Below are 97,229 nucleotides of genomic sequence, written 5' to 3'. Positions count from 1 at the left end.
CGGCAACCGGGACGTCCTTCCAGGCAAAACCTTCCTTCGATAGATCCTGCTTCAGGACGTTCAAAGCCGCTGCCTCGCCCCCCGACGTCCACCAGTGCAGCATCTGCACTTCCTTCACGTCGGCAGCGCGTGCGGAGACGCCGGCGCCGGCCACGGCCAGTGCGATCACGGCAGTCATTGTCAGAAACTTACGCATCGAAGAACCTCCCAGTTCCCGTTTGGAGATGCGGGACCCATTCCCGCACCCGATCACCCGCCCTCCTCAGGCGTAGTTTCGTCGCTGGCGAAGCCAGCCTCAGGTTCGCGGCATCCACCAGTTGGTGCGCTTGCCGATATGCATGTTCAGCGTCTTGGTCTCCGTATAGTCCTCGACCGCGTGGCGGCCGAGCTCACGGCCAAGGCCGCTCTGCTTGTAGCCGCCGAAGGGCAGTTCCGAGGCGCCGTCCATGAAGGTGTTCATCCAGACCGTGCCCGCCCGCACTGACCGACCGATGGTCAGGCAGGTATCGAAATCGCGGCTCCAGACACCGGCCGAGAGGCCGTAATCGATGGAATTCGCGATCCTGATTGCTTCGGCAGTCGTTTCGAACGTGAGAACCGAGAGGACCGGGCCAAAGACCTCTTCGCGCGCCACCGCCATGTCAGGCGTGACCGCTTCGAGGATCGTCGGCGACATGAACTGCCCCATGCCGAGGTCGAGCCTCTCGCCGCCATGCGCGATCCGAGCGCCGCTGCTCCTGGCGCCGGCGACATAGCCCGAGATCTTCTCCAGATGCTGCGGCGTTATGATCGCGCCGACCTGCGTCGAGGGATCGAGGGGATCGCCGACCTTGACCGCCTTCGACAACTCGGCAATCCGCCTGACGGCATCGGCAGCGATCGACTTGTGAAGGATCAGCCGCGAGCCAGCATTGCAGCACTCGCCGGCATTGAAATAGGCACCGAAGACCGCGGCATCGATGAAGGCGTCGAGATCGGCATCCGGGAAGACGATCTGCGGGTTCTTGCCGCCCAGTTCCAGTGAGACCTTCTTCAGCGTCTGCGCAGCATTCGCCATGGTCAATTTTCCCACGCCCGTCGAGCCGGTGAAGGAGACCATATCGACGTCGGGATGAGACGTCATGACCGCGCCGACCTCAGGTCCCGTACCGGTGACAATATTGACGACACCCTCGGGAATGCCTGCTTGCTGCAGGATTTCTCCGAGCACGAGCGTCGATCCCGATGTCAGTTCAGAGGGCTTGACGACGGTGGTGCAGCCTGCGGCAAGGGCGAAGGGCAGCTTCTGTCCGACGATCAGGAACGGGAAATTCCAGGGCGTGATGATCGACACCACGCCGATCGCCTCGCGCAGGACGACGCCGAGCGTGCCGTCCCCAAGCGTGTTGTAGCTTTCGCCGTGAAGGTCGCGAGCAAGAGCCGCCGCATAGCGCCATATGTCGACGGAGCCCGCGATCTCGCCCTGAACCTGGGTGATGGGTTTCCCCGCCTCGATGGCATCGAGAAATGCCAGTTCTTCCGCACGCGCCGCGATCAGATCGGCAGCCCTGAGCAGAATGGCCGACCGCTCGGAAGCGGTCATTCGCGGCCATGGCCCGAGATCGAAGGCCTTGCGGGCGGCGGCGATGGCGCGTTCGGCATCGCTCCTGCTGCCGGCCGGGAAACGGCTGACCACCACACCATGGCTCGGCGCGACGCGCGCGATCGGATCGGCGGCGCCGGCTTCCCATTTGCCGTCAATCAGCATCTTGAAATCGCGAGCTTTGTCATTGCTAAGCGCGGTCGGATTGACGAGAACCGTCATTACCATTCTCCCTTGAATTTTGCCGGGCGCTTTTCGCTGAACGACGCAACGCCCTCCTTCAGATCGCCGGTCTTGGCGGCGAGGATCGAGCCTAGGGCTTCGACCGCGGTTCCATTGTCTTCACCGTTCGCCGATGCGATCATCAGCTTGACGATCTCGATAGCGGCCGGTCCCCGTGCGGCAATCCGCTCGGCATAGTCCCTGGCAGCCGCCAGCGCGTTTCCCGTCGGAACCACCGCGTCGACGATCCCGAGCAGACGCGCCTCCTCGGCGGTAAAAATCTCGCCGCCGAGCGCCATGCGCCGGACGGCCTGCGCGCCAAACCGGCGCACGAGACGCTGGGTGCCGGACCAGCCCGGCACCATTCCGAGGCCGGTCTCCGGCAGGCCGATCTTGATGTGTTCCTCTGCGATGCGAATATCGGCAACGCCGGCCAGTTCGAGCCCGCCTCCGAGGGCGTGGCCATTGAGGGCCGCGACCAGCGGCACCCTGAGCGTCGCCAGTCTATCGAATATGCGGTGGCCGTGCCGCACCCAGGCGTGGCCGAACTCCTGAGGCAGCATTCCGCCCCAGGCCTTGATGTCGCCTCCGGCGGAAAAGCCCTTTCCTTCGCCGGTGAGAACGGCAGCGCGCACATTCGGGTTCGCCTCCACCGCGTCGGCCGCCTCCGCCAAGGCTTTCAGCATATCGAGATCGAGCGCGTTCAGCTTCTCCGGCCGGGAGATCGTCAGCGTCGCGACATGGCCATCGATATCGATCCTGACCGATCCACTAGCCATTGAAGGAGCCCTCCAGCGCCCGCGCCCTCCTTGCCGGAAGCGAGAGTCCGATCTCAGCCTCCCGGAACAGTGCGGCGTCCATCACCTTCAGGTCGGGCGCGACGATCAGTCGGAATTCGGACTGCTCGAGGATCTGGGTTTGCAGATCGACGCCGGGCGCGATCTCGGTCAACACGATGCCCTCAGGCGTCAGCTTCATGACGCACCGCTCGGTGACATAGGTGATATCCTGACCCTGCTCGATTGCGCGCCTGCCGCTGAAGGTGACGTGTTCGACCACGTTCACCAGCTTCTTCAGCTTGCCTTCCTTTTCGATGAGGAGAGCTCCGTCGGCGATCGAAAGCTTCGCACCGGCGTTGAACATGCCGGAGAAGACTATCTTCTTCGCCCGCGCCGTGATGTCGACGAAGCCCCCAGCGCCGGCGGTGACATGCGGCCGGAACGACAGCTTCGAGACGTTGACCGATCCGTCCTTTCCGATTTCGAGGAAGGACAACAGCGACGCATCGAAACCAGCGCCCTGGAAATAGGTGAACTGATAGGGAGACGGCATATAGGCGTCGGCATTGGAGGCACAACCGAAGGCGAAGTCGAGCAGCGGCACACCGCCGACCGCGCCCTGCTCGATCACCCAGGTGACAGCGCCGTGCAGCCCCTCCTCCAGCAGAATCCGTGGCACGTTGGCCGATATTCCGAAGCCGAGATTAACGCAGCTTCCCGCCTCTAATTCCTGCGCGACGCGGCGCGCGATGACCTTCTGGACATTGAACTCCGGAACGCGGAAGCTATCGAGCGGGCGGAAGATCTCGCCTGATATTGCCGGGTCGTACCCAGTCTGCGTCGTCTGCTTCTGATCGGGATCAACGATCACATAGTCGACCAGCATTCCCGGCACGCGGACGTCATGGGGCTTCAGCGAGCCTTCCTTGGTGATCCGCTTGACCTGCGCGATGACGATGCCGCCATTATTGCGGGCGGCAAGCGCCTGATCGAGGCCGCCGAGATAGGCGCCTTCATGTTCATATGTGAGATTGCCGCGCTCATCGGCTGTCGTCGCGCGAATGATCGCGACCTGCGGGACGATCGCGGGGAAGAACAGCCAGTCGTCGCCCTCGAAGCTGACGCGCCTGACCACCGGATCGCCCGAAGCGAGGGCGTTCATTGCGCAGCCCTGCCGCGCGGGATCGACGAAGGTGTCGATGCCGACCTTGGTCAAGACACCAGGTCGCTTGGCGGCGGCCTCGCGATGGATGTCGAACAGGATGCCGGAGGGAATATTATAGGCCGGGATCTCATTATTGGTGATCATCTGCCAGATCAACGGCGGCTCGGCCGAGGACGGTCCCGAGGGATAGGAACCGCCGATGATGCGCTTGAGCAGACCTTTCCTCGCGATATGGTCGACGCCCTTGATGCCGCTCATATCGCCGGCGGCAATTGGGTGAAGGGTGGTAATGTGACTGGGATGACCGGTCGCATCGAAACGCTCGCCGATCGCCTTCAGCATCAGGTCGGGGCAACCGAGACCGCTCGACGACGACACCGTAACGACGGCGCCATCCGGGATCAGCGCGGCCGCTTCGGCTGGTGTGAGATGCTTCTTCATGTGCGTCACTTCGAACCCCGTTTCAATTTCCCGCTCTGCCGGCCCTTATCGGCGCGGCTGTGCCGGCTCCGCAACTTTCGCGGACGACGAGCCGAACGGCTGTCGTCACCGTCTCCGCTTCGGCCTTGCCCGCATTGATCTGCTTGAGGAGCATCTGTGCGCCGCGACGCCCGATGCCCTGCGGATCGACCGAGACCGTCGTTAGCGCGGGGACCGCCGCCTGAGCCTCGATGACGTCGTCGAAACCCACGACGGCGAAGTCGGCGCCAGGCTCCAGACGGCGCGAACGCAATCCGTCGCAGACTCCGAAGGCGACGGCATCGTTGAAGCAGACGGCCGCAGTGGGCCGGTCGCCAAGAGCGATCGCTCTTCCGATCGCCTCCACGCCGCCCGCTCGCGACGGCGCGGACGAGATCACGAGTGCCTCGTCGTATCCGAGCCCGGCCGCCTCTATTCCGCTGCGGTAACCGGAAAGGCGATCGTCGAAGACAGCGGTGTCGGGAAAGCCGCCGAGAAATGCGATGCGCTTATGACCGAGACCCACCAGATGCTGAACGGCGGCCATCATGCCGGCCCGGTTGTCGGAGACTATCGACGAGACCTTGGCGCCAGGCAGGTTTCGGACGACAACCACGACGGGAATGCCTGCCGAGACCAGCGGCTTGAAGTCGGCGGCATCGGTGGCGCGCGCCGGCGAGACAATCAGGCCCGAAATGCCATGTTCGCGCATCGATGCGACAACCTCGCGCTGCCTGTCGATGCTCTCGCCGGTGTTCGACAGGAACTGCACGAAACCGGCCGACTGAACGACCATATCGACGCCGACCGCCAACTCCGCAAAGAAGCTGTTCGTCAGATCGTTCACGACAACTCCGATGATCCTCGATTTGGAACCGGCCTGCCGAAGATTGGCTGCGCCGCGATTATAGACGTATCCGAGCTCGCGCATCACGGCATTGACCTTGGCACGCGTCGCCTCATTGACCAGGGAGGAGCCCTGAAGCACGAGCGACACCGTCGACTTGGAGACGCCGGCGGCCTTCGCAATGTCGATGACGGTCACCCGCGCCTTTGTCACTTCACCCTCCCGACGTCATCGTCGACTGGTGCTTATTTATTTGGAACGTTCCAAATATGTCAAGAGCCATTTTAATTAGGGTTGCTCTTTATTGGCCTTTCTCTCTCCCCATCACGTCACGAGCGGGGACTTGTTTTTGGAACGATTTAAATCATGGAAACAACCCGACAGGCTTTTCCCAACGTTGCGAGTTCGGGCCAGCCTGCGAAATCTCTGACTCTTCAAGTCTGAGGATGAATCGCGGCAGATGTCGTGGATCCATTAGGTTGATGCAGAATCGCGACGCATTTTTGCTGGAATTGCTCTCGAGGAATTCCCTCCCGGAGGTATTAGCGAAACTTTATCGTTTGTGGCCAATGCTAGGGATAGGGGACGCGCCAGATCTAAAGCGGGGCCGGAAATGCCGCATTCGTTTGAAGCCATTCTGGAGAACCTGCCGCAGGGGATCATTCTCCTTGATTCTGCCGATACGGTGACGGCTTTCAATTCCCGTGCGCTTGATATTCTCGGCCTTTCCGACGGCACTCTGCGCAGAGGAATGAATATCGACGGCCTGCCCGGCACCGCCGACTGCCGTGCAGCGGCTTGTTCACGGTTGACTACCGGCAGGCCGCACACCTCGCAGTTTGCACTGGCCAACGGACGGATGATCTCATTGACCTGCGCCCCGTCGAGAGCGGGAAGCTGGATCCTCAGCTATGAAGACATCTCGACCCATATCCGCGTAGAAGACAATCTGAGGGAACAGCATCGCCGGTTCGACGCAGCTCTCAGCAATATGCCGCATGGGCTGTGCATGTTCGACGCGACGAAGAAGCTGATATTGTGCAACGCATCCTATGCACGGATGTACGATCTGCCGGATTTTTTGACTCGGCCCGGAACGTCGCTGGTGGACATCCTCGACTATCGAAGCCAACAGGGAAATGGTCCGGCCGATACCGCCACCTATTTTGACGTCGTCTTCGAAGCGACGGCACTCGGCGCACCGGCGAGCCAGAACATCGCGCTCACCGACGGGCGCATCATCAAAATCACCCACAATCCGATGCAGAACGGCGGATACGTGGCGACCCACGAGGACGTCACGAAGACCGTGCGGCTTGCGGAAGCGCTGCGCCGCCATCACGATCAGCTCGAAGTTACTGTGCAAAACCGAACGGCGGAGGTCGAACGGCAGGCGCGCGAGCTTGAGCGGATGCTCGCCCAGGAGCGGAGCATCAACGAATTGCAGCGGCAGTTCGTGGCGATGGCATCACATGAGTTCCGCACCCCGCTTGCAATCATCGATGCTGCCGCTCAGCGGCTGCTCCGGAAAGGGGGCGCGGTCGAGCCCGAATTTCTCAACGACAAGGTCGAACAGATCCGTGCATCGGTGAGCCGGATCGTCGATCTCATGGAGAGCATCCTGACGGCCGGACGCCTCGATACCGGCAAGATCGATATCAGTTATGACGCCTGCGCCGTGGGAACGTTGATCAGAACCTGCTGCGAGCGGCAGTCGGCGATCTCGAAGACGCACGGCTTCGTGCTCGACATAGACGGGCTGCCGGAATTCATCGATGCCGATCCCCGCAGCTTAAGCCAGGTCTTTACCAATCTGCTCTCGAATGCGGTGAAATATGCGCCAGGAACCTCCGAAATTCGTGTTACGGCATGGGAGGAGACGGGCAATATCAAGGTTTCGATCAGCGACGATGGCGTGGGGATCGATGCTGAAGACGTGCCCCGGCTGTTTCAACGCTATTTCCGCGCGCGGACCTCGACCGGGATTGCCGGAACCGGTATCGGCCTCAATCTTGTCAAGCAGATCATCGAACTGCATCAAGGCTCGATAGAGGTGCGAAGTGCAAGAGGGTGCGGATCCACCTTCACCGTCACTCTTCCCATCAAGAGAGCCGCTGACATTCTGGCGAGCAACGACGTTGCCTGATCATTCAGGCCCTCAAACGGCGTCCTGTACGGCCGAGGGCTCGTTCCCGATCTGACGGCGCAGGATTGCTGTCCGGCATATCTACCCTATCCTTCTCGCAATAGAGGAGGACCATGTCATGGCTTTCATTCACACCCCGGATGCATCCGCCAGCGAGAGGACGACGTCGATGTACGCGTCGGCCGAGGCGAATTATGGCTATCTGCCGAACATGTATCGTGCCTTCGGCCACCGGCCGGAGGTGATGGAGAGCTGGGCGGGGCTGCTTTCGAGCATTCGCGGCCATATGAGCCTCAGGCGCTACGAATTGGTGACGCTGGCGGCGGCCAAGGAGCTTAAATCCTCCTATTGCATGCTGGCGCACGGCTCGGTGCTGCTGCGCGAGGGATTTACCAGCGAGGGACTGACGGCAGTTGTCAACGAGACCGAAAAGGCACCAATCGATGCCGGCGAGCGTGCGATCATGGCCTTTGCGGCCAAGGTGGCGCGCGATGCGACATCGATCACGCAGCACGATATAGACGGGTTGAAGAAACACGGGCTGAGTGACGCCGAAATCTTCGACGTCACGGCCGCCACAGCGGCCCGCTGTTTTTTCTCGAAAATGCTGGATGCGCTCGGCGCTGCGCCCGACCACGCCTATATCGAGCGGCTGGAGCCGAATGTGCGAAAGGCGCTCAGTGTCGGCCGGGAAGTCGAGCGGCCCCTGGCGCCTTCACCCTCGGGCGGCACATCGCAATGATGCAGTGTCGGCTGACGCCAGCGGCTGTGGCCCCTACTCTTCCGGTTTTTCGGCAAAATGCCGAATCGCAAACTCGGCAATAGTCTGACTCGAGCGATCGGCATCGTCGAGTATCGCGGGAAACAGCTGCCACTGATGCGGCATGCCCGGCCAGACCTCGGTGGTGACATCCACGCCCTGCCCGCGCGCTTTGTCAGCGAGGCGCAGCGTGTCATCAAGCAGGGCTTCGCCGGAACCGACCTGCAACAATAGCGGCGGGAATCCGGTCATGTCGGCATAAAGCGGTGATGCCTGAGGATCGGTGGCAGGCCGGCTGCCGAGATAGGTCTTGCGCAAAGTCTCGATCAACGCCTTATCGACCAGCGGGTCGCTGCCGGCATTCGCCGTCATCGATCCGCCCGTCGCGGCAAGATCGGTGATCGGGCTCAGCGCAATCACGGCCGCCGGCAAGGGTTTGGCCGCCTGCTTCTGCCGCAGCACCGCCTCGAGCGCAATGTTGCCGCCAGCGCCGTCTCCTGCCACGACGACGTTCTCGTTGCTATAACCGTTATCAAGAAGCCAGCGATAGGCCGTCAGCGCGTCGTTGATCTGGGCGGGATAGGTATATTCCGGCATCAGCCGATAATTGATCAGAAGCACGTCGCTGGATGCGGCCTTGGCGAGCGAACCGGCGAACAAGCCGTGCGTACGGATGGAACCACCGGAAAAGCCGCCGCCATGGATGTAGAGAATCACCCTTTTGCCGATCGGGTGATGGAGCCGGGCGGGCCACATCAGCTCGCCATCCACGCCGTCGGCATCGACCTGCCGGACCTGGATGCGCGTCGGCCCCGGCATCGTTTCCATCAGCCTGGCGAAAGCAGCCCTGCGCTCTTGCAGGCTGTCGGCGCCGGCAAAGTGCTCCTTCCACAGGCCGAGCAGTTTTTCGACCTGCGCACGCGAGGACTGGCTTTGCGGCCCGATGTCTTCTCCCAGCGCCAGCGGTGCCGATAGGATCAGCGCGGCGATGGCGGGAAACAGATATCCGAGCCGCTTCGGCGCACTTCGATCAGCATTTGACAAAATCCGCCCCTTCATCAATCTCTCCCGATGATGCTGCCATGACCGTATCATTGGCTGCTTCGCCCAGCGAAGTCAAAAGGGTGACAAGCGCAACCTTTCGCTTTTTCACGTCTCCAACGAGCAGGCTGATGCCGGCCCGCGCGGCAGCTGCCGGCCTGCTGCGGGCTGATCGGACTGTCAATGGAAGAAATCGAAATTGTTGCCGGCGCGGCTTGCCATCTGCCAGGCTTCCATCGGAAATGGATCCCGCCCTGCCCTCAACTCCCGTGCTTCGGCTCGCGTAGAAATGAAGGATACCGATGACCACCATTTACCTTGCCGGCCCGGAAGTCTTTCTTCCCGATGCAATGCCCATCATGGCAGAAAAACGCCGATTGGCGCGTCAGTGCGGCTTCGAACCGACCGGCCCCGGCAGCGACGAAAATCAAACGCCGATAAAGCGGCCAGCTGCGGAGATTTACGCCCGCAATGACGTCGCCATGCGTAAGGCGGAAATCTGCCTCGCCAACATCACACCCTTTCGCGGCGTCAGCGCCGATCCGGGCACGGTCTACGAGATCGGCTTCATGATTGCTCTCGGAAAATCGGTCTTCGCCTATACCAACCACCCCGACGACTACGGCTTGCGCGTCCGCTCGATCTGGTATGCGGGAATGGAGATCGACGAGACGAGCGGACGCCCGCGCGGGCCTGACGGCATCGCAATCGAAAATCACGGCATGGCCGACAACCTGATGATCGACGGAGGCGTCGAGGCGGCAGGAGGCAAGGTATTCCGTGCAACCACCCTGCCGGCGGATCCTGCCCGAGACCTGGCGATTTATTTTGAGGCGCTTCAAACGATCGCTGGCTTGCGCGGGTAGGATTGGGCTCTTTCACACCGCCCTGATCGCGTCGATCACCGCCCTGAAGCCCGCAGATATATGGCGGCGGCTCGGATAGTAGATATAGAGCGGTTCCTCCGGCTGACACCAGTCGTCGAGCACCTGGATGAGTTCGCCGTCGGCAATGGCCTTTTCGACGCGGGGCTCCCAGATATAGGCAAGGCCGACGCCGCCGAGCGCTGCCTGCATCATCAGTTCGTGATCGTCGAGCGACAGTGGTCCGGTCGGCTGAAAGCTCACCGTCTGGCCGTCCTTCTCGAATTCCCAGGCATAACGTGCACCGGAGGGAAACATGTTCTGGATGCAGAGGTGGCGCTTGAGCTCGTAAGGCGTTTCCGGCTTCGGGCGTCTCTCGAAATAGGCGGGTGAACCGACGACGACCAGGCGGATACGCGGCTTGATACGCAAGGCGATCATGCCTTCAGTGACACGTTCGCCGAAACGGATGCCGGCATCAAACCCTTCCTCGACGATGTCGACCAGCCTGTCGGTCGCGTTGATTTCCAGCTGCAAATTGGGATTGCGTTGAAGCAATGGGGCGATGACACGGCCAATGACGAAAGGACCGATGGAATTCGGCACGTTGATTCTCACCCTGCCGAACGGCGTATCGCGGTATCGGTTTAGCGCATCGAGCGCGGCCGCCATCTCCCCGAAAGCCGGAACGAGATGTGAGACCAGGAGTTCGCCGGCTTCCGTCAGCGAAACGCTGCGTGTCGTGCGGTTGAGCAGGCGGATGCCAATTCGGTCTTCCAGATTGAGCACCGCATGGCTGACGGCAGAGGCTGTGACGCCCCGCTCCTCGCCCGCCTTGCGGAAGCTCTTGTGCCGCGCCACGGCCACGAAGGCCGCCAGTTCGGAAAGTTCAGTGGCCCTCATTGCTGAGTTTTGCTCATCATAGTTTCAATAATAACGAATCTTATACAGCATCTGGTTTTCAGTCAAATTCAGTCCGTCAGCACAGAGATGCGACGCCAACAAAGGAATTCGTCATGAAAGTCTGGTTTATCACTGGTGCATCCCGCGGTTTCGGCGCGCTGATGACCAAGGAAGCACTTGCATCAGGCGATGCCGTCATCGCCACGGCCCGCAACCCGAAGACCATCATCGAACAATTCGGGGACCATCCGAACCTGCTGGCCGTCGCGCTCGACGTCACCAACGAGGCGCCGGCCAAGGAGGCTGCGGCCGCCGGCATCGCCCGCTTCGGCCGCATCGACGTTCTCGCCAACAATGCCGGTTACGGCCTGCTCGGCGCCGTCGAGGAAGCCACAGCCGAAGAGATCGAAAAGATCTATGCCACCAATGTCTTCGGTCTCCTGAAGGTGACACGCGCCGTACTGCCCTATATGCGTCGCCAGCGTTCCGGCCATATCCTGAACTTCTCCTCGATCGGCGGCTATTTCGGCTATCCCGGCTGGGGCGTCTACGGCTCGACCAAATTCGCAGTCGAAGGGCTGTCGGAATCCATGGCCGCCGAAGTCGAACCTTTCGGCATCAAGGTGACGATTGTCGAGCCTGGCTTCTTCCGCACGGACTTCCTCGCCGACACCTCGCTGGCAATAAGTCCTGCTTCCATCGCCGATTACGAGGGCACGCCGGCTGGAAACATGCGTAATTTCGCCGTCGACGCCAATCACGCCCAGCCCGGCAACCCCGCCAAGCTCGCGGCCGGCATCATGACAATGGTCAACTCGGCCAACCCGCCGCTGCGCATGCCGTTCGGCAGCGATACGGTCGCCATGATCGAGGCGCAGCATGCGAGTGTCGAAAAGGAACTGGCCGTCTGGCGCGAGCTTGCCGTCTCCACGGATTTTGCAAGCGACGCAACCGCTCGGGCCTGAGCAGCCAAGACCAATGCCGCCGTATTCGGATTTGGACGTGCGGCAGCGCCATGGAGGTGATACAAAGAACGCCTTGCGGCAAATTGGCATTCGCCTCTCGCCGGGGATGGCCTAGATGTAAGTCAGACCGTGACCCCTGAAGAGGCAACACATGCCCATCAAGACCATCTGTATTTATGGCGCCGGCGCCCTTGGCGGCGCCATCGCCGCCAAGCTCGCAGGCAGGGAAGATAACGACGTCGCCGTCGTCGCGCGTGGGGCGCATCTCGATGCGATCCGCAGCCACGGCCTCAGTCTGCGCGAGGCCGATGCGCAAACCCCGCTCAAGGTACGCGTAACGGCAACCGACGATCCGAAGACATTGCCGCGGCAGGATCTCGTCATCACCGGCCTCAAGGGACATCAGCTGTCGCCTGCCGCCGAAGGGATCGCCGGTCTGCTCAAGCAAGGCACCCGCGTCGTCATGATCCTCAACGGCATTCCATGGTGGTATTTCCATCGCGATCCCAGGAGCGGACATCAGGAACTGCAATTCGACGAGCTCGATCCCGGCGGCAGGCTCTGGCGGCTGATCAGCCCGGAACGCGTGATCGGCTGCGTCGCCTATCAAGGCGCGGAAGTGGTCAAGCCAGGCGAGATCCAACTTTCCCACAAAGGCCGCTTCGTACTTGGCGAGCCCTCCGGTGAAATGTCTGCCGAGCTTTCGGCCATAGCAGCGGTGCTGAGCGGCGCCGATCTCAATATTACGACCACGGCCGACATCCGCAGTGAAATCTGGAGCAAGTTGATGGGCAACGCCGCCTTCAACCCGATCAGCGCTCTGACACGGGCGCTGATGACCGACATCATGGCGGATCCGGCGCTCATGGACATGGTGAGCAAGGTCATGAAGGAAGTGCGCGCTGTCGGCGATGCGGTCGGTGCGGATTTCGCCATGTCTGTCGAGCAGCGGCTGGAGCAGTCGCGCCACATCGGCGGCGTTCGGACCTCGATGCTGCAGGACCTGATCGGCGGCAAGGCGCTCGAAATTACCCCGCTTGTCGGCATGCTGGTGGCGCTCGGACGCCTGACTGCCGTGCCGACGCCGGTATCGGAGACGATCCTGGCGCTGGTGACGCAGCTGGATCGGGAAAACCGGCGCGGCAACTGACAACCAGGAGAACGGCGGCCATCAGGGCGACCATTCCTTCCCGACATGGCGTGGGAGATTTCCGCCGCCCGCCTTTATGCCATAACTATATTTTTGCCCCTCGCCACGCATGGATTTCCTATCGCAGGCATGGGCTAAAGGGGCCGATTTCCAACTTTTCGTTAACTGGCATGCTGGTAAAATCTCGTCGCCAAGTTATCAGACACCGCGAGACCGATGCCGAAACCGAATTTCCGCTTCACCCATTACGATCTCAAGGAACAGCGAGCCGGAACGATCGTCGAGGTGTCGCTGAATGCGGTGAACAATGTTCGTCTGATGACGGCGCCGAACTTCCAGCGTTTCACCGAGGTTCTCGATTTCAAATATATCGGCGGCGTGGCGCGCAAGTCGCCGGTCAAGCTCGCCGTTCCGGAAAGCGGCCACTGGCATGTCGTCGTCGACATGGAAGGCCATCACGGGCTCGCGGAATCCGCCGTCAAGGTGATCGCCGCGCCTGTCAATCAGAAGACACCACGCCCTTCCTGAGCTTTGCAGCACCGGCATCTTTTCTGACGCGCCAGGACAGGCACGGACGTGCTTTGTCGACAAACCGTGATCACGAGACGCCCAATCGTACTGATCTTGATCACGATCAATGAATCATCCCGAGTCGTCGTTCACAATTCTCAGTCGCGGGGCTTCCACCACGCCGCCAGCTGCAGTCCGCTCCCATTCATACTCGGATCGCCGAGAGAGGAACAGCAGACGAAGATCTCATCACCTGGGGCAGCCCATGACTTCGAACCCGATCGATCGTGTCACCGATATCATCGATCCCGGCGATGCACTCGGTGAAGTCCTTTTCGGACTGATCATGGCGCTGACTTTGACGGTCGGCTCGAGACTTGTTTTTGAAGAAGAGGGGTTGGATGCTCAGGAGTTGATCGTCGCAACAGTCGGATGCAACGTTGCCTGGGGGATCATTGACGCCGTTTTGTTCGTTCTGGGGACGACGTTTTACAAGAGCAGGCGGCTGCGCCTTTTTCGGCAAATCAAAGCCGCCGGAAGCGAGACTGCGGCGCTCAACATGCTCGCGAAAGAATTCCCGATCGAAGAAGCACCGTTTTCTGCAAAGGCTGCCGATGCAGACGCGCTTTATAGATCACTGCTGACGCTCGCACGCAGGGCCGATCCTGTGAGGGCGTCTCTATCGAAAAATGATCTCCTTGCCGCCCTCGCGGTCGTTTTTCTCGTCTCGGTCACGTCCATTCCGGCCGTGACCCCTTTCTTTCTCATCGACAGCGCCCACCTCGCTCTGAGAGTCAGCAACCTGTTTCTCATCATGCTGCTGTTCGTGACGGGTTATGCGTGGGCGAAATTTTCGGGAGGCAGGCCTTTTTATGCGGGGATGACGATGACTTGCCTCGGATTGCTTCTGGTCGCCATAGCGGTCGCTCTTGGCGGTTAACCCCGCCCACGCGTCAGCGCGGATTGCGCTCTTTGCGCAGCTTCGCCCACCATTCCAGCCGCTTACGGATATCCCGCTCGAAGCCGCGCTCCGGCGGATCGTAGAAAGTCTGGCGGCCCATCTTCTCCGGAAAATAATCCTGGCCTGAAAAGGCGTCCGGCTCGTCGTGATCGTAGCGATAGCCCTCGCCGTAACCCTCGCCCTTCATCAATTTCGTCGGCGCGTTGAGGATATGCTTCGGCGGCAGCAGCGAGCCGTTCTGCTTTGCGGCCTGGCTTGCGGCCTTGAAGGCGGTGTAGACGGCATTCGATTTCGGCGCGGTGGCGAGATAGACGCAGGCTTGCGCCAGCGCCAGCTCCCCTTCCGGCGATCCGAGATAGTCATAGGCATCCTTGGCGGCGTTGCAGATCACCAGCGCCTGCGGATCGGCAAGCCCGATATCCTCCACCGCCATGCGCACCAAACGCCGGCCGAGATAGAGCGGATCCTCGCCGGCATCGAACATGCGGGCAAGATAATAGAGCGCAGCATCCGGATCCGAGCCGCGCACCGACTTATGCAGCGCCGAAATCAGATTGTAGTGGCCGTCCTGCGCCTTGTCGTAGACTGGGGCGCGGCGCTGGACGATACGCGTCAACGCTTCGGTATCGAAGCTCTCGCCCTCGCGGGCAGCACGCCAGACCTCTTCGGCGAGCGTCAGCACGGCGCGGCCGTCGCCATCGGCCATGCGGATCAGGCTGGCGCGCGCCTCCTCGGTCAGCGGCAGCGGCTTCTGCTCGATCGCCTCGGCGCGCGTCAGCAATTCCTCCAGGCTCTCCTCGTCATGTGACTTGAAAGTGAGGACGCGGGCGCGCGACAACAGAGCGGCGTTGAGCTCGAAGGAGGGATTTTCGGTGGTGGCGCCGACGAGAATGACGGTGCCGTCCTCCATAACAGGCAGGAAACTGTCCTGCTGGGCGCGGTTGAAACGATGAATCTCATCGACGAACAGCAGCGTCTGGCGACCGTCCATGCGGCGCATGCGAGCCGCCTCGAACACCTTCTTCAGATCGGCGACGCCGGAAAAGATCGCCGATATCTGCTCGAAGGCCAGCCCCGCCTCACCGGAAAGCAGCCGCGCCACCGTCGTTTTGCCGGTGCCTGGCGGACCCCAGAAGATCATCGATCCGAGCGAACCACTTTCGATCATCCTCTTCAGCACGCCGTCCTCACCGGTCAGATGTTCCTGACCAGTGACATCGGCAAGCGTCTTCGGCCGCAACCGGTCGGCAAGCGGCCGCCTGGCGGCAACCTCTTCCGGAACACGCGGCGCGAAGAGATCATTGCTCATCGGAAGAACTGCCTGATACGCTGGCCATCGCGCTCGATCTCGACCCGCCAGAGACCGGGATCGCTGCTGGCTATCTCGGCCAGTTCTTTGGTCGATTTTACTTCCGTTCCGTTGATCGAAACGATGATATCCTTGGGCTCAAAACCCAGACGAGCCGCCGGGGAATCCTGCTTGACATCGGCAACGACGACGCCCGCCGATTCCGAGGGCATGCGCAATTCATCTGCGACGCGCGGCGACAGGTTTTCGACGACGGCGCCGGTAAAGGGCGTCCGCCCGCCAATGACGCGCTGGTCACGAGGCGAGGTCTCCGGCGCGCGGTCGAGCGCCAGCGACAACTGCTGCTCGTGGCCGTTGTCGATGACGGTAAGATTGACCGTTTTGCCGAGGCCGGCTGTGGTCAGGCGATAGAGCAACGCGTCCGGATGCTCGACGGCGATGCCGTTGACTGACGTGACGATCTGGCCGGCCTTCAGCCCGGCCTTCGCCGCCGGGCTGCCTTCCGAAACCTTGACGACGAGTGCGCCGCGCACTTTGTTGAGCCCAAGGGCTTCGGCAACTTCCGACGTCACCGCATCGAAGCTCGCGCCGACATAGGGCCGCTCGAAGGATTTGACGCCGGCATCGGCGGAAGCGAGGAAGACTTTGACGAGATTGGCGGGAATGGCAAAGCCGATGCCGTTCGAGCCGCCGCCGCGCGAGAAGATCGCGGTGTTGATGCCGATCAGCTCGCCCTTCATGTTCATCAGCGCACCGCCGGAATTGCCCGGATTGATCGAGGCGTCGGTCTGGATGAAGAAGCCGAACTCGTTCTTGACCACCTGGTTGCGGGCAAGTGCGGAGACGATACCGCTCGTCACCGTCTGGCCGACACCGAAGGGATTGCCGATCGCCAGCACGAGATCGCCGACCTCGACGGTATCGGAATTGCCGATCGGTAGTGTCGGGAAGTTTTCCTTGGTGTCGATCTTCAGCACGGCGAGGTCGACGCGGTCGTCGCGCAGCACCACCTTGCAGGGGAATTCGCGGCCATCTGACAGCGCCACCTTGATATCGTCGGCGCCTTCGACGACGTGGTTGTTGGTGACGACAGTGCCGTTCGCCTCGACAATGACGCCGGAACCGAGCGAGGACTGCTTTTCGGATCGATTCGGCATCTGCTGGCCGAAAAACTGCTCGAAGAAGGGATCGCCCGCAAAGGGCGACTGGCGCTGGATGATCTTTTCCGCATAGACGTTGACGACTGCGCCCGACGTCTGCTTGACGAGCGGTGCGAAGGAGAGCTGCATCTGCATCTGGCTCTCAGGCACCGTCTTTGCCGTCTGCGCCTGGGCCGCAGCCGGCAGAACGAGCATCAGAGCGAAGAGCGAAACGGAGGCGCGCTTGAACAGGCCTTGCATGGGTATCCCTTTTGAATCCTCTTGAGCAACGTTGTAGCGTCCGACGCTAGAAAGGAAAGAGGGCGGAAGCATGGAAGAATAAGGCAAGGGAGTGCCTTGATGGCGCTGCGAATTTGATTCAGGAAGGTCAACCATGCAACTGATATCAAAAGCTAAAATCTGGGCAAAGTCACTGAAGCGTGACATCGTTGCGCTGTGGCTTGCCGCCCGCGATCCTCGCGTGCCCTGGTATGCGAAAGCGGTCGCCGGCGCCGTCGCAGCCTATGCGCTTTCGCCGATCGATCTGATCCCCGATTTCATTCCCGTGCTCGGCTATCTCGACGATCTCGTCATCGTTCCGCTCGGCATCTTGCTGGCGACGCGGCTCGTGCCGGCAGAGGTGATGGCTGCGCTTCGCGTGGAAGCGGCTAGGCGGATCGAACGCCCTTCCGGCCGGGCCGGATTGATCTTCATCCTTGTCGTCTGGCTCGCCTGCATCATCTTTCTGGCTCTGGCGGTGCGCAAGCTGATTTGATCGGCAGTAAAGGAAGAAGATGATGACATGGCGAATGTCGGCCGCGCTCGGTTTGGCGATCCTGATTTTCTCATCGGATCTGGCATGGTCGGCGAGTTTCGATTGTGATGCGAAGGAATTGAAGCCGGACGAAAAGGCGATCTGCGACAATCGCGTCCTCAACGACGCCGACGTCAAGATGGTGACGACCTTCGAGCTGCTCTCCGGTCTGCTGGCCATGGGCTCGCGCGGAACATTGCAGGACGAGCAGACCGCCTGGCTGAAGAAGCGGCAGGAATGCGGGGGCGACGCCGCCTGTATCAAGGCTGCCTATGACGAGCGGATGAAGCAGCTCGGCGAGACCTACAAAAACATCAACCGACCGCTTTGACAGCGGCCGCGCCGCTGGACTCTTAATCAGGGGTTGTAGTTTCGACTACTCAGCGGGCGTTGAGATCCCGCACGGCGCCGCGGTCGGCGCTGGTTGCGAAAGCCGCATAGGCCTTCAGCGCGGTGGTGACGTTGCGCTTGCGAATCTCGGTCGGCTGCCAGCCCTTGCCTTCCTGCTCGGCGTGGCGGGCGGCGAGTTCGGCCTCGCTGACACGCAGGCTGATCGTGCGGTTCGGGATATCGATATCGATCATGTCGCCTTCGCGCACCAGGCCGATCGTGCCGCCATTCGCCGCTTCCGGCGAGACATGGCCGATCGAGAGGCCGGAGGTACCGCCGGAGAAGCGGCCGTCGGTAATCAGCGCGCAGGCCTTGCCGAGGCCCTTCGACTTCAGATAGCTCGTCGGATAGAGCATTTCCTGCATGCCGGGGCCGCCCTTCGGGCCTTCGTAACGGATGACGACGACGTCGCCGGCCTTGATCTCGTTGGCGAGGATCGCCTTGACCGACGCATCCTGGCTTTCGAAGACGCGGGCCGGGCCGGAGAATTTCAGGATCGATTCATCGACGCCGGCCGTCTTGACGATGCAGCCGTCCACTGCGAGATTACCCTTCAGCACAGCAAGACCGCCATCCTTGGAGAAGGGGTGTTCGACCGAGCGGATTACGCCGTTCTGGCGATCGGTGTCGAGCTCGTCCCAACGAGCTTCCTGGCTGAAGGCGACCTGGGTCGGGATGCCGCCGGGAGCGGCGCGATAGAAGTTGCGGACGGTGTCGCTGTTGGTGCGGGTGATGTCCCAGCGATCAATCGCATCGCCGAGCGTCTCGGCATGGACGGTCGGACAATCGCGGTTCAGGAGCCCACCCTTATCGAGCTCTCCGAGGATCGACATGATGCCGCCAGCGCGGTGGACATCTTCCATATGCACATCGCTCTTGGCGGGCGCGACCTTCGATAGGCATGGCACGCGGCGCGACAGTGCGTCGATATCGGCCATGGTGAAATCGACCTCGCCTTCGTGGGCCGCTGCAAGGATGTGCAGGACCGTGTTGGTCGAACCGCCCATGGCGATATCGAGCGCCATGGCATTCTCGAAAGCCTGCTTGGAGGCGATGGTGCGTGGCAGCGCCTTGACGTCGTCCTGCTCGTAATAGCGGCGGGCGAGATCGACGATCAGGTGGCCGGCCTCGACGAAGAGGCGCTTACGATCGGCATGGGTGGCAAGCGTCGAGCCGTTGCCGGGCAGCGACAGGCCGAGCGCCTCCGTCAGGCAATTCATCGAGTTTGCGGTGAACATGCCGGAGCACGAACCGCAGGTCGGACAGGCTGAACGCTCGATGACCTTGACGTCGTCATCGGAGATCTTATCATCGGCAGCCGCGACCATGGCGTCGACGAGGTCAAGCGCATGTGTCTTCCCATGCAGCACGACCTTGCCCGCTTCCATAGGACCGCCGGAGACGAAGACGGTGGGGATGTTGAGGCGCAGCGACGCCATCAGCATGCCGGGGGTGATCTTGTCGCAGTTGGAGATGCAGACCATGGCGTCGGCGCAATGGGCATTGACCATGTATTCGACGCTGTCGGCGATCAACTCGCGCGAGGGCAGCGAGTAGAGCATGCCGTCATGGCCCATGGCGATGCCGTCATCGACGGCGATCGTATTGAACTCCTTGGCGACGCCGCCGGCCGCCTCGATTTCGCGAGCGACGAGCTGGCCGAGATCCTTCAGATGCACATGGCCGGGAACGAACTGGGTGAAGGAATTCACCACCGCGATGATCGGCTTGCCGAAATCCGAATCCTTCATGCCCGTGGCGCGCCAAAGGCCGCGCGCGCCCGCCATGTTGCGGCCATGGGTCGTGGTTCTGGAACGGTAAGCTGGCATCGGTGTCTTCCTCGACATGTCGGAAACATCAGGCGAAGCCGGGCCGGCAATGAAGCCTGCGGGCCGGGCGAACGCCGCTTTTTGGAATTGTCCTAATCCAATCGATGGGGGCTGTCACTACCGGCAAGGCCAAATCCGGTACGCTGCCGGGAGAAGCGCGTTGAGCGCAATTCGAATATATACGGTTCGGCGGGACCTTTGGTTACACCCTATTCCATCACAGCCGAACACAAAAAATTGGCTTCCTGTCAGCAATATTCAAGGCATAGAAATTGATCCGAACATGCGGGCGGTTCGTTTAAGGACTATATTCGGAATATCCGCCCTGGAGGTTTTCGACATGCCAAGCTATCGCCCCCCAAGGATCGCGTCGTCGGAGATCACGCCGCGCCAGCTCTATCTGCGTCGCCGTGAGTTCCTGGGCGCAGCGACGCTTGGCGCCATGGCGCTCTATGGCGCCGGCAAGGCGAGCGCGGCCACCCTTTCCGCCGTCGAGAGCAAGTACAAGGTCGATGGGAAGACGACGCCGATCAAGGACGTCACGACCTACAATAATTTCTATGAGTTCGGTCTCGACAAGGGCGACCCCGCCGCTCTCTCCGGCGATTTCAAGCCGCTGCCCTGGACGGTCAAGATCGACGGCATGGTCAACAAGCCAGGCACCTTCGACGTCGAGGCGCTGATGAAGGAATTCCCGATCGAGGAGCGCACCTATCGGATGCGCTGCGTCGAGGCCTGGTCGATGGTCGTTCCATGGAACGGGTTTCCGCTGGCGGCGCTGCTCGACAAGGTGGAGCCGCTCGGCAGCGCCAAATATGTCGCCTTCGAAACCGTCGTGCGACCGGAGGAGATGCCAGGGCAGAAGGGCTTCTTTCAGTCGCTCGACTGGCCCTATGTCGAGGGGCTGCGGCTGGACGAGGCGCGCCACCCGCTGACGCTGCTTGCCGTCGGGCTTTATGGTGAAACGCTACCGAACCAGAATGGTGCGCCGATCCGGCTTGTTGTGCCGTGGAAATACGGCTTCAAGGGCATCAAGTCGATCGTCAGGATCACGCTCACCGACCAGCAGCCGAAGAACACCTGGCAGGTGACCAATCCGCAGGAATACGGCTTCTACGCCAACGTCAACCCGGCCGTCGACCATCCGCGCTGGAGTCAGGCAAGCGAGAGGCGCATCGGCGAAAGCGGCTTCTTCGGCGCAAGCCGCCGCCCCACCCTGCCCTTCAACGGCTATGCCGACGAGGTGGCGAGCCTTTATGCCGGCATGGACCTGAAGGCGAATTTCTGATGGCCGAACTGTCGCTTGCCATCCCGAAGCGCTGGCAGCCTGCCTCCGTCTGGCTGCTTTATGTCGTCGGGCTCGTGCCCGCCGCCTGGGCCTTTTATCTCGGCGCGACCGATCAGCTCGGCGCCGATCCGGTCAAGACCTTCGAGCTCTTCCTTGGCATCTGGACAATCCGCTTTTTGATTCTGACGCTTGCCGTCTCCCCTGCCCGCGAGCTTTTCGGCTGGAACTATCTGCGCTATCGCCGCGCGCTCGGCTTGCTGACCTTTTACTACGCGCTGATGCATTTTACCGTCTACATGGTGCTCGACCAGGCGATGGAAATTCAGGCCGTCATCAATGACGTGTTGAAGCGCCCGTTCATCATGTTCGGCATGGCCGGCCTTGCGATGCTTATTCCCCTGGCGGTGACTTCCAATAACCTCTCGATCCGTCGCCTCGGCAACACCTGGATCTGGCTGCACCGCCTCGTCTACATCATTGCCGCCTGCGGGGCTCTGCATTTTGCGCTTTCGACCAAGATCCTCGATCTCCAGCAGTTTATTTATGTGGGTTTGATTATCGCGCTCATCCTCTACCGCTCTTGGCGGCCGATCGCACGCAGTCGGAAAAAAAGCCAGGGGCGGCAACGCAATCGTGCGGCGGCGTCGGTTTCCTGACGGTAGTCAGCCGAGTCTCAACGACGCGCGGGATCAAAGGCACAGGCTGCGGCGATGCCGACCGCGTAGGCGAGTATGTTCCAGAGGGAAAATATCCGGCCGAGCAACAAGGCGCCTGCAGTCGTCAGCCGAAACGCGTCCAACCCGGGCGTATGATAAAGCCGGAACAATTCGACCGAGATTGCTATGAAAAGCGCCATGACCGCAATGACCGCCCGCGGTGACCTTCCGAAGACGAGCGCCACCAGCAGATAGACCATCGCTCCCCAGAGCGCCGACCCGCCATATTTGACGACGACGAAAGGCAGATCGACCGCGTAGCCCAAGCGCCTGAGGGCCAGGCCGACCGCAATCACCACAAACACAGCCGCGAGACGGAGGAACTGCGATCGGGAATGTGCTTCGCGCAGAGAACCTTCCACCTTAATCTCCAGGGTTTGGTAAGCGGTGTCGCTGCCGCACCTTGACCAAGATGCTTTAGGCAGTTTCGATGATTGCCGCCATGGCTGCTTTGCGCCGGACACGGACATCTTGGCGTCCTAAACTTTCTCTATTTCTTCCGTCAATTGAATCATAGCCGCCAGGGATATCGCCAATGGGATGGGAAGTACTCGGGCAATGGGGTGAAGATGCGGTTCGCATCGAACGACTGACGGGTGGAGTTGCCAATGGCGTGTGGAGCGTTCGCGTCCACGGGCAGATCGCGGTCGGTGGTCTCGGCAGCCGGACCAACGCCGATCTCGCATGGGAAACCGAGCTGATCCAATACCTCGACAGTGAAGGCATGCACGTTCCAGTGCCGACCCCGACGACGGACGGCCGGCTGTTCGTGGACGGGCTGGTGGTGATGAAATACATGGAGGGCGGAGCGCCCGAGACAGGGTCCGACTGGCGTCGCGTGGCCGACACGCTTCGCGAGCTGCATCGGTTGACACAGGGCTGGCCGCAGCGTCCGGGCTGGCGATCGTCGACCGACCTCCTTCACGCGGAAACCGGAACGAGGATCAACCTTGCCGCGATGCCGCCCGAGGGCGTTATTCGATGTCGCGCAGCGTGGGCGCGGCTCGCCGGACGTCAGAGATGCGTTGTCCACGGCAATCCCAACAGCCCTGGCAACGTCCGCATAACCCCCGACCGGGTCGCGTTGATCGACTGGGACGAGTCACATGTCGACGCTCCCGACCTCGACCTGGTGCTGCCCGGCAACGCTGCCGGTCTCGACGACGGCGCGCACGACATCGCCGCGCAAGCGTCAGCCGCATGGGAAGCCGCCGTCTGCTGGCAGGACGACTACGCCGCCAAGCGGCTCGCTGAAGTTCGAGCGGTCTGAGCAGTTTCGGCGGATCGATGGGCCGCATCCATGTCGGGACCTTCCGGCGACAGCATTGCGCCAAAAGGAGCCTTTACGCACGCGCATGGACAAAGAAAAACAGCCGGGCTTTGCAGCCCGGCTGTTCCGTTTCCGGCGAAGCGGAAAATTTAAGCGGCGACGGCCTGCTCTTCGGCAGCAACGCGGGCCTTGTCGGCTGCGCCCTTGGCATAGGTGTCGCGATCAACGAATTCGATCACGGCCAAAGCGGCGTTGTCGCCCTGGCGGAAGCCGGCCTTCATGATGCGCAGGTAGCCGCCGTTGCGGGTGGCGTAGCGCGTTGCGATCGTGTCGAACAGCTTCGAAACGACGGCGGCATCGCGGATCTGCGAGATCGCCTGGCGGCGAGCATGCAGGTCACCGCGCTTGCCGAGCGTGACGAGCTTCTCGACGATCGGACGGATTTCCTTGGCCTTCGGCAGGGTCGTGACGATCTGCTCGTGGGTGATGAGCGAAGCCGCCATGTTGGCGAACATCGCCTTGCGGTGGCTTGCGGTTCTATTCAGCTTGCGGCCGGCTTTACCATGGCGCATTGCTACTCTCCTTTAATGCAGGTGCCCTTACGTTAACCGGGCCTGCCGTTTCCTGGCACATGCAGGCGATCGGCCTGCTGTTTGACGGGGAAAGGCAGCCGAAAGAGCCTGCCTTTTTGGTTTTTAATACTGGTCTTCGTAACGCTTGGCGAGATCTTCGATGTTCTCGGGCGGCCATGCCGGCACTTCCATGCCGAGGTGCAGGCCCATGGAAGCGAGAACTTCCTTGATTTCGTTCAGCGACTTGCGACCAAAATTCGGTGTGCGGAGCATTTCTGCTTCGGTCTTCTGAATGAGGTCGCCGATGTAGACGATGTTGTCGTTCTTCAGGCAGTTTGCCGAACGGACCGACAGTTCGAGTTCGTCCACCTTCTTGAGCAGAGCCGGGTTGAAAGCGAGTTCGGTGACTGCTTCCTCTTCGGTTTCCTTCTGCGGCTCGTCGAAGTTGACGAAGACGCCAAGCTGATCCTGGAGGATGCGCGCCGCGAAAGCGACGGCGTCTTCGCCGGTGATCGAGCCATCGGTTTCGATGGTCATGTTCAGCTTGTCGTAGTCGAGAACCTGTCCTTCGCGGGTATTTTCAACCTTGTAGGACACCTTCTTGACCGGCGAATAGAGGCTGTCGACCGGGATGAGACCGATCGGAGCATCTTCCGCACGATTGCGCTCGGCCGGAACGTAGCCCTTGCCGTTGTTGACGGTGAATTCCATGCGGATCTCGGCGCCCTCGTCGAGCGTGCAGATCACATGCTCGGGATTGAGGATTTCGATATCGCCAACCGTCTGGATATCGCCAGCCGTGACAACGCCCGGGCCCTGCTTGCGCACGACCATGCGCTTCGCGTCGTCGCCATCCATCTTGATGGCGATTTCCTTGATGTTGAGCACGATATCCGTGACGTCTTCGCGGACGCCCGGAATCGAGGAGAATTCATGCAGCACGCCGTCGATCTGCACCGCCGTGACGGCGGCACCGCGCAGCGAGGAGAGCAGAACGCGGCGCAGTGCGTTGCCGAGGGTGAGGCCGAAGCCGCGCTCCAACGGTTCGGCAACGAGCGTCGCCCTGGTGCGCGAGCTCGAGGAGAACTCCACCTTGTTCGGCTTGATCAGTTCCTGCCAGTTCTTCTGAATCATGAGTTTGCCTTCCGTTCGTTGCCACCATCCAATCGTGACAACCGAGCTTGAAAACCACCGGGAGCGCCAGGGCGCTCACCGGTGACGAGAGCGATGATCAGACGCGGCGCTTCTTGCGCGGACGGCAGCCATTGTGCGGGATCGGCGTCACGTCGCGGATGGACGTGATCATGAAACCTGCAGCCTGGAGCGCGCGCAGAGCCGATTCACGACCCGAACCCGGACCGCAGACTTCGACTTCCAGCGACTTCATGCCGTGTTCCTGGGCCTTCTTGGCGCAGTCTTCGGCAGCGATCTGGGCAGCGAAGGGGGTCGACTTGCGCGAGCCCTTGAAGCCCTTGGCGCCAGCCGACGACCAGGCGATCGCATTGCCCTGCGCATCAGTGATGGTGATCATCGTGTTGTTGAAGGTCGAGTTGACGTGAGCGACACCCGACGAGATATTCTTGCGCTCGCGACGGCGAACGCGGACGGCTTCCTTAGCCATGCTATTCCTTTCGTTGATCTCTTCACCGCCGTAATACCAGCGGCTACACCGGAACGGCGCCTATATGGTCCCGCTCCAAACTCAAAAGAGGCCAGCGCGGACCGCCAGCCTCCCCACCCCGGTTTCCCGGCAATTACTTCTTCTTGCCAGCGATTGCCTTTGCCGGACCCTTGCGGGTGCGGGCATTGGTGTGCGTGCGCTGGCCGCGGACCGGAAGGCCGCGACGATGACGCAGGCCGCGGTAGCAGCCGAGATCCATCAGACGCTTGATGTTCATCGCGGTTTCGCGACGAAGATCACCCTCGACCTGATAATCACGGTCGATGGTTTCGCGGATCTGAAGGACTTCAGCGTCCGTCAGCTGATGCACACGACGTTCAGCCGGAATACCGACCTTCTCGACGATTTCCTGTGCGAATTTCGGACCGATCCCGTGAATGTAGGTCAGCGCGATGACCACGCGCTTTGCAGTCGGGATGTTGACGCCAGCGATACGTGCCACGCCTGTTCTCCTTGCATTCCAGTTGCCATCCGGCAAGTGGGCTTCGTTATGCGGTCCTTGAGAACCGCCCGTTCAAATTAGGTCCGCAACATGTCAATACGACCGAACCCGGACTTCCCTGGGAAATCCGCGCCGATCGCATGGAATGTCGCGAGTTGGCGCGGTGTTTAGCGGAATCACTGCTGAAAAGCAACCGTTCCGCCAAGTTTTATTTTCAAAGCCTTAAAGCTTGGAAAGAATGGCTTCGACTTCGGCGGTCACCTGATCGATCTCCGCCATGCCGTCCACGGACTTGAGTTTGCCCTTGGCATGGTAGTAGCCGATCAGCGGTGAGGTCTCCTTGTAATAGACCTGCAGCCGGGCCGTCATGGTTTCCGGAGTGTCGTCCGGGCGGCGCTTGAAGTGGGTGGAACCGCACTTGTCGCACACGCCCTCATTGGCCGGAACCTTGTCAGTGTCATGATAGACGCTGCCGCACTGTGCGCAGGAATAGCGGCCGGCAACACGACGGACCAGTTCGGCATCGTCGACACGGAATTCGATGACGACAGAGAGACCTAGACCCTTCGCCCTCAGCATCGCCTCGGTGGCGTCCGCCTGGACGAGCGTCCTGGGGAAACCGTCGAGAATGAAACCGTTGGCGCAATCGGGCTGATCGATTCGCTCGGAGACAATGGCGATGACGATCTCGTCCGAGACCAGCTTGCCGGCATCCATCACCGCTTTGGCGCGCTTGCCGACCTCCGTGCCGGCGTTGACCGCCGCACGCAGCATGTCTCCCGTAGAAAGCTGCGGAATGCCGTGCTTTTCCACGATCCGCTGGGCCTGGGTTCCCTTGCCCGCGCCCGGCGGCCCCAAAAGGATAAGTCTCATCGCCCCCTCTTTCCTCCTCGCAACTTCGATTTCTTGATCAGGCCTTCGTATTGCTGCGCGATCAGGTGACCCTGGATCTGTGCAACCGTATCAAGAGTTACGCTAACCACGATCAAAAGCGAAGTCCCACCAAGGGATAATGGAATGCCGGTTTGCGACACCAGAATCTCCGGGAGGATGCAGACGAAGACGAGATAGATGGCGCCAATCACCGTGATGCGGGTCAGCACGTAGTCAATATATTCGGCAGTGCGCTCACCCGGACGGATGCCGGGAATGAAGCCGCCATGCTTCTTCAGATTGTCGGCCGTGTCCTTCGGATTGAAGACGATGGCCGTATAGAAGAAAGCGAAGAAGGCGATCAGCGCCGCATAGAGCACCATGTAGAGCGGCTGGCCATGACCGAGGGCGGCAACGATCGACGTCGCCCAGGCAGGCATCGCCGTGGTGTTGGCAAAACCCGCGACCGTCGCCGGCAGAAGTAGGAGCGAAGAGGCAAAGATCGCCGGGATCACGCCCGATGTGTTGAGCTTCAGCGGCAGGTGCGACGTATCGCCCTGGAACATACGGTTGCCGACCTGGCGCTTCGGATACTGGATCAGCAGCCGGCGCTGGGCGCGCTCCACGAAGACGATGACACCGATGACGGCGATCGCGACAATGATGACGAGCAGGATGAGGCCGGTCGACAGCGCGCCGGTGCGGCCGAGTTCGAGCGTGCCGGCAAGAGCGCTCGGAAGGCCGGCTGCGATACCGGCGAAGATAATCAGCGAAATGCCGTTGCCAATACCGCGCGAGGTGATCTGCTCGCCGAGCCACATCAGGAACATCGTGCCGCCGAGCAGCGTCAGAACGGTGGAAATACGGAAGAACCAGCCCGGATCGACGACAAGACCCTGGCCGCTCTCGAGGCCGGCGGCAATGCCGTATGCCTGGAGCGCACCCAGAATGACGGTGCCGTAGCGGGTGTACTGGTTGATGATCTTGCGACCCTGCTCGCCTTCCTTCTTCAGGTTTTCAAGCGTCGGCACGACCGAAGTCATCAGCTGCACGATGATCGAAGCGGAGATATAGGGCATGATGCCGAGCGCAAAGATCGCCATGCGCTGAACGGCGCCGCCCGAGAACATGTTGAAAAGGCCGAGAATACCGCCTGCCTGGCCGCGGAACGCCTGGGCATAGGCTTCGGGATTGAGACCCGGAAGCGGGATATGGGTGCCGAGCCTGTAGACGAGGAGAGCTGCCAGTGTGAACCACAGGCGCTTCTTCAAATCCTCGGCTTTGGCAAAGGTCGAAAAATTGAGGTTGGATGCCAATTGTTCCGCTGCAGAAGCCATGCGATTCTCCGCCCTACCAATTCCGGCGTCTATGGGGAAATACCGGCCCCGGAATCAGTATGAAAATAATTCAAAACTGGGTTTTGGACGGATTGCAGCGCAACCCCATGCCTCACCCTTGTTTTCCAGTCTTACCGGCATGACGCGGGGCGCCAGCCAAGTTTTTGTGAGGCCCACATATGGGAGCAAAATCGCCCGGTGTGAAGCACCCCGGGCGATATATCATCAGATATTATTCTGCTGCAGCCGGAGCCGAAAGCAGCGTCACTGTGCCGCCGGCCTTTTCGATCTTCTCGACGGCGGGCTTGGAAGCGCCTGCGACGACGATGGTGATCTTGGCCTTGAGCTCGCCGTCAGCGAGAACGCGAACGCCGTCCTTGGCGCGGCGGATAACGCCGGCGGCCTTTAGGGCAGCTGCGTCAACAGTCGCCTTGGCATCGAGCTTGCCGGCGTCGATTGCCGCCTGAATGCGAGCAAGCGACACGACAACAAAGTCGGAAGCGAAAATGTTGTTGAAGCCGCGCTTCGGCAGGCGACGATAGATCGGCATCTGGCCGCCTTCGAAGCCGTTGATGGCGACGCCGGAACGGGACTTCTGACCCTTGACACCGCGACCAGCCGTCTTGCCGGAGCCCGAACCGATACCGCGGCCGAGGCGCTTGCGGCTGTGGGTGGAGCCTTCGTTGTCCTTGATTTCATTGAGTTTCATGAGCGTTTCCTCCGTCTCACTTCTCGTCGACGATGCGAACGAGATGCTGGACAGCACGGATCATGCCGCGAACGGAAGGAGTATCCTCCAGCGTGCGGCGACGGTGCATCTTGTTCAGTCCGAGACCGATCAGCGTGCGCTGCTGGACGTCCGGACGGCGAATCGGGCTGCCGATCTGTTCGATCGTGACAGTCTTCGTTTCAGCCTTCTTGGTAGCCTTGGCCATTGGTCAGCTCCTCTTATTCTTCAGAGGCGTTGCCGGAGGCGCTACGACGAGCCTGCAGCGTTGCATACTTGATGCCGCGCTGAGCTGCGATGTCCTTCGGGTGAACCTGGTGCTTCAGAGCGTCGAAGGTGGCGCGAACCATGTTGTAGGGGTTCGACGAACCGGTCGACTTGGCGACGACGTCGTGCATGCCGAGCGTTTCGAATACGGCGCGCATCGGACCACCGGCGATGATACCGGTACCAACCTTGGCCGAGCGCAGCAGAACCTTGCCGGCGCCATGGCGGCCATGAACGTCGTGATGCAGCGTACGGCCGTCACGCAGCGGTACGAAGATCAGTTCGCGCTTGGCGGCTTCGGTTGCCTTGCGGATGGCTTCCGGCACTTCGCGTGCCTTGCCATGGCCGAAGCCGACGCGACCCTTCTGGTCGCCGACGACGACGAGTGCTGCGAAACCAAAACGACGGCCGCCCTTGACGACCTTGGCGACGCGGTTGATCGCGACAAGCTTGTCGACGAATTCGCTATCGCGCTCTTCACGGCTCTGGCGGTCTTCCCGCTGCGGCCTTCTTTCCTGTGCCATTGTCCTCTTCCTTTTTCTTTTCCGGGTGCAATCGGCAAACAAATGTGGACCGCATCAGCCTCCCCTTTTGGAGAGTGCCGCGGTCCGGCGAAAATCCGGCCGGCGCTTGACGCGTCCGGCCGGAAACTGATCAGAAGGTGAGACCGCCTTCGCGGGCCGCTTCGGCAAGAGCCTTGATGCGACCATGATAGATGAAGGCGCCACGGTCGAACACGACCTCCGACACGCCGGCCTTGGAGGCGCGCTCGGCGACGAGCTTGCCCACTGCAGCAGCGGCGGCGGTATCGGCACCGGTCTTCAGAGAACCGCGCAGATCCTTCTCGAGAGTGGAGGCAGACGCAAGCGTCTTGCCAGCCACATCGTCGATGATCTGGGCATAGATGTTCTTCGAGGAGCGATGAACCGACAGGCGCGGACGGCCATTGGCCACCGACTTGAGATGACGGCGCACGCGGTTGGCACGACGTGCAAGTGCTTCTTTCCTGCTAGCCATTTCGCGTGATCCTTACTTCTTCTTGCCTTCTTTGCGGACGATCCGCTCGTCAGCGTACTTGACGCCCTTGCCCTTATAGGGCTCAGGACCGCGATATTCGCGGATTTCAGCGGCGACCTGACCGACTTGCTGCTTATTGATGCCGGAGACAACGATTTCAGTCGGCTTCGGAACGGCGATCGTGATGCCGACCGGCGGCTCATAGATCACGTCGTGGCTGAAGCCGAGGGCCAGCTGCAGGTTCTTGCCCTGCAGGGCGGCGCGGTAACCGACGCCGTTGATTTCGAGCTTGCGCTCAAAGCCGTCCTTGACGCCCTTGAAGATGCCTTCGATCATCGTGCGGGACATGCCCCACTTCGAACGCGCATCCTTGGTCTGGTTCACGGGCGTCACAACGACCGCGTTGTTTTCGAGCTTGAGGCTGATTTCGTCGTTAGCAACGAAAAACAGCTCGCCCTTCGGGCCCTTTGCGGTAACCTTCTGGCCATCGACCGTAGCCGTGATCCCAGCAGGCACCTGAACGGGCTTCTTACCGATACGAGACATGTTTCAATCCTGTCTGTTCGCTATGGAGATCCCTGCCCAATCTTAGAAGACCGAGCAAAGAACCTCGCCACCAACGTTCTGTTCGCGAGCCTGGTGATCGGCCATCACACCCTTCGGAGTCGAAAGGATGGTGATGCCGAGGCCGTTCGCGACCTGCGGAATGGACTTGACCGAGACATAAACCCGGCGGCCCGGTTTGGACACACGGCCGATCTCACGGATCACCGATGCGCCTTCATAATATTTCAGCTCGATGCTGAGCTCCGACTTGCCATTGCCGAAATCGACAACGGAATAGCCACGGATGTAGCCTTCGGACTGCAGGACATCGAGAACACGTGCGCGGAGCTTGGACGCAGGCGTCGAAACCGACGACTTGCGGCGGGAAGCGCCGTTACGGATACGGGTGAGCATATCGCCCAACGGATCAGTCATTGTCATCTAACCTGCTCCTTACCAGCTCGACTTGACGATGCCCGGCACCTTGCCGAGATTGCCCAGTTCACGCAGCGCAATACGCGACATGCGCAGTTTGCGGTAATATGCGCGCGGACGCCCCGAAACTTCGCAACGGTTGCGAATACGGGTCTTCGATCCATCGCGCGGCAGGGATGCCAGCTTGATCGAGGCCTTGAACCGCTCTTCGATCGGAAGAGCCTGGTTCATGATGATCGCCTTCAACGCAGCCCGCTTAGCGGCCTGGTTGGCGACCGTAGTACGGCGGCGCTTGTTCTTTTCAACTGCGCTTGTCTTCGCCATGTCAGGTTCCTTTTCTACGCTCGTCGTTACGGTTATTGACGGAACGGGAAGCTGAACTCTTTCAGGAGAGCCCGTGCTTCGTCGTCGGTCGTCGCCGTCGTGCAAACGATGATGTCCATGCCCCACATCTGATCAACCTTGTCGTAGTTGATTTCTGGGAACACAATGTGCTCCTTGATGCCCATGGCGAAGTTGCCACGGCCGTCAAAGCTCTTCGGGTTCAGGCCGCGGAAGTCGCGAACGCGCGGGAGCGCGATGTTGACCAGGCGATCCAGGAACTCGTACATGCGGGCGCCGCGCAGGGTGACCTTCGCGCCGATCGGCATGTTTTCGCGGACCTTGAAGCCAGCGATAGAGTTGCGTGCACGGGTGATGACCGGCTTCTGACCAGCGATAGCAGCCAGGTCGGCAGCAGCAACGGTCGGCTTCTTGGAGTCAGCCGTGGCTTCGCCCACACCCATGTTGATAACGATCTTGTCAAGCTTCGGGATCATCATCTCGTTGGCGTAGGAGAACTTCTCCTGCATCGCCTTGCGGATGCGCTCGACATATTCTTTCTTGAGCCGCGGCTCGTACTTTGCCTCAGCCATCGATCACTTCTCCAGAACGCTTGGCAACACGGACCTTCTTGCCGTCAACGACCTTGAAACCGACGCGGGTCGGCTTGCCGTCCTTGTCGACGATTGCAATGTTGGACAGGTGAACCGGAGCTTCCTTGGCGATGATGCCGGCTTCCTGTGTCTGCGTCTGGCGCTGGTGGCGCTTGACGACGTTGACGCCACGGACGACCGCACGATCTTCCTTCGGCATAACCTGTACGACTTCGCCGGTGCGGCCCTTGTCCTTGCCAGCGAGCATGACGACCTTGTCGCCCTTACGAATCTTCTGCATCGTTCGCTCCTTACAGTACTTCGGGAGCCAGCGAGATGATCTTCATGTGGTTCTTGGCGCGAAGTTCGCGCGGAACCGGTCCGAAGATACGGGTGCCGATCGGCTCTTTCTTGTTGTCGATGAGGACTGCTGCGTTGGTGTCGAAGCGGATGACCGAGCCATCCGGACGACGGATGTCCTTGGCGGTACGAACGACAACCGCCTTCATCACGTCACCCTTCTTCACACGGCCGCGCGGGATCGCTTCCTTGATCGAAACGACGATGACGTCGCCGATCGAGGCATACTTGCGCTTCGAGCCGCCCAGCACCTTGATGCACATGACACGACGTGCGCCGGAATTATCCGCGACGTCGAGGTTTGTTTGCATCTGAATCATATCAGGTCGCCTTCTTGGTTTACCGGAATGGTTGGGCCTAAGCCCCCTACCCCGGCTTATGAAAATGTTCGCCGGCCGACCTGCCGTAACGGCAGGCAACAACACGGCATAGCTGAATAGCGCGGGGTCGATCGTGCCAGGGTGGTTTCCCGAACGGGACCTTCCGTGCGCTCAAAGCAAAAGAACGCCCGGCATTCGAGCGTTCTGACGCTGCTTCATACAGATATTTCGGCGAGACGCAAGGCCTCGGCCAAAATTCTGTTACTTGCCCTGGGCGGCAATCACCGTCCAGCGCTTGTCCTTGGAGATCGGCGCGCATTCCTCGATGGATACGGTATCGCCGATCTTGTACTGGTTGTTTTCGTCGTGGGCCTTGTACTTCTTGGATCGACGAACGGTCTTCTGGAGCAGCGGGTGAGCGAAACGACGCTCGACACGAACCACTACCGTCTTCTCGTTCTTGTCGCCAACGACGACGCCCTGCAGGATGCGCTTCGGCATATTTTTCTTCCTTTAGGCCTTAACTTCTGCCGCCTTCTGGCGGGCAATGGTTTTCACGCGGGCGATGTCCTTGCGGACTTCGTTGATGCGCGAGGACTTTTCGAGCTGGCCGGTCGCCTTCTGGAAGCGCAGGTTGAACTGCTCCTTCTTCAGCTTGGCAAGCTCGTCCTTGAGTTGGTCGGCGGTCAACGCGCGAACATCTGAGGCTTTCATGAGCTCAATCCTTACTCTGCAATGCGCTGTACGAAGCGCGTCTTGACCGAGAGCTTGGCAGAGCCGAGACGAAGCGCCTCACGGGCGATCTCTTCGCTGACGCCGTCGATCTCGAACATCATACGACCGGGCTTGACCTTGCATGCCCAGTACTCAACGGAGCCCTTACCCTTACCCATGCGGACTTCGGTCGGCTTTGCGGTTACCGGAACGTCCGGGAACACGCGGATCCATACACGGCCGGCGCGCTTCATGTAACGCGTGATCGCGCGGCGAGCCGCTTCGATCTCGCGTGCGTTGACGCGGTTGGGCTCCTGAGCCTTCAGGCCGAATTCGCCGAATGCCAGGTCAGAACCGCCCTTGGCGACGCCCTTGATGCGGCCCTTGAACTGCTTGCGGTACTTAGTACGCTTTGGCTGCAACATTTTCTTACTTCTCCGAGCTTATCTTTCGCCAGCGCTAATTACGCGTTGTCGCGTTCGCGGCGACGATCGCCACGGTCGCGTTCGCGGCTTGCCGGACCCTGTGCGTCGCCTTCCAGCGCGCGACGTTCGGAAGCCATCGGATCGTGCTCAAGGATTTCGCCCTTGAAGATCCAGACCTTGATGCCGCAGATACCGAATGCGGTTTCTGCTTCTGCCGTGCCGTAGTCGATGTCGGCGCGCAGCGTGTGCAGCGGCACGCGACCTTCACGGTACCATTCCGTACGGGCGATTTCCGCACCGCCGAGACGGCCGGCGCAGGTGATCTTGATGCCCTCGGCGCCAAGACGCATCGCGGACTGAACGGCGCGCTTCATGGCGCGGCGGAAAGCCACGCGGCGCTCGAGCTGCTGGGCGATCGACTGAGCGACCAGAGTTGCGTCGACTTCGGGCTTGCGCACTTCGACGATGTTGAGGTGCGTTTCCGAGTTGGTCATATCGGACAGCTTCTTGCGGAGCTTGTCGATGTCGGCGCCCTTGCGGCCGATGATCAGGCCCGGACGAGCCGAGTGGATCGTGACGCGGCACTTCTTGTGCGGACGCTCGATAACCACCTTGGAGATCCCGGCCTGCTTCAGTTCGCTCATCACGAACTTGCGCATTTTCAGGTCTTCGTGCAGCAGCTGGCCATACTCGGCATTGTCCGCGAACCAGCGGCTATCCCAAGTACGATTGATGCCGAGACGGAAACCGATCGGATTGATTTTCTGACCCATTATGCGGCCTCCTCTGCTGCCTGCACTTCACGAACGACGATCGTCAGGTGCGCGAAGGGCTTTTCGATGCGCGACGCGCGACCGCGGCCACGAGCGTGGAAACGCTTCATGACGATCGACTTGCCGACGTAGGCTTCGGCGACGACGAGTGCGTCGACGTCGAGATCGTGGTTGTTCTCGGCGTTGGCGATCGCGGATTCGAGCGTCTTCTTGACGGCGCCCGCGATGCGCTTGCGGGAAAACTCCAGCTCAGCGAGTGCACGCTCGACCTTCTTGCCGCGGATGGCCGCGGCAACCAGGTTGAGCTTCTGGGGGCTGACGCGGAGCGTGCGGGCGACTGCTTGCGCCTCGTTGTCCTTCAGCCGGCGTTCGGCTTTTGCCTTGCCCATTGTTACTTCCTCTTCGCCTTCTTGTCCGCGCCGTGACCGTAGTAGGTGCGGGTCGGAGAGAATTCACCGAATTTGTGACCGACCATGTCTTCATTGACACTGACCGGGACATGTTTGCTGCCGTTGTAGACGCCGAAGGTGAGACCGACGAACTGCGGCAGGATCGTGGAGCGACGGCTCCAGATCTTGATCACTTCTGCACGTCCGCCTTCACGAACCTTCTCAGCCTTCTTGAGAAGATAGCCGTCAACGAACGGACCTTTCCATACTGAACGAGCCATTGGAGACTTCCTCTCTTACTTCTTACGCTGATGACGCGAGCGCATGATCATCTTGTCGGTCGACTTGTTCGACCGGGTGCGCTTGCCCTTGGTCGGCTTGCCCCACGGTGTCACTGGATGGCGACCACCGGAGGTGCGGCCTTCACCACCGCCGTGCGGATGGTCGACCGGGTTCATGACGACACCGCGGTTATGGGGACGCTTCCCGCGCCAGACGGTACGACCGGCCTTGCCGTCGTTGATGTTGGCGTGGTCCGGATTGGAGACGGCGCCGATCGAAGCAAGGCAGATGCCGCTTACGAGGCGCTGCTCACCGGAGTTCAGGCGAAGGATCGCCATGCCCTGGTCTCGACCCACCAGCTGTGCGTAGGAACCGGCGGAACGGGCGATCTGACCGCCCTTGCCCGGCTTCATTTCCACATTGTGGATGATGGAGCCGACCGGGATATACTGCAGCGGCATGGTGTTGCCGGGCTTGACGTCGACAGCCTTCTCCGAAGCGATGACCTTGTCGCCGGCGGCGAGACGCTGCGGAGCGATGATGTAGGCCTGCTCGCCATCCGAATAGCTCACCAGGGCGATGAAAGCCGTGCGGTTCGGATCGTATTCGATACGCTCGACCGTGCCTTCGACATCGAACTTGCGACGCTTGAAGTCGACCAGACGGTAGCTGCGCTTATGACCGCCACCGATGAAGCGAGCCGTGATGCGGCCGAGGTTGTTACGACCACCGCTCTTGGTCAGACCTTCCGTCAGCGCCTTGACCGGCTTGCCCTTGTAGAGCGAGGAGCGGTCCACGATGACCAGCTGACGCTGGCTCGGGGTCGTCGGATTGAATGTTTTCAATGCCATTTTCTTATTCCTCAGAGACCGGTGGAGACGTCGATCGTCTGGCCTTCAGCCAGCGTCACGACAGCCTTCTTCACGTCCTTCTGCTTGCCGACGAAACCGCGGAACCGCTTGGTCTTGCCCTTGCGCAGCAGAGTGTTGACGGCCGTAACCTTGACGCCGAACAGCGCCTCGACAGCAGCCTTGATTTCCGGCTTTGTCGCCTGCTTGGCGACATTGAAAACAACCTGGTTGTTTTCGGATACCAGCGTGGACTTTTCGGTGATCGCCGGAGAGACGATCACATCGTAGTGGCGAAGATCGGTCACTTGAATCGCTCCTCTAGCGCTTCAACCGCAGCCTTGGAAAGCACGAGCTTGCCACGGCGCACGATGTCGTAAACATTGATGCCCTGGATCGGCAGAACATCGATGTTCGGGATGTTCTGTGCCGCAAGCTTGAAGTTGCCGTCAAGCTCTGCGCCGCCGATGAAGAGGGCGTTGGTCAGGCCGAGCGTCTCGAAAGCGGACGCGAGAGCCTTGGTCTTGGCTTCAGCTGCGACCAGGTTGTCGATGACGATAACGTCATCAGCCTTGATCTTGGCCGAAAGGGCATGGCGAAGGCCGAGTGCCCGAACCTTCTTCGGAAGGTCGTGCTCGTGGCTGCGAACGACCGGGCCATGGGCCTTGCCGCCGCCGCGGAACTGCGGAGCGCGAGCCGAATGGTGACGAGCGCGGCCCGTACCCTTCTGCTTGTACATCTTGGCACCGGTGCGCGAGACTTCAGCGCGGCCCTTTGCCTTGTGCGTGCCCTGCTGCTTCTTGGCAAGCTGCCAGCGGATAACGCGGGCGAGAATGTCTTCGCGGGGCTCGAGGCCGAAAATCTCGTCCGAAAGGGAGACCTTCCCGGCGTCTTTTCCCTCGAGGGTCTTGACGTTCAATTCCATTGATCTGGCTCCCTTACTTCGCGGCCGACTTGACGGCGTCGCGCACGATGATCCAGGCACCCTTGGAACCGGGAACAGCACCCTTGATCAGGATCAGACCGCGATCTTCGTCGGTCGAAACCACTTCCAGGTTCTGTGTCGTGACGCGCGTCTGGCCCATGTGACCAGCCATCTTCTTGTTCTTGAAAACCTTGCCCGGATCCTGGCGCGAGCCGGTCGAACCGTGCGAACGGTGCGAAACCGACACACCGTGCGTGGCGCGCAGACCGCCGAAACCATGGCGCTTCATGGCGCCGGCAAAACCCTTACCGATCGTCGTACCCGTCACATCGACGAGCTGACCGGCGGCAAAGTGACCCGCCTTGAGCTCCGTGCCGATCTCCAGCAGATTGTCTTCCGACACGCGGAATTCTGCGAGCTTGGCCTTCGGCTCGACGTTGGCAACGGCAAAGTTGCCGCGCATCGCCTTCGACGTATTCTTCACCTTCGCCTGGCCGGCACCGAGCTGAACTGCGGTATAGCCATTCTTCTCGACAGTGCGCGTGGCAACGACCTGGCAGCCGTCCATACGCAGTACCGTTACCGGGACATGCTCGCCGGCGTCATTGTAGACGCGGGTCATTCCCACCTTTTGTGCAATCACACCTGAACGCATCGGTTCAATCCTTCCAACTCAGCTCGAGCAAGCTCAGAGCTTGATCTCAACATCGACACCGGCGGCGAGATCGAGCTTCATCAGCGCGTCTACCGTCTGCGGGGTCGGGTCTACGATGTCGAGCAGGCGCTTATGCGTGCGCATCTCGAACTGTTCGCGGCTCTTCTTGTCGATGTGCGGGGACCGGTTGACCGTAAACTTCTCGATGCGGGTCGGAAGCGGAACGGGGCCCCGGACGCTTGCACCGGTGCGCTTCGCCGTCGACACGATCTCGCGCGTAGAAGCATCGAGAATCCGGTGATCGAACGCCTTCAGGCGAATGCGGATATTTTGGCCGTTCATTCGACGTTATCCTTGTGTTTGTTTTCCGCATGTCTCTGGACAAGACACGGGTTGTTCTTTCTTCCTAAGGCGGACCACCGGTTTCAAAGATCGAGAGGGCGCCGATACCCGACATCCCTATCCAGTCTTCAGGGCCTTCTAGCCCACCTTATTTGCTTGTTCAGTCACCGCTTCGTCGTCCAAAGCGGCGCGCAAATCGCGCTCGCGCGCCATTTGCTACATTTCTGTGTAATAAGCAAGCGGCTTGCGCCGCCTGCATCATAATATTGTCATCGAATCGGCCACCCCACCGGAGTGGCCGAAGGAATTACTCGACGATTGAAGCGACGATACCGGCGCCGACGGTGCGGCCGCCTTCGCGGATAGCGAAACGCAGCTTTTCTTCCATCGCAATCGGAACGATCAGCTCGACGTCAACCGTGACGTTGTCGCCCGGCATGACCATTTCCGTGCCTTCCGGAAGCGTCACGATGCCGGTAACGTCCGTCGTGCGGAAGTAGAACTGCGGACGGTAGTTGGTGAAGAACGGCGTATGACGGCCGCCCTCTTCCTTCGTCAGGATGTAGGCTTCTGCCTTGAACTTCTTGTGCGGCTTGACCGAGCCCGGCTTGCACAGGATCTGACCACGCTCGACGCCGTCACGGTTCACACCGCGGATCAGCGCGCCGATGTTGTCGCCGGCCTGGCCCTGGTCGAGCAGCTTGCGGAACATTTCAACGCCGGTCACCGTCGTCTTCGACGTCGGACGGATGCCGACGATCTCGACTTCTTCACCAACCTTGATGATGCCACGCTCGACGCGGCCGGTCACGACCGTACCACGGCCCGAGATCGAGAACACGTCTTCGATCGGCATCAGGAACGGCTGGTCAACCGGACGCTCAGGCGTCGGGATGTACGAGTCGACCGCTGCCATCAGTTCGCGGATCGCGTCTTCGCCGATCTTCTTGTCGGAATCTTCAAGAGCAGCAAGCGCCGAGCCCTTGACGACCGGAATGTCGTCGCCCGGGAAGTCGTAGGACGACAGAAGCTCGCGAACCTCGAGCTCGACCAGCTCGAGAAGCTCGGCGTCGTCAACCTGGTCGACCTTGTTCAGGAACACAACGATCGCCGGAACGCCGACCTGGCGGGCGAGCAGGATGTGTTCGCGCGTCTGCGGCATCGGGCCGTCAGCAGCCGAGCAAACCAGGATCGCGCCGTCCATCTGCGCCGCACCGGTGATCATGTTCTTCACGTAGTCGGCATGGCCGGGGCAGTCGACGTGCGCATAGTGGCGGGCCGGCGTCTCATACTCAACGTGCGCCGTCGAGATCGTGATGCCGCGCGCCTTCTCTTCCGGAGCCGCGTCGATCTGGTCGTACGCCTTGAACTCACCGAAGTACTTCGTGATCGCTGCCGTCAGAGACGTCTTGCCGTGGTCAACGTGGCCGATCGTGCCAATGTTGACGTGCGGCTTGTTGCGCTCAAACTTACTCTTTGCCATTTTCGGCTCTCCGTTTTGCTAGTCCCCGAGAGGAGCTAATTCTTGTTATCGGTCAATTGGTATTCCGGTCACTTCTGACCGGAATACTTTGCCTGGATTTCGGTTGCGACGTTCGACGGGACCGGCGCGTAATGATCGAAGGTCATCGTGTACTGCGCGCGGCCCTGCGACATGGAGCGCAGGTTGTCGACGTACTTGAACATGTTGGCCAGCGGAACGTTGGCGCTGATGACAACCGCGATGCCACGGCTTTCCTGACCCTGGATCTGGCCACGGCGGGAGTTGAGGTCGCCGATAACGTCACCGACGTAATCTTCCGGGGTGACGACTTCGACCTTCATCATCGGCTCGAGGAGCTGAGCGCCGGCCTTCTTCGCTGCTTCACGGAAGCAAGCGCGGGAAGCGATTTCGAACGCCAGGACCGACGAGTCTACATCGTGGAAGGCGCCGTCGATGAGCGTCGCCTTGACGCCGAGCATCGGGAAGCCAGCCAGCGGACCGGAAGACAGAACGCTCTCGATGCCCTTCTGAACGCCCGGGATGTATTCCTTCGGAACAGAGCCGCCGACGATCTTGGATTCGAACTTGAAGTCTTCGCCTTCCGGGTTCGGTTCGAAGATGATCTTGACACGTGCGAACTGGCCGGTACCACCGGTCTGCTTCTTGTGCGTATAGTCTTCTTCGGTCTGGCGCGTGATGGTTTCGCGGTAAGCAACCTGCGGCGCACCGACGTTTGCTTCGACCTTGAACTCGCGACGCATGCGGTCGACGATGATGTCGAGATGCAGTTCGCCCATGCCGGCGATGATCGTCTGGCCGGATTCCTGGTCCGTCTTCACGCGGAAGGACGGGTCTTCAGCTGCCAGGCGGTTGAGCGCGAGGCCCATCTTTTCCTGGTCGCCCTTGGACTTCGGCTCGATGGCGATCTGGATGACCGGCTCGGGGAATTCCATGCGCTCGAGGATAACCGGCTTCAGCGGATCGCAGAGCGTATCGCCAGTGGTGGTTTCCTTGAGGCCGGCGAGAGCAACGATGTCGCCCGCGAAGGCTTCTTCGATGTCTTCACGCGAGTTGGAGTGCATCTGCAGCATACGGCCGACGCGCTCGCGCTTGTCCTTGACCGTGTTCAGAACCGAGGAGCCCTTTTCGAGCTTGCCGGAGTAGATGCGTGCGAAGGTGAGCGAACCGACGAAGGGGTCGTTCATGATCTTGAACGCCAGCATCGAAAGCGGCTCGGCGTCGTCTGCATGACGCTCGATATCAGCTTCGGTCTTGAAGTCGATGCCCTTGATCGCCGGAATGTCGAGCGGCGACGGCAGGTAGTCGACGACGGCGTCGAGCAGCGGCTGCACACCCTTGTTCTTGAAGGCGGTGCCGCAGAACATCGGATGGAACTTGACGTCGATCGTGCCGCGGCGAACGAGTTCGCGGATCTTATCGTTGTCGGGCATGTTGCCTTCGAGGTAGGCTTCCATCGCAGCTTCGTCGATCTCGACGACCGTCTCGATCAGCTTTTCACGATATTCTTCAGCCTTGGCCTTCAGGTCATCCGGGATTTCGACGACGTCCCACTGGGCGCCGAGCGATTCGTCGCGCCAGATCAGGGCATTCATCTCGACGAGGTCGACAACGCCCTTGAAGTCGCTTTCAGCGCCGATCGGCAGCTGCATGACGACGGCGGTCGCACCGAGACGCGTCTTGATCATCTCGACCGAGCGGTAGAAGTCCGCGCCGGTCTTGTCCATCTTGTTGCAGAAGATCATCCGCGGAACATTGTACTTCTCAGCCTGGCGCCAGACGGTTTCCGTCTGCGGCTCCACGCCGGCGTTGGCGTCGAGCAGCGCGATGGCGCCGTCCAGAACGCGCAGCGAACGCTCGACTTCGATGGTGAAGTCGACGTGGCCGGGAGTGTCGATGATGTTGAAGCGGCGCATCTTGCCGTCACGGCCCTTCCAGAAGGTCGTGGTGGCAGCGGACGTGATCGTGATGCCACGCTCCTGCTCCTGCTCCATCCAGTCCATGGTGGCTGCGCCGTCGTGGACTTCGCCGATCTTGTGCGACTTGCCGGTGTAGTAAAGGATACGCTCGGTGGTCGTGGTCTTGCCGGCGTCGATATGCGCCATGATACCGAAATTGCGGTAGTCTTCGATCTTATATTCGCGAGCCATTGTGGACTGCCTTTCGATACCGTTCGGAATTACCAGCGATAGTGCGAGAACGCGCGGTTGGCGTCAGCCATCTTGTGCGTGTCTTCGCGCTTCTTGACGGCGGAGCCGCGGTTGTTGGACGCATCGAGCAGTTCGCCGGACAGACGGTCGATCATGGTGGTTTCGTTGCGCTTGCGGGCGGCGGCAATCAGCCAGCGAATGGCGAGAGCCTGGCGGCGCTCCGGACGGACGTCGACCGGAACCTGATAGGTCGCACCACCGACGCGGCGCGAGCGGACTTCAACGTGCGGGGCAATGTTGTCGAGCGCAGAATGGAAAACCGAAAGCGGCTCCTGCTTGGACTTGCCCTGGACGGCGTCGAACGCACCGTAGACGATGTTTTCAGCAACGGACTTCTTACCATCGAGCATGATGGCATTCATGAACTTGGTCACGACGAGGTCACCGAACTTCGGATCCGGGTTGATCTCGCGCTTTTCTGCTTTATGACGTCTGGACATACTTTTCGTCTCTTCAACCGTTAAGGCGCTTCATCACGCGGAGGACCTCGCGCAGCGCCGGATTATTCAAAACCGAATTACTTCGGACGCTTCGCGCCGTACTTGGAGCGACGCTGCTTGCGGTTCTTGACACCCTGGGTATCGAGAACGCCGCGGATGATATGATAACGGACACCCGGAAGGTCCTTGACGCGGCCGCCGCGGATCATGACGACGGAGTGTTCCTGAAGGTTGTGACCTTCGCCGGGGATGTAACCAATGACTTCGAAGCCGTTGGTCAGGCGGATCTTTGCGACCTTACGCAGAGCCGAGTTCGGCTTCTTCGGCGTGGTCGTGTAGACGCGCGTGCAAACGCCGCGCTTCTGCGGGTTCTCCTGGAGAGCGGGAACCTTATTACGCTTTACGTTCGCCTGGCGAGGCTTGCGGATCAGCTGGTTTACGGTAGGCATTCAACCATCCCTTACGTTTTTCTCAGTACCCTTGCGGGCTTGAACTCACGCCGTCTCCGGCAATGACGCATGCTTTCCGTCAATGCGCAAAATATGGCCCGATCCGCTTCCGCAGATGGACCACAAGGAGCAGAGGACGCATAAAATCCTGCGTCATGCGTGCAGCATCATGACTTCAACGTGCGTTTAGAACCTTGTTTGAGGTGAACTTCAGGGCGCGTCGCCCCGAACAGCCAAGCCTCACATGGGATCTGATGGGCGGGGTACTACTGGTTTCCACCCGTTCCGTCAAGGCCGGTTAAGAAATAAACTTGGCCGCATCACCTTGATATGCGGGCCGAACGCCCTGTTTTCATCCTTCTAGACGCATTCAGGGACGTGCGCCAAGATAAAAACTTGGGCCTTGCAGCAAAAGCGGTTAAGGAATCAGCAATTGCGGCGTTAGGTCCTCTCAGCGGATTCGACAAAGCGAATCTCCATGAACCGAGGACAGGCGATGATCACGACACCTGATAACGACAATAATTTCGACGGGCCGATGATCTTCATCATCATCGGAAAAGGCTATGAGTCCGAGGCAAGCGAAGGCATCGACCTGCACATCCTGCTGAAGGCGCCCGATGACGACACCGCCGTGCGCGAAGCCTTGAACGCTCTTGCCGAGGAGGGCTTCATCGAGGCCGATCTCGACCAGATCGGCATGCTGACCGAAATTCCGGCGGAAGAGCCGCACGCCTCGGCTTATCAGGGTGCGGTCGATGGCGAGGTCGCGATCATCCGGTTCAACTGACGGGAACGCCTTCCCTCCCCCGATCAATCAGAGGCTAGCACAAACGAAAACCGCCCGGATCGCTCCGGGCGGTTTTTCAATTCGTAGACCTCGGCTGCGGATTATTCCGCAGCCGGGGCGTTTTCGGCCATGTCCTGCAGCATCGGCGTGGCGACCGCCGCCCCAGTGCCCTTACGGCGCTCTTCGAGAATCAGCTCGTCGCGCGACGTGGCGATGCGGCGAATCTGGGTCATGGTGCCGCCGGTGCCGGCCGGAATGAGGCGGCCGACGATGACGTTTTCCTTCAGGCCCTGCAGGCCGTCGGTCTTGCCGGCGATTGCAGCTTCGGTCAGCACCTTGGTCGTTTCCTGGAAGGACGCGGCCGAGATGAAGGACGGGGTCTGCAGCGACGCCTTGGTGATGCCGAGAAGAACCGGCTCGCCGCTGGCGGGCTTCTTGCCCTGCTCGATCAGGTGGTCGTTGACGTCCTCCAGCTCGATCCGGTCGACGTTGTCGCCGACGATGTAGGTCGAGTCGCCGGCATCGGTGATCTCCACCTTCTGCAGCATCTGACGGACGATCACCTCGATGTGCTTGTCGTTGATGACGACGCCCTGCAGGCGGTAGACTTCCTGGATTTCGTTGACGAGGTAGGAAGCCAGAGCCTCCACGCCCTTGATCGCCAGGATGTCGTGCGGAGCCGGGTTACCGTCGAGGATGTAATCACCCTTTTCGATATAGTCGCCGTCCTGAAGGTGGAAGGGCTTGCCCTTCGGGATCAGGTATTCGACAGGCTCGACACCGTCTTCCGCCGGCTCGATGATGACGCGACGCTTGTTCTTGTAATCGCGGCCGAGGCGGATCGTACCATCGATCTCTGCGATGATGGCGTGGTCCTTCGGACGGCGCGCTTCGAACAGTTCGGCAACACGCGGCAGACCACCGGTGATGTCCTTGGTCTTGGCGCTTTCGAGCGGCGAACGGGCGAGAACGTCACCCTGGGAGACCTTCGTGCCCGGCTCGACCGACAGAATGGCGTCGACCGAGAGCAGGAAGCGGGCGTCACCACCACGCGACAGCTTCGCGACATTGCCGCTGGCGTCCTTGATGACGATCGCCGGCTTGAGGTCCGAGCCGCGCGGGGTCGAACGCCAGTCGATGACCTGACGCTTGGTGATGCCGGTGGATTCGTCGGTTGCTTCCAGAACCGAGAGACCATCGACGAGGTCTTCGAACTGAACGGTACCGGCGACTTCCGTCATCATCGGCCGGGTGTAAGGATCCCACTCCGCCAGACGCTGGCCACGCTTGACCTTGTCACCTTCGTCGACATGCAGCTTCGAACCGTAGGCGACACGCTGCGAAGAGCGCTCGACGCCACGCTCGTCCAGGATCTGGACAGTCATGTTGCGGCCCATGGCAACGAGGCTGCCTTCAGAGTTGCGCAGCACGTTGCGGTTCTTGATCTGCACCGTACCTTCGTACGAGGCTTCCAGGAACGACTGGTCAACCACGGTTGCCGTACCGCCTAGGTGGAAGGTACGCATGGTGAGCTGGGTTCCCGGCTCGCCAATCGACTGGGCGGCGATGACGCCGACGGCTTCGCCCATGTTGACCGGCGTACCGCGCGCAAGGTCGCGGCCGTAGCAGACCGAGCAGACGCCCGTCTGGATTTCGCAGGTCAGCGCCGAGCGGATGCGGATCGACTGGATACCGGCCTTCTCGATTTCGATGACATCAGGCTCGAGGATCATCTTGCCGGCATCGACGATGCGCTCACCCGTCACCGGATGATCGATGTCGTCGAGCGCCGTGCGGCCGAGAATACGGGCGCCGAGCGAGGCTACGACCTGGCCGGCATCGACGATAGCGGTCATGGTCAGGCCGGTTTCGGTGCCGCAATCGACGTGCGTAACGATGCAATCCTGCGCGACGTCGACGAGTCGGCGGGTCAGGTAACCGGAGTTTGCAGTCTTCAAGGCGGTGTCCGCCAGACCCTTACGGGCGCCGTGCGTCGAGTTGAAGTACTCGTTGACGGTCAGGCCTTCCTTGAAGTTCGAGATGATCGGCGTCTCGATGATTTCGCCCGACGGCTTGGCCATCAGGCCGCGCATGCCGCCCAGCTGACGCATCTGGTTCGGAGAACCGCGGGCGCCGGAGTGGCTCATCATGTAGATTGAGTTCATCGGCTTTTGACGGCCGGTGTTCTCATCGAATTCGACCGCCTTGATGCGAGCCATCATCTCTTCGGCGACCTTTTCGGTCGCCTTGCCCCAGGCGTCGACAACCTTGTTGTACTTTTCGCCCTGGGTGATGAGGCCGTCATTGTACTGCTGTTCGTATTCCTTCACCAGATTTTCGGTGTCGTTGACGATTTTGGCCTTCGTGTCCGGAATGACCATGTCGTCCTTGCCGAACGAAATGCCGGCGCGGCAGGCATGGGCGAAACCGAGCTGCATGATGCGGTCGCAGAAGATGACCGTGTCCTTCTGGCCGCAATGGCGGTAGACCGTGTCGATCATCTTGGAGATGTTCTTCTTGGTCATTTCCTGGTTGCAGATGTCGAAGGGCACCTTGCCGTTCTTCGGCAGCAGTTCGCCGATGAGCAGACGGCCGGGCGTCGTCTCATAGATCTTCGAGTAGGGCTTGCCATCCTCGCCGATCGACTTGAAGCGGCCGCGGATCTTGGTGTGCAGCGTCACGACCTTGTTTTCCAGCGCGTGATGCAGCTCGCCGAGATCGGAGAAGGCCATGCCTTCGCCCGGCTCGTTCTGGTTCAGGATCGACAGATAGTACAGGCCGAGAACCATGTCCTGCGAGGGAACGATGATCGGCGCGCCGTTGGCCGGGTGCAGGATGTTGTTGGTCGACATCATCAGCACGCGGGCTTCGAGCTGGGCTTCGAGCGACAGCGGCACGTGCACGGCCATCTGGTCACCGTCGAAGTCGGCATTGAAGGCCGTGCAGACGAGCGGGTGCAGCTGGATGGCCTTGCCTTCGACCAGGGTGGGTTCGAAGGCCTGGATGCCCAGGCGGTGCAGCGTCGGTGCGCGGTTCAGGAGAACCGGATGCTCGCGGATGACCTCGTCGAGAATATCCCAAACTTCCGGCTTTTCCTTTTCGACCAGCTTCTTGGCCTGCTTGACAGTCGAGGAATAACCCTTGGCGTCGAGGCGGGCGTAGATGAATGGCTTGAAGAGTTCGAGCGCCATCTTCTTCGGCAGGCCGCACTGATGCAGCTTCAGCTCCGGACCGGTGACGATGACCGAGCGGCCGGAATAGTCGACGCGCTTGCCGAGCAGGTTCTGGCGGAAGCGGCCCTGCTTGCCCTTAAGCATGTCGGACAGCGATTTCAGCGGACGCTTGTTGGCGCCGGTGATGACGCGGCCGCGGCGGCCGTTATCGAAGAGCGCGTCGACAGATTCCTGCAACATGCGCTTTTCGTTGCGGATGATGATGCCGGGAGCGCGCAGTTCAATCAGGCGCTTCAGGCGATTGTTACGGTTGATGACGCGGCGGTAGAGATCGTTCAGATCTGACGTCGCGAAACGGCCACCGTCGAGCGGAACGAGCGGGCGCAGATCCGGCGGGATGACCGGGACGACCTTCATGATCATCCATTCCGGACGGTTGCCTGACTCCATGAAGTTCTCGACGATCTTCAGGCGCTTCATCAGCTTCTTCTGCTTGAGATCCGACGTGGTGTCGGCAAGCTCGGAGCGCAGATCGCCGGCGATCTTTTCGAGGTTCATCGAGGCCAGCATCTCGTAGATCGCCTCAGCGCCGATCATCGCGGTGAACTGGTCTTCGCCGTATTCGTCGACGGCGAGCATGTACTCTTCTTCCGAGAGGAGCTGGTGCTCCTTGAGAGCAGTCAGGCCCGGCTCGGTGACGATGTAGTTTTCGAAATAGAGGACGCGCTCGACATCCTTCAGCGTCATGTCGAGCAGTGTCGAAATGCGCGACGGCAGCGACTTCAGGAACCAGATGTGGGCAACGGGAGCAGCGAGCTCGATGTGGCCCATGCGCTCACGGCGAACGCGCGACAGCGTAACTTCGACGCCGCACTTTTCGCAGATGATGCCCTTGTACTTCATGCGCTTGTACTTGCCGCACAAGCATTCGTAGTCCTTGATCGGGCCAAAGATGCGTGCGCAGAACAGGCCGTCGCGTTCCGGCTTGAACGTACGGTAGTTGATGGTTTCCGGCTTCTTGATCTCACCGTAGGACCAGGAGAGGATCTTCTCCGGAGACGCGATCGAAATCCGAATGGAATCGAAATTCTGTGCAGGCACCTGCGGATTGAAAAGATTCATGACCTCTTGGTTCATGCCTGTCTCCTTCATGGGCTAAAGCGCCCTCAAAATGCGATGGCCGGCGGCAATTCCCGGGAGCCGCCTCCCTCGCTTAAACGAGAATAACCGCAAGATGCGGCGAAACTTCCCTTCCGGGCCGACACGGATGCGGCTCCCGGCGGGACCGGCGTGCGCCGCATTGGCAGCGCACGCCCTATCAATGTTTACTCGGCCGCGTCCGGCAGCTGGGTTGCCTGCGCTTCGTCGAGCTTGGTGTTCTCGAGCTCGACGCTGAGGCCCAGCGAGCGCATTTCCTTGACGAGAACGTTGAAGCTTTCCGGAATACCGGCTTCGAACGTGTCGTCTCCGCGGACAATGGCTTCGTAGACCTTGGTGCGGCCGGCGACGTCGTCCGACTTCACCGTCAGCATTTCCTGCAGCGTATAGGCGGCGCCATAGGCTTCGAGCGCCCAGACCTCCATTTCGCCGAAGCGCTGACCGCCGAACTGCGCCTTGCCGCCCAGTGGCTGCTGGGTCACGAGCGAGTAAGGGCCGATCGAACGGGCATGGATCTTGTCGTCGACCAGGTGGTTGAGCTTCAGCATGTAGATGTAGCCCACGGTAACCTGGCGGTCGAACTGCTCGCCGGTACGGCCGTCATAGAGCGTCGACTGGCCGGTGTCCTTGAGACCCGCCAAACGCAGCATGTCGTTGACGTCACCTTCGTTGGCGCCGTCGAAGACCGGCGTTGCGATCGAAACGCCGCGCTTCCACTGGTCGGCGAGACGCAGAACGGACTCATCGTCGAAGTCCTGGACCTGTTCGGCCTTGGGACCGTCCCCGACGACATCGCCGATGGTCTTGCGCAGCGGCTCGATGTTGCCATTGGCCTTATACGCTTCGATCAGTTCGCCGATCTGACGACCCATGCCGGCGCAAGCCCAGCCCAGGTGCGTTTCCAGGATCTGGCCGACGTTCATGCGCGAAGGCACGCCGAGCGGGTTCAGAACGACGTCGACATGCGTGCCGTCTTCCAGGAACGGCATGTCCTCGACAGGCACAATGCGCGAGACCACGCCCTTGTTCCCGTGACGGCCGGCCATCTTATCGCCCGGCTGGATCTTGCGCTTCACGGCGACAAAGACCTTGACCATCTTCATGACGCCCGGAGGCATTTCATCGCCGCGCTGGACCTTCTCGACCTTGTCCATGAAGCGCTGTTCAAGGCGCGACTTGGATTCGTCATACTGGCCGCGGAGGGCTTCGAGTTCGCCCTGCACCTTCTCGTCCTCGACGGCGAACATCCACCACTGGGAGCGGGGATATTCGGAGACGACGGCGTTCGAAAGTTCGGTGCCCTTCTTGAAGCCCTTAGGGCCTGCGATGGACACCTGGCCGCGCAGCATGTCGATCAGACGGCCGTAGACGTTACGGTCGAGGATCGCCTGCTCGTCGTCACGGTCCTTGGCGAGACGCTCGATCTCTTCGCGTTCGATCGCCATCGCGCGCTCGTCCTTCTCGACGCCATGGCGGTTGAAGACGCGAACTTCGACGATCGTGCCGTAGGTGCCGGGCGGCATGCGCATGGAGGTGTCGCGCACGTCTGAGGCTTTTTCGCCGAAGATGGCGCGCAGAAGCTTTTCTTCCGGCGTCATCGGGCTTTCGCCCTTCGGCGTGATCTTGCCGACGAGGATATCGCCCGGCTGAACTTCGGCGCCGATATAAACGATGCCGGCTTCGTCGAGGTTCTTCAGCGCCTCTTCCGAAACGTTCGGAATATCCCGGGTGATTTCCTCAGGGCCAAGCTTGGTGTCGCGCGCCATCACCTCGAATTCCTCGATGTGGATGGAGGTGAACACGTCATCGGCAACGATCCGCTCGGAGAGCAGGATCGAGTCTTCGTAGTTGTAGCCATTCCACGGCATGAACGCGACGAGCGCGTTGCGGCCGAGCGCCAGGTCGCCGAGATCGGTCGACGGACCGTCGGCGAGAATATCGCCGCGGTTGACGACGTCACCGACGGTGACCAGCGGACGCTGGTTGACGCAGGTGTTCTGGTTCGAACGCTGGAACTTCTGCAGGCGGTAGATATCGACGCCGGACTTGCCGGCTTCGAGGTCTTCCGTGGCGCGGATAACGATACGCGTCGCGTCGACCTGGTCGACCACGCCGCCGCGGCGGGCACCGATGGCGGCACCGGAGTCACGGGCGACGACCGGCTCCATGCCGGTGCCGACGAACGGAGCTTCGGCACGCAGCAGCGGCACGGCCTGACGCTGCATGTTCGAGCCCATGAGGGCGCGGTTGGCGTCGTCGTTTTCCAGGAACGGGATGAGTGCCGCAGCAACCGAAACGACCTGCTTCGGCGAAACGTCCATCAAGTTCATGCTGTCGCGAGGCGCGAGCATAACTTCACCTGCGTGACGGCAGACGACGAATTCGTCGACGAAGGAGCCGTCAGCGTTCAGCTCGGCGTTGGCCTGGGCGACGTAGTACTTGGCCTCTTCCATGGCGGAGAGGTAGAGCACGTCGTTGGTTACCTTGCCTTCAACGATGCGCCGGTACGGGCTTTCGATGAAGCCGTATTTGTTGACACGCGCGAAGGTCGCCAGCGAGTTGATCAGACCGATGTTCGGGCCTTCCGGCGTTTCGATCGGGCAGATACGGCCGTAGTGGGTCGGATGCACGTCGCGGACTTCGAAGCCGGCGCGCTCGCGGGTCAGACCGCCCGGACCAAGGGCCGAAAGACGGCGCTTGTGGGTGATTTCCGAGAGCGGGTTGACCTGGTCCATGAACTGCGAGAGCTGCGAGGAACCGAAGAATTCGCGGACGGCTGCGGCAGCCGGCTTGGCGTTGATCAGGTCCTGCGGCATGACCGTATCGATTTCGATCGAGGACATGCGTTCCTTGATCGCGCGCTCCATGCGGAGCAGGCCGAGACGGTACTGGTTCTCCATCAGCTCGCCGACCGAGCGGACGCGGCGGTTGCCGAGGTTGTCGATGTCGTCGATCTCGCCCTTACCGTCGCGCAGTTCGACCAGCATCTTGACCACGGCCAGGATGTCGTCCTTGCGCAGGATGCGAACGGTGTCCTCGACGGAGAGGTCGAGGCGCATGTTCATCTTGACGCGGCCGACGGCGGAGAGGTCGTAACGCTCCGCATCGAAGAACAGCGAGTTGAACATGGCTTCGGCCGATTCCATCGTCGGCGGTTCACCCGGGCGCATGACGCGATAGATGTCGAACAGAGCGTCCTGACGGTTCTCGTTCTTGTCAGCCGAAAGCGTGTTGCGGATATAGGCGCCGACATTGATGTGGTCGATGCCGAGAACCGGGATCTCGTCGAAACCGTTCGCGAGAATGACGGCAAGCGTCTTCTCGTCGATCTCGTCGCCGGCCTCGAGATAGATCTCACCCGTCGAATAGTTGACGATATCCTCGGCGAGGTAGTTGCCGTAAAGATCGTCGTCGCCGGCCTTCAGCGCCTTCAGGCCCTTATCGGAAAGCTGGCGCAGCAGGCGCGGCGTCAGCTTCTTGCCGGCTTCCACCACGACTTCGCCGGTATCGGCGTCGACCATCTCGGTGATTGCCTTGGCGCCCTTCAGGGTTTCCGGCTTGAAGGGAATGCGCCAACCTTCGCCGTCGCGCTTGTAGAGCGACTTCGTGTAGAAGGTGTCGAGAATTTCCTCGCCGTCCATGCCGAGCGCCATCAGCAGCGAGGTGACGGGGATTTTGCGGCGGCGGTCGATGCGGGCGTAGACGATGTCCTTGGCGTCGAATTCGATATCGAGCCAGGAGCCGCGATAGGGAATGACGCGGGCGGCGAAGAGCAGCTTGCCGGAAGAATGGCTCTTGCCCTTGTCATGGTCGAAGAAGACGCCCGGCGAACGGTGCATCTGCGAGACGATGACGCGCTCGGTGCCGTTGACGATGAACGTGCCGTTGTTGGTCATGAGCGGCATGTCGCCCATGTAGACGGACTGTTCCTTGATGTCCTTGATCGACTTTGCGCCGGTATCCTCGTCGATATCGAACACGATGAGACGGAGAGTGACCTTCAGCGGCGCGGCATAGGTCAGGTCGCGCTGGCGGCACTCGTCAACGTCGAACTTCGGCGGTTCGAATTCGTAAGACACGAACTCCAGCATCGAGGCGCCGGAGAAGTCGGTGATCGGGAAAACGGACTTGAAGACGGCCTGAAGGCCTTCGTCAGGGCGACCGCCCTTCGGCTCTTCAACCATCAGAAACTGGTCGTAGGACGCCTTCTGAACCTCGATGAGGTTCGGCATTTCTGCGACTTCGGGGATCTTACCAAAAAACTTGCGTACGCGCCTGCGACCATTGAACGAAAGGGTCTGAGCCATCGTCGCTCCTTCAAAATTGCATCCGGGCCTGCAACGGACGGGAACCGATGGCCAGTCGACCCCGCCGATCAATGAGTAGTTCAACCTCGTCCCACCTCCCGAAACAGCCAGGCCGGATTGCCTTGGCGCTTCGGTTCGAGACCATGCTCTTGAAGAACCCATTACCCAAAAGCCGTTTTCACGCGGCTTTTGGGTAATTCGTTCAGGAAAACGGCAAATGGGAGGCAGTAAGTGCCACCTCCCACGTGCAGTTCAAGATTACTTGACGTCGGCCTTTGCGCCTGCGTCTTCAAGCTTCTTCTTGATGTCGGCGGCTTCAGCCTTGGAAACGCCTTCCTTGACAGCCTTCGGAGCGCCTTCGACGAGGTCCTTGGCTTCCTTAAGGCCGAGGCCGGTGATGGCGCGGACTTCCTTGATGACGTTGATCTTGTTGGCGCCGGCATCCGTGAGGATGACGTCGAACTCGGTCTTTTCTTCTTCAGCCGGAGCAGCAGCGCCTGCACCACCAGCAGCAGCAGCAACAGCTACCGGAGCAGCAGCGGAAACGCCCCACTTTTCTTCGAGAAGCTTCGACAGTTCTGCAGCTTCCAGAACGGTCAGCGAGGAGAGGTCGTCAACGATCTTTGCGAGATCAGCCATTTTACTAGTTCCTTTTGTTCGGTTCGAACCGGTTGATTATAAACAGCGAAAAACCGCCTTAAGCGGCTTCGTCCTTCTTGGCGTAGGCCGCAAACACGCGGGCAAGCTGGCTTGCCGGTGCGGCAACAACCCCAGCGATGCGGGTAGCCGGTGTCTGGATCATGCCCAGCAGCTTCGCACGCAGCTCATCGAGCGAAGGCAGGGTCGCAAGCGACTTGACTGCATCGGCGTTGAGCGTGGTTGTTCCCATGGCGCCGCCCAGAACAACGATCTTGTCGTTGGTCTTGGCGAAATCCATGACGACCTTCGGAGCGGTGATCGGATCGGTGCTGTATGCAATCAGCGTCTGACCCTTGAAGAGATTGGTAATCCCTTCCGCTTCCGTACCCTGAAGGGCAATTTTGGCCAGGCGGTTCTTCGCGACTTTGACGGTACCGCCAGCTGCACGCATCTTCGAACGAAAATCGTTCATCTGCGCGACTGTAGCACCAGCATAGTGGGCCACGACGACTGAGCCCGAAGCCTTGAAGACTTCGTTCAGTTCCGTGACGAATTCGCGTTTTTCCGCTCTTTCCACTGCCTATCTCCAGTTGGCGGGACCGAAAACGGGCCCGCCGGGTTGCCTTTTGCCTCCCGGGATCCAAAGAGATCCCAAGCGACGCTTGAGGATCCTGTCCCCCCGCGCTCCCGCGCCCATCAGGGCTAAAGAGGCACAAGGCATCCAAGGCTCGAACCGAGTTACGAGAAGTGAACTTCATGCAATTCGGGTCTTACCCGTCTCATGCAGGCGAAGTGATTAAGGGAAAACCACCTGCAATCTCGGACAGGATTCCGGATTTCTCCGGAATATTCCGGCCCCTTGCGAGGCCGGAAATTCAGTGACCGGGCCGAAGCCCGGTCATAAACTTATGCAGTCGGAGCTGCGGTGACCGAGCCGACTTCGATCTTGACGCCCGGGCCCATGGTCGAGGAAATCGCCACGCGCTTGACGTAGTTGCCTTTGGCGCCAGCCGGCTTCGCCTTGATGACGGCGTCGGCAAAGGCGCGGATGTTCTCTTCCAGAGCCTTGGCATCGAAAGAAGCCTTGCCGATACCGGCGTGAACGATGCCAGCCTTTTCGACGCGGAACTCGACGGCGCCGCCCTTGGAAGCCTTGACGGCTCCGGCGACGTCCATGGTGACGGTGCCGACCTTCGGGTTCGGCATCATGCCGCGCGGGCCGAGAACCTTACCGAGACGGCCGACGAGCGGCATCATATCGGGGGTGGCGATGCAGCGATCGAAATCGATCTTGCCGCCCTGGACGATTTCGACGAGGTCTTCGGCGCCAACGACATCGGCACCGGCTGCCTTGGCTTCGTCAGCCTTGGCGCCGCGCGCGAAGACGGCGACGCGAACCGTGCGGCCCGTGCCGTTCGGCAGGTTGACAACGCCGCGAACCATCTGGTCCGCATGGCGCGGGTCGACGCCGAGGTTCATCGAGACTTCGATGGTTTCGTCGAACTTGGCGACAGCCCGCTCCTTGACCATGCCGATGGCCTGAGTCAGAGCGTAGAGCTTGGTGGGATCAACACCTTCGTTGATCTTGCGTGTGCGCTTGCCAGCCATGATCTTAACCCACCACTTCCAGGCCCATGGCGCGGGCAGAGCCCTCGATCATCGCCATTGCACCTTCGATATCTGCTGCGTTCAGGTCCTTCATCTTGGCTTCGGCGATCGTCTTGATCTGAGCCTTGGTGAGGGTACCAGCCTTTGCGCCCTTGCCCGGGGTCTTGGAACCGGAGGTGATCTTCGCTTCCTTCTTCAGCCAGTAGCTGACCGGAGGCTGCTTCATCGCGAAGGTGAATGACTTGTCCTGGTAATAGGTGATGACGACCGGAATCGGCATGCCCTTTTCCATTTCCTGCGTGGCGGCATTGAACGCCTTGCAGAATTCCATGATGTTAATGCCACGCTGACCAAGCGCCGGACCAATCGGCGGGGACGGGTTTGCCGATCCTGCCTTGACCTGAAGCTTGAGCTGGCCTGCAACTTTCTTAGCCATATCTCTCTGCCTTTCATGAACGGCCGGTCGCCCGGCCCGTGATGCCGGATTTCTCCGGCGGCTGCGGTTGCGTGGTGCGGATCATTAGGGTCCGGCTAAGACCCCTCACCTTCCACGCGGATGCGGACTAGGTCCGCCGGAAACAGGCCCCAAAGGCCAGCCTCCAATTTTGCAATCAGACCTTCTCGACCTGCGCATATTCCAGCTCGACCGGCGTTGCGCGGCCGAAGATCGACACTTCCACCTTCAGGCGCGAACGCTCTTCGTCCACATCCTGAACCGTGCCGTTGAACGAAGCGAAAGGACCGTCGGAAACGCGGACCTGCTCGCCGATCTCAAAGGTAACGGATGCCTTCGGCCGCTCGACGCCTTCCTGAACCTGACCGAGAATGCGCTCGGCTTCATAATCCGGAATCGGAACGGGCTTATTGTCGGAGCCGAGGAAACCTGTGACCTTCGGCGTATTCTTGATCAGGTGGTAAGCCTCGTCCGTCAGATTGGCGCGGACCAGGACATAGCCCGGGAAGAACTTGCGTTCGCTATCGACCTTGCGGCCGCGACGCACTTCCACAACCTTTTCGGTCGGCACGAGAATCTTCTCGAACAGGTGCTCGAGCCCCTTCTGGCGAGCCTTGTTCTCGATGTCCTCAGCCACCTTCTTTTCAAAATTCGAGTACGCGTGGACGATGTACCAACGTGCCGCCATTTTCATCTCCACCCGTATCAGTTGCCGGTATTGAGCACGAAGCTCAGGACCCAGCCGATCAGCTGGTCAGCGGCAAAGAAAAACAGCGCGGCAAAAACCACCATCACCAGCACCATGACCGTCGAGATCATCGTCTCGCGGCGCGACGGCCATGTGACCTTGGACGTCTCGGAGCGAACCTGCTGCAGAAACGCAAACGGATTGGATTTGGATGCCATCGACTGCCCACGCAATTACGGCGCGTAAAGCTGAAACTATCAGCCCCACGCACCGCGTGTCTGTTGAACCCTAAATAAACACCGATTTCCGAATGCACAAGAGGGAAACCGAAGTTTAACGAAATTAGTTGCCACCGATCGATCCCGAGCCGGAATGCCGCGACAATCGCCGCGCTGTCCGTATCAGGGAAGATGGCAGGGGCAGAGGGGCTCGAACCCCCGACCTGCGGTTTTGGAGACCGCCGCTCTACCAACTGAGCTATACCCCTTCATGCCTGTCCTTCAGCCCCCCGGGCCAAGACCCGCAAATCGCTGCCGAAATGCATGGCGCTCCCTTTAAGACGGCGGCAGCGGATTGGCAAGCACGATTTTCGATTTTCAAAGCCTTCTGCTCATTTGCGAGCGTCCGCTTTTCTGCAGGCGTCCGCTTTTCGATCGCGCAACCGGAGAGCATTCAGACCTTCACATATTTCCGCCAGTCGTGTTCTTCCTTGAAACCCAACACCTCGCGAATCTTGCGGTTGGAAAGCAGCCCCTCAAATTCACCGATCTCGCGGGTGAAGGGCACGCTCGGGAAGAATCGCTTCGCCAGCTCTTTCGACGGCGTATTGGCGGAAACCGTATCGTTAGCGGCATTGAAGACCTGATAACCAAGCCCGTCCTTCTCGATGCAGAGATGGCAGATCTGCCCGAGGTCGCGAGCGTCGATATAGCTCCAGGTGATGCGCTTGCGCATCTCGGGATGGGCAAAATAGGTCGGAAACCTCTCATATTCATGCGGCTCGATAACGTTGCCGATGCGCAGCGCATAGATGTCGAAGCCCGATCGTTCGGCAAAGGCGCGGGCCGTCTTTTCGTTGACGACCTTGGAAAGGCCGTAAGAATCCATCGGATTGACGTCGTAATCTTCCTCCAGCGGAAACTGGTGGAAGTCGCGGTGGCCTTCGGCGAAGCAGACGCCGTAGGTCGTTTCGCTCGACGCGACGATGATTTTCCGGATGCCAAGCTTCACCGCCGCTTCGATGACATTGTAAGTGCCCATCACGTTGATGCGGAAGGTCTCGTTGTCGGGTTTGATCAGGATGCGCGGAATGGCGGCGAAATGCACGACGGCATCAAATGGCTGAACGCCCCTGCCCGCGTCGAGATCGGGAAAATCGCGATGCATCGACAGCGCGTTGAAGACCTGGCCGCTATCGGTGATGTCGGCGATGAGATTGGTGACGCCGGGGCTGTCCAGAGGCACGAGATCGAGGTTGTGAACCTCGTACCCTGCATTGACGAGCCATGGCACGGCATGGCGACCTGCCTTGCCGGAACCGCCTGTGAACAGAATCCGCTTTTTCATGGAAATGTCCTCCGCATGATGAAACCGGAGGCATAGTTAGACGCTTCCGCGCGAAGAGCAAGCGAGCGTCCTGCGAGGGGCTTCACCCCGCCGCGCCAGGAGCACCCTATCCGGGAGCACCTGGCCAATTATCGCCCTATCACCGCAGCCCCGTGCGATGAACTGGAAAGGTCGTCACTTGACGACGCTTACCTCATTGATCTGCACTCCGGCCGATTGAACAACCTCTTGCGGAATCGCAGCGATGAAAAACATCGTGAAAACATACATCGCGAATATCGTCGCAACGAATGTGGCCTTTGGAATCATCCCGACTCTCCTCTTTACAAGGAGGAGTCTGGACTAAAATGAGCCAATCACAACTGCTTTCTGAACGTGAGATGAACAAAATACTGTGACGGGCGTTTTTAACGATATTTTTACAACACCTGTTAAACGGCTCAGATGCATCAAAAACGAAAAACCCCGCTGTTTCCAGCGGGGTTTCCTGATTGTGGATAACCTGAAAGGTTACTCGACGATTGAAGCGACGATACCGGCGCCGACGGTGCGGCCGCCTTCGCGGATAGCGAAACGCAGCTTTTCTTCCATCGCAATCGGAACGATCAGCTCGACGTCAACCGTGACGTTGTCGCCCGGCATGACCATTTCCGTGCCTTCCGGAAGCGTCACGATGCCGGTAACGTCCGTCGTGCGGAAGTAGAACTGCGGACGGTAGTTGGTGAAGAACGGCGTATGACGGCCGCCCTCTTCCTTCGTCAGGATGTAGGCTTCTGCCTTGAACTTCTTGTGCGGCTTGACCGAGCCCGGCTTGCACAGGATCTGACCACGCTCGACGCCGTCACGGTTCACACCGCGGATCAGCGCGCCGATGTTGTCGCCGGCCTGGCCCTGGTCGAGCAGCTTGCGGAACATTTCAACGCCGGTCACCGTCGTCTTCGACGTCGGACGGATGCCGACGATCTCGACTTCTTCACCAACCTTGATGATGCCACGCTCGACGCGGCCGGTCACGACCGTACCACGGCCCGAGATCGAGAACACGTCTTCGATCGGCATCAGGAACGGCTGGTCAACCGGACGCTCAGGCGTCGGGATGTACGAGTCGACCGCTGCCATCAGTTCGCGGATCGCGTCTTCGCCGATCTTCTTGTCGGAATCTTCAAGAGCAGCAAGCGCCGAGCCCTTGACGACCGGAATGTCGTCGCCCGGGAAGTCGTAGGACGACAGAAGCTCGCGAACCTCGAGCTCGACCAGCTCGAGAAGCTCGGCGTCGTCAACCTGGTCGACCTTGTTCAGGAACACAACGATCGCCGGAACGCCGACCTGGCGGGCGAGCAGGATGTGTTCGCGCGTCTGCGGCATCGGGCCGTCAGCAGCCGAGCAAACCAGGATCGCGCCGTCCATCTGCGCCGCACCGGTGATCATGTTCTTCACGTAGTCGGCATGGCCGGGGCAGTCGACGTGCGCATAGTGGCGGGCCGGCGTCTCATACTCAACGTGCGCCGTCGAGATCGTGATGCCGCGCGCCTTCTCTTCCGGAGCCGCGTCGATCTGGTCGTACGCCTTGAACTCACCGAAGTACTTCGTGATCGCTGCCGTCAGAGACGTCTTGCCGTGGTCAACGTGGCCGATCGTGCCAATGTTGACGTGCGGCTTGTTGCGCTCAAACTTACTCTTTGCCATTTGAATGCTTCCTGTGAACGAAATGGTGGCCCCGGCGAACCGGTTTAGTGCCGCCGTTTAAGGCTTTCGGCGAAATTGCGCAAGACTTAATTGCAGAGACCAATCTTGGCGTGACAGCGCATATGGGAGACAATTCGCCGCCTGCAAGGCGATTCGCCGGGACCCTTCCAAAAATCGCTGGAATCTCAAAGAAAATCGCGCGGAAGCCGCCGCCATTGGCGTCCCTCGCCTACGGCAACAGCAGTCGGCGTACACCCACGGCTGGAAACAGCGCGCGCGACGACCGTGACTGCGATCGCATCAACTGGCTTTAGGGGAGACTGGAGCGGGTAGCGGGAATCGAACCCGCGTATTCAGCTTGGAAGGCTGCTGCTCTACCATTGAGCTATACCCGCGGGATGGTCCGATCCAATGACGAATGGTGGAGAGAGTTGGATTTGAACCAACGTAGGCTGAGCCAACGGATTTACAGTCCGTCCCCTTTAACCACTCGGGCATCTCTCCAGTTTTTCGTCCGGATCTTGAAGACCAAGTTCGTCAGACTTCGAAGCGTTGCCGCCCGTCGTCTGCGCCGCGTATATGACCGGAGCATTTCCGTCTGTCAACACGATGACAATGGAAAAAACACGAAAAATTTCATTCGACGCCGAAAGCCGGCACATGAAAGAAAGCCTATGCGGCAGCGAACGCCATGGCTATAAAGCCGCATGAGCAAAGACAACAAATCCGGCGGCAAGGCCGCGACAGACCCATCCGCCAAGGATACGCACTACGCCAATCTGAGGCGCGCCCACCGCGACGCCAAGCGCGAACGCGGCGAGATCCCGACACCCCAGCCACAGAAGCGCCGGCGGGGAGCTGAGGACTGGAAGCCGCCGGTACTCGCGCCCGACCAGGTCTATCTCTATGGCCTGCATACGGTGCGCGCTGCTCTCGACAATCCGGAGCGCAATAAGATCAAGCTGTTTACGACGCAGAATGCGCTCGCGCGTCTGGAAATCGACGTCGAGACGCTAGGCATTCCCTTCGAAATCGTCTCGCCGCACGAGATCGACAAGGTGCTCGGTCCCGAGGCGATCCATCAGGGCGTCATGCTGGAAACGCGGCCGCTACCGGTGCGCCGGCTCGAAGCGCTGAAGGACAGCCCTCTCCTGCTCGTGCTCGACCAGGTCACCGATCCGCACAATGTCGGCGCGATCATGCGCTCGGCCGTCGCCTTCAATGCCGGGGCGGTTATCACCACCCAGAGACATAGCCCGACCGAGTCAGGTGTGCTCGCCAAGTCCGCCTCCGGCGCCCTGGAACTGATACCTTATATACAGATCACCAACCTCGCCGAGGCGCTTGGCGAATTGCACAAGCTCGGCTTCTCCACCATCGGCCTCGATTCGGAAGGACCGGCGCCGCTCGAAGGCACCTTCTCCGGCGACAAGGTGGCGCTGGTGCTCGGCTCGGAGGGCAAGGGGCTCAGGCAGAAGACGCGCGAAACCGTCAACGCGCTTGCCCGCCTCGACATGCCGGGCGCAATCAAGTCGCTGAACGTCTCGAATGCAGCGGCGATTGCGCTTTATGCGGCGCGGCTCTATCTGAAGCCATAAGCGGGGCAACAGGCGACCAGATCAATTCCAACGACCGCAGTCGTCACGCCAAGGGGGAAGTGTCATGATCCGTTTCGTCGTCCGGCTTCCGGCTGCGGCAGCTGCCCTCCTTGCCTGTGGCCTGGCCCAGGGGCAGGAGATCGATGCCGATATTCTCAAAGCGCAGGCAGGGACCTATCTCTTTGCCCCGCAAGACGGCCGCGCGGGATGCCGGATGACGCTTGAAACCGGTACGGCGATCGGCGGCCATTCGCTGTCCGGCCAGGAGGCCTGCACTAAGCCGCTGCCGGCGCTTGCCGAGTCCTATGCCTGGAATTTCGACGGCAATGGCGGTCTCATTCTGATCGACGCGACGCGCAAGGTCATCGCCCGTTTCGTCGAGAACGAAGGTTCGCCGATGAAAACGGAAGACGAAACACCGCTCCTGCTGGTTTCAGCACCCGATGGTGTCGATCGCCTGCCGACCTTCAGGAGCCTTGCCGGGACATGGGCGATGCAAAGACCGGGCGGCGACAAGCTCTGCAGCGTGACACTCGACGCCACCGTCGATACGGACGGCCACGCCCCCTTGTCGCTTTCCAAAGACTGCGCCGCCAATGTCGCCAGGCTCAAGCTCGCCGTCTGGAATATCGACGGTTTCGGGCTGACGCTGATGAGCCATGATGGTTCATCGCTCAGCTTCGACATGCGCGCCGACGGTAATTTCGACAAGTCCGGCGAAGAAGGCGGCAAGCCGCTTTCGCTCGTGCGCCACTGATCCCGGCTGAGGGCTCGATCCGGAGAAATCCACTTTTTGCCTTGGAATGACCTTCTGGAGCATTATGATCTGGCGGCGATCGATCCGTAACGACCGGTCACAAGCAAGAAGGAGCGATTCCCATCATGGCCATTCGACCGCTGATTTTCGGTATCCTCTTCATCGCGGCCTTTGTGGGAATCATCCTCAGCATCATCTGGGTGGACACGTCGCATCCCGTCCACCAGCCCGATCCGCTGTCGCCGACGGCGCCCGGCCCCGCGACGCCGGGACCGGTGCAATAGGCGAGAGGAACGCGGACGGCGATTGCGCGTTAATCCCACCGAACGGGGATTGAACGCTTATGCGCATAATGATCGCCATCGTCGCTGTCATGGTCGCCTCCGTGCTCAGCATCGCGATGATGTCACCTTCCGGTGCCGGACAGACCGGTAACGGCGACAGAATCGAGGCAAGAGTCAACGAATCCATCACGCATTGAAACCGGGAATGGCGAGTGGCTGGGACCGACTATCCTCAGCTGCGATAGAATCGCGGCATGTCGCGATCAAATTGGCGCCACTCGCGACGCTCTTCCCAGCGCCACGGCCGCCAAGGGCGGCGTTCATAACGCCATTCAGACCGGCGCCAATCAGTCACGGTCGTCACGCCAATCAAGATCGTCACGCCAGCGGTCGTGTGGCCAGCTGTCATGAATCTGGACGATGTCGCTTTGCACGGATAGCGCCGATCGGTCGACAGGCATGGCGGCGGCGGGCGCAACGGCAGCAAAGGCCGCGCCGAGGGACATGGCTGCGGTCAGGAAAATAGGCGCGAACTTCATGGCTGCTTCCTCATTGACGATGAGGAGATACTGCGCCAACACGACTGAATTGCTGCTGAAGCAGTCCTTAGATAGAGTTCATCAAGGAAAAGCGCCGGAGCGTTATCGGAACCAGTCCGCCTTCGTTCCCAACGGAAATACGACGCGACAGCCTTCGCTTGGCCGCTCTCTTCGGCTCGCCGAGCCGAAGCTCACAGAGCAGGCTGGTGCCCCCGGCAGGGTTCGAACCCGCGACCCCCTGATTACAAATCAGGTGCTCTACCAACTGAGCTACAAGGGCAATAGCTGCCCAACTAACAGATTCTGCGATCCTGTAAAGGAAAATCCGTGCCGGCGCAGACAGTCGGCGTGGATCCAAAACGCCTTGTCGTGCAAAACGGCCTTGTCGCAACTGCCATTTATCCTTTAGCTAGAGCAGCTTCACAAAGGGCATTGTATGGGCCGTTCATTCCAGACGCTTTCCTTTATCGCCTCGCCGACGATGGAGGCGCTCGCAGCGCGCGAAGAGCTGATTCGCATCTATGGCGACGTTCCGCAGGACAAGGCTGATGTCATCGTCGCACTGGGTGGCGATGGCTTCATGCTGCAGACGCTGCACAGCACCATGAACTCGGGCAAGCTGGTCTACGGCATGAACCGCGGCTCGGTCGGCTTTCTGATGAATGACTACAGCACAGAACGACTTCAGGAGCGTATCTGCGTCGCCGTCGAAAACGCTTTCCGCCCCTTGAAGATGACCACGGCCAATGCCGACGGTACCAATTCGACAGCGCTCGCCATCAACGAGGTCTATCTTTTTCGCCAGTCCTATCAGGCAGCCAATCTGAGAGTCGTGGTCGACGGACGCGTGCGTCTGGAGGAGCTGATCTGCGACGGGCTGATGGTGGCCACCCCAGCCGGATCAACGGCCTATAATCTTTCCGCCCATGGCCCCATCCTGCCGCTCGAGGCGCCCCTGCTCGCCATGACGCCGGTCAGCGCTTTCAGGCCGCGGCGCTGGAGGGGCGCCCTGCTTCCGAACAGGGTGACTGTCGATATCGACGTGCTCGAGCCGGTGAAGCGGCCGGTGAATGCGGTGGCGGACAATACGGAAGTCAAATCGGTGCTGCATGTCCGCATCGCCCAGTCGGAGCATATGACGGCGCGTATCCTCTCCGATCCCGACCGCTCCTGGTCCGACCGCATTCTCGCCGAGCAGTTCAAGGATTGAGATGATGGCAATGCGCCTGACATTGATGACCACGATTTTCCTCGTCGGATGCTCGGCCGCGATCGCCGCTCCCACGCAGGACGTCATCCTGCCGGCTTCGGTGATTTTCGCGACCAGCACCGGCTACTGGGAGAACGACGGCAACGCGCCTGATGTCGAGCGGGCGCCCACCACTGCCGAAAGCGTTTCCGACTCCCAGGAAAAGAGCCATGGTTACTATAAGCTCTTTGCCGTGCGTCAGCCGGACAGGACCTCGAAAGTCTATCTTCAACAGATTGCCCAGACCGAGACCGGTCCTGCGATTGCCTCAACCATTGAGCTGCAGGAGATCAGCGACCTGAAGCCTTACGTGACCGATATCCGCCCCGAAAACTCGAGCGGCATCATCAAGCAACCCGGCCTCTTTGCCACGATCTATCTGAAGACCGATCCCGCGGCCGAGCCGGACGGCTGGACCGTGCTGATCGACGAACTCGGCGACATCACCATCGAGAAAGCAACCAATTGAGCAGCGAGACGCTGTTTTCCAGGCGACAAGGATGAAGCTCGGCTTTCGCGAGGGCGTCCTCTACGACGACCGGAGACCGGACTGGGACGCAGCCGGCCCAAGGCCCGTCCGCTGGTCGCTATGGTATCCGGCTGCCGATGACGCGCGGGAATGCGAGACTCAGGAGAGAAGCTGGTTTCGGAAGGCAGCGGTCGCTCGCGACGCACCAATTCGGCCTTCAGACCGGCCCTATCCCCTCGTCCTGCTGTCACACGGCACCGGCGGTTCTGCGGCCGGACTGGAATGGCTGGCGCGACGCCTGGTCGATCGCGGATTTGCAGCGCTCGGCGTCGATCATCACGGCAATACGGGCAGTGAGCCTTATCGCGCGGAAGGGTTTGCCTGTCTCTGGGAGCGGGCTCCGGATCTGAGCTTGATGCTCGACCGCTGTCGCGACTGGCTTGGCGATCTTGCCGGTCGGATCGATGCGGACCGTGTATTCGCGGCCGGATTCTCGGCCGGGGCCTATAGCGTCATGCTGCTTCTCGGCGCCGTCACCCAATTCTCGCAGTTCGAACCGTCACGGCTGAAGCCAGGTGGTCCGCACGGCCCGAGGGAATATCCCGACCTCGCCGATCATATCCCCTCACTGCTCCGCACCAGCGATGTTTTTCGCAAATCATGGTCCCGCATGTCGCGATCCTATCGCGACGACAGGATCGCAGCGGCGGTCCTCTGCGCACCGGGTCGCTCCGTTCTCAGCTTCGGCGCGGAAAGCCTGAAAACTGTGGTGGCGCCTACTCTTATCCTTGTCGGCGATGCCGACAAGGCGGCACCGGCCGAGGAATGTTCTTCATGGCTGCATGAGCGGCTGACCGGAAGCGCGCTGAAGATCTTCGGCGGCGGCCTCGGGCATTATGTCTTTGTGCCGGAGGGCACCGGGCTCGGCCTTGCCTTTGCCGCCGAGCTCTTCACCGATCCGCCGGGCATCGAACGGGGGGCCGTTCATGACGAGATTGCCGCTCTATCGGCAGCGCTGTTCCACGACGGCGACACCGGAGCGATAGGCTGAACAAAAAAGCCCTGTTTCCAGGGCTTTCCGATTTCTATAGTGCTGAATTATCAGTCGACATCCTCGACGACCGCGTCGGCGGCGCCGCTGATGCGATGGGCAAGGGCCGCTTCCATGAATTCGTTCAGATCGCCGTCGAGCACGTCGTCCGGAGCGGTGCTGGCGACGCCGGTGCGCAGGTCCTTGACCAACTGGTAGGGTTGCAGCACGTAGGAGCGGATCTGGTGACCCCAGCCGATATCCGTCTTGGAAGCGGCTTCGGCGTTGGCGGCCTCCTCGCGCTTCTTCAACTCTGCTTCGTACATCCGGGCACGCAGCATTTCCCAAGCCTTGGCGCGGTTCTTGTGCTGCGAACGCTCCTGCTGGCAGGCCACCACGATCCCGGTCGGGATATGGGTGATGCGCACGGCCGAATCCGTCGTGTTGACGTGCTGGCCGCCGGCGCCCGACGAACGATAGGTGTCGATGCGGCAATCGCTTTCGTTGATGTCGATGTTGATCGAGTCGTCGACGACCGGATAGACCCAGATCGACGAGAAGGACGTGTGGCGGCGCGCATTGCTGTCGTAGGGGGAAATGCGCACCAGACGATGCACGCCCGATTCCGTTTTCAGCCAGCCATAGGCGTTGTGGCCCTTGACGAGCAAGGTGGCGGACTTGATGCCGGCCTCTTCGCCATCATGGACTTCGAGAAGCTCGACCTTGAAGCGCTGGCGTTCCGCCCAACGGGTGTACATGCGCAAAAGCATGTTCGCCCAGTCTTGGCTTTCGGTGCCGCCGGCGCCGGAATGGACTTCCAGATAGGTGTCGTTGCTGTCGGCCTCGCCGGACAGCATCGCCTCCACCTGGCGGCGCGCAGCCTCGGCCTTCAGCGCCTTCAAGGCATCCTCGGCCTCTTTGACGACGCCTTCGTCGCCTTCTTCCTCGCCCAGTTCGACCAGCTCGACATTGTCTTTCAGCTGCTGTTCCAGCTGCCGGACGCCGTTAACGCCGTCATCGAGCTGCTGGCGCTCGCGCATCAGCTTCTGCGCTTCCTGCGCATCGTTCCAGAGGTTCGGATCCTCTGCCTTGTTGTTCAACCAGTCCAGTCGTCTTATCGCCTGGTCCCAGTCAAAGATGCCTCCTCAGCAGGGTGATAGCCTGCTTGGTTTCATCGACCACGTTTTCGATTTCCGCTCGCATTTTCCTGCTTCTCTGTAACGGTCTTCTTCAAGTGCTGGTGACATAGAGACGCCCGCCGCGGATGTAAAGAGCCGGGGCGGGCTTCTAAAATCGGGTGAGGGCTCAGAAGAGTCCTGGCGTGCCGGTCTGAACGGCCTGGTTGGCCTGCGGCGAGGTTTTCAGGATCTCCTCCGGCGCCATGGTGCTGTCCATGCCGATGACGGAGAAGCTGTCGGCAGGTCCGGTGCCGGGCTTGAAGGCCTCGACGATCGTGTTCGGATCGCCGTCGGCGGCGGCCATGCCGGTCTTGCGGTCGATCGGGATCAGGTTCATGCCCTGCGGAATGACGAACTTCGATTCCGGCATGTCCTTGACGGCGGCCTGCATGAATTCGTTGAAAATCGGGGCGGAGAGACCGCCACCGGTGCCGCCGCGGCCGAGCGGGGCCGGCGTATCGAAGCCCATATAGAGGCCGGCGACCAGATCCGGGGTGAAGCCGACGAACCAGGCATCCTTCTCGTCGTTGGTGGTGCCGGTCTTGCCGGCGACGTCGCGACCGCTGAGATCGATCTTGCCAGCGGCAGTGCCGCGCTGGATGACGCCCTGCATCATCGAGGTGATCTGGTAGGCGGTCATGGGGTCGAGAACGGTTTCGCGGTTGTCGACGACGTTGGGCTCTTCCTGGTTCTGCCAGTCGCCGGCATTGCAGCCCTCGCAGAGGCGCTCCTCATGCTTGAAGATCGTCTTGCCGTAGCGGTCCTGGATACGGTCGATCAGCGTCGGCTTGATCTGCTTGCCACCATTGGCAATGACCGAATAGGCCGAGACCATGCGCAGCACTGTCGTGTCGCCGGCGCCGAGCGACATCGAGAGAACCGGCAGCATGTGATCGTAGATACCGAAGCGTTCGGCATATTCGGCAACGATATTCATGCCGAGATCGTTGGCGAGGCGGACCGTCATCAGGTTGCGCGAATGCTCGATGCCCGAGCGCAGCGTCGACGGGCCGCCGACTTCGCCGCCGTAGTTTTCCGGCTTCCAGACCTGGCCACCCGAGACGATCTCGATCGGCGCGTCCATGATGACGGAGGCCGGGGTATAGCCATTGTCCATCGCAGCTGCGTAGACGAAGGGCTTGAAGGAGGAGCCCGGCTGGCGCATCGCCTGGGTGGCGCGGTTGAATTCGGACTGAGCATAGGAGAAACCGCCGACCATGGCGAGCACGCGGCCGGTCTTCGGATCCATGGCGACAAGGCCGCCCTGTACCTTGGGGGGCTGGCGCAGACGGTAGGAGGTCGACGCGTCGTCACCGAGCTTCTCGACATAAACGACATCGCCCGGGCTCAAGACACCGGCCGGCGATTTCGCCGTCTTGCGGGAGCCATCCGCCGAACGGTAGGCCCATTGCATGTTCTTGGCGTCGATGGTGCCGCGCAGACGGTCCGCCGCAACCTTGCCGCTCCCCTCCTTGGCCGGTTGCAGGCCGATGTCGACGTTGTCGTCGGAGACGGAGAGCACGACGGCCAGGCGCCATTCCGGAACGTCGGACAGCGCGGGAATATCGGCAAGCGCCTTGCCCCAGTCGCCGCTTGCGTCGATCTGCTTGACGGCCCCATGGAAACCGCGGCGCTCGTCATAGGTCACGAGGCCATCCTGCAGCGCCTTGCGCGCGGCGAGCTGCATCTGCGGATCGAGCGATGTGCGCACGGAAAGGCCGCCCTCGTAGAGAACTTTCTCGCCATATTGGTCGATCAACTGGCGGCGCACGGCCTCGGCGAAGTAATCGGACGCGAAGAGCGATGGTCCGTTGCTGCGGGCGGTGACGCCGAGCGGCTGCTTCTTGGCTTCCGCGCCGTCGCTCTGGCTGACATAGCCGTTCTCGACCATGCGATCGATAACCCAGTTGCGACGCTCGAGCGCCGCCTCAGGATGGCGGAAAGGATGATAATTGGCCGGACCTTTCGGCAGCGATGCCAGATAGGCGGCCTCGGCGACAGTCAGCTCCGTAACCGACTTGTTGAAATAGGTCAGCGCCGCGCCGGCGATGCCATAGGAATTCATCCCGAAGAAAATCTCGTTCAGGTAGAGTTCGAGAATCTTGTCCTTGCTGTAGGCCTGCTCGATACGGAAGGAGAGGATTGCTTCCTTGATCTTGCGGTCGATCGTCTGGTCCGAGCTCAATAGGAAGTTCTTGGCCACCTGCTGGGTGATCGTGGAAGCGCCGACAGGACGGCGACCCGAACCGAAATTCTGCAGGTTGACGAGGATTGCGCGGCCGAGACCAGTGAGGTCGACCCCCGGATGGTTGTAGAAATTCTTGTCCTCGGCCGACAGGAAAGCGGCCTTGACGCGGTCGGGAATGGCCTGGATCGGCAGGAAGAGACGTTTTTCCTTGGCGTATTCGGCCATGAGAGCGCCGTTGCCGGCATGGACGCGGGTCGTCACCGGCGGCGCGTAACTGTTCAGAACGGCATAGTCCGGAAGATCCCTCGCGACATTGGCGAGATAGATGGCAATGCCCGCCGCCGCGACCAGAAACAGGACGCAGGCCATTCCGAAGAAATATCCAAGAAGTCTAAGCATATTTTCAGCTACCGGTCTCTTCGATCTACAATCGGCGCGGACGCAACGATTGCACAGATCGAGACAATTTGCACGTTGCGCGCGGCTTACTCCATGAGCGCTACCGCCACAAGCCGATTCCGCGCCTCAAGCTAGGAAACATAAGCCGGAGTAACGGCGCGAATGTGAGCAAAATAGGGCTCTGCCCGCCGCAATCACTGCCTCGGCAGCGTTTCATCGGGACTGTCACATCGAAGCAACGCCCTTCCCGGGCGACAAACCGAACCGCGCCGCTCAGAACGTGATTGAACGGATGCGTCCAAGTCACTGTTTTCATGGATCTCGCCTGAGCGAACCCATTAAAATATCCGGGCGGCGTTCTTCAGCCGCCATTCGCCACGACGCCGGTGCGGTATCGCTTCACCGCCTCGGTCAGAAGATCGGCGATCCTGGTGCGCCAGGTTTCGTCGAGCAGCAGTTTTTCGTCTTCGGCATTCGACAGGAACCCGAGCTCGAGCAGGATCGACGGCACGTCGGGCGCCTGCAGCACGCGGAAGCCGGCGTGGCGATGCGGATTGTTGATGGTGCCGATCTGGTCCTTGAAGGAATTCAGCACGCTCTCGGCCAGCGAAATCGAGAAGGCCTGCGTCTCGCGCCGCGTCAGATCGAGCAGGATGTCGGCGACCTCGGGCGGCTCGGCGACCGTCTCCTTGCCGGCGATCTGGTCGGAAAGGTTTTCGCGCTCGGCAAGGTCGGCTGCGAGCTTGTCAGAGGCCTTGTCCGAGATCGTATAGACCGTCGCGCCGCGGATATCCTTCTGTTTCAGCGTATCGGCATGCAATGAAATGAACAGGCCGGCATGGTTCTGGCGGGCGATCAGCACGCGCTGGGAAAGCGACAGGAACTCGTCGTCACTGCGCGTCAGGAACGCCTTGATGCCCGGCTCCTTGTTCAGCCGGTCGGCCAGGGCCTTGGCGAAGGCAAGCGTCACTTGCTTCTCTTCGGTCTTCGTGTCGACGCCGATCGCGCCGGTATCAATGCCGCCGTGGCCGGCGTCGACGGCAATGACAAAATCGCCGGGGGCGGTTTTTTCTGGCGCCGGAATGGCGCTCGTCGTCTGGGCCGCGTCGGTCCGATCGTCCCAGGATTGTGTCTTGACCAATTCGGCAAAGGCCTGTTTGTCGATCATCTCGGCATCGAGCACCAGGCGATGGCCCCTGCCCGCCTCGTCGGCTTGCACCTTGGCGAGCGAGAGCTTCACCGGCCTTGCCGTTGTCAGCACGATGCGGGCGCTCTCATCATCCATCTTGCCGTAGCGGATATCCTTGAAGAGGCCGCGGGCGGCCAAATCCTTCGCCGGAAATCCAAAGGCGGTGGCTGACAGATCGACGACGATCCGCTCCGGATTGGCGAGATAATGGACGGAGAAACGCGGTTCGCGGTCGAAATCGATGACGATACGCGTCCTGGCATCATCGCCGATGATGCGCGCCCCATAAGCGAGCAGCGGATCCTTCGTCTCGGCCGAACCCGCGAGGCCAGGCAGGAGGCAACCTGCAATGAGCACCGCCGTCTGAACCCGCCTAGCCAATGTCGATCGCCGCGTTGCGAACTGCGCCACGATCCGAGCCCTCTTAAACAATAAACCGCCACACCCTATTTATACCGCGATGGACCTGATATGGCCGGAACGGACGCCCGAGAGCGAAACGCCTTGCCGCCTGCCGAATCGCGGTCACCTGCCCCCGGTTTCTATGCGATTCGAAATCCATCAATATTATGGCACATTTGGCTTTTCCCTTGCTATTGTGACAGAGAAAACATACAACGCATTTTAGGGTAGAAGTGTTGACGGGATAGAGTCGCCGCAAGGGCTGCCAGCCAGATCTGGACCTGGCGCCACATCGGTCATCGTCCGCCGTCTCATGCGCTTCAACCCGAGAACTGGATCCTGATTTTCCGGCATCTGTCGGAACTTCATTGGTGGATCAGCCACCACGCTCTCAGGGAGCAACCTCATCGGACCCGAACCGGGTCTTCGTATTTGTCGATCACGCTTGGTTGTTGATGGTTTCGCAGCAGGTTTTATCTGAAGTGCACAGGCCCCGGACCGAAACGGTTCCGGCTGCGGTCTGGCTGCTGCTCTCCCCTTCGCGTCAAGCGCGACTTTCATTATCCGGCGCGGCCACTGTGGACCGCATTCTTTCTGTTTCAACAGCAGTCGGGAATGCGCTCTCGCGGCCACGCCGAGGAGCACAGCTTACATGGCAGACAAAATGCTTATCGATGCGTCTCACGAGGAAGAGACGCGCGTCGTTGTCGTTCGCGGGAACCGCATAGAAGAATTTGACTTCGAGTCGCAGCACAAGAAGCAGATCCGCGGCAATATCTATCTTGCAAAGGTAACGAGGGTCGAGCCCTCGCTGCAGGCCGCTTTCGTCGATTACGGCGGTAACCGGCACGGCTTCCTGGCCTTCGCCGAAATCCATCCCGATTACTACCAGATCCCCCTCGCCGACCGTCAGGCGCTGCTTCGGGCCGAGGCCGAGGAGCACCGTCGCGACGAAGACGTCGAGCACGTCGAAACCGCGCCGATGGTCGATCTTTCGACCCAGGATCAGCCGGATGTCGGCATCGTGCCGACAGAGGCACCGGCTGCCGTAACGGAAGAGGCCGCGGCGGAAGAGATTGCCGTAACGGCAGAGGTGGCAGGATCACCTGAAGCCGCCGAGGAAGCGCCGGCCAAGAAGGCAAGGCCGCGCCGGAGCCGCAAGAAGGTTGCCGAAACGACGGCGACGGAAGACGCCGTTCCGACAGACGTCGAAGCGGAAGGCGCTTCGGGTGTCGACAACGACGATGACGCCCCTGCCGGCGGCACGATGGCCGCGATGGTGGAAACCGACACGATTTCCGAGGACATCGACACCAGCAAGCGTCGCCACGATGACGACGACGACGACGATGATCACGGCGAAGAGGAAGTCATCGAATCCGTTGGCGCCGAAGACGCAATGGAAGAGGTGCCGGACCGCGTGCAGCGCAAGCCGCGCAAGCAGTACCGCATCCAGGAAGTCATCAAGCGCCGCCAGATCCTGCTGGTTCAGGTCGCCAAGGAAGAGCGCGGCAACAAGGGTGCCGCTCTCACCACCTATCTCTCGCTTGCAGGCCGCTATTCGGTTCTGATGCCGAACACGGCGCGCGGCGGCGGCATTTCCCGCAAGATCACCAATCCGCAGGACCGCAAGCGCCTGAAGGAAATCGCCCGCATGCTCGAAGTGCCGCAAGGCATGGGCGTTATCCTGCGCACCGCCGGCGCCAACCGCACCAAGGTCGAGGTCAAGCGCGATTTCGAATATCTGATGCGCCTGTGGGAAAACGTCCGCACGCTGACGCTGGCGTCGACCGCTCCCTGCCTCGTCTATGAAGAAGGCTCGCTGATCAAGCGCTCGATCCGCGACCTCTACAACAAGGATATCGGCGAGATCATCGTTGCCGGTGAGGAAGGCTATCGTGAAGCGAAAGACTTCATGAAGATGCTGATGCCGAGCCATGCCAAGGTGGTTCAGCCCTACCGCGACATCCACCCGATCTTCTCGCGCTCCGGCATCGAGGCCCAGCTCGACCGCATGCTGCAGCCGCAGGTAACGCTGCGTTCCGGCGGCTACCTGATCATGAACCAGACGGAAGCGCTGGTTTCGATCGACGTCAACTCCGGCCGCTCGACGCGCGAACACTCGATCGAGGACACTGCGCTGCAGACGAACCTCGAAGCCGCGGAAGAAATCGCCCGCCAGCTTCGCCTGCGCGACCTCGCCGGCCTGATCGTCATCGACTTCATCGACATGGAAGAAAAGCGCAACAACCGCGCCGTCGAGAAGAAGCTGAAGGAATGCCTGAAGAATGACCGCGCCCGCATCCAGGTCGGCCGGATCTCGCATTTCGGCCTGCTCGAAATGTCGCGCCAGCGCATCCGCGCTTCAGTTCTCGAATCGACGACCCAGGTCTGCTCGCATTGCGGCGGCACCGGCCACGTCCGTTCACAGTCCTCCGTCGCCCTGCATGTGCTGCGTGGCATCGAGGAATATCTGCTCAAGAACACGACGCACAACATCACCGTGCGCACGACGCCTGACATCGCGCTCTACCTGCTCAACCACAAGCGCCAGACGATCGTCGATTACGAAGCGCGTTTTGGCGTAGCGATCATCATCGATGCCGATGGTTCGGTCGGCGCGCAGCACTTTGCGATCGACCGCGGCGAGCCCGTCGAAAACCCGGTCAAGATCGAAAGCCTCTTCAACTTCGCAGCCATCCCCGAGGATGAGGACGACGACATCGTTATCGAGGCTGATGAGGAAGAAGACGAAGATCTCGAGGAAAAGGCTGCCGCGACCGAACGTCCCGCTGCGGCGCGTTCGGAAGGCGAAGCTGAAGGCAACCGTAAGCGCAAGCGTCGCCGCCGCCGTCGTGGCCGCAACGGCAATGCCGAGCAGCCGGCAGCCGCTGCAGGCGAAGCCGGCGACGAAGAGGAAGATGCCGACGACGAGGGCGCTGAGGGCGACGAAACCGCCACCGCTGCACCCGAGAGCCGCGCCGAAAACGAGGAATCGCAGCGCCGCAAGCGCCGGCGCCGCGGCAAGCGCGGCGGTCGCCGCAACCGGGAGGACGGGTCCGAGCTGACGGCGAATGAAGCCGGCGAAGACAGTGGCAGCGAGGATGAAGACGACGGCACTTCGGATGACGTCGCTCCCGGTGAAGCCGCAATTGTCGAGACGGTTGCCGAACAGGCCAGGGAGAGCCAAGCTGTAACGGCTGCCGTCGAGGACGTGGGTGTCGTCGCCGAAGAGGTAAAGCCTGCCCGTGGCCGCGGCCGCCGGAAGCCCGCCGCAGCGCCGGTCGAAGAACCGGTAGCGGAATCGGCACCAGCCGTAGAAGCAGAGCCGGAGGTGGTCGAAGCCTCGGCCGATCTCGCAACGCCCGCGCAGGAGGAAGCAAAGCCGGTTCGCGCCAACCGCGAATCCAATATTTCTTCCTCAGAGCCGACGGTGAAATCCACCCGCAGCGAAACAACCGAAAGCGATGACAGCAAGCCGAAGAAAGCCGGCTGGTGGCAACGCCGTGGCTTCTTTTGAACGCTGATTTTCGGACGTAAATGACGATAATCCGGCCGTGGCGACGCGGCCGGATTTTTGTTTATGGCGGCGGCATCAGCATTGATCTTGAACCCGTGAGGCTGATGTGTATCTTTTAACAAAGTTATACACATGAGGAAAAAATGCGGACGAATATAGATATCGATGATGCCTTGCTCGACGCAGCGATGACCGCCACGGGGTTGGCGACGAAAAAAGCTACTATCGAACAGGCCCTCAGAAGCCTCGTCGACAGGCACCGCAGAAAAAATGCGATCGCAAATCTCTCGGGAATCGGCTGGGAGGGTGATCTGGAAGGGATGCGCCGCGATCGACCGGACGAAACCAGTGATCGTCGTCGATAGTTCGGTCTGGATTGCGCATCTACGCGGGATGGAAAACGCCGCCAGACGACGTCTGCAGAATATCGAAGATCCGCTGGAGATTCTTGTTGGCGATCTTATTCTTATGGAGGTCCTCCAAGGCGCGCGCAATGACCGCCATGCAACCACCATCGCGAATTTGCGCCAATTCACGATCCGTCCGATGCTTGACGACAGCCTCGCCGTCAGGGCAGCCCGTAATTATCGCCTGCTGCGGGAACGCGGTATCACAGTGCGCAAGATCATCGACGTAATCATTAGCACATTCTGCATTCAAGAAGGCCACTCGCTCTTGCACGATGATAGGGATTTCGATCCCATGGCCGAGCATCTCGGTCTCAGGATCGCCTGATCGCCCTTGCGATCAGGCCGCCGGCGGGTAGAGCAGATCGACGATGTAGCTGGCGTCGAAACGGGAATCGAGCATGCCGTAAGTGGAGCGCCAGCCGCCGGCAAGGCGTGTCTCGATGAAGGCATCGGCGATGCGCCCTGCTCCAAGCCGATAGAGTTCCGCCGCGCCGGCGGCAAGTGCCAGCTGCTCGACGAGCAGGCGCGCCGCGCCCTCGTCCTGTTCGCAAAGCGCGATTGCGGCGCGTAACACGTCGATCGTTTTCTTGCCGGCGGGGCCGAGATCGCGCGCGAGTCCCGCAAAAACTGTCTCGAACAGATCCTTGCCACGGTTGAGCACGCGCAGCACATCCAGCGCCATCACGTTGCCGGAGCCTTCCCAGATGGCGTTGACGGGGGCCTCGCGGTAATGGCGGGCGATCGGGCGCTCCTCGATGTAACCGTTGCCGCCGATGCATTCCATCGCCTCATAGATCAGCGAGGGCGCGATCTTGCAGCACCAGTATTTGGCGACAGGCGTCATGACGCGGGCATAGGCCGCTTCTTCGGCATTGCCGCGCGCCTTGTCGAAAGCATCGGCCAAGCGGAAGGACAGCGCGGTAGCGGCAGCGACGTCGAGCGCCATGTCGGCGAGCACGCGCGTCATGATCGGCTGGTTGACGAGCATCCTGCCGAAGACGCTGCGGCCGCGCGTATGATGCACGGCCTCGGCAAGCGAGGCGCGCATGATGCCTGATGAGGCCAGCGCGCAATCAAGCCGCGTCAGCGTCACCATGTCGAGGATGGTGCGGATGCCGGCATCCGGGCCGCCGAGCAGGAAACCGAAGGTATCGGTGAACTCAACCTCGGAAGAGGCGTTCGAGCGGTTGCCGACCTTGTCCTTCAGTCGCTGGAACTGCAGTCCGTTGGCGGACCCGTCCTCCAGCAGGCGCGGCACCAGGAAGCAGCCCATGCCCTCCTTCGTCTGCGCCAGCATGATGAAGGCATCGCTCATTGGAGCCGACATGAACCATTTGTGGCCGGAGAGCCGATAGATGCCTTCGCTGACCTTTTCAGCCGCACTCCGGTTGGCCCTGACATCGGTGCCGCCCTGCTTTTCGGTCATGCCCATGCCGATGGTCACCGCGGATTTCTGCATGGCGGGCCGGTTGGACGAATCATATTTGCGCGACAGGATCTTCGGCGCCCAGTCCTTCTGCACCGCAGGGGACGCCGACAGCGCAGCCACCGAAGCGCTCGTCATCGTCAGCGGGCAGAGATGGCCGGATTCCAGCTGTGCCGTCAGGTAAAATCGCGCGGCGCGGACCTTGTGGCCCGCGTCCTTCGCCTCGATATCGGCCTGCGGATCCCAGACAGAGGAATGCAGGCCGACCGACATGGAGCGGCGCATCAGCGCGTGCCAGGCGGGATGAAACTCGACGACGTCGAGACGCTCGCCGCGCGGACCATGGGTGCGCAGCTGTGGCGCGCCCTGGTTTGCCATGCGCGCGAGCTCCTGCGCCTCCGGCGAGGTGACGTAGCGACCGATATTTTCCAGGTCTTCACGGATGCCGCGCGGCAAGGCCGCCGTCAGATCGACGATCAGCGGATCGGATCGATAGGCATTGATGCCGGACCACAGGCTCGGCTGGTTGAGTTCTGCGAGTTTGTCGTCAGTCCGGTTTGCGGAGGTCATTGTTCGCTTCTAGTGCAAGAACCCGGCAAGGAAAACCGGAAGTTATGATTCGCTTTATTCTGCTCTATCGGAATTCAAGCGAAAATGCATGGGGACATAAGCCTTTGCCCACAGCGCGTGCTTGCCCCAGCGGGCGGCACTCATTATAGACCCGCAAGAGACAGCAAGAGGCAGGGTCATGGTCTTTTTCCCCCACCGCCACCTCATCGGCATCAAGGGCCTCACCGAGCAGGATATCACCTATCTTCTCGACAAGGCCGACGAAGCCGTCAAGATCAGCCGCCAGAGAGAAAAGAAGACGTCGACGCTGCGCGGACTGACGCAGATCAACCTCTTCTTCGAGGCATCGACCCGCACACAGGCCTCCTTCGAGCTTGCCGGCAAGCGGCTCGGCGCCGACGTGATGAACATGTCGGTCGGTAATTCCTCGGTGAAGAAAGGCGAGACGCTGATCGATACGGCGATGACGCTGAATGCGATGCGCCCCGACGTGCTGGTGATCCGCCATTCAAGCGCCGGGGCGGCTGCACTTCTTGCCCAGAAAGTCTCCTGCTCGGTCGTCAATGCCGGCGACGGGCAGCACGAACACCCGACCCAGGCGCTGCTCGACGCGCTGACGATCCGCCGCGCCAAAGGCAAGCTTTCGCGCATCATCGTGGCGATCTGCGGCGACGTGCTGCACTCGCGCGTGGCGCGCTCCAATATCCTGCTGCTTAACGCGATGGGCGCACGCGTGCGCGTCGTCGCGCCCGCCACCCTCCTGCCCGCCGGCATCGCCGAGATGGGCGTCGAGGTGTTCCACTCGATGAAGGAAGGATTGAAGGACGCCGACGTCGTGATGATGCTGCGGCTGCAGCGCGAACGCATGTCCGGCGCCTTTGTGCCGTCGGTGCGCGAGTATTATCACTTCTACGGACTCGACGCCGAAACGCTGAAAGCAGCGAAGGATGATGCGCTGGTCATGCACCCCGGGCCGATGAACCGCGGCGTCGAGATCGCCTCCGAGGTGGCCGATGGTCCGCAGAGCGTGATCGCCGAACAAGTGGAAATGGGGGTCGCCGTGCGCATGGCCGTCATGGAGACGCTGCTCGTCTCGCAGAACCAAGGTCCCCGAACCGACGGAATGATGGCATGAGCAGCTCGATCGTCCTCAAGAATGTCCGCATCGTCGATCCCTCGCGCAGTCTCGACGAGATCGGAACGATCATCGCTAAAAACGGCGTGATTATTGCCGCCGGCAGCGAGGCGCAGAACCAGGGTGCGCCGGAAGGCGCCGCCGTGCGCGACTGCACCGGCCTCGTGGCAACGCCAGGCCTCGTCGATGCGCGCGTCCATATCGGCGAGCCCGGCGGCGAGCACCGCGAGACGATCGCCTCGGCGAGCCGGGCGGCGGCAGCCGGCGGCATCACCTCGATCATCATGATGCCGGACACCGATCCCGTCATCGACGACATCGCACTCGTCGAATTCGTCAAGAAGACGGCGCGGGACACGGCGGCCGTCAACGTCTATCCGGCAGCCGCCCTCACCAAGGGTCTTGCCGGCGAGGAGATGACGGAAATCGGCCTGTTGATGCAGGCGGGCGCGGTCGCCTTCACCGATGCCCATTCCAGCGTCCATAACACACAGGTGCTGCGCCGGATCATGACCTATGCTCGCGAATTCGGCGCCGTCATCTCCTGCGAGACCCGCGACAAATATCTCGGCGCCAATGGCGTCATGCACGAGGGACTTTTCGCCAGCTGGCTGGGGCTCTCCGGCATTCCGAAGGAAGCCGAGCTGATCCCCCTCGAACGCGATCTCAGGGTGGCAGAGCTGACGCGCGGCCGTTATCACGCTGCGATGATCTCCGTCCCCGAATCGGTCGAGGCCATCGAACGCGCCCGCAGCCGTGGCGCCAAGGTGACCTCGGGCATCTCGATCAACAATCTGGCGCTCAACGAGAACGACATCGGCGAATACCGCACCTTCTTCAAGCTCTATCCGCCACTGCGCCCGGAGGACGACCGAGTCGCCATGGCCGAGGCGCTTGCCAACGGTGCGATCGACATCATCGTCTCCTCGCACGACCCGCAGGACGTCGACACGAAGCGCCTGCCGTTCGCAGAGGCAGCCGATGGCGCGGTCGGACTGGAAACGATGCTGGCGGCGGCTCTCAGGCTTCATCATGGCGGCCAGGTCAGCCTGATGCGGCTGATCGACGCCATGTCCACCCGCCCAGCTCAGATTTTCGGTCTCAATGCCGGCACGCTGAAGCCGGGTGCGCCAGCCGATATCACGCTCATCGATCTCGATGAGCCTTGGCTTGTCACCAAAGACATGCTTCTCTCCCGCTCGAAGAATACACCGTTCGAGGACGCGCGCTTCAGCGGGCGGGCAGTCGCGACATACGTCTCGGGAAAGCCTGTTCACGCACTTTGAGAGACGGCTGGAACGGTAAGCTACGGAGGGCTGAGGGGGCACATGTTATCCAATCTCATGTCATGGCAGATCACGCTGCCGATCGCACTTGCGGCGGCCGTTATCGGCTATCTCTTCGGCTCAATCCCTTTCGGCCTGATCCTCACCCGGGCCGCCGGCCTGGGCGATGTGCGCAGCATCGGCTCCGGCAATATCGGCGCGACCAATGTGCTGAGAACCGGAAACCGCAAGCTCGCCGCCGCGACGCTGCTGCTCGATGCACTGAAGGCGTCGACGGCAGCCTGGGTTGTCGGATATTTCCTCGGTGAGGAGGCCGCGATCATCGCCGGCTTCTTCGCCTTCATCGGCCATCTCTTCCCCGTCTGGATCGGCTTCAAGGGCGGCAAGGGTGTCGCCACCTATATCGGCACGCTTCTCGGCGTCGCGCCGATCATGGTGGTGCTCTTCGCCGCCGTCTGGCTCGCGGTCGCCGTCACCACCCGCTATTCCTCGCTGTCGGCCCTCGTCGCCATGCTCGTCATCCCAATCGCACTGTGGATCCTCGGCAATGAAAAGGTCGCGGCCGTCATGGCGATCATGACGCTCATCTCCTACTGGAAGCACAAGGCAAATATTTCACGCCTGATGGGCGGAACGGAAAGCAAGATCGGGGCGAAAGGATAATGGACGCGCCGAGCGCGGAATCAACAGGTACGGTGCTAAGCGAAAGGCAGAGGATTGCCTGGCTGCGCCTGATCCGTTCCGACAATGTCGGCCCTGCAACCTTCCGCGATCTTATCGATCATTTCGGATCGGCTGAGGCCGCACTCGCGGCGCTGCCGGAGCTTTCAGCGCGCGGCGGCGCGACACGGGCCATCCGCATTGCCAGCGAAGCCGAGGCGCACCGGGAACTGGAGGCGGCGCATCGTTTCGGCGCCCGCTTTATCGGCATTGGCGAGCCGGACTATCCGCAGGCGCTGAAACAGATCGACGGCGCGCCGCCGCTTCTTGCGGTCAAGGGCGCACTCGCTGCCGCCAAACGACCGGCCGTCGGCATCGTCGGCTCCCGTAACGCGTCGGCCGCAGGCACCAAATTCGCGGCGATGGTGGCGCGCGACTGCGGTCGGGCGGGTTATACGGTGATCTCCGGCCTGGCGCGCGGCATCGACACGGCAGCGCATCGGGCAAGCCTCGGCACGGGCACGATCGCCGCCCTTGCCGGCGGTCTCGACAAGCCCTACCCGCCGGAGAATCTCGGCCTCATCGAAGAGATAACCGGCGGCAACGGCCTGGCGGTGAGCGAGATGCCCTTCGGCTGGGAGCCGCGCGCCCGCGATTTCCCGCGCCGGAACCGGCTGATTGCCGGCATCGCACTTGGCGTGGTGATCATCGAGGCGGCGATGCGCTCGGGCTCGCTGATCACGGCGCGCCTCGCCGGCGAGTTCGGCCGCCTGGTGTTTGCCGTGCCCGGCTCGCCGCTCGATCCGCGCTGTCACGGCACCAACGGCCTGCTCAAGGACGGCGCTTCGATCGTTACCGAACCTGCCGATATCATCGAAGCCCTGGCGCCGCTTGCGCAACTTGACCTCTTCCCTTTGTCGATGGCGGAAGAGCCGGCACGCGAGAGCCGGGCAATGACGATGCCACCCGGCGATTCGGACCGGATGCGCATCATCGGCGCGCTCGGGCCGACGCCGGTCGAGATCGACGACGTCATCCGCCACACCGGCCTTCCGGCATCCGCGGTCTATCTCATCCTTCTGGAACTCGATATATCAGGCAGGCTGCATCGGCATCAGGGCGGTCTCGTCTCGCTTTCCGATTGATGCTTGCGGGGAACAGGGAAACTGCGTGTTGAAAACCGCACTGACGCAATTTAAAATTGTTTTCTGCTGCAAATCTTGTTTCGCTTGCACCGTACGCAAGAAGTAAAATTGTAGCAAACCCCTTGACCGCAGCGATTTCCCTGTCCATGTCGGAGGGCCGGTATCCAAGTTACGGTGCGTGTTGCGCTGGCCCACAAGCTGGCGTGGTTTCTTTTTTAGAGAATCATCATGAATGTTGTAGTGGTGGAATCGCCTGCCAAGGCCAAGACGATCAATAAGTATCTGGGTTCGGGATACAAAGTGCTCGCCTCCTTCGGCCATGTGCGCGATCTGCCTGCCAAGGATGGCTCCGTTCTTCCCGATCAGGATTTCGAAATGCTCTGGGAGGTCGACGGCGCTTCGGCCAAGCGGATGAAGGACATCGCCGACGCGGTGAAATCCTCCGATGGGCTGTTTCTCGCGACCGACCCTGATCGCGAAGGCGAAGCGATTTCCTGGCACGTCCTCGACATGCTGAACAAGAAGCGGGTGCTGAACGGCAAGTCCGTCAAGCGCGTCGTCTTCAACGCGATCACCAAGAAGGCCGTCCTCGATGCGATGGCCGATCCGCGCGATATCGACGTGCCGCTGGTCGACGCCTATCTCGCGCGCCGCGCGCTCGACTATCTCGTCGGTTTCAATCTTTCGCCGGTGCTGTGGCGCAAGTTGCCCGGCGCGCGTTCGGCCGGCCGGGTCCAATCGGTCGCGCTTCGTCTGGTCTGCGACCGCGAGTCCGAGATCGAGCGCTTCATTTCGGAAGAATACTGGAACATCTCGGCGCTGCTGAAGACGCCGCGCGGCGACGAGTTCGAGGCAAGACTGGTTTCGGCGCACGGCAAGCGGCTGCAGCCGCGGGCGATCGGCAACGGCGAGGATGCGGGCCGCCTGAAAGCATTGCTCGAAGGCGCCAGCTATATCGTCGACACGGTCGAGGCAAAACCGGTCAGGCGCAACCCGGGACCGCCGTTCACCACCTCGACGCTGCAGCAGGCCGCCTCCTCCAATCTCGGCTTCTCCGCCTCGCGCACGATGCAGATCGCCCAGAAGCTCTATGAGGGCGTCGATATCGGCGGCGAGACAGTCGGTCTTATCACCTATATGCGAACCGACGGCGTGCAGATGGCGCCCGAAGCGATCGACGCAGCGCGACGTGCCATCCTCGACCAGTTCGGTGAACGCTACCTGCCTGAGAAGGCGCGCTTCTACTCGACCAAGGCGAAGAACGCCCAGGAGGCGCACGAGGCGATCCGCCCGACCGATTTCTACCGCTCGCCCGACCGCGTGCGCAAATTCCTCGACGCCGATCAGATCCGGCTCTACGAGCTGATCTGGAAGCGTGGCATCGCCAGCCAGATGGCGTCGGCCGAGATCGAGCGCACGACGGCCGAAATCACCGCCGAGAACAAGGGCGAGAAGGCCGGCCTGCGCGCCGTCGGTTCGGTCATCCGCTTCGACGGCTTCATCGCCGCCTATACCGACCAGAAGGAGGACGGCGAGCAGAGCGATGACGGCGACGAGGATGGTCGCCTGCCGGAGATCAATGCACGCGAGGCGCTGGCCAAGCAGAAGATCAATTCGACCCAGCATTTCACCGAGCCGCCGCCGCGCTATTCGGAAGCATCGCTAATCAAGAAGATGGAAGAGCTCGGCATCGGCCGTCCCTCGACCTATGCCGCCACGCTGGCGACCCTGCGCGACCGCGACTATGTGACGATCGACAAGCGTAAACTGATCCCGCAGGCCAAGGGCCGGCTGGTGACGGCTTTCCTCGAAAGCTTCTTCACCAAATATGTGGAATATGATTTCACCGCCGACCTCGAGGAAAAGCTCGACCGGATTTCCGCCGGCGAATTGAACTGGAAGCAGGTGCTGCGCGATTTCTGGAAGGATTTCTTCGCGCAGATCGAAGACACGAAGGAATTGCGCGTCACCAACGTGCTTGATTCGCTGAACGAGGCGCTGGCGCCGCTCGTCTTTCCGAAACGCGAGGATGGCGGCGACCCCAGGATTTGCCAGGTCTGCGGCACCGGCAACCTGTCGCTCAAGCTCGGCAGATATGGTGCCTTCGTCGGCTGCTCGAACTATCCGGAATGCAACTACACCCGCCAGCTTTCCTCCGAAAACGGTGGAGAAGCGGAAGGGGTCGCGCTCAACGAACCGAAGAATCTCGGCACCGATCCGACCACCGGCGAGGAACTGACGCTGCGTTCCGGCCGCTTCGGCCCTTACATCCAGCGCGGCGACGGCAAGGAGGCCAAACGCGCTTCGCTGCCGAAAGGATGGAAGCCTGAGGATATCGACTATGAAAAGGCGATGGCGCTGATCTCGCTGCCGCGCGATATCGGCAAACATCCTGAAACGGGCAAGATGATCTCGTCGGGCATTGGCCGCTACGGGCCGTTTCTCCTGCATGACGGTTCCTATGCCAATCTGGAAACCGTCGAGGACGTCTTCTCCGTCGGCCTCAATCGCGCCGTGACGCTGATTGCCGAAAAAGCCAACAAGGCGCCGGGCCGGGGTGCGCGCGGTACGCCGGCGGCACTGAAGACCCTCGGCGATCATCCCGATGGCGGCGCCATCACCGTTCGCGACGGCAAATACGGCCCCTATGTCAACTGGGGCAAGGTAAACGCCACCCTGCCGAAGGGCAAGGATCCGCAGGCGATTACCATCGAGGAGGCGCTTGCGCTGATCACCGAAAAGGCCGGCAAGGCCCCGGCCGGCAAGACGGCCAGGGCGAAAGCCAAGCCGAAGGCGGCCGCCGCCGAAGCCAAGGCAACCAAGACGGCCGCCAAGCCGAAGGCAACGAAGGCGAAGGCGCCCGCGAAATCGAAAAAGAGCTGACGTGAGCAAGACACCGCGCGACAGAACGAACCCCGCGGGCAAGCGCCCGGGCAAGATCGGCCGCGCCGGCAGGGATACTTCCGCCGTCGAACCGCTGAACATCGTCCACGGCACGCTGCCCTCGCGGGAAGTGATCCTGCGTTTCATCGCCGATCATCCGCAGAAGGCTTCCAAGCGTGAACTTGCCAAGGCGTTCGGGCTGAAAGGTGACAGCCGCGTCGAGCTCAAGCACATGCTGCAGGAGCTCGAGCAGGAAGGCATGCTGCAAAAGAGCCGCAAGTCGCTCATTCGTCCCGGCGCTCTTCCGCCCGTCACCGTTCTCGATATCACGACGCGCGATAAGGACGGCGACCTGATCGGCCGGCCGGCGGAATGGCCGGAGGAGCAGGGTGTGGCGCCTGCCGTCGCCATCCGTCAGCAGTCGCCGGCAGGCCGCCAGGGTAAGGGCAAGGCGCCCGTCGCCGGGCTCGGCGACCGAATCCTGGCGAAGATCTTCCCGGCCGTCGATCGCGGCGGGCCGGCTTATACAGCGCGTATCATCAAGGTGATCGACAGGCGCCGCGGTGCGGCGATGGGCGTTTTCCGCAGCGCGCCGGGCGGCGGCGGCCGCCTGTTGCCAATCGAACGGCGCGGCGAAGAGATGGTGATCGACCCCGACTATACCGGCGGCGCCAAGGATGGCGACCTGGTCGAGATCGAAGTCGCGCGCCTCGGACGCTTCGGCCTGCCGCGCGCCAAGGTCCTTTCCGTCGTCGGCTCGGTCGGCTCGGAAAAGGCGATCTCGATGATCGCGATCCATGCGCACGGCATCCCGCACGTCTTTCCGCCGGCCGTGATCGCCGAGGCCGAAGCCGCCAAGCCGGTGACCATGTCGCATCGGGAGGACTGGCGCGACGTGCCGCTGATCACCATCGATCCGGCAGACGCCAAGGACCATGACGACGCTGTTTACGCCGAGATCGACCCCTCCCCCGACAATCCCGGCGGCGTCATCGTCACCGTCGCGATCGCCGATGTCTCCTGGTATGTCCGCCCTAATTCGCCGCTCGACCGCGAAGCGCTGAAGCGCGGCAACTCCGTTTATTTCCCCGATCGCGTCGTGCCGATGCTGCCGGAGCGCATCTCCAATGATCTCTGCTCGCTGAAGGAAGGCGTCGACCGCCCGGCGCTCGCCGTGCGCATGAGCTTCTCGGGCGAAGGCCGCAAGATCGGCCATACCTTTCATCGCATCATGATGAAGAGTGCCGCCAAGCTCTCCTATCAGCAGGCGCAGGCGGCGATCGACGGAAGACCGGATGATCAGACCGGACCGATGCTCGAGCCGATCCTGAAACCGCTCTGGCACGCTTATGGAGTAATGAAGCGCGGACGCGACCGGCGCCAGCCGCTGGAACTCGACATGCCGGAGCGCAAGATCCTGCTGAAACCGGACGGCACGGTCGACCGGGTCTTCGTGCCGCCGCGGCTCGATGCGCACAAGCTGATCGAAGAGATGATGATCCAGGCGAACGTCTGCGCCGCCGAGACGCTCGAGAAGAAGCGTCAGCCGCTGGTCTACCGCATTCATGACGGCCCGACGCTTGCCAAGCAGGAAGTTTTGCGCGAGTTCCTGGCGACACTCGGCATCTCGCTCGCCAAGGGCGGCAATATGCGGGCCAACAGCTTCAACGGCATCCTGGCCAAGGCGGACGGCACGGCACACCAGACCATGGTCAATGAGATGGTATTGCGCTCGCAGAGTCAGGCGATCTACAGCCCCGAGAATATCGGCCATTTCGGTCTCAACCTGATGAAGTACGCCCACTTCACCTCGCCGATCCGCCGCTACGCCGATCTCATCGTGCATCGGGCGCTGGTCGGTTCGCTCGGCTTCGGCGAAGGCGGCATCACCCCCGACGAAGAAGCCTCGCTCGACGATATCGCCGCCGAAATCTCGACCTTCGAGCGCCGGGCGATGGCAGCCGAGCGCGAGACTATCGACCGGCTGATCGCCCATCATTTGAGCACCCGCGTCGGCGAGGAGTTTGCCGGCCGCGTCTCCGGAGTTACGAAATCCGGGCTCTTTATCACCTTGCCGGACTATGGCGCCGATGGTTTCGTCCCTATATCTACGCTGGGCACCGATTATTTCATCTATGACGAGGCGCATCAGGCACTGTCGGGGGAAAAGACGGGCCTCGGCTATCGTCTTGGCGACAGCGTCACCGTGAAGCTTGCGGAAGCAATCCCGCTGGCCGGCGCGCTGCGGTTCGAGATGCTGAGCGAAGGACGCGAGATGCCGACGGCGGCGCGTTCCTTCCATAAGGCCGGCCGCCGCGACAGGGGCCAGGTCCGCAAGAAACCGGGAACGCGTCCCCCGCGCGGACGCCGCTAAGCCACGGTGCCGAAAGCAGCAATGGTCCTATTGCGGCGCTTCATGCTTTTTGCCTGAACGAGGAAGATGCAATGAACACACCGACCGATCCGGTCGTCCGCTACGGGGATGGACCCGAAGCCGAGCGTCCGCTCGGACGTTCCATCATGCGCGGGCTGTTGAACCGCTGCCCGGCCTGCGGCGACGGCAAGCTCTTCCGCGCGTTCCTGAAACCGGTCGATCATTGCGCCGCCTGCGGCGAGGCGATGCATCACCATCGCTCCGACGATCTGCCGCCCTATATCGTCATCCTGGTCCTCGGCCACGTCCTCGTCGGCGGCTACATGCTGACCGATCTGACCTTGGTATTGCCGGTATGGGTCCATCTTGCCATATGGGCGCCGATCACGGTCATCGCCGCGCTCGCCTCGATCCAACCGATCAAGGGCGGCGTCATCGGCCTGCAATGGGCGTTGCGCATGCATGGTTTCGGCGGCGAGAGCGACAGTCCCGATGATTACGAGCTTCCCCGCCGGCCGGATTGAGCGCCTTCACCTTCCAGACATATTTAGCGTGTAGTGCCAGCGCTCCACCGACCACCACCGACACGCGGGAGTCAACGATCTTCAACGACTTGACATGGTAAGCTTTTCTTGTCTGAACAGGCTTTACATTCCGCAGATCACATCGGAAATACTGCGAAACGCCGCCCGTCACCTGGATTTGGCACATCTGTGTCCCTTCTATGTGAGACGAGAGGTCGGTTCGCTCGCGCAGCTTTCTAAGGATGGATAAATGTCTCAGCCGAGAACCGGCACACCGGGCGATGTCGAAGAAATCCATTGGCCTTCTCTGGTGGCAGCCATCTCGTCCATTTCAGCCGTCGGCATAGCAATCGGTCTCGGACTCCCGCTTCTCAGCATCATCCTCGAAAAACGCGGCATCTCATCCACGTTGATCGGGCTGAATACGGCGATGGCCGGGATCTCGGCGATGGCCGCGGCGCCCGTTACCACCAAGCTCGCCCACAAATACGGCGTTGCGCCGACGATGCTCTGGGCGGTGCTGATTTCGGCGCTGAGCGCGCTCGGCTTCTATTATGCCCAGGATTTCTGGATGTGGTTTCCGCTACGTTTCGCCTTCCATGGCGCAACGACGACGCTGTTCATTCTCTCCGAATTCTGGATCAACGCCGCCTCGCCGCCATCCAAGCGCGGCTTTGTGCTCGGCATTTATGCGACCGTGCTCTCCATCGGGTTCGCTGCCGGGCCCCTGCTCTTTTCGATACTCGGCAGCGACGGCATCTTTCCCTTCCTGGTCGGCGCGGGCGCCATCCTGCTTGCCGCCATTCCGATTTTCATCGCCCGTGACGAAAGCCCGGTGCTCGAGGAAAAACCAGAATTGCATTTCATGCGCTACGTCCTGCTGGTGCCGACAGCGACGGCGGCCGTCTTCATCTTCGGCGCGGTCGAAGCTGGCGGGCTGTCACTTTTCCCGATTTTTGCCGTGCGCGCCCATTTCACCGAATCGCAGGCGGCGCTGCTGCTCACCATGATGGGCGTCGGCAACGTCATCTTCCAGATTCCCCTCGGCCTGCTCTCCGATCGCATCCGCGACAAGCGACCGCTTCTGGCAGGGATGGCGCTGATGGGCTTTATCGGCTCGCTGACGCTGCCGATCCTCGTCAACAACTGGCTGCTAATGGCCGGGATGCTGCTTTTCTGGGGTGGCTGCGTCTCCGGACTCTACACGGTCGGCCTCAGCCATCTCGGTTCGCGGCTGACGGGCTCCGATCTGGCTGCCGCCAATGCCGCCTTCGTCTTCTGTTATGCGATGGGAACCGTTGCTGGGCCACAGGTGATCGGCGCAGCAATCGACGTCGCCGGAAACAATGGTTTTGCCTGGGCGATTGCCGCTTTCTTCGGTCTTTATGCCTTACTTTCCGGCATCAGATTGATGTTCGTTCGAAAACGGACTTGACTTTTCGGACGGGATTCGTAGTTTCGCGCCAGAATTTGCCGTGGAGCCCATCCGGCTTCCACGGCTTTCATTTTCTTAAAGGCAGGACGACCATGGCCAAGGCTACAACAATCAAGATCAAGCTGCTGTCGACAGCCGACACCGGTTTCTTCTACGTCACGACGAAGAACAGCCGTGCGATGACGGACAAGATGACGAAGACGAAGTATGACCCGATTGCGAAGAAGCATGTCGAGTTCAAGGAAACCAAGATCAAGTAATCACTTGGCCTGACGGATTTTAAAAACGCGCGCCTTCGGGTTGCGCGTTTTTTATTGCCCCGGAGGATGGCCTTGGAAAATGATAGCGCAAACAGACAAACGCCGCCCTTCCATCTTCGGGAAGTGGCGGCGTTTTCCTGAAAGGGGGTCGGCCAGCATGCAAAACGGCACGAGGAACCGTTGTGACTTGCCTACTAGCCGACCGACCCCACGACCCAGGAGATGCGGCGGACCTGAGCATCATGGGGTATCGACAGCTCCTCTGCGGGAGCGCTTCTTTTATGAGCCGATAATTTGCGCAGAAATGAAAGAAAATCAACAAATTCTTAATGATGAATTTTCTGAGCTTGATTCTATGGTTAAAAGTCCAGTTTTGGAACATGCAAAGATTTGACGGCTCTGCTTGACGGCAAAGCCTTATGACGGTGGAACCGAAGAAGTTCGACAATATAACTTAATAACTTAAGCTGTCCCTCCCCTTACGTGAGGTGATGCCGCCACACTTTATTTGACCCTGTTGGCGGCAGGCGTTTTTTATAGTCTTCATTTCATTTCGGGCTAGGCTCCGGCATTCCGGAGACTGTCGCGCCGCGCCATATCCACAGCAACGCCGGGAGTCCATTTTTGGGCTACCGGGCTGCAAAACTTGGGCCTGCGTCGCACAGGCGAAGGTTAAAATTCGGTAACAAATCGCTTACCGCAGTGGAAAACTCGCAAATGGCGCATATGGCGCCCAAAGTGATTCGTCAGGCAGCCGCTGCGACCACGCGATTGCGGCCGGAATTCTTGGCCTCGTAAAGGGCAAGATCGGCCTGCTTCATCAGCTGATCCGGGGTCAACACCGCGCCACTGCGCGAGGCGATGCCGAAGGAAGCGGTGACCCTCAGGAGTTCACTTGAGCGCTTCAGCATGAAGGGAGCGCTCTCGACTGCCGCGCGCAGGCGCTCGGCGACGGCTGCGGCAACTTCCGGCGAGGTGTCCGGCATCACCACGACGAACTCCTCCCCGCCATAACGGCAAGCGAGATCGGCACCGCGGATGGTCGAACGGACGCGGTTTGCGAATTCGCGCAGCACTTCATCGCCGCCGTCATGGCCGTAAGTGTCGTTCACCTGCTTGAAACGGTCGATATCGGTGATCAGCACCGAAAGCGGCCGGCCCCGCGCCATCGACCGATTGAAGAGTGCGTTCAGGTGATTGTCGAGATAACGTCTGTTGTAAAGGCCAGTCAGCGGATCGGTCACGGCAAGCTCGATCGTCTGCTTGACGCTGGCTCGCAAACGGTCGTTATAACGCTTGCGACGGATCTGCGTCAGGCAGCGGGCGACGAGCTCGTTGGGATCGACGGGGCGGATGATGTAGTCGTTGACGCCGAGATCAAGGGCGCGGACGACCATGTCGTCGGAGCCCTGCTCGGTGATGATCAGGATCGGCAGGAAGCGTGTGCGCTCCAGCGAGCGCAGTTGCGAGCAGAGGCGAAGCGGATCGTAATCGTCGAAATTGGCATTGACGATGACGAGATCGAACGTGTTCTCGGCCGCCTCGAAGAGGGCCGCCTGCGGATCGGAGAGGGCAAGCACATCGGCGACGGGCTTCAACGCCCTGACGATGCGCTCTTGCGAATTGGCGCGGCCATCGACCAATAACACCTGGCCGGCCTCATCGCCACGGCCTTCGCCTGCCCGCATGAGATCGCCCATGCCCATCGTATGAGCGGTGTCGGCGCGGATGCGCAGCTCGTCGCTCAAGGTCTTCAGCCGCAGCAGACTCTTCACCCGCGAGATCAGCTGCAGATCGTTGACAGGCTTGGTGAGAAAATCGTCGGCGCCGGCCTTCAGACCGCGTAAGCGATCGGCAGGCTGGTCGAGTGCGGTGACCATGACGACGGGAATATGGGCGGTCTTCTGACTGGCCTTCAGCCGCTCGCAGACCTCGAAACCATCGATACCGGGCATCATGATGTCGAGCAGGATCAAGTCGACCTGGTTGCGCTCGCAGATTGCTAGCGCTTCGTGACCGTCGGCAGCGGTCATCACGTCGAAATACTCCGCGAGCAGCCGCGCTTCAAGCAGCTTCACGTTGGCCGGAATATCGTCAACCACCAGTATTCGCGCGGTCATAAGCGTCTTTCCGATGCGTCAGGCATCGCCCAGATAGGTCTTGATCGTCTCGATGAATTTCGGAACCGAAATCGGTTTGGAAACATAGGCTTCGCAGCCGCCCTGGCGGATCCGCTCCTCATCGCCCTTCATCGCGAAAGCCGTGACGGCGATGACCGGAATAACGTGCAGCTCGTCATCTTCCTTCAGCCATTTCGTGACTTCGAGGCCGGAGACCTCGGGAAGCTGGATATCCATGAGGATGAGGTCGGGACGATGCTTGCGCGCCAGATCGAGCGCCTCCATGCCATTTCTAGTCTGGATCGTGGTATAGCCGGACGCCTCGATGAGGTCGCGAAAGAGCTTCATGTTGAGCTCGTTATCTTCTACAATCATCACCTGTTTGGGCATGACAAGCTGTCCCTACGTCCGTTCGCGCAGCGGTTCGTCCCATGAGAAAGGCACATGCGGATGAATAGCTCCGTGAAACCGATAGCGCACGCTACCGGTATTTGGTTGAAGAAAAGGTAACTTACCCCTCGAAATGCAAAGCAACTTCAAGACTTCGAAACAGCAGGCGGCCGACCCGCACGAGACGGCGATCGCCGTGCTTGGCTGGCTTGCCGCCGATCCCGACATGTTCGGCCGCTTCCTCGCACTCACCGGCGTGGCGCCCGAGCAGGTGCGCAACGCGGTCAACGATCCGGGTTTCCTCTCAGGCATGATGGACTTCCTGATGAACCACGAACCGACGGCGATGGCCTTCTGCACGGCGAGCGGCCTCAGCCCCGATACGGTAACCGCCGCCTGGCGGCATTTCTCTTCGCCCGGGCTCGATTCGGGAGAATACTGAGCGTGACAGAGCTCGATATTTCGCACATCCGCCTCGGCGAGCGGCCGCTGATCGTCTGCGACGTCGACGATGTCGTGCTGCGGTTCATCGACCCCTTCCAGCTTTTTCTCCAAAGCCTGGGACACGAATTCCTGCCGCGATCGTTCCGGCTTCACGGCAACATCGTCTCGAAAGCGGACGGCACGGAGATCGAGGGCCGACAAGTCAGCCGGCTGATCGAAGATTTTTTCGAAGCGCAGGAATTGTGGCAGACGCCGGTCGACCGCGTCGTCGAAACGCTCGGCCGGCTTTCGCAAGACGCCGATATCCTTTTCCTGACGGCGATGCCGCCACGGTACCAGGATCCGCGTCGCCGCCTGCTGGACAGCGCCGGCCTGCTCTTTCCGCTGCTTGCCAGCGAGCAACCCAAGGGGCCAATCGTCCATGCACTGCATGCCAGCCGCTCCTTTCCTGTCGCCTTCATAGACGATATGGCGCACAATCTGAATTCGGTCAGGGAACACGTGGCCGATTGCCTGCTCATTCACCTGATGCCGGACTCGCCCGTCCATCGTTTCGCGCCGGCGGCAGCCGACGACATCACCCGCGCCACCGATTGGACGCATGCGGCCGGGCTGATCGAGGCCCATTTCCTTTCCGGCCCGGTCAACCGCGCAGCTCCAGCCGCATGAGCGGACGGCCGTCCTTGCGCATTGCCACCGTCTCGAATCCGGCTGCCTCGAAGATTGCCGTCGAGCCGATGCAGAGCGTCACCGATTTCGACTGCTTCACATGATCGATCGGGCAGGCTTCGAGCAGCCGCGCGCCCCGGCGCCGGGCATGGTCGATCGCGCCGGCGAGCAGGCGATGACTTAATCCCTTGCCGCGCAGTTTCGGCAGCAGGAAGAAGCAGCTGACAGCCCAGATAGAGGGATCACGCGCATCCTCCTCCTCCAGCGGCCGCGAGACGGTGCGCGGTGAATTGAACTGCGGCACGTCGTGGCGCGGCCCGACCTGCACCCAGGCGACCGGTCCGCCATCTGCATAACAGAGGATCCCCGGCGGCGGCCCCGCCCCGATCCGCTCGCGCATATGCGTCTTGCGCTCGTCGGCCGTCATCGTCGTCCTCACCGCATGCGGCAAGTGCAGCGCGACACACCAGCAATTAAAAAAGGCCCCCTGCGGGCCGAACAGAGTTTCGAAGTCTCCCCACCGGTCTGCCGTCACCGGCTCGAAACGAAGATCTTTATCCAAAGGCAAAGCTCCCGTCCTCTCTTGTGACTCATAAGCTTAAGGCGTAGTGTCGCGCCGTTCAACCTTTGTTCTCACCATGACGCCCGCGCCTGACAAGACACCCGGCTTCTGTCGCGACTGCCTTGCCGAGCAGAAGGGCGAGGCGCGTCGTTGCATTTCCTGCGGCAGCCCGCGCCTGGTGCGCCATCGCGAACTCTACGCATTGACGCTTGCGCATATCGATTGCGACGCCTTCTACGCGGCGGTTGAGAAGCGCGACAATCCCGAACTTGCCGACAAGCCCGTCATCATCGGCGGCGGCAAACGCGGTGTCGTCTCCACTGCCTGCTATATCGCCCGCATCCACGGGGTGCGTTCGGCGATGCCGATGTTCAAGGCGCTGGAGGCATGTCCTCAGGCCATCGTCATACGCCCGGACATGGAGAAATATGTCCGTGTTGGGCGCCAGGTGCGTGCGCTGATGCAGGATCTGACGCCGCTGGTGCAGCCGCTGTCGATCGACGAAGCCTTCCTGGAACTTGGCGGCACCGAGAGGCTGCATCACGATCCACCGGCGCGCACGCTCGCCAAATTCGCTCGCCGCATCGAAAAGGAGATCGGCATTACCGTTTCGGTCGGGCTTTCCTATTGCAAATTCCTCGCCAAGGTCGCTTCCGACCTGCAGAAGCCGCGCGGATTTTCCGTTATCGGCCGCGAAGAAGCGGTGGAATTCCTGGCCCCGCGTCCCGTGACCACCATCTGGGGCGTCGGCAAGGCCTTTGCCGCGACGCTGGAGGCGGATGGCATCCGCACCATCGGCCAGTTGCAGCAGATGGAGGAGAACGACCTGATGCGCCGCTACGGCAGCATCGGCCAGCGGCTCGCCCGGCTGTCGCGCGGCATCGACGACCGCGAGGTGCATCTCAACGACGCCGCCAAGAGCGTTTCGGCCGAAACGACCTTCTTCGACGACATCTCGCGGCACGACGATCTGGTGCCGATCCTGCGCAACCTTTCCGAAAAGGTTTCCTGGCGGCTGAAGAAAAACGATATCGCCGGCCAGACCGTGGTGCTGAAGATGAAGAGCGCCGACTTCAAGACGCGCACCCGCAACCGCAAGCTCGAGGACCCGACTCAGCTTGCCGACAGGATCTTCCGCATCGGGCTCGAGCTTCTCAAAAAGGAAACGGACGGTACGAAATTCCGCCTGATCGGCATCGGCGTCACCGATCTCGGCGACGCCACTCGCGCCGATCCGCCCGATCTCATCGACCGGCAGTCAGGCCGGCGGGCGGCGGCCGAAGCGGCGATGGACAAGCTGCGCGACAAGTTCGGCAAGAACACAGTCGAGACCGGCTACACCTTCGGCAACGGCAAGCGCGATCACTAGAACATCCCGCGCAAAAGTGCGCGCGGCTATTCGAAATTCGTACGAATGCGTTAAATCAGACAGCTGAAACTTTGATGATGCGACATGCTTTGCCTTTTATCCTATGCGCGTCGTTAGAGCGGAACCGCTGCACCGGTCCGGGCGAGCCGCCGAGTCCGGGGGTTAAAATCTTCCTTAAACTTCGTCCCGTAATGTGCGTACCAGTATTGCGTATGGTTGGGTATCATGTTCTCGCGTCTCGTCTTCGGCCTCGGCTTGCTGTCGGCCACCGCACTCGTGCACCCTGCTCTGGCCGCGGATGCACGCACGCTGCAGATCTTCGTCTCGAAGAACAAGCAGTCGCTTGTGGTTTATGACGGCACCGAGGTCGTCGCAACCTCGAAGGTCTCGACCGGCAAGGACGGCCATACGACGCCGAGCGGCATTTTTTCGGTGCTCGAAAAGCAGAAATACCACGAATCCAACCTCTATTCGGCTGCCCCGATGCCGTTCATGCAACGGCTGACATGGTCCGGCATCGCGCTGCACGAATCCAATTCCGTTCCGCGTTATCCGGCCTCGCACGGCTGCGTGCGCATGCCCGGCGCCTTCGCAAAAATGCTCTACCGAATGACCGAGCCCGGCATTCCCGTCATCATCAGCGACGACGAATTGGTGCCGCAACCGATCGACCATCCGAACCTTTTCCGCCCCGATGCGCCGGCAGCGATGCCGCTGCTTTCGGATGTCGAACTGCGGCCCTCGATGCCCGACAGCGCCGGGACACCGGTGCAGGTGGCGATGAACGATACCGCGGCGATGCCAATGCCGGCAAATCCGTCGATTACGGCGCCCGAAGCCGAGCCGCCGTCCGAACCGATCAGCATGCTCGTCACGCGGCGCACGCTGCGCGAGACGGTGATCGACATCCAGACGCTACTCAATCAGCTCGGCTTTTCCGCCGGTGGTCCGGACGGCCTACTCGGTCCGTCGACCGTGCAGGCGATCAACGCCTTCAAGATGCTGCGGCCGGTGGAATTTGCCGGCGACAGGAGCCTGGTCTCCGACAGACTTCTCACATCGGTCTATTCCGCCGCCGGCAAGGGTGAACCGCCGAACGGCGTCATCATGGTGCGTCAGGCCTTCAGGCCGATCTTCGAGGCCCCGGTGACGATCGCCGATCCGGACTTAGCACTCGGCACGCATTTCTTCACGCTGCATGCCGTCGATGAACATGCCGGCACGGCGGATTGGCTGGGCATCACGCTCGAGAACAATCTCTCCCGCGAGACGATGAAGCGGCTCGGGATCACCAATCAGGAAAGTTCGATCGTCACAGGCAGGCCGATCGCCCGTTCGCTGAGCCGCATCACGATCCCCGACGAAACACGCCGCAGGATCGACGCGCTGATCGCGCCCGGCTCGACGTTGACGATCTCCGATACCGGCCTTGGTCGCGAAACCGGTGAGGGCACGGATTTCATCACGATCACCCGTGGGTGATGAGATCAACCGGGCTGATCACGATCAACTGGGTTGATCAGACAAGCTCGACGTCGACGACGCCGGGCGCGGCGCGAAGAGCGGCAGCAATCTCCGGAGTGATGCGGTATTTCTCCGACAGCGCCACTTCCACCTCGCGTTTGCCGTCCTCCTTGATGACGATGAAGGAAACGAGACCGTCGCCCTTGGCGTTCAGATGGCCGGCGACCATCTTCAGCGGCCCGGAATCTCTGATATAGACGCGCAGCGCCTTCTGCATCTGGAGCGACTTTTCCTCCAGCGACTGGATCGTCTGGATACGCAGACCGATGCCCTCCGGCCGCTCCTCACCGGTCGCGGTCAGCAGGAAGGATTTCCCGGACTCGAGCACGTCGCGATACTGGTTCAGCATCTCCGAAAACAGCACCGCCTCGAACTGGCCCGAGGAATCGGAAAAGACGATGATGCCCATCTTGTTGCCGGTGCGGGTCTTGCGCTCCTGCTTGGAGATTACGGTTCCGGCAAGGCGCGCATTGGCAGCCCCCTGCTTAATCGCCTGAGAAAACTCGGCAAAGGTCTGCACACGCATCTTCTGCAGGATGTTGTTGTAGGAATCGAGCGGGTGGGCCGTCAGATAGAAGCCCAGCACCTGGAATTCCTTGAGCAGACGCTCCGATGCCAGCCAGGGTGAATAGGGCGGCAAGGAGATCTTCTCCGGACCTGAGTTTAGTGCGCTGCCAAAAATGTCCGATTGACCGCTCAGCTTGTTTTCCTGGGCGCGCTGGGCATAACCGAGGATGCGGTCGAGGCCGGCGGCCAGCTGGGCGCGGTCCGTGCCAAAACAATCGAAGGCGCCGGCATAGATCAGGCTTTCGAGCACGCGGCGGTTCACTTGGCGCGGATCGATGCGCAGGCAGAAATCCTCGATGCTGGCAAAAGGCTTGTCGCCACGCATCTCGACGATGTGGTCGACGGCGGATTCGCCGACCCCTTTGAGGGCAGCCAGCGCATAGTAGATACGATTGTCGCCGGTCTCGAAATGGCGGAAGGAGGTCTGCACCGAAGGCGCGATCACCTCGATGCCGAGCCGCTTGGCGTCCTGTCGGAAATCATTGACCTTTTCCGTGTTGGACATGTCGAGCGTCATCGAGGCGGCGAGGAATTCGACCGGATAGTGCGCCTTCATGTAGGCCGTCTGGTAGGAGACGATGGCGTAGGCGGCGGCGTGCGACTTGTTGAAGCCGTAGTTTGCGAACTTCGCCAGGAGTTCGAAGATGTTGTCGGCTTGCGGCTTGGATACGCCGTTCTTGACGGCGCCGACGACGAAGCGTTCCCGCTGCTGGTCCATCTCCGCCTTGATCTTTTTACCCATGGCGCGGCGCAGAAGGTCGGCTTCGCCAAGCGAATAGCCCGACAGGACCTGGGCGATCTGCATCACCTGTTCCTGGTAGACAATGACGCCCTGCGTTTCCTTGAGCAGGTGGTCGATCATCGGATGGATCGATTCCAGCTCTTCGTCGCCGTGCTTGCGGGCATTGTAGGTCGGGATGTTCTCCATCGGGCCCGGGCGGTAAAGCGCCACCAGCGCGATGATATCCTCGATGCAGTCCGGCTTCATGCCGATCAGCGCCTTGCGCATGCCGGCACTTTCCACCTGGAACACGCCAACCGTCTCGCCGCGCGACAGCATCTCGTAGGTCGGCTTGTCGTCGAGAGGAATGGCCGCAAGATCGACTTTGATGCCGCGCTTGGCGACGAAATCGACGGCGACCTTCAGCACAGTCAGTGTCTTCAGACCGAGGAAGTCGAATTTGACGAGGCCGGCCTGCTCCACCCACTTCATGTTGAACTGGGTAACCGGCATGTCGGAGCGCGGATCGCGATACATCGGCACCAGCTTGGACAGCGGCCGGTCGCCGATGACGATGCCGGCGGCATGCGTCGAGGCGTGGCGATAAAGCCCTTCGATCTTCTGGGCGATGTCGAGCAAACGCGCCACCACCGGTTCTTTCGCCGCCTCCTCCTGCAGCTTCGGCTCCTCTTCGATCGCCTTTGAGAGTGGCGTCGGATTGGCGGGATTGTTCGGCACGAGTTTGCAGATTTTGTCGACCTGGCCGTAAGGCATTTCCAGCACGCGTCCGACGTCGCGAAGGGCGGCGCGCGCCTGCAGTGAACCGAAGGTGATGATCTGCGCCACCTGCTCGCGGCCATATTTCGCCTGGACGTAGCGGATCACCTCTTCGCGGCGGTCCTGGCAGAAGTCGATGTCGAAGTCAGGCATCGAGACGCGTTCCGGATTGAGGAAGCGCTCGAACAGCAGCGAAAACCTGAGCGGATCGACGTCGGTGATCGTCAAGGCATAGGCGACCAGCGAACCCGCGCCCGAGCCACGACCGGGACCGACGGGAATATCATGTTGCTTGGCCCATTTGATGAAATCGGAAACGATCAGGAAGTAACCTGGGAAGCGCATGCGCTCGATGACGCCGAGCTCGAATTCCAGCCGCTCGCGATAATCCTTTTCCTCGTAACCGGGCGACATGCCGAGGGTCGAAAGCCGCATGTCCAGCCCTTCCACTGCCTGGCGGCGCAATTCGCCTGCCTCGGCGCGTTCCGCCTCCTCGGCATCGTCGGTGGCGCCCGTGAAACGCGGCAGAATCGGCTTTCGCGTTTTCAGCACGAA

General features: G+C 61.0%; 97 protein-coding genes, 4 tRNA genes and 2 pseudogenes (1 of these 103 cut by a window edge). 36 read left to right on the top strand and 67 right to left on the bottom strand.

Going from position 1 to position 97,229, the window contains the following annotated elements:
* The 5 genes and pseudogenes from HJC00_RS22645 to HJC00_RS22625 all read right to left on the bottom strand — a co-directional run.
* Positions 1-196, bottom strand: a pseudogene (locus HJC00_RS22645) (sugar ABC transporter substrate-binding protein); the annotation flags it as partial.
* 99 nt (positions 197-295) lie between these two features.
* Positions 296-1,804, bottom strand: coding sequence for an aldehyde dehydrogenase family protein (locus HJC00_RS22640; protein ID WP_210628223.1), 1,509 nt, complete (start codon positions 1,802-1,804; stop codon positions 296-298).
* Positions 1,804-2,583 (bottom strand): enoyl-CoA hydratase/isomerase family protein, encoded by a 780-nt coding sequence (locus HJC00_RS22635; RefSeq protein WP_210628224.1) that lies wholly within the window; start codon positions 2,581-2,583, stop codon positions 1,804-1,806. The genes HJC00_RS22640 and HJC00_RS22635 overlap by 1 nt, the downstream gene beginning before the upstream one ends.
* Positions 2,576-4,189 carry an acyl CoA:acetate/3-ketoacid CoA transferase gene (locus tag HJC00_RS22630; protein WP_221164628.1) on the bottom strand — a complete coding sequence of 538 codons (1,614 nt, stop codon included), beginning with the start codon at positions 4,187-4,189 and terminating at the stop codon, positions 2,576-2,578. The genes HJC00_RS22635 and HJC00_RS22630 overlap by 8 nt, the downstream gene beginning before the upstream one ends.
* Positions 4,190-4,211: 22 nt before the next feature.
* Positions 4,212-5,267 (bottom strand): LacI family DNA-binding transcriptional regulator, encoded by a 1,056-nt coding sequence (locus HJC00_RS22625; protein WP_210628226.1) that lies wholly within the window; start codon positions 5,265-5,267, stop codon positions 4,212-4,214.
* A 400-nt stretch (positions 5,268-5,667) separates the two neighbouring features.
* Between HJC00_RS22625 and HJC00_RS22620 the strand changes: the two genes are divergently transcribed.
* Positions 5,668-7,200: a PAS-domain containing protein gene (locus HJC00_RS22620; protein ID WP_221164627.1), complete on the top strand. Its 1,533-nt coding sequence runs from the start codon at positions 5,668-5,670 to the stop codon at positions 7,198-7,200.
* A 118-nt stretch (positions 7,201-7,318) separates the two neighbouring features.
* Entirely contained in the window at positions 7,319-7,942 is a 624-nt protein-coding gene (locus HJC00_RS22615) for a carboxymuconolactone decarboxylase family protein (protein WP_221164626.1), read from the top strand.
* Positions 7,943-7,975: 33 nt separating this feature from the next.
* Here the strand turns inward: HJC00_RS22615 and HJC00_RS22610 are convergent, their stop codons facing one another.
* Entirely contained in the window at positions 7,976-8,950 is a 975-nt protein-coding gene (locus tag HJC00_RS22610) for an alpha/beta hydrolase (RefSeq protein ID WP_221164629.1), read from the bottom strand.
* Positions 8,951-8,990: 40 nt separating this feature from the next.
* A complete protein-coding gene (locus HJC00_RS22605; RefSeq protein WP_210628229.1) occupies positions 8,991-9,314 on the bottom strand; it encodes a hypothetical protein in 324 nt (107 codons plus the stop codon).
* Here HJC00_RS22605 and HJC00_RS22600 point away from each other — a divergent pair.
* Positions 9,304-9,867, top strand: a complete 564-nt coding sequence (locus tag HJC00_RS22600) for a nucleoside 2-deoxyribosyltransferase (protein WP_221164625.1) — start codon at positions 9,304-9,306, stop codon at positions 9,865-9,867. The genes HJC00_RS22605 and HJC00_RS22600 overlap by 11 nt on opposite strands.
* Positions 9,868-9,879: 12 nt before the next feature.
* Here the strand turns inward: HJC00_RS22600 and HJC00_RS22595 are convergent, their stop codons facing one another.
* Positions 9,880-10,767, bottom strand: coding sequence for a LysR family transcriptional regulator (locus tag HJC00_RS22595; protein WP_210628231.1), 888 nt, complete (start codon positions 10,765-10,767; stop codon positions 9,880-9,882).
* 113 nt (positions 10,768-10,880) lie between these two features.
* Between HJC00_RS22595 and HJC00_RS22590 the strand changes: the two genes are divergently transcribed.
* The 4 genes from HJC00_RS22590 to HJC00_RS22575 all read left to right on the top strand — a co-directional run bounded on the left by HJC00_RS22590 (position 10,881) and on the right by HJC00_RS22575 (position 14,332).
* Positions 10,881-11,732 carry an oxidoreductase gene (locus tag HJC00_RS22590; protein ID WP_210628232.1) on the top strand — a complete coding sequence of 284 codons (852 nt, stop codon included), beginning with the start codon at positions 10,881-10,883 and terminating at the stop codon, positions 11,730-11,732.
* A 151-nt stretch (positions 11,733-11,883) separates the two neighbouring features.
* On the top strand, positions 11,884-12,882 hold the full coding sequence (locus HJC00_RS22585; protein ID WP_210628233.1) for a ketopantoate reductase family protein: 999 nt from the start codon (positions 11,884-11,886) through the stop codon (positions 12,880-12,882).
* Between the two features lie 216 nt (positions 12,883-13,098).
* Positions 13,099-13,410 carry a DUF1883 domain-containing protein gene (locus tag HJC00_RS22580; RefSeq protein WP_210628234.1) on the top strand — a complete coding sequence of 104 codons (312 nt, stop codon included), beginning with the start codon at positions 13,099-13,101 and terminating at the stop codon, positions 13,408-13,410.
* Positions 13,411-13,657: 247 nt separating this feature from the next.
* Positions 13,658-14,332, top strand: coding sequence for a VIT1/CCC1 transporter family protein (locus HJC00_RS22575; RefSeq protein ID WP_210628235.1), 675 nt, complete (start codon positions 13,658-13,660; stop codon positions 14,330-14,332).
* Positions 14,333-14,345: 13 nt separating this feature from the next.
* On the opposite strand, the gene HJC00_RS22570 is transcribed toward HJC00_RS22575, so the two are convergent.
* Both HJC00_RS22570 and HJC00_RS22565 read right to left on the bottom strand, forming a co-directional pair.
* A complete protein-coding gene (locus HJC00_RS22570) occupies positions 14,346-15,662 on the bottom strand; it encodes a replication-associated recombination protein A (protein WP_210628236.1) in 1,317 nt (438 codons plus the stop codon).
* Positions 15,659-17,062, bottom strand: a complete 1,404-nt coding sequence (locus tag HJC00_RS22565; protein ID WP_210628237.1) for a DegQ family serine endoprotease — start codon at positions 17,060-17,062, stop codon at positions 15,659-15,661. Before HJC00_RS22565 ends, HJC00_RS22570 begins: the two co-directional genes overlap by 4 nt.
* 133 nt (positions 17,063-17,195) lie before the next feature.
* Here HJC00_RS22565 and HJC00_RS22560 point away from each other — a divergent pair, with 133 nt between their 5' ends.
* Together HJC00_RS22560 and HJC00_RS22555 are read left to right on the top strand one after the other, a co-directional pair.
* Positions 17,196-17,576 carry a YkvA family protein gene (locus HJC00_RS22560; protein WP_210628238.1) on the top strand — a complete coding sequence of 127 codons (381 nt, stop codon included), beginning with the start codon at positions 17,196-17,198 and terminating at the stop codon, positions 17,574-17,576.
* Between the two features lie 19 nt (positions 17,577-17,595).
* Positions 17,596-17,946, top strand: a complete 351-nt coding sequence (locus HJC00_RS22555; RefSeq protein ID WP_210628239.1) for a lysozyme inhibitor LprI family protein — start codon at positions 17,596-17,598, stop codon at positions 17,944-17,946.
* A gap of 49 nt (positions 17,947-17,995) precedes the next feature.
* Here the strand turns inward: HJC00_RS22555 and ilvD are convergent, their stop codons facing one another.
* Positions 17,996-19,834, bottom strand: a complete 1,839-nt coding sequence (ilvD, locus tag HJC00_RS22550) for a dihydroxy-acid dehydratase (protein ID WP_210628240.1) — start codon at positions 19,832-19,834, stop codon at positions 17,996-17,998.
* A gap of 340 nt (positions 19,835-20,174) precedes the next feature.
* Here ilvD and msrP point away from each other — a divergent pair, with 340 nt between their 5' ends.
* Together msrP and msrQ are read left to right on the top strand one after the other, a co-directional pair.
* On the top strand, positions 20,175-21,122 hold the full coding sequence (msrP, locus tag HJC00_RS22545; protein WP_210628241.1) for a protein-methionine-sulfoxide reductase catalytic subunit MsrP: 948 nt from the start codon (positions 20,175-20,177) through the stop codon (positions 21,120-21,122).
* On the top strand, positions 21,122-21,778 hold the full coding sequence (msrQ, locus tag HJC00_RS22540; protein WP_210628242.1) for a protein-methionine-sulfoxide reductase heme-binding subunit MsrQ: 657 nt from the start codon (positions 21,122-21,124) through the stop codon (positions 21,776-21,778). The genes msrP and msrQ overlap by 1 nt, the downstream gene beginning before the upstream one ends.
* A gap of 17 nt (positions 21,779-21,795) precedes the next feature.
* Here msrQ and HJC00_RS22535 read toward each other — a convergent pair whose 3' ends face one another.
* Positions 21,796-22,200 carry a DUF2809 domain-containing protein gene (locus HJC00_RS22535; protein WP_405047679.1) on the bottom strand — a complete coding sequence of 135 codons (405 nt, stop codon included), beginning with the start codon at positions 22,198-22,200 and terminating at the stop codon, positions 21,796-21,798.
* 173 nt (positions 22,201-22,373) lie between these two features.
* On the opposite strand from HJC00_RS22535, the gene HJC00_RS22530 reads away from it, so the two are divergent.
* Positions 22,374-23,108: a phosphotransferase enzyme family protein gene (locus tag HJC00_RS22530; RefSeq protein ID WP_221164624.1), complete on the top strand. Its 735-nt coding sequence runs from the start codon at positions 22,374-22,376 to the stop codon at positions 23,106-23,108.
* 149 nt (positions 23,109-23,257) lie between these two features.
* Here the strand turns inward: HJC00_RS22530 and rplQ are convergent, their stop codons facing one another.
* The 31 genes from rplQ to rpsL form a co-directional block, all read right to left on the bottom strand.
* Positions 23,258-23,680, bottom strand: a complete 423-nt coding sequence (rplQ, locus tag HJC00_RS22525; protein WP_088685497.1) for a 50S ribosomal protein L17 — start codon at positions 23,678-23,680, stop codon at positions 23,258-23,260.
* 123 nt (positions 23,681-23,803) lie between these two features.
* A complete protein-coding gene (locus HJC00_RS22520; protein WP_003547579.1) occupies positions 23,804-24,814 on the bottom strand; it encodes a DNA-directed RNA polymerase subunit alpha in 1,011 nt (336 codons plus the stop codon).
* Positions 24,815-24,911: 97 nt separating this feature from the next.
* Entirely contained in the window at positions 24,912-25,301 is a 390-nt protein-coding gene (rpsK, locus tag HJC00_RS22515; RefSeq protein WP_003547577.1) for a 30S ribosomal protein S11, read from the bottom strand.
* A gap of 133 nt (positions 25,302-25,434) precedes the next feature.
* Positions 25,435-25,803, bottom strand: coding sequence for a 30S ribosomal protein S13 (rpsM, locus tag HJC00_RS22510; protein ID WP_011424992.1), 369 nt, complete (start codon positions 25,801-25,803; stop codon positions 25,435-25,437).
* 222 nt (positions 25,804-26,025) lie between these two features.
* On the bottom strand, positions 26,026-26,676 hold the full coding sequence (locus HJC00_RS22505) for an adenylate kinase (RefSeq protein WP_210628244.1): 651 nt from the start codon (positions 26,674-26,676) through the stop codon (positions 26,026-26,028).
* On the bottom strand, positions 26,673-28,013 hold the full coding sequence (secY, locus tag HJC00_RS22500; protein ID WP_085777822.1) for a preprotein translocase subunit SecY: 1,341 nt from the start codon (positions 28,011-28,013) through the stop codon (positions 26,673-26,675). Before secY ends, HJC00_RS22505 begins: the two co-directional genes overlap by 4 nt.
* Positions 28,014-28,245: 232 nt before the next feature.
* Complete coding sequence (rplO, locus tag HJC00_RS22495; protein ID WP_210628245.1) at positions 28,246-28,722, bottom strand: 50S ribosomal protein L15; 477 nt, start codon at positions 28,720-28,722, stop codon at positions 28,246-28,248.
* Between the two features lie 16 nt (positions 28,723-28,738).
* On the bottom strand, positions 28,739-28,948 hold the full coding sequence (rpmD, locus tag HJC00_RS22490) for a 50S ribosomal protein L30 (RefSeq protein WP_221155986.1): 210 nt from the start codon (positions 28,946-28,948) through the stop codon (positions 28,739-28,741).
* A gap of 13 nt (positions 28,949-28,961) precedes the next feature.
* Entirely contained in the window at positions 28,962-29,531 is a 570-nt protein-coding gene (gene rpsE, locus HJC00_RS22485) for a 30S ribosomal protein S5 (protein ID WP_003573784.1), read from the bottom strand.
* A 130-nt stretch (positions 29,532-29,661) separates the two neighbouring features.
* Complete coding sequence (gene rplR / locus HJC00_RS22480; protein WP_210628246.1) at positions 29,662-30,024, bottom strand: 50S ribosomal protein L18; 363 nt, start codon at positions 30,022-30,024, stop codon at positions 29,662-29,664.
* A gap of 12 nt (positions 30,025-30,036) precedes the next feature.
* A complete protein-coding gene (rplF, locus tag HJC00_RS22475; protein WP_008521309.1) occupies positions 30,037-30,570 on the bottom strand; it encodes a 50S ribosomal protein L6 in 534 nt (177 codons plus the stop codon).
* A 42-nt stretch (positions 30,571-30,612) separates the two neighbouring features.
* Positions 30,613-31,011 (bottom strand): 30S ribosomal protein S8, encoded by a 399-nt coding sequence (gene rpsH / locus HJC00_RS22470; RefSeq protein ID WP_003547562.1) that lies wholly within the window; start codon positions 31,009-31,011, stop codon positions 30,613-30,615.
* Between the two features lie 12 nt (positions 31,012-31,023).
* Positions 31,024-31,329 (bottom strand): 30S ribosomal protein S14, encoded by a 306-nt coding sequence (rpsN, locus tag HJC00_RS22465; RefSeq protein ID WP_003573787.1) that lies wholly within the window; start codon positions 31,327-31,329, stop codon positions 31,024-31,026.
* A 32-nt stretch (positions 31,330-31,361) separates the two neighbouring features.
* On the bottom strand, positions 31,362-31,919 hold the full coding sequence (gene rplE, locus HJC00_RS22460; RefSeq protein ID WP_004674930.1) for a 50S ribosomal protein L5: 558 nt from the start codon (positions 31,917-31,919) through the stop codon (positions 31,362-31,364).
* Complete coding sequence (gene rplX / locus HJC00_RS22455; RefSeq protein WP_008521328.1) at positions 31,912-32,220, bottom strand: 50S ribosomal protein L24; 309 nt, start codon at positions 32,218-32,220, stop codon at positions 31,912-31,914. Before rplX ends, rplE begins: the two co-directional genes overlap by 8 nt.
* A gap of 10 nt (positions 32,221-32,230) precedes the next feature.
* Positions 32,231-32,599: a 50S ribosomal protein L14 gene (gene rplN / locus HJC00_RS22450; RefSeq protein ID WP_003573790.1), complete on the bottom strand. Its 369-nt coding sequence runs from the start codon at positions 32,597-32,599 to the stop codon at positions 32,231-32,233.
* A gap of 261 nt (positions 32,600-32,860) precedes the next feature.
* Positions 32,861-33,100: a 30S ribosomal protein S17 gene (rpsQ, locus tag HJC00_RS22445; protein ID WP_004674926.1), complete on the bottom strand. Its 240-nt coding sequence runs from the start codon at positions 33,098-33,100 to the stop codon at positions 32,861-32,863.
* A 12-nt stretch (positions 33,101-33,112) separates the two neighbouring features.
* Entirely contained in the window at positions 33,113-33,313 is a 201-nt protein-coding gene (rpmC, locus tag HJC00_RS22440; protein ID WP_004674925.1) for a 50S ribosomal protein L29, read from the bottom strand.
* A gap of 11 nt (positions 33,314-33,324) precedes the next feature.
* The gene (rplP, locus tag HJC00_RS22435) at positions 33,325-33,738 is read right to left on the bottom strand and encodes a 50S ribosomal protein L16 (protein ID WP_003573792.1); all 414 of its coding nucleotides are present in this window, start codon (positions 33,736-33,738) and stop codon (positions 33,325-33,327) included.
* 38 nt (positions 33,739-33,776) lie between these two features.
* Positions 33,777-34,511, bottom strand: a complete 735-nt coding sequence (gene rpsC / locus HJC00_RS22430) for a 30S ribosomal protein S3 (protein WP_003573793.1) — start codon at positions 34,509-34,511, stop codon at positions 33,777-33,779.
* Positions 34,511-34,900 carry a 50S ribosomal protein L22 gene (rplV, locus tag HJC00_RS22425; RefSeq protein ID WP_004674922.1) on the bottom strand — a complete coding sequence of 130 codons (390 nt, stop codon included), beginning with the start codon at positions 34,898-34,900 and terminating at the stop codon, positions 34,511-34,513. Before rplV ends, rpsC begins: the two co-directional genes overlap by 1 nt.
* 2 nt (positions 34,901-34,902) lie before the next feature.
* Entirely contained in the window at positions 34,903-35,181 is a 279-nt protein-coding gene (rpsS, locus tag HJC00_RS22420) for a 30S ribosomal protein S19 (protein WP_007531666.1), read from the bottom strand.
* A gap of 15 nt (positions 35,182-35,196) precedes the next feature.
* Entirely contained in the window at positions 35,197-36,033 is an 837-nt protein-coding gene (gene rplB, locus HJC00_RS22415) for a 50S ribosomal protein L2 (protein WP_184452872.1), read from the bottom strand.
* Positions 36,034-36,044: 11 nt separating this feature from the next.
* Complete coding sequence (locus HJC00_RS22410) at positions 36,045-36,338, bottom strand: 50S ribosomal protein L23 (protein WP_003547550.1); 294 nt, start codon at positions 36,336-36,338, stop codon at positions 36,045-36,047.
* Entirely contained in the window at positions 36,335-36,955 is a 621-nt protein-coding gene (gene rplD, locus HJC00_RS22405) for a 50S ribosomal protein L4 (RefSeq protein WP_004674918.1), read from the bottom strand. The genes HJC00_RS22410 and rplD overlap by 4 nt, the downstream gene beginning before the upstream one ends.
* Before the next feature lie 13 nt (positions 36,956-36,968).
* Positions 36,969-37,610: a 50S ribosomal protein L3 gene (gene rplC, locus HJC00_RS22400; RefSeq protein ID WP_004674916.1), complete on the bottom strand. Its 642-nt coding sequence runs from the start codon at positions 37,608-37,610 to the stop codon at positions 36,969-36,971.
* A 33-nt stretch (positions 37,611-37,643) separates the two neighbouring features.
* Positions 37,644-37,952, bottom strand: a complete 309-nt coding sequence (rpsJ, locus tag HJC00_RS22395; RefSeq protein WP_003547547.1) for a 30S ribosomal protein S10 — start codon at positions 37,950-37,952, stop codon at positions 37,644-37,646.
* A gap of 307 nt (positions 37,953-38,259) precedes the next feature.
* Positions 38,260-39,435, bottom strand: coding sequence for an elongation factor Tu (tuf, locus tag HJC00_RS22390; RefSeq protein ID WP_011424970.1), 1,176 nt, complete (start codon positions 39,433-39,435; stop codon positions 38,260-38,262).
* A gap of 68 nt (positions 39,436-39,503) precedes the next feature.
* Positions 39,504-41,603 carry an elongation factor G gene (fusA, locus tag HJC00_RS22385; RefSeq protein WP_210628248.1) on the bottom strand — a complete coding sequence of 700 codons (2,100 nt, stop codon included), beginning with the start codon at positions 41,601-41,603 and terminating at the stop codon, positions 39,504-39,506.
* Positions 41,604-41,632: 29 nt separating this feature from the next.
* Positions 41,633-42,103: a 30S ribosomal protein S7 gene (gene rpsG / locus HJC00_RS22380; protein WP_004669085.1), complete on the bottom strand. Its 471-nt coding sequence runs from the start codon at positions 42,101-42,103 to the stop codon at positions 41,633-41,635.
* Positions 42,104-42,180: 77 nt separating this feature from the next.
* Positions 42,181-42,552, bottom strand: a complete 372-nt coding sequence (gene rpsL, locus HJC00_RS22375; protein WP_003547537.1) for a 30S ribosomal protein S12 — start codon at positions 42,550-42,552, stop codon at positions 42,181-42,183.
* Positions 42,553-43,048: 496 nt separating this feature from the next.
* Here rpsL and HJC00_RS22370 point away from each other — a divergent pair, with 496 nt between their 5' ends.
* Positions 43,049-43,342, top strand: coding sequence for a transcriptional regulator (locus tag HJC00_RS22370; protein ID WP_085777819.1), 294 nt, complete (start codon positions 43,049-43,051; stop codon positions 43,340-43,342).
* A gap of 101 nt (positions 43,343-43,443) precedes the next feature.
* Here the strand turns inward: HJC00_RS22370 and rpoC are convergent, their stop codons facing one another.
* The 14 genes from rpoC to HJC00_RS22305 all read right to left on the bottom strand — a co-directional run bounded on the left by rpoC (position 43,444) and on the right by HJC00_RS22305 (position 59,125).
* On the bottom strand, positions 43,444-47,652 hold the full coding sequence (gene rpoC, locus HJC00_RS22365) for a DNA-directed RNA polymerase subunit beta' (RefSeq protein WP_064801902.1): 4,209 nt from the start codon (positions 47,650-47,652) through the stop codon (positions 43,444-43,446).
* 188 nt (positions 47,653-47,840) lie between these two features.
* Complete coding sequence (gene rpoB, locus HJC00_RS22360; RefSeq protein WP_210628249.1) at positions 47,841-51,980, bottom strand: DNA-directed RNA polymerase subunit beta; 4,140 nt, start codon at positions 51,978-51,980, stop codon at positions 47,841-47,843.
* A gap of 258 nt (positions 51,981-52,238) precedes the next feature.
* Positions 52,239-52,619, bottom strand: a complete 381-nt coding sequence (gene rplL, locus HJC00_RS22355; RefSeq protein ID WP_210628250.1) for a 50S ribosomal protein L7/L12 — start codon at positions 52,617-52,619, stop codon at positions 52,239-52,241.
* A 58-nt stretch (positions 52,620-52,677) separates the two neighbouring features.
* Positions 52,678-53,196: a 50S ribosomal protein L10 gene (rplJ, locus tag HJC00_RS22350; RefSeq protein ID WP_064801896.1), complete on the bottom strand. Its 519-nt coding sequence runs from the start codon at positions 53,194-53,196 to the stop codon at positions 52,678-52,680.
* Positions 53,197-53,525: 329 nt separating this feature from the next.
* Entirely contained in the window at positions 53,526-54,227 is a 702-nt protein-coding gene (rplA, locus tag HJC00_RS22345) for a 50S ribosomal protein L1 (RefSeq protein ID WP_064801895.1), read from the bottom strand.
* A gap of 4 nt (positions 54,228-54,231) precedes the next feature.
* Complete coding sequence (rplK, locus tag HJC00_RS22340; protein ID WP_009985507.1) at positions 54,232-54,663, bottom strand: 50S ribosomal protein L11; 432 nt, start codon at positions 54,661-54,663, stop codon at positions 54,232-54,234.
* Between the two features lie 175 nt (positions 54,664-54,838).
* Complete coding sequence (gene nusG / locus HJC00_RS22335; RefSeq protein WP_007791989.1) at positions 54,839-55,369, bottom strand: transcription termination/antitermination protein NusG; 531 nt, start codon at positions 55,367-55,369, stop codon at positions 54,839-54,841.
* A 17-nt stretch (positions 55,370-55,386) separates the two neighbouring features.
* The gene (gene secE, locus HJC00_RS22330) at positions 55,387-55,587 is read right to left on the bottom strand and encodes a preprotein translocase subunit SecE (RefSeq protein WP_003573826.1); all 201 of its coding nucleotides are present in this window, start codon (positions 55,585-55,587) and stop codon (positions 55,387-55,389) included.
* Positions 55,588-55,780: 193 nt separating this feature from the next.
* A tRNA-Trp gene (locus tag HJC00_RS22325) sits at positions 55,781-55,856 on the bottom strand.
* A gap of 185 nt (positions 55,857-56,041) precedes the next feature.
* Positions 56,042-56,935 carry an NAD(P)-dependent oxidoreductase gene (locus tag HJC00_RS22320; RefSeq protein WP_210628251.1) on the bottom strand — a complete coding sequence of 298 codons (894 nt, stop codon included), beginning with the start codon at positions 56,933-56,935 and terminating at the stop codon, positions 56,042-56,044.
* 174 nt (positions 56,936-57,109) lie between these two features.
* The gene (locus HJC00_RS32715) at positions 57,110-57,244 is read right to left on the bottom strand and encodes a hypothetical protein (protein WP_257784632.1); all 135 of its coding nucleotides are present in this window, start codon (positions 57,242-57,244) and stop codon (positions 57,110-57,112) included.
* A gap of 201 nt (positions 57,245-57,445) precedes the next feature.
* Positions 57,446-58,621: an elongation factor Tu gene (tuf, locus tag HJC00_RS22315; protein WP_011424970.1), complete on the bottom strand. Its 1,176-nt coding sequence runs from the start codon at positions 58,619-58,621 to the stop codon at positions 57,446-57,448.
* A 321-nt stretch (positions 58,622-58,942) separates the two neighbouring features.
* Positions 58,943-59,016: transfer RNA gene (locus tag HJC00_RS22310), tRNA-Gly, on the bottom strand.
* Between the two features lie 24 nt (positions 59,017-59,040).
* A tRNA-Tyr gene (locus tag HJC00_RS22305) sits at positions 59,041-59,125 on the bottom strand.
* 203 nt (positions 59,126-59,328) lie between these two features.
* Between HJC00_RS22305 and rlmB the strand changes: the two genes are divergently transcribed.
* From rlmB to HJC00_RS22285, 4 genes are all read left to right on the top strand, one after another.
* Positions 59,329-60,219: a 23S rRNA (guanosine(2251)-2'-O)-methyltransferase RlmB gene (gene rlmB, locus HJC00_RS22300; protein ID WP_221164623.1), complete on the top strand. Its 891-nt coding sequence runs from the start codon at positions 59,329-59,331 to the stop codon at positions 60,217-60,219.
* Positions 60,220-60,283: 64 nt separating this feature from the next.
* Positions 60,284-60,976 carry an AprI/Inh family metalloprotease inhibitor gene (locus tag HJC00_RS22295; protein WP_210628253.1) on the top strand — a complete coding sequence of 231 codons (693 nt, stop codon included), beginning with the start codon at positions 60,284-60,286 and terminating at the stop codon, positions 60,974-60,976.
* Positions 60,977-61,101: 125 nt separating this feature from the next.
* Positions 61,102-61,260 (top strand): hypothetical protein, encoded by a 159-nt coding sequence (locus tag HJC00_RS22290; RefSeq protein WP_164517777.1) that lies wholly within the window; start codon positions 61,102-61,104, stop codon positions 61,258-61,260.
* Between the two features lie 59 nt (positions 61,261-61,319).
* Positions 61,320-61,457 (top strand): hypothetical protein, encoded by a 138-nt coding sequence (locus HJC00_RS22285; protein WP_210628254.1) that lies wholly within the window; start codon positions 61,320-61,322, stop codon positions 61,455-61,457.
* Between the two features lie 35 nt (positions 61,458-61,492).
* Here HJC00_RS22285 and HJC00_RS22280 read toward each other — a convergent pair.
* Positions 61,493-61,799 (bottom strand): annotated as a pseudogene (locus HJC00_RS22280) (hypothetical protein).
* Between the two features lie 204 nt (positions 61,800-62,003).
* Positions 62,004-62,079, bottom strand: a tRNA-Thr gene (locus tag HJC00_RS22275).
* A gap of 156 nt (positions 62,080-62,235) precedes the next feature.
* On the opposite strand from HJC00_RS22275, the gene HJC00_RS22270 reads away from it, so the two are divergent.
* From HJC00_RS22270 to HJC00_RS22260, 3 genes are read left to right on the top strand one after another with little or no spacing between them, the layout of a single operon-like run.
* The gene (locus HJC00_RS22270; RefSeq protein WP_221147453.1) at positions 62,236-63,009 is read left to right on the top strand and encodes an NAD kinase; all 774 of its coding nucleotides are present in this window, start codon (positions 62,236-62,238) and stop codon (positions 63,007-63,009) included.
* A 4-nt stretch (positions 63,010-63,013) separates the two neighbouring features.
* Positions 63,014-63,517, top strand: coding sequence for a hypothetical protein (locus HJC00_RS22265; RefSeq protein WP_221147454.1), 504 nt, complete (start codon positions 63,014-63,016; stop codon positions 63,515-63,517).
* Positions 63,518-63,548: 31 nt separating this feature from the next.
* On the top strand, positions 63,549-64,568 hold the full coding sequence (locus tag HJC00_RS22260) for a dienelactone hydrolase (RefSeq protein ID WP_221147455.1): 1,020 nt from the start codon (positions 63,549-63,551) through the stop codon (positions 64,566-64,568).
* A 50-nt stretch (positions 64,569-64,618) separates the two neighbouring features.
* Here HJC00_RS22260 and prfB read toward each other — a convergent pair.
* The 3 genes from prfB to HJC00_RS22245 all read right to left on the bottom strand — a co-directional run bounded on the left by prfB (position 64,619) and on the right by HJC00_RS22245 (position 69,933).
* A protein-coding gene (prfB, locus tag HJC00_RS22255; RefSeq protein ID WP_210628257.1) for a peptide chain release factor 2 occupies positions 64,619-65,750 on the bottom strand; the annotation gives its coding sequence in 2 pieces (ribosomal slippage) (positions 64,619-65,680 and positions 65,682-65,750; 1,131 coding nt in all).
* Between the two features lie 102 nt (positions 65,751-65,852).
* On the bottom strand, positions 65,853-68,312 hold the full coding sequence (locus tag HJC00_RS22250) for a penicillin-binding protein 1A (RefSeq protein WP_210628258.1): 2,460 nt from the start codon (positions 68,310-68,312) through the stop codon (positions 65,853-65,855).
* A gap of 361 nt (positions 68,313-68,673) precedes the next feature.
* Entirely contained in the window at positions 68,674-69,933 is a 1,260-nt protein-coding gene (locus HJC00_RS22245) for an N-acetylmuramoyl-L-alanine amidase (RefSeq protein ID WP_221155981.1), read from the bottom strand.
* Between the two features lie 622 nt (positions 69,934-70,555).
* Between HJC00_RS22245 and HJC00_RS22240 the strand changes: the two genes are divergently transcribed.
* The 3 genes from HJC00_RS22240 to HJC00_RS22230 all read left to right on the top strand — a co-directional run bounded on the left by HJC00_RS22240 (position 70,556) and on the right by HJC00_RS22230 (position 74,158).
* Complete coding sequence (locus HJC00_RS22240; protein ID WP_221164622.1) at positions 70,556-73,423, top strand: ribonuclease E/G; 2,868 nt, start codon at positions 70,556-70,558, stop codon at positions 73,421-73,423.
* Positions 73,424-73,566: 143 nt separating this feature from the next.
* Positions 73,567-73,788 carry a type II toxin-antitoxin system VapB family antitoxin gene (locus HJC00_RS22235; protein WP_221147458.1) on the top strand — a complete coding sequence of 74 codons (222 nt, stop codon included), beginning with the start codon at positions 73,567-73,569 and terminating at the stop codon, positions 73,786-73,788.
* A complete protein-coding gene (locus tag HJC00_RS22230) occupies positions 73,772-74,158 on the top strand; it encodes a PIN domain nuclease (protein WP_221164621.1) in 387 nt (128 codons plus the stop codon). Before HJC00_RS22235 ends, HJC00_RS22230 begins: the two co-directional genes overlap by 17 nt.
* A gap of 12 nt (positions 74,159-74,170) precedes the next feature.
* On the opposite strand, the gene HJC00_RS22225 is transcribed toward HJC00_RS22230, so the two are convergent.
* Positions 74,171-75,829 carry an acyl-CoA dehydrogenase family protein gene (locus HJC00_RS22225; protein ID WP_210628262.1) on the bottom strand — a complete coding sequence of 553 codons (1,659 nt, stop codon included), beginning with the start codon at positions 75,827-75,829 and terminating at the stop codon, positions 74,171-74,173.
* A 178-nt stretch (positions 75,830-76,007) separates the two neighbouring features.
* Between HJC00_RS22225 and HJC00_RS22220 the strand changes: the two genes are divergently transcribed.
* From HJC00_RS22220 to rpmG, 9 genes are all read left to right on the top strand, one after another.
* The gene (locus HJC00_RS22220; protein WP_064801874.1) at positions 76,008-76,964 is read left to right on the top strand and encodes an aspartate carbamoyltransferase catalytic subunit; all 957 of its coding nucleotides are present in this window, start codon (positions 76,008-76,010) and stop codon (positions 76,962-76,964) included.
* Complete coding sequence (locus HJC00_RS22215) at positions 76,961-78,250, top strand: dihydroorotase (protein WP_210628263.1); 1,290 nt, start codon at positions 76,961-76,963, stop codon at positions 78,248-78,250. The genes HJC00_RS22220 and HJC00_RS22215 overlap by 4 nt, the downstream gene beginning before the upstream one ends.
* Before the next feature lie 42 nt (positions 78,251-78,292).
* Positions 78,293-78,913, top strand: a complete 621-nt coding sequence (gene plsY, locus HJC00_RS22210) for a glycerol-3-phosphate 1-O-acyltransferase PlsY (protein ID WP_221147463.1) — start codon at positions 78,293-78,295, stop codon at positions 78,911-78,913.
* A complete protein-coding gene (dprA, locus tag HJC00_RS22205; protein WP_210628265.1) occupies positions 78,913-80,055 on the top strand; it encodes a DNA-processing protein DprA in 1,143 nt (380 codons plus the stop codon). Before plsY ends, dprA begins: the two co-directional genes overlap by 1 nt.
* A gap of 228 nt (positions 80,056-80,283) precedes the next feature.
* Complete coding sequence (gene topA / locus HJC00_RS22200) at positions 80,284-82,938, top strand: type I DNA topoisomerase (protein WP_221147465.1); 2,655 nt, start codon at positions 80,284-80,286, stop codon at positions 82,936-82,938.
* Between the two features lies 1 nt (position 82,939).
* Positions 82,940-85,312, top strand: coding sequence for a ribonuclease R (gene rnr, locus HJC00_RS22195; protein ID WP_221155978.1), 2,373 nt, complete (start codon positions 82,940-82,942; stop codon positions 85,310-85,312).
* Positions 85,313-85,383: 71 nt separating this feature from the next.
* Positions 85,384-85,836, top strand: coding sequence for a DUF983 domain-containing protein (locus HJC00_RS22190; protein WP_210628268.1), 453 nt, complete (start codon positions 85,384-85,386; stop codon positions 85,834-85,836).
* A gap of 250 nt (positions 85,837-86,086) precedes the next feature.
* Positions 86,087-87,271 (top strand): MFS transporter, encoded by a 1,185-nt coding sequence (locus HJC00_RS22185; protein ID WP_210628269.1) that lies wholly within the window; start codon positions 86,087-86,089, stop codon positions 87,269-87,271.
* A 92-nt stretch (positions 87,272-87,363) separates the two neighbouring features.
* Positions 87,364-87,531 carry a 50S ribosomal protein L33 gene (gene rpmG, locus HJC00_RS22180; protein ID WP_221164620.1) on the top strand — a complete coding sequence of 56 codons (168 nt, stop codon included), beginning with the start codon at positions 87,364-87,366 and terminating at the stop codon, positions 87,529-87,531.
* 746 nt (positions 87,532-88,277) lie between these two features.
* Here rpmG and HJC00_RS22175 read toward each other — a convergent pair.
* Both HJC00_RS22175 and HJC00_RS22170 read right to left on the bottom strand, forming a co-directional pair.
* Positions 88,278-89,651, bottom strand: a complete 1,374-nt coding sequence (locus HJC00_RS22175; protein ID WP_210628270.1) for a PleD family two-component system response regulator — start codon at positions 89,649-89,651, stop codon at positions 88,278-88,280.
* Positions 89,652-89,669: 18 nt separating this feature from the next.
* Positions 89,670-90,041 carry a response regulator gene (locus tag HJC00_RS22170; RefSeq protein WP_003547430.1) on the bottom strand — a complete coding sequence of 124 codons (372 nt, stop codon included), beginning with the start codon at positions 90,039-90,041 and terminating at the stop codon, positions 89,670-89,672.
* A gap of 133 nt (positions 90,042-90,174) precedes the next feature.
* Here HJC00_RS22170 and HJC00_RS22165 point away from each other — a divergent pair, with 133 nt between their 5' ends.
* Both HJC00_RS22165 and HJC00_RS22160 read left to right on the top strand, forming a co-directional pair.
* On the top strand, positions 90,175-90,483 hold the full coding sequence (locus HJC00_RS22165; RefSeq protein WP_210628271.1) for a DUF3572 domain-containing protein: 309 nt from the start codon (positions 90,175-90,177) through the stop codon (positions 90,481-90,483).
* The gene (locus HJC00_RS22160; protein WP_210631648.1) at positions 90,480-91,154 is read left to right on the top strand and encodes a hypothetical protein; all 675 of its coding nucleotides are present in this window, start codon (positions 90,480-90,482) and stop codon (positions 91,152-91,154) included. Before HJC00_RS22165 ends, HJC00_RS22160 begins: the two co-directional genes overlap by 4 nt.
* Here HJC00_RS22160 and HJC00_RS22155 read toward each other — a convergent pair.
* Positions 91,129-91,716 (bottom strand): GNAT family N-acetyltransferase, encoded by a 588-nt coding sequence (locus HJC00_RS22155; RefSeq protein WP_210628272.1) that lies wholly within the window; start codon positions 91,714-91,716, stop codon positions 91,129-91,131. The two genes, HJC00_RS22160 and HJC00_RS22155, sit on opposite strands and share 26 nt — an antisense overlap.
* A 76-nt stretch (positions 91,717-91,792) precedes the next feature.
* On the opposite strand from HJC00_RS22155, the gene HJC00_RS22150 reads away from it, so the two are divergent.
* Both HJC00_RS22150 and HJC00_RS22145 read left to right on the top strand, forming a co-directional pair.
* The gene (locus HJC00_RS22150; RefSeq protein ID WP_210631649.1) at positions 91,793-93,085 is read left to right on the top strand and encodes a DNA polymerase IV; all 1,293 of its coding nucleotides are present in this window, start codon (positions 91,793-91,795) and stop codon (positions 93,083-93,085) included.
* A gap of 225 nt (positions 93,086-93,310) precedes the next feature.
* Positions 93,311-94,567 carry a L,D-transpeptidase family protein gene (locus HJC00_RS22145; RefSeq protein ID WP_221147468.1) on the top strand — a complete coding sequence of 419 codons (1,257 nt, stop codon included), beginning with the start codon at positions 93,311-93,313 and terminating at the stop codon, positions 94,565-94,567.
* Positions 94,568-94,604: 37 nt separating this feature from the next.
* On the opposite strand, the gene dnaE is transcribed toward HJC00_RS22145, so the two are convergent.
* On the bottom strand, positions 94,605-97,229 hold the 3' portion of the coding sequence (dnaE, locus tag HJC00_RS22140) for a DNA polymerase III subunit alpha (RefSeq protein WP_221147469.1). Its footprint extends 873 nt past the window's final position; the window shows 2,625 of its 3,498 coding nt (coding positions 874-3,498); its start codon lies off the right edge, out of view; it ends in the stop codon at positions 94,605-94,607.

Origin of the sequence: Rhizobium sp. NLR22b (genome assembly GCF_019685295.1) — a bacterium.
Lineage (GTDB): Bacteria > Pseudomonadota > Alphaproteobacteria > Rhizobiales > Rhizobiaceae > Rhizobium.
This window is presented reverse-complemented; position numbering and strand designations above follow the sequence as displayed.

Coding starts and splice junctions, on each gene's coding strand:
- HJC00_RS22640 (WP_210628223.1), bottom strand. CDS start 1,804: ATGACGGTTCTCGTCAATCCGACCGCGCTTAGCAATGACAAAGCTCGC.
- HJC00_RS22635 (WP_210628224.1), bottom strand. CDS start 2,583: ATGGCTAGTGGATCGGTCAGGATCGATATCGATGGCCATGTCGCGACG.
- HJC00_RS22630 (WP_221164628.1), bottom strand. CDS start 4,189: ATGAAGAAGCATCTCACACCAGCCGAAGCGGCCGCGCTGATCCCGGAT.
- HJC00_RS22620 (WP_221164627.1), top strand. CDS start 5,668: ATGCCGCATTCGTTTGAAGCCATTCTGGAGAACCTGCCGCAGGGGATC.
- HJC00_RS22615 (WP_221164626.1), top strand. CDS start 7,319: ATGGCTTTCATTCACACCCCGGATGCATCCGCCAGCGAGAGGACGACG.
- HJC00_RS22600 (WP_221164625.1), top strand. CDS start 9,304: ATGACCACCATTTACCTTGCCGGCCCGGAAGTCTTTCTTCCCGATGCA.
- HJC00_RS22605 (WP_210628229.1), bottom strand. CDS start 9,314: ATGGTGGTCATCGGTATCCTTCATTTCTACGCGAGCCGAAGCACGGGA.
- HJC00_RS22595 (WP_210628231.1), bottom strand. CDS start 10,767: ATGAGGGCCACTGAACTTTCCGAACTGGCGGCCTTCGTGGCCGTGGCG.
- HJC00_RS22590 (WP_210628232.1), top strand. CDS start 10,881: ATGAAAGTCTGGTTTATCACTGGTGCATCCCGCGGTTTCGGCGCGCTG.
- HJC00_RS22585 (WP_210628233.1), top strand. CDS start 11,884: ATGCCCATCAAGACCATCTGTATTTATGGCGCCGGCGCCCTTGGCGGC.
- HJC00_RS22580 (WP_210628234.1), top strand. CDS start 13,099: ATGCCGAAACCGAATTTCCGCTTCACCCATTACGATCTCAAGGAACAG.
- HJC00_RS22575 (WP_210628235.1), top strand. CDS start 13,658: ATGACTTCGAACCCGATCGATCGTGTCACCGATATCATCGATCCCGGC.
- HJC00_RS22570 (WP_210628236.1), bottom strand. CDS start 15,662: ATGAGCAATGATCTCTTCGCGCCGCGTGTTCCGGAAGAGGTTGCCGCC.
- HJC00_RS22565 (WP_210628237.1), bottom strand. CDS start 17,062: ATGCAAGGCCTGTTCAAGCGCGCCTCCGTTTCGCTCTTCGCTCTGATG.
- HJC00_RS22560 (WP_210628238.1), top strand. CDS start 17,196: ATGCAACTGATATCAAAAGCTAAAATCTGGGCAAAGTCACTGAAGCGT.
- HJC00_RS22555 (WP_210628239.1), top strand. CDS start 17,596: ATGATGACATGGCGAATGTCGGCCGCGCTCGGTTTGGCGATCCTGATT.
- ilvD (WP_210628240.1), bottom strand. CDS start 19,834: ATGCCAGCTTACCGTTCCAGAACCACGACCCATGGCCGCAACATGGCG.
- msrP (WP_210628241.1), top strand. CDS start 20,175: ATGCCAAGCTATCGCCCCCCAAGGATCGCGTCGTCGGAGATCACGCCG.
- msrQ (WP_210628242.1), top strand. CDS start 21,122: ATGGCCGAACTGTCGCTTGCCATCCCGAAGCGCTGGCAGCCTGCCTCC.
- HJC00_RS22530 (WP_221164624.1), top strand. CDS start 22,374: ATGGGATGGGAAGTACTCGGGCAATGGGGTGAAGATGCGGTTCGCATC.
- rplQ (WP_088685497.1), bottom strand. CDS start 23,680: ATGCGCCATGGTAAAGCCGGCCGCAAGCTGAATAGAACCGCAAGCCAC.
- HJC00_RS22520 (WP_003547579.1), bottom strand. CDS start 24,814: ATGATTCAGAAGAACTGGCAGGAACTGATCAAGCCGAACAAGGTGGAG.
- rpsK (WP_003547577.1), bottom strand. CDS start 25,301: ATGGCTAAGGAAGCCGTCCGCGTTCGCCGTCGCGAGCGCAAGAATATC.
- HJC00_RS22505 (WP_210628244.1), bottom strand. CDS start 26,676: ATGAGACTTATCCTTTTGGGGCCGCCGGGCGCGGGCAAGGGAACCCAG.
- secY (WP_085777822.1), bottom strand. CDS start 28,013: ATGGCTTCTGCAGCGGAACAATTGGCATCCAACCTCAATTTTTCGACC.
- rplO (WP_210628245.1), bottom strand. CDS start 28,722: ATGAAACTCAATGAAATCAAGGACAACGAAGGCTCCACCCACAGCCGC.
- rpmD (WP_221155986.1), bottom strand. CDS start 28,948: ATGGCCAAGGCTACCAAGAAGGCTGAAACGAAGACTGTCACGATCGAA.
- rpsE (WP_003573784.1), bottom strand. CDS start 29,531: ATGGCACAGGAAAGAAGGCCGCAGCGGGAAGACCGCCAGAGCCGTGAA.
- rplR (WP_210628246.1), bottom strand. CDS start 30,024: ATGGCTAGCAGGAAAGAAGCACTTGCACGTCGTGCCAACCGCGTGCGC.
- rplF (WP_008521309.1), bottom strand. CDS start 30,570: ATGTCTCGTATCGGTAAGAAGCCCGTTCAGGTGCCTGCTGGGATCACG.
- rpsH (WP_003547562.1), bottom strand. CDS start 31,011: ATGACAATGACTGATCCGTTGGGCGATATGCTCACCCGTATCCGTAAC.
- rpsN (WP_003573787.1), bottom strand. CDS start 31,329: ATGGCGAAGACAAGCGCAGTTGAAAAGAACAAGCGCCGCCGTACTACG.
- rplE (WP_004674930.1), bottom strand. CDS start 31,919: ATGGCTGAGGCAAAGTACGAGCCGCGGCTCAAGAAAGAATATGTCGAG.
- rplX (WP_008521328.1), bottom strand. CDS start 32,220: ATGCAGAAGATTCGTAAGGGCGACAAGGTCGTCATGCTCGCTGGCAAG.
- rplN (WP_003573790.1), bottom strand. CDS start 32,599: ATGATTCAGATGCAAACAAACCTCGACGTCGCGGATAATTCCGGCGCA.
- rpsQ (WP_004674926.1), bottom strand. CDS start 33,100: ATGCCGAAGCGCATCCTGCAGGGCGTCGTCGTTGGCGACAAGAACGAG.
- rpmC (WP_004674925.1), bottom strand. CDS start 33,313: ATGAAAGCCTCAGATGTTCGCGCGTTGACCGCCGACCAACTCAAGGAC.
- rplP (WP_003573792.1), bottom strand. CDS start 33,738: ATGTTGCAGCCAAAGCGTACTAAGTACCGCAAGCAGTTCAAGGGCCGC.
- rpsC (WP_003573793.1), bottom strand. CDS start 34,511: ATGGGTCAGAAAATCAATCCGATCGGTTTCCGTCTCGGCATCAATCGT.
- rplV (WP_004674922.1), bottom strand. CDS start 34,900: ATGGGCAAGGCAAAAGCCGAACGCCGGCTGAAGGACAACGAGGCGCAA.
- rpsS (WP_007531666.1), bottom strand. CDS start 35,181: ATGGCTCGTTCAGTATGGAAAGGTCCGTTCGTTGACGGCTATCTTCTC.
- rplB (WP_184452872.1), bottom strand. CDS start 36,033: ATGGCATTGAAAACATTCAATCCGACGACCCCGAGCCAGCGTCAGCTG.
- rplD (WP_004674918.1), bottom strand. CDS start 36,955: ATGGAATTGAACGTCAAGACCCTCGAGGGAAAAGACGCCGGGAAGGTC.
- rplC (WP_004674916.1), bottom strand. CDS start 37,610: ATGCGTTCAGGTGTGATTGCACAAAAGGTGGGAATGACCCGCGTCTAC.
- rpsJ (WP_003547547.1), bottom strand. CDS start 37,952: ATGAACGGCCAAAATATCCGCATTCGCCTGAAGGCGTTCGATCACCGG.
- tuf (WP_011424970.1), bottom strand. CDS start 39,435: ATGGCAAAGAGTAAGTTTGAGCGCAACAAGCCGCACGTCAACATTGGC.
- fusA (WP_210628248.1), bottom strand. CDS start 41,603: ATGGCTCGCGAATATAAGATCGAAGACTACCGCAATTTCGGTATCATG.
- rpsG (WP_004669085.1), bottom strand. CDS start 42,103: ATGTCCAGACGTCATAAAGCAGAAAAGCGCGAGATCAACCCGGATCCG.
- rpsL (WP_003547537.1), bottom strand. CDS start 42,552: ATGCCTACCGTAAACCAGCTGATCCGCAAGCCTCGCCAGGCGAACGTA.
- HJC00_RS22370 (WP_085777819.1), top strand. CDS start 43,049: ATGATCACGACACCTGATAACGACAATAATTTCGACGGGCCGATGATC.
- rpoC (WP_064801902.1), bottom strand. CDS start 47,652: ATGAACCAAGAGGTCATGAATCTTTTCAATCCGCAGGTGCCTGCACAG.
- rpoB (WP_210628249.1), bottom strand. CDS start 51,980: ATGGCTCAGACCCTTTCGTTCAATGGTCGCAGGCGCGTACGCAAGTTT.
- rplL (WP_210628250.1), bottom strand. CDS start 52,619: ATGGCTGATCTCGCAAAGATCGTTGACGACCTCTCCTCGCTGACCGTT.
- rplA (WP_064801895.1), bottom strand. CDS start 54,227: ATGGCTGGCAAGCGCACACGCAAGATCAACGAAGGTGTTGATCCCACC.
- rplK (WP_009985507.1), bottom strand. CDS start 54,663: ATGGCTAAGAAAGTTGCAGGCCAGCTCAAGCTTCAGGTCAAGGCAGGA.
- nusG (WP_007791989.1), bottom strand. CDS start 55,369: ATGGCGGCACGTTGGTACATCGTCCACGCGTACTCGAATTTTGAAAAG.
- secE (WP_003573826.1), bottom strand. CDS start 55,587: ATGGCATCCAAATCCAATCCGTTTGCGTTTCTGCAGCAGGTTCGCTCC.
- HJC00_RS22320 (WP_210628251.1), bottom strand. CDS start 56,935: ATGAAAAAGCGGATTCTGTTCACAGGCGGTTCCGGCAAGGCAGGTCGC.
- HJC00_RS32715 (WP_257784632.1), bottom strand. CDS start 57,244: ATGATTCCAAAGGCCACATTCGTTGCGACGATATTCGCGATGTATGTT.
- tuf (WP_011424970.1), bottom strand. CDS start 58,621: ATGGCAAAGAGTAAGTTTGAGCGCAACAAGCCGCACGTCAACATTGGC.
- rlmB (WP_221164623.1), top strand. CDS start 59,329: ATGAGCAAAGACAACAAATCCGGCGGCAAGGCCGCGACAGACCCATCC.
- HJC00_RS22295 (WP_210628253.1), top strand. CDS start 60,284: ATGATCCGTTTCGTCGTCCGGCTTCCGGCTGCGGCAGCTGCCCTCCTT.
- HJC00_RS22290 (WP_164517777.1), top strand. CDS start 61,102: ATGGCCATTCGACCGCTGATTTTCGGTATCCTCTTCATCGCGGCCTTT.
- HJC00_RS22285 (WP_210628254.1), top strand. CDS start 61,320: ATGCGCATAATGATCGCCATCGTCGCTGTCATGGTCGCCTCCGTGCTC.
- HJC00_RS22270 (WP_221147453.1), top strand. CDS start 62,236: ATGGGCCGTTCATTCCAGACGCTTTCCTTTATCGCCTCGCCGACGATG.
- HJC00_RS22265 (WP_221147454.1), top strand. CDS start 63,014: ATGGCAATGCGCCTGACATTGATGACCACGATTTTCCTCGTCGGATGC.
- HJC00_RS22260 (WP_221147455.1), top strand. CDS start 63,549: ATGAAGCTCGGCTTTCGCGAGGGCGTCCTCTACGACGACCGGAGACCG.
- HJC00_RS22250 (WP_210628258.1), bottom strand. CDS start 68,312: ATGCTTAGACTTCTTGGATATTTCTTCGGAATGGCCTGCGTCCTGTTT.
- HJC00_RS22240 (WP_221164622.1), top strand. CDS start 70,556: ATGGCAGACAAAATGCTTATCGATGCGTCTCACGAGGAAGAGACGCGC.
- HJC00_RS22235 (WP_221147458.1), top strand. CDS start 73,567: ATGCGGACGAATATAGATATCGATGATGCCTTGCTCGACGCAGCGATG.
- HJC00_RS22225 (WP_210628262.1), bottom strand. CDS start 75,829: ATGACCTCCGCAAACCGGACTGACGACAAACTCGCAGAACTCAACCAG.
- HJC00_RS22220 (WP_064801874.1), top strand. CDS start 76,008: ATGGTCTTTTTCCCCCACCGCCACCTCATCGGCATCAAGGGCCTCACC.
- HJC00_RS22215 (WP_210628263.1), top strand. CDS start 76,961: ATGAGCAGCTCGATCGTCCTCAAGAATGTCCGCATCGTCGATCCCTCG.
- plsY (WP_221147463.1), top strand. CDS start 78,293: ATGTTATCCAATCTCATGTCATGGCAGATCACGCTGCCGATCGCACTT.
- dprA (WP_210628265.1), top strand. CDS start 78,913: ATGGACGCGCCGAGCGCGGAATCAACAGGTACGGTGCTAAGCGAAAGG.
- topA (WP_221147465.1), top strand. CDS start 80,284: ATGAATGTTGTAGTGGTGGAATCGCCTGCCAAGGCCAAGACGATCAAT.
- HJC00_RS22190 (WP_210628268.1), top strand. CDS start 85,384: ATGAACACACCGACCGATCCGGTCGTCCGCTACGGGGATGGACCCGAA.
- HJC00_RS22185 (WP_210628269.1), top strand. CDS start 86,087: ATGTCTCAGCCGAGAACCGGCACACCGGGCGATGTCGAAGAAATCCAT.
- rpmG (WP_221164620.1), top strand. CDS start 87,364: ATGGCCAAGGCTACAACAATCAAGATCAAGCTGCTGTCGACAGCCGAC.
- HJC00_RS22175 (WP_210628270.1), bottom strand. CDS start 89,651: ATGACCGCGCGAATACTGGTGGTTGACGATATTCCGGCCAACGTGAAG.
- HJC00_RS22170 (WP_003547430.1), bottom strand. CDS start 90,041: ATGCCCAAACAGGTGATGATTGTAGAAGATAACGAGCTCAACATGAAG.
- HJC00_RS22165 (WP_210628271.1), top strand. CDS start 90,175: ATGCAAAGCAACTTCAAGACTTCGAAACAGCAGGCGGCCGACCCGCAC.
- HJC00_RS22150 (WP_210631649.1), top strand. CDS start 91,793: ATGACGCCCGCGCCTGACAAGACACCCGGCTTCTGTCGCGACTGCCTT.
- HJC00_RS22145 (WP_221147468.1), top strand. CDS start 93,311: ATGTTCTCGCGTCTCGTCTTCGGCCTCGGCTTGCTGTCGGCCACCGCA.